Genomic DNA, 114190 nt, shown 5'->3' with positions numbered 1-114190 from the left:
CCGTACGGACCATCCGGCACTTCGCCGCCACCAACTTCTGGGCCACCGGGGCGACCTGGGGCGGCGGCGGGTACGAGTGGGGCGGGCGGGTGTTCTGGGACGGGACGTTCGAGTCGTACTTCGTCGCCGCCGCCCGGCTGCTCTGGGACGAACTCGACGCCGGCACCCGCGCGCACGTCGACGCCATCGCCGTCCGCGGCGCGCAGTACGTCGCGGGCCTCGGCGCCGGCGAGGACCCGCGCAGCGGCGGCTGGTCGTCCAACGGGCTCACCGGCGGGCACCGCGGCGACTCGAAGATCGAGGAGATGGGCGCGAAGTCGATGCCGCTGGCCACGGGCCTCGCGTACCACCCGGGCCACGCGGACGCCGCCGCCTGGCGGGAGTGGCTGACCCGCTGGCTGTCGAACATGACGGGGCTGCCCTCCGCGGACCGCGAGAACGGCACGTTCATCGACGGCCGTCCGGTGTCCGAATGGAACACCGCGCAGAACATGTACGAGGGCCATGTCGTGGAGAACCACGGCACCTACGCGCCCATGTACCAGCAGTCCACCGGCGCGTACCCCGGGCGCAACGCCCTCCACTTCCTCATCGCCGGCGCCCCGCTGCCGGAGGTGCTCGCCAAGCAGCCCAACGCGGCCGGCCTCTGGCGCACGATGACCCACCTCGGCACCGCCGCCGGGCTCTCCTCGCACCCCATGGTGGCCGACCGCTACCACCTCTACGGCCGCGACGTACTCCCCCTGACCTGGCGCCGGATGGGCCAGGCCGACCCGTACACCGCCCGCGCGGAGCGGATGCTCGCCGCGCATCTGGAGCCGTATCTCGCGTACCCGCCGGAGAACCGGCTGACGAAGTTCAGCGGCGAGCCGAAGTACGAGCCGGAGGCGCGCGCGGAGGTGGCGATCGCGTACCTGTTGCACGTCTGGCGCGACCGGCTGCACGGCGACGTGCGGCCGGTGAGCGAGACCCGCTACTGGGCGAGCGTCGCCGGGGCGACGGACTACGGCGCCGAAGTCGGGCTCGTCGGGCACCAGTCGGCGCGGGCGCTGGCGATGGCGGTGAGCAAGGCGGGGCACGTGAAGTTCGCGTTCCTGCCCGAGCACGACGACTGGCTCTTCGACGTCACGGGCGCGGCCCCCGCGTTCCTGCCGGGCACCGCGCTCGCGGTCACCGGCCGCCGCGTCGCCCGCTACACCCGGGCCGCCGACGGCTTCGACGGCTCCGCCACGGTGCTGCGCTTCGCGCAGGGCACCGCCGGCTATGCGACGCTGCCCACCGGCGCGGTCGTCTACGCCACGTCCGGCCTCGCCCCCGACGAGGGGCGGCTGCGGCTGCACACGCTGGCCATGCCGGGCGTACGGGGCCTCGACGGCGACCGTACGTTCCACGGCCCCGGCGGCGCCGTCACCCTGGCGCCCGACGGGGGCGACGGCGGGGTGGACGAGGTGCGCTTTCCCGCGGTCGCGGCGCGGCACGTGCGGATCCTCGGCGCCCGGCCCGCGACGCAGTACGGCTACTCCCTCTGGCGCGTCGAGGTCTACGCCCCCGGCTCCGGCACCGACCTGGCCCGCGGCCGTACCGCCACCGCCTCGTCCGCCGACCCCGCGTACCCCCCGCCGCACGCCACGGACGGCGACCCCGCCACCCGCTGGGCGGTGGCCCGCGCGGAGCGGCCGCGGGCGGACAGTTGGCTGGCGGTGGACCTGGGCGCGGAGCAGCGGGTGGACCAGGTGCTGCTGGGGTGGGAGGCGGCGTACGGCGCGGAGTACCGGGTGCAGGTGTCCGCAGACGGCACGGGCTGGCGCGACGTGGCGGCGGTGCCGGCGGCGCACGGCTTCGCGGGGAACTGGGTGAACGTCGACGACCGGGCCGGTTTCGTCGTACGCGGCGGAAGCAACCCGATCCGCGTGACGGCCGGCTCCGTCACCCTCTCCGCGGGCCCGGCCACCCCGCTGATCGCCGAGGGCTACCCGGCACAGCGCGCGGGCCGCACCCGCGCCCTGGCAGCCGCCCCCGCCCCGACCACGGACGTGCCCGGCGTGGCGGCCGCCCTGGCCGACGGCCACCTCGCCGTCTTCAACCTCACCGACACCGCCGTCCAGGCAACAGTCCACGTCCCCGCACGATCGGACAGCGACCCCGCCCGCACCGTCCCCGTCAGCCTCCCCGCCGCCGCGGCCACCGTCCTGCCGCCCGCCTCCGGTGCGTGACGTCCGCTACTGCGCGGGTTGCGGGGATGCGGGAGGATCGTCCTGTCGTGGGGTCTGGGGTGCGGGTTGGGGAGGTTCGGGATGGGGCGGGGTTTCGGGGTCCTGGCCGCGGTGTGCGCGGGTGCGGTGCTCCTGGCCGGGTGCGGTGAGGAGAGCGGTTCCGGTGCGGGTACGGGTACGCCGTCGAACGGCGGGTCCCCTTCCACCGCCGAGGAGTACGCCGAGGCGACGCGGAAGGAGCACGACCGGGCGTGGCCCGACGTCGCGCGGAAGTGCCGCGACGTGCGGCCGGAGCCCTCGGCAGAGGCGGGCGACGGGGGCGAAGGTGCCGTGCCCGAGAATCCCAAGTACGGGGAGAACAACGCCTACAAGCAGACCACCGACGTCACCCCCGACGAGCTGTGCCGGGGCGAGGCCCACGCCGTACGCATCGCCGCCGCGCTCAAGGACGCCGCCCCCGCCGACCTGAAGGACGAGCGGCGGATCCGGCTCGTCCTCGAAGACCTGGGCTACGCGACGGACACCGTGACCGCGCAGCAGGCCGGCGCATCCGCCGTCGCATGGGACGTCATGGTGGCCGGCGCCGGCCCGTGCATCAGCGGCAACACCGACTGGCCCGACGAGATCGACGTACACGGCGTCTACATGGAAGGCGGCTGCACCGAGCCCGTCGGCGGGCACTGACCAACTGCGCAGGACCGCGGTTTGACGCGCGGGCCGTCCGCGATGTTGGCTGCCCGGGTGTCCGATCTCCGCTTCACGCCGCCGGCCGACGACGAGGCGCTACGGGACTGGCGCCGCGTCCACAACGCGACGATCCCGACGCATCACCTGTCGCTGGACGACGTACGGGACCGGTCGTGGCGGCACCACCTGGAGCTGGCCTATGCCGGCGGCGTGCTCGCCGGCTGCAGCACCGTGCGCCCGCCCGAGGACGGCACCTGCACGGCCACCGTCATCGCGCGCGTCCTGGCGGACCACCGCGGCCGGGGCATCGGCGAGGAGCTGTACGCGCGCGGGCTGTTCAAGGCGTGGGAGCTGGGCGCGGAGCAGATCGCGACCGTGGTGCTGTCGTCGAACGACTGCGGACTGCGCTTCGCGCACAAGCACGGCTTCGCCGAGACCGAACGCTACGTCCTGCCGGGCGAGACGATCCCCTGGATCGACATGAAACTGGCACCCTAGGTCCCGCCCGGCGGCTCCCGGGAGCGCCGGGGCGCGCACACGGAGGCCACCGCGGAGCCGTCCCGTTGTCAGTGGCGGCGGGCAGACTTGCCGTCATGCAGACGGTGTACAGCGGCGAACTGGACGTGGATTACGGACAGTTCTACGTGGAAGGCCGGCGGGACTGGTCCGGGGAGGGGTTGGCGGAGACGTTCGCCGGGCAGCGCAACGGGCTGTGCGGGGCCGCCGTGCCGGGGTACCTGTTCCTCACCACCGGGCTGCACACCGGCCGGGTGGGGCTGACCGTCGAGGTACATGATCAGGCGCCGCCCGTCACCGCGACCTGGGAGGAGGTCGTGGAGGTCTCCTTCCGGCCCGCCGCGCCGCGGACGGCGGTGTTCCCGTGGGGTGACGGTGAGCTGTGCGCCGCGGAGCTGGCGGAGACCGACCACCGGGTGCGGTACTGCGCGCGCGGGATGGACGTGGAGTGGGACGCGGAGTCGGCCGTACTCGACGGCGGGCCGCCCGTGGACCACTACCTGCTGCAGTTCTGGCCCGCCCCGCCGGCCCCGGACCGGGTGATCCGCCAGACCTCCCGCCGCGCCGCGTACTGGCACACATACGCCCGTCGCCTCCCCCCGCCGCCCACGCGCGAGGAAGCGGCCGCGGCCGAGCGGGCGGAGCGGGAGCGTAAGGAGCGGGAGCGCACGGCGCTCCGCGAGCAGGTGGAGCGGCGGCGGTGGGGCGGGCGGATCCCCAGCGAGCGGGTGCGCGCCGCCATCGGCGCCGGGTCGTGGCTGGTCGCGTGGGACCGCGACCTGATCGACGAGGTCGACGCCGCGGACCCGCAGGCGCAGCGCGACCTCGCCCGCTGGGCCGCCCGCCGGGCGCTGGCGGCGGCGGGACTCGACCGTATCGGCTGGATAGCCGCAGGTCTCGACGCCCTGGACAGGGGCGGGGACCTGCCGGAGCCGTTCGACGACGAGGGCCGGGCCTTCGACCGGCTCTTCGCCGACCCGGGCGTCCCGCAGACCCTCGTGCCCACCCCCGACGGCCGGTACGACAACGCGCTCCAGCAGGCCATGGCGCTGCCCGCGCTACTCGCCGCCGCCGACCCCGACCCGCTGCGGGCCGCCCTGGACGCGCTCTCGCACGCGGCCGTGACCTGGGGCAGCGCCCGCCCGGACCTGTTCGCCGGAGCCCGCGCCCAATTGCCGGGCTGACGGCACGTACGGGCTCCCACCGGGCCGCCCGGCACCTCCCCCACCGCTGCTCCACACCTCCCTGACCACCGCTTCTCTTCCGGAATCAAGGTCTGCAGACCCGTTGACCCCTATGTGGACCCCGTGTATACCTGCCACATGCACGGTGGATCCACCGCCGGTACGGCTCGTCCCCTGGCCCCGATGTGTGGAGATAATCAATGGCACCAATCAGCAGGCGGCACCTCCTCGCCGCCGGCGGCGGCGCGCTGGGCAGCGCGGCGCTGGCCGCGTGCGGCAGCCCGGTCAACCTGCCGTCGTCCATGGAGGAGGTCACCCCCCGGCCCGGCGGCCCGAGCCGCGGCGGGGTGCTGCACTTCGGGCTCTCCACGGACCCGGCCAACCTCGATCCGCACGTCACCACGGGCGCCGCGTCGGACCTGCTGCGGCAGCTCACGTACAACGCGCTGCTGCAGTACGACGGCGACGGCGAGATCATCGGCGACCTGGCCGCCGAGTTCGGCTGGGCCGACGACACGACGTACGAGGTCAAGCTGCGCCCCGGGGTCCGCTTCCACGACGGCTCGCGGCTGACCACGAAGGACGTCGCGTTCTCGTTCCGCCGCATGATGGACGAGAAGACCGCGGCGACCACGGGTCCGCTCCTCGACCTGATCGAGGAGGTCGAGGCCAAGGACGACACCACGGTCCTCTTCCACCTCAAGCAGGCGGACTCCACGATCCCGTTCGTCCTCGCCAACCCGACCGCGAACATCGTCTCCCAGCGCTGGATCGAGTCGGGCGTCGACCCCAAGACGCAGGTCATGGGCACGGGACCGTTCCGGTTCGTGGAGCGCATCCCCGGGGTGAGCACGACGTACGAGCGCTTCGACGAGTACTTCGAGCCGGAGCTGCCGTACCTCAACGCGATGGTCTTCCAGCCGATGAGCGACGACTACGCCCGCGTCACGGCCCTGCGCACCGCCACCGTCGACATGATCGACTACGTCCCCGCCACCCACGTCGACGTCATCAGCGAGAACCCCCGGCTGCGCCTCGCCTCGGACCGCACCTTCGGCTTCGGCTTCGTCGGCTTCGTCACCAGCAAGCCGCCCTTCGACGACGTACGCGTCCGCAGGGCCGTCGCGATGGCGATCAACCGGGACTCCGTGCTGGAGACCGCGCTCCTCGGCCACGGCCAGCCGATCGACGGCGCGCTGATGCCGCCGGCCTTCGCGCGCTACTCCGGCTCCCTCGACAACACCATGGCCTACGACCCCGAGCAGGCCCGCTTCCTCCTCAAGAAGGCCGGCCAGGAAAAGCTGACGCTGCCGGTCGTCACCACCAGCACGTACTCGGTCATCGCCCGCCCCGCCCAGGCCATGCTCCCCGGCATCCGGGAGGCCGGGGTGGACGTGCGGCTGACCCAGCAGGAGTGGCTGACGTTCCGGGCCAGCGTCGAGGCCAAGTCGTACCCCGTGCACTCCTGGGGCACGGCGCCGAAGTTCGGCGACCCCGCCTCCCTCGGCGACTTCCTCGCCAGCACCGGCACGTTCACCGCGAACACCGACTTCAAGGACGAGCGCCTCGACCAACTGCTCGCCGAGGGCCGCCGCACCCGCGACCGCGCGCTGCGCGACGAGATCTACCGGGACGTCGAGCAGCGGGCCCTGGAGCTGGTGCCGATGACCTGGACCGTACGCCGCCAGCAGGGCGAGGCGCACTACGACTACGTCAAGGGCTACCGGCACCCGCCCAAGGGCTCGTGGACCGGAGTGACTCTGCGCCGCATATGGATGGACAAGAAATGAGACGGTTCCTCCTCACCAGATTCGCGCAGGCGGCGCTGCAGCTCTTCGCCGTCGGCAGCATCGTGTTCCTCCTCGTCCGCCTCATCCCCGGCGACCCCGCGCGCGCCGCGCTCGGCGAGGGCGCCACCGATGAGCAGGTCGCGCAGACCCGCGAGGCGATGCACCTCAACGACTCCTTCGTCAGCCAGTACTTCGGCTTCTGGGGCCGGCTCTTCCAGGGCGATCTCGGCACCTCGCTGTTGAGCAGCCGGCCGGTGATGCAGGACCTGCCGAACCGGCTGGGCAACTCCCTGGAGCTGGTGCTCGTCTCGCTGATCATCGCGGTCACGCTGGGCGTGCTGCTCGGCCGGGTCGCGGCCACCCGCGCGGACAAGCCCGCCGACCACGCGCTGGTCGCCGGCTCGATCTTCGGGATCTCGCTGCCGGTGTTCGTCGTCGGCACGCTGCTGCTGATGGTCTTCGCGTTCCTCGTGCCGATCCTGCCGCCGCAGCGCTTCACCACGCCCTGGCAGGATCCGGTGGCCCATCTGCAGATCCTGATCCTCCCGGTGGTGACGCTCACCGCCGCCTCGTGCGCGGTCATCACGCGCATGACGCGCGCGGCGATGCTGGAGACGCTCTCCGCGGACTACGTACGCACCGCCCGCTCCAAGGGCCTCGCCGAGCAGCGGGTCATCAAGGACCACGCGCTGCGCACCGCGCTGCTGCCGGTGGCGTCCGCGACGACGGTGGAGCTGACCACGCTGATCGGCAGCACCGTGCTGGTGGAGACGATCTTCGGCTGGCCCGGGGTGAGTTCGCTGCTGATGAGCGCGGTCGGGCAGCGCGACTACCCCGTCATCCAGGCCGTCGTCCTCGCCGTCGCGGCCGTCGTCATCCTCGTCAACCTCGTCGGCGACCTGGTCGTACGAGCCCTCGACCCGCGGGCGGAGGAAGCCTGACATGCCGACCGTCGAACTCACCACCGCCCCCCCACCACCCACCGCCGCGACCCCGCCCCGGCGCGGGGGCCGGCACCTGCTGCGCAGCCTCGTCGCCAACCGGCGGACGTCGATCGCCGGCGGCTTCCTGCTGCTGGCCTGCGCCGCCGCGCTGCTCGCCCCGGTGATCGCGCCGCACGACTACCGCGACATCGCCGGCACCCCGCTCACCCAGGGCGGCGTGCTCGGCATCGACGACTACGGGCGCGACGTGCTCTCCCGGCTGCTCATCGGGCTGCGTACGTCGCTGGCCGTCGCGCTCTCCGCGGTCCTCATCGCCGGCGCCATCGGCACGACGCTCGGCCTGGTCGCCGGGTACGGCGGCCGCTGGGCGTCCAGCGTCATCATGCGCGGCATCGACATCCTGCTCAGCTTCCCGCCCATCGTGCTGGCCATCGCCGTGGTCGCCGCGATGGGTCCCGAGCTGGTCAACGTCGTCATGGTCATCGGCGTGCTGTACATCCCGCGGTTCACCAGGATCGTCTACAGCCAGGTGCTGGCGATCCGCAGCGTGGAGTACGTCGAGGCCGCCGAGATCATGGGCACCGGGCGCAACACCATCCTGCTGCGCACGATCCTGCCGAACGTCGCCGCGCCGGTGATCGTGCAGCTCAGCCTGTCGGTGAGCTTCGCCATCCAGATGGAGGCGGGGCTGAGCTTCCTCGGCCTCGGCGCCCAGCCGCCGCTGCCGTCGCTCGGCACGATGGTCGGCGCGGGCCGTGACTTCCTGGAGGTCCAGCCCACGCTGCTGATCTACCCGTCGGTGCTGATCATCCTCATCGTGCTGGCCCTGAACGTCTTCGGCGACGGCCTGCGCGACCTCCTCGACCCCCGCCGCAGCGGCACCGACTCGTGAACCCCCGTACGTACACCGCACCGCAGCAGCACCCCAGCACAGCAGCGAAAGGAACCAGCCCCATGGCCGTCTCCCTGCCCGACACCCACCGTCTCGGCGAACTGTCCTGGACGCAGGTCAAGCACCTGGCGGAGCAGGACCCGGTCGTCCTGCTGCCCATCGGTGCCATCGAGCAGCACGGGCCCCACCTGCCGGTCCACGAGGACTCCATCGTCGCCGAGTGGGTCGCGGACAAGCTCGCCCGCGAGCACGGCTACTGGGTCGCGCCCGCCCTCAACTACGGCCACTCCGGCGTCTTCCGCGGCTTCGCCGGGAACCTCTCCCTCAGCCAGGAGACGCTGCGCAACGTCACGTACGAGATCCTGGAGGCCCTGGTGGCGTCCGGCTTCCGGCGGATCGTCATCGTCGACAACAACGGCGGCAACGTCGGCCCGGTGACCGGCGCGGCCATCGACGCCCGGCGCGACTTCGGCATCCTCGTCGGCCACCTCTACCCCTGGCAGCTCGGCTACGCCCTGATGCGCGACGTGTACGACGACCCGGCCACCGCCTACGGGCACGGCGCCGAGCCGGAGCACTCGGCGATGCTGGCGATGTTCCCCGAGCAGGTGCAGAGCGAGCTGGCCGAGCCGGGCGGGCTCTCCTCGCCGGCCGGCTGGACGCCGACCAGCTACACCGAGGCCGCCATCCCCGGCCAGCCCGTACCCGGCACGGTCCTCTGGGACTTCTCCGAGATCAGCGCCACCGGCTGCACCGGCGACGTGAGCCTGGGCAGCGCCGAGACCGGCAAGGTGTGGATCGAGCGGGTGCTCGGCTTCTGCGCCGCGTATCTGGCGGAGTACGACCGCAACACCCGTACGGCGGCGGACGCCGGAACCGCGGCGGGGCCGAAGTGACCGGCGCCGGTCAGGAGAAGGAGGGGACGGCGCCCGAGCCGGTGCTGAGCGTCGAGCGGCTGTCGGTGGACTTCCGCGTCGCCGGCGAGTGGACCCCCGCCGTACGGGACGTCAGCTTCACCGTCGGCCGCGGCGAAGTCGTCGCGCTGGTCGGCGAGTCCGGCTCCGGCAAGTCGGTCAGCTCGATGTCCGTGCTGGGCCTGGTCGCCGGCAGCGCCCGGCACCGCGGCAGCATCCGCTTCCACGACACCGAGCTGCTCGGCCTCGGCCACGAGGCGCTGCGCAGCATCCGCGGCAAGCGGATCGCGATGATCTTCCAGGAGCCGATGACGGCGCTCAACCCCGTCTACACCATCGGCCGGCAGATCGCCGAGGCCATCCGCTGCCACGAGAAGGTGTCCGCGGCCGGCGCCCGCGCCCGCGCGATCGAGCTGCTGACGAAGGTCGGCATCCCGGAGCCCGAGCGCCGCGTCGACAGCTACCCGCACCAGCTCTCCGGCGGCCAGCGGCAGCGCGCGATGATCGCCATGGCGATCTCCGGCTCGCCCGAGGTCATCATCGCCGACGAGCCGACGACCGCGCTCGACGTCACCGTGCAGGCCGAGATCCTGGAGCTGCTGCGCGGCCTGCGCCGGGACCTCGGCTCCGCCGTGCTCATCATCACCCACGACATGGGCGTGGTCGCCGACATCGCCGACCGCGTGGTGGTGATGAAGGAGGGCGAGGTCGTCGAAGAGGCGCCCGTGGGGCGGCTGTTCGCCGCGCCCGAGCACGAGTACACCCGCCGGCTGCTGGCCGCCGTGCCCAAACCGCCTCCCCCGCCGGCTACGCCCTCTCCCCCACCGGCTACGCCCCCATTGGCGGGGGTGCCCCCATTGGCGGGGGTGCCCCCACTCCCGGGCGAGGCCGAGCCCGCCGCGGTCACGAAGCCCGAGGCGGCAGTGGGGGTACCCGCGCCAACGGGGGCATGGCCGGCGGGGGAGGACACGACGCTGCGGATACGGGACCTGGAGGTCGAGTACCCCGGGCGGCTGGGCCGCAAGGGGTTCAAGGCCGTGCACGGCGTGAGCCTCACGATCGGCAAGGGAGAAGTCCTGGGCCTGGTCGGCGAGTCGGGCTCCGGGAAGTCCACCATCGGCCGGGCCGTCGTCGGGCTGTCGCGCGCCACCGGCGGATCCGTCGAGGTCTGCGGCACCGACGTCACCGGCCTGTCGGGACGCCGGCTGCGGGCCTTCAGGCCGACGTACTCGATGGTCTTCCAGGACCCCGGCGCCTCGCTCAACCCCCGCTGGTCGATCGGCGACTCGATCGCCGCGCCGCTGCTGGTCAACCGCCGCGCCGACCGCGCCGCCGCGCACTCCCGGGTGGCGGAGCTGCTGGAGCAGGTCGAGCTGCCCGCGCACTGGGCGAGCCGGTTCCCGCACGAGCTGTCCGGCGGCCAGCGCCAGCGCGTCGGCATCGCCCGCGCGCTGGCGCTGGAGCCGGAGCTGCTGATCGCCGACGAGCCGACGTCCGCGCTCGACGTGTCCGTCCAGGCCACGGTGCTGCGGCTGTTCCGCGAGTTGCAGGACCGGCTGGGCTTCGCCTGCCTGTTCATCAGCCACGACCTCGGCGTGGTCGAACTCCTCGCGCACGAGGTCGCGGTGCTGCAGAACGGCCGGCTCGTGGAGCACGGCCCGGCGCGCGAGGTGCTGGCCAACCCGCGTACGGAGTACACCAAGCGGCTCGTCGCCGCCGCGCCCGTGCCGGACCCGGTGGAGCAGGCGGAGCGGCGCCGGCTGTGGCGCGAGATGGCGGCGGCGTGACCGCCGCGCGCTGCCGCCGCCGGTCAGTTCAGGTGCGCGACCACCGTCTGGTCGGGGTTCAGGTGGGTGCGGATCGTCCGGGCGGCGGTCTCGAACTCGTACCCGCCGAGGGAGTCGAGCAGCGCGTGGTGCTCGCGCATGATGAGCGGCAGCCGCTCGGGGCGGATCGTTATCGCCGAGACCCCGATGCGCTGGTGCCGCGGCTGGAGGCTGCGGAACAGGTCGGTCAGCACGGTGTTGCCGGTGGCCCGGACGAAGCCGAAGTGGAACTGGAAGTCGAGCTTGCCGTGCTCGGCGATCGCCTCGCGGTCGCCGGCGCGGCAGCGCGCCAGCAGCTCCGTGTCCCCCATCTGCGCGAGCAGTTCGGCCTGCCGGGCGGGGATCTCCAGCCGCTTGTCGCACAGGGTGCGGAAGCCGTGTATCTCCAGCACCTGGCGCATCTCGTACGTCTCGATCATCTCGGCCACGGTGACGCGCCGGACCTGCGCGCCGCGCCGCGGCAGCAGGTCGAGGAACCCCTCGGCGGCCAGCCGGTGCAGCGCCTCGCGCACCGGCGTCCGCGACACCCCCGCGGCCTCGGAAAGGACCTTCTCCTCCAGGAACGAACCCTCGGGGTAGCGCCCCAGCAGGATCGCCTCCTTGACCCACTCGTACGCCCGCGCCCGCGCCGTCACCGCACGGCCGTCCTCGTCGACTGACACGCTCCCCGCCCTCTCTGGCTCATATGTATACGCAGTGTATACCTACTTGAAGGAGGCTCATGCCCCCGCGCACGACCGACCGCCGGCGCGAATACGCCGCCTGGCTGTCCGACCCGAGTTTCGCCACCGCCGAGATCGTGGCGGCCACCGGGTACGGCGCCGTGGTGCTCGACATCGAGCACGGCGCCTTCGACCTCGCCGACCTGGAGCGGTTCATCCCGTTCCTGCGCCGGCTCGACCTCGACGTGCTCGCCAAGGTGCTCGGCCCCGAACGCGGCCCGATCCAGCAGGCGCTGGACTTCGGCGCCACCGCCGTCGTCGTGCCGCACGTGGAGAACGCGGCGCACGCCGCCGAGGTCTGCTCGTACGGCAAGTTCCCGCCGCTGGGGGACCGCAGCTTCGCGGGCGGCAGGACCGCGGGCTACGGCGGGTTCGACGACGACTGGATCGCCAGGCAGGACCGCGAGACCCGGGTCTACCCGATGATCGAGGACGCCGGGGCCATCGAGGAGATCGGGAAGATCCTCGACCTGCCGGTGGTCGACGGGGTGTTCGTCGGGCCCAGCGACCTGTCGATGCGCCGCGCGCGCGGCGCGTACACCCGGAGCGAGGCGGACTTCGCGGACCTCGCCGCCATCGCGGACGCCGCCCGGGCGGCCGGCAAGCCGTGGGTGCTGCCGGCCTGGTCGGCGGCGGAGAAGGCGTTCGCGCTCGCGCACGGCGCCGACCAACTGGTGCTGACCATGCAGCACGGCGCGCTGCTGGCCGGCTTCGGCGCCGCGGTCACCGAGACCGACGCACTGGCAGGACGCGCCTGACCCGGCGCCGCCGGACCGTACCGCTCCACCACACGAAAGGCACCACCTCATGCTCGCCACCGTCGCCCAGTTCGCCGCCACGACCGACAAGGCCGCCAACCTCGACGCCGCCTCAGGACTCGTCGCGACCGCCGCCGCGCGCGGCTCCGACCTCGTCGTCCTCCCCGAGAACTCGATGTACGCCAACCCCGACCCGCAGGCCGAGACGGCGAGCCAGGCCGAGGCGATCGACGGTCCGTTCGCCACCGCGATCGGCGCGCTGGCCAAGGAGCACGGCATCGCGATCGTCGCCGGGATGACGGAGGCCGCGACCGGCGGCGGCAAGCCCAGCAACACCGTCCTGGCCGTGGACCGGGGCGGCGAGCAGTTCGGCGTCTACCGCAAGGTGCACCTCTACGACGCCTTCGGCTACCGCGAGTCCGACCGCATCCAGCCGCAGCCCGCCAAGGCACTGACGTTCACCCTCGACGGCCTCACCGTCGGCGTCATGACCTGCTACGACCTCCGCTTCCCCGAGATGGCCCGGTTCCTGGTCGACGCCGGCGCCGAGGCGATCGTCGTCCCCGCCGCCTGGGTCACAGGGCCCGTCAAGGAGGACCACTGGACCACGCTGCTGCGGGCCCGCGCGATCGAGAACACCGTCTACGTCCTCGGCTGCGGCCAGACGGGGCCCGTCTCGTGCGGGCAGAGCGCCATCGTCGACCCCATGGGGCAGATCGCCGCCTCCGCCGGCGAGGCGCCCGGGGTGGCGTCCGCGGTCCTGGACGCGGCGCGGGTCGCCGAGGTGCGGGTGAAGAACCCGAGCCTGGCCAACCGCCGCTTCTCCGTGTCCTTCGGCTGACGCCTCCCGCGCAACCGCGTCCCTTTTTCGCCCCTTTGAGGACGGCCCCCCGGCCGGCCGGTCGCCGCCGGCCGGCCGGGGGCCGTTACGGGGGCGTTCGGCCGCGGCGGACCGTCGAGCAAAAGGGACCGTAGCGCCCATACGAGGCGGGTGCGGAACGCGACCGTACGCACACGGGGAGGTGAACGACCCGGAAGCGAGCGTTTGTGGGTGCTGCGGCGATGGCGATAAATCTTCACCGTGGGTGGAGGCCCTACCCGGCCTCTGTCACCACAGGCCCACGCCGACCTGCTCACCCCACCTGTACGCGAGAAGGCGAGACTCAGATGGACGGTTACTTCCTCACGGAGCGTCATATACGTCTCAGGGAGGAGGTCCGCGCCTACGCGGAGCGCGAGGTCCGCCCCCGTATCGCAGGGATGGAGGAGTCGCGGAGCGTGCAGTTCGAGCTGTCCCGCGACATCGCCCGGCAGGGCTGGCTCGGCGTCACCGTCGAGGCCGAGTACGGCGGGATGGATCTGGGGCACCTCGCCAAAACGATCGTGATCGAAGAGCTTTCGCGCGTGAGCGCCGCCATGGGCGCGATGGTGCAGGCGTCGCAGCTCGGTGTCGCCAAGATCGTGCACTTCGGCAGCGCCGTCCAGAAGAAGACCTGGCTGCCGCTGATATCCGCCGGCGTCTGCATGCCGACCATAGCCGTCACGGAACCCACCTCCGGCAGCCATGTGCTGGGGATGTCGGCGAGCGCGGAGCGCATCGGGGACGAGTACATCGTCAACGGCCGCAAGGTGTTCGTCGGCAACAGCCACGTCGGTGATCTTCACGGCGTCGTCGTGCGCACCGGACCGGGCTCCAAGGGCCTCTCGGCGCTGCTGGTGGAGGCCGACCGCCCCGGCTGCACGCTGGGCCCGCACCGGCCCTCCATGGGCCTGCACGGCTTCAGCTTCGGCGAGGTGATCTTCGACAACTGCCGGGTGCCGGTGTCGAACCTGCTGGGCCGGGAGGGCGACGGACTCTCGGTCGCGTACTCCTCCAGCATCCTGTACGGCAGGCCCAACCTCACCGCCGTCGCCCTGGGCATCCACCAGGCGCTCGTGTCGGAAACGACCGCCTTCGCCGCGCGGCAGATCCGCTACGGCAGGCCGCTGGCCGAACTGGGCACCGTCAAGCAGCGGCTGGGGGAGATGCAGTCGCGGCTGATGACGGCCCGGCTGACCGCGTACCACGCGACACATCTGCTGGACCGCGGGCTGCCGTGCGACGCCGAGCTGCAGAACGCCAAGCTGGTCAACGTCGAGTCCGCGCTCGACTCGGCCCGTACGGCGATGGAGGTGCACGGCGCCTGCGGGCTCTACCCGGAGATGTCCGTGGAGCGGTATCTGCGCGACGCGTACCACGTGTCACCGCCGGCGGGCACCTCCGACGTGCAGCGGCTGCGGCTGGCGGAGGTGGCGCTCGGCGCGGACCACGAGCCGTGGTCGACGCGCCTCGCGCCGCACTCCGTCCAGCCGGTCTGAGGAGCGGAGCGACAGGGGGCGCCGGGCCCCGAAAGGCCCCTGCGGCTTCGCCGCGGGGGCCTTTCAGCTTGCGGCCCGGCCCCGGCTGCGCTCTTCGAGGATCTCCATCAGCGAACGGGCCTGGGTCTTGATGAACTCCAGGCCCTCCTGGGCCTGCCGGCCCCACGGGCGCGGCTCGGTGTCCACCACGCACACGGTGCCGAGCGTCACGTCGGTCACCGGGTCGATGAGCGGCGCGCCCATGTAGGTGCGGATGCCGATCTGGTCGACCACCGGGTTGCCCGCGAAGCGGGGGTACGCGCACACGTCGGGCAGCACGAGCGCGGTGCGCCGGCCGACGACGTGCGGGCAGTAGCCGTGGTCGCGGTCCATGACCCGGCTGACCTCCGGCTTGCCCGGCTGCTCGGCGAGGCTGGGGTCGGCCCATTCGGCGGGCGGCGCGTACAGGCCGGTGAAGTACTGGTGGTCGGTGATGAGGTTGACCATCGCGTACGGGGTCCCGCCCAGTTGCGCCAGCGACGCGGCGCCCTCGGCGAGCCGGGCGGCGAAGGCGTCGAACTCCGGGTCGGGGCTGTCGCCCAGGCCGAGTTCGTGCAGCCGCTGCTTGCGCCGCTCCAGCTCCTGGTCCTGCTCCCCGTCGGTCATCAGGTGGCGGGCGGTGTGGTAGTCGAAGGTCGTCATGCGGGGCTCCTCGGTGGGGAGGTGGGCACGGGCTGTGCGGACTCGGACGCGGACACGGCCCCGGTCGCGGGCTCCGGTTCCGCCGGGGCCCCGGCCCTGGCCGCCACGGACCGCGCGTGCGCGTGCTCGACCAGCCTGATCAGCAGGCTGCGCGCCGAGCTGGTGGCGCGGGCGTCACAGCACATCACCGGGGTGTCGCTGCGCAGATGGAGCGCGGCCTTCACCTCTTCCGGGGTGTAGTGGTAGGCGTCGTCGAACTCGTTGATGCCCACCACGAACGGCAGGCCGCGCCGCTCGAAGTACTCGACGGCCGCGAAGCAGTCCGCGAGCCGCCGGGTGTCGGCGAGGACGACGGCGCCGATGGCGCCGCTCGCGAGGTGGTCCCACATGAACCAGAACCGCTTCTGGCCCGGCGTGCCGAACAGCAGCAGCATCATGTGGTGGGCGGTCAGGGTGATGCGGCCGAAGTCCATCGCGACGGTGGTGGCGTCCTTCTCCGGCACCCCGTCCAGGCTGTCGTGGTCGACGCTCGCGGCGGTCAGGGTCTCCTCGGTCGTCAGCGGCGGGATCTCGCTCACCGCACCGACCATCGTGGTCTTCCCGACCCCGAACCCGCCGGCTATCACGATCTTCAGCGGGACGAAGGAGTCGTCAGAGATTGCGTAGTCCGACAAGGACCTTCTCCAGTAGGTATGGGTCGGTGGGGTCTGGCGGGCCCGCGGGCGCCGTCAGGATGAGCGCGCAGGTGTCGAGCAGGTCGCACAGCAGGATCTTGGTCACCGCCACCGGCAGCCCGAGCCGGCCGGCCACCTCCGCCACCGAGCGCGGGCCCGCCCGGCACTCCCGCAGCGTCTCGTCGTGCTCCGGCGTCAGCGGCACCCGGGGCAGCGTCCTGGCGGCCATGACCAGCGTCTCCAGTGCCAGCCTGCGGGTAGGCGTGGTCCGCCCGCCGGTGACCGCGTACGGGCGTAACCGCGGGGCTCCGTCCTCCACCCAGGGGGCGTCGTCGTACGACGTCATGTCACCGGACGGAGCCCGGAGCCGCGGCGGCGGCGGTCCGTGCGGGCGAGGTGAGGTGGGTCGGGACGCGCTTGACCAACTGGCCCATCTCGTAGCCGATCACGCCCAGGTCCGCGTCCGGCTCGGCGAGCACCGCCAGGACGGCGCCGGGGCCCGCGGCCATCACGCACAGCACGACGTCCTCGTGCTCCACGAGCACCTGGCGCACGCCGCGCACGGTGTCGGTGCCGATGCCGGCGCCGAGCGAGAAGAGCCCGGTGGCCACCGCGGCGAGCCGGTCGGCGGCGGCGGTGTCGAGGTCGTGCGCGTGCATCCGCACGCCGTCGGTCGAGGCGACGACGGCGCTGCGGGCGCTGGCGACCTGCTGGACGAAGTTGGCCAGAAGCCAGTCGAGGCTTTCGCTCACGAAGACGGGCCTTCCGTGGATCGGTGCTGGTGCTGGTGCTGGGGGGTGGGTCCGGCCGGTTCTTCGGCGTAGCCGGCGGCGCGCTGGTCGCCGTCCTCCGCGGCCCGGGAGCCGGCGGTGAAGCTGGCCATGAGGCCGGTGTTCAGGGGGGAGGAGGGGGCCGCCGCGCCGCCGGGTGCGGCGCCGGGGATGCCGGGTTCGCGGCGCAGCTCGGGCACCAGGTGGCTGCCGGAGCGCTCGGGCAGCGGGGGGCGCTGCCCGGGAGCCGGGGCCGGCGACGCGGGGGGCGGGGCGGCGTGGCGGGGGGTGTAGCCGGCCGCGGGGCCGGCGGTGTGCGGGGTGGCGTCGGGGTGGCCGGCGGCGGGCAATGGGGGTTCCCCCGCCAGTGAGGGCGTAGCCGGTGGGGGAGGGTGCGCGGGGGTGCGCTCGTGGGCGGCGGTGTTCTCGTACGGGGTGGTGCTCTCGTACTCCGTGCCGTCGTACGCGGGGGTGCTGTCGTAGGCGCCGAGGATGTCGTGGCTGCCGGTGATCTCCTGGGCCCTCGTGATCTGGTGGCTACCGGTGGTCTCGGGGACACCGGGGATCCGGTGCCCGCCCGTGGCCTCGTGCGCGGCGGTGCTCGGGGTCGCGCCGTTGATCTCGGCGGCGCCCGGCTGCCGCTGCCGCGCCACGCCGTTGGCGGAACGGGAGGGCAGCGACGCGGGGGCGGCGCTCCCGACGGTGGCCGGGCGGCGCTCGGCGGCGTCGGCGGCGAGGGCCGCGGGCTGTGGTGCGGCGGCCGCGGCGGGCTGCGGCTGCGGTGCGGCGGCCGCGGCGGCGGGCTTGCTCTTCTCCTCCGGGTCCATCAGCAGCGCGTTGGGCAGCAGCACGGTGGCGCGGCAGCCGCCGTAGACGTTGCGCTGGAGCTGGACGGGGATCCGGTGCCGGCGCGCGAGGTGCGCGACGACGAGGAGGCCGATGCGGCCGTCCTTGATCTGCTCGTCCACGACCTGCGGCGTGGCCCGGCTCAGCAGGGTGTTCATCCGGTCCTGCGTGTCGGACTGCAGCCCGAGGCCGCGGTCGTCGATCTCCACGACCAGACCGGCCGCGGCCGGCTCGACGCGCAGCTCGACCTTGGTCTCCGGCGGGGAGAACCCGGCGGCGTTCTCGACGAGTTCGGCGATCAGGTGGATGACGTCGGGGGCGACGGCACCCTCCAGCACGCCGGTCATCGGCGGCACCAGCTTGACGCGCCCGTAGTCCTCGACCTCGGAGACCGCCGAGCGCAGCACGGCGTTCACCGGCATCGGCCGGCTGATACGGCGCGGCACCGCGCCGCCGAGGATCGCCAGGCTCTCCACCTGGCGGCGGAGCCTGGTGACGAGGTGGTCGAGCTGGAAGAGGCCGTGCAGCAGGTCCGGGTCCTCGACCTGCTTCTCCAGCGCGTCCAGTTCGTCCAGGGAGCGGATGACGAGGTTCTGCAGCCGGCGGGCGAGGTTGACGAAGACCTCGATGCGGCCGCGCGACGAGACGTCCACGACGGCCTTGAGCGCGGCGTGCACAGTGGCGTGCACCAGGCGTTCCACCGTCTCGGGGCTGACGTCGGCCGCGGCGCGGGCAGTGGGGGTGCCCCCGCCAGCAGGGGCGTAGCCGGCGGGGGAGGGGGAGGACAGCGACAGCGCGTCGGGCTCGGGGCGTTCGCCGCGCTGCGCCTGGTCGACCAGGCGCAGCAGCTCGCCCTGCGCGGCCTCCAGGAGCGCGGTCAGCTCCAGGTTGCGTTCCGCGCGGGCGTCTTCCTCGGCGTCGAGCGCGTCGGCGAGCGCGCCGATGCGGAGTATCGCCAGGACCGTGATGCCCACCACGGCCAGCACTCCGGCACCGATGATCATGCGGGTCTCGGCGCTCGTCGACCCGCCTATGAGCGCGCCGTACGTCGTGGCGCCGCCCACCAGCAGCGCGGCGGTCACCGGCAGCAGCGTGACCCGCCAGAGCCGGGCACGCAGGGCGCGGCCCGCGCGGCGCCGCCGGGAGGGGAACCGGCCCTGGCGGGGGCCGTCGTTCCCGGCGGGAGCGGGGTGGTCGGACATGGGCTTCCTCGCTGGGTGGGCCGTACGAGGCCAGCATCTGGCTGCGCTGTCGTACGGCGTCGTGCGGCGTTTCTTCCGGCCGTCTGCCGGGCAGTGCGCGCGCGGCGCACACACATCGGATGGTCACCGTGGCCTCAACGGCACCGTGAGCCACACCTACATTGCTCAGCAACCGGTGTCGTTGCCACCGCTCCCCGGGGTCGTTTGGGGGTCGCTTCCCGGGGGTTCGAACGTCTGCGTTATCTTCGCCCGCCGCGGTGCCGGTCGGGCCGGAACTGCGTTCGGTTTCCACCGGTCACGGCCCCGGCGAAGACGCCGAGATCGCCGTCGGCGGCCTCCCGCCCGGCCGGGTCGCCTGCCCCCAGCTCACCGACGTAGCTCAGCACGTCGTCCAGCTCCGCCAGGCCGATCAGCCGGCTGCGCGGCCGGAGCATCCCGGCGCTGCCGTAGCGCCCCAGCTCCGCGCACCGGTCGGTCAGCCAGGCCCAGTCGAGGTCCAGGTGGTCCGCCAGCCGGCGCAACCGCTCCGCCGGCGTGGCGCCGTCGGTGACGCTGTGCGTCCGCGCGTGCCGTACGGCGTCGGCGTACGCGCGCAGCCGCGCCCAGTGGCTGGTGGTGTCGACCTGCCAGATCCCGTCCGTACGCAGCCAGTTGGCGATGATCGCCCGCTCGCCCGGCACCAGCGCGAACCCGTCCACCTGCGCGTACTCCGGCTCCGTGACCACCCACGTGGTCAGCCCGTGCCGCTCCAGCAGCGCCAGCGTCAGGAACAGCAGCGTGCGCTCGTAGCGCTCGCTGGTCTTGACCGCGTTGTGCGGCAGGCAGAAGGCGTACCCGTACGGGCGGTCGGGGTCCGCGAGCACGTCACGCAGCGCGCGCAGATACGTGTGCTTGTGCCGGAAGAACAGCCAGGCGGCGGCCTCTTCGCCGAACTGCTCGCGCGCCCAGAACACCGGCGGCTCGCCGGAGTCGGCGCGCAGCTCGCGCAGGATGTGCCGGTCGCAGACGTACGAGCCGAGCCACGCGGTGCCGACGTCGGACAGCTCCGGCATCGCCGAGCGGGCCACGGCGGACCGCTCGCGGGTCAGGAAGTCGTCCAGCCCGCTGCGCTCCGCCTCCAGCACGGCGTCGTCGGCGAGGAGGCCGTCGTCGAGGTTGAGCACGGCCCACAGGACCGCGTACGTCAGGTCGTCGAGCCGGTACGCGCGCGGGATCGGCAGCACGTCCACCGGGTCGGCGGCGACGGGCTGCCGGGCGCGTACGGCGTCGAGCACGAACAGCCCCTCGCCGCGCCGCGCACCGAGCGCGGCGAGCAGGAGCGCGCGGCGCGCGGGGCGGATGAAGTCGCGCAGGTGCGGGTGGTCGTCGGGCCCGATGACGACGCTGTCCGTACCGGCCTCGGCCTCGTACAACTGCACGGCCACGGACGTCCCGTCGAAGACGCGGTGGCCGTCGAGCTGCCAGACCCCGCCGCCGCCGGGGGCCGGCGCGGTGGGCGAGAGGAAGGACGTGGACCAGGTGACGTCGAGCGCGCGGGCGGTGGCGAGGGAGGCGTCGTCGGGCAGGCGGGGCGTGGTGAACGTGCGCGTGGGCGCCGGGCCGAGGAGTGCGTCGACGTCGATGCCGAGCATGTGCTCCAGGACGGTGCCGGCGTTGCCGCGCGGGATCTGCTCCCCGGCGAGCCACCGCTTGAAGGTGGTGCTGGAGATGGTGAGCCGGGCGAGCCGCGGGTCGCCGTACTCGGCGGCGGCCTTGCGGGCGGCGTGCGTGTAATGGACTTCGAACGTCGAGAATCTCGCCCAGCCGCGCTTGGCCAGCTCGACCCGCAGCAGCGTCGGCGGCGGCGGCGGTACGGGGCCGGATTCCGGCTCCCGCGGGGCGACTTGGGTGTCTGCTCTGTCCCCTCGTGCATCGCCCGAGGAGGGGCCCGAGGAGTCGTCGTCCGCGGGCTGCGGGGTGTGGCCGTCGGCGGGTGGTCCCGTCGTGGTCATGTAAGCGCTACCTCGATCTGCCGGCTCAGACCGGAACTTTGCGCTCCGTAGCCTGCCGTCTGGCATGTGCCGTTCGTAAGTTCCGGGGGTGTGCAGAGCGTTCACCGCCGATGACGCGCATTAAATCGGGTGATCTTCCAGGTCGTTCGAGGGTCGTCCGAGGCAGAGCGCCCTGCGGGCGGCGCCGGACGGGCAATAATGCGCGTCCATGACGCGAGGCAGGCCCACGACTCGGTTGACATTGACGGACCGGGAACTCCACTTCCTCGAACACCTGGTCGCACACAGCGCCACCCCGGCGGCGAGTCGGCTGCACTGCCGGATCGTGCTGGCGTGCGCGGCGGGGGAGTCGAACGGCGAAGTGGCGGCCCGCTTCGGCATCACCCCGGCGACGGTGTGCCGCTGGCGCAACCGGTTCGCGCGGGAGCGCCTGGGAGCGGTCCGGGGCGCGGCGGACGCCGCGAGGCGGGAGCCGGGCGTATCGGGGGTACGGGAACGGCGGGGCGGGACTACTCGGGAGTCGGGGGTGCGGGACGGGGCCGGGCGGGAAGCTGGCGTGCAGAACCGGAATGGATCCCGGCGGGAGGCAAACGGCCCGGCGGACGGCAGGCACGCGAGGGCTGCGGAAGGCGGGCACGAGGGCGGCGGTTACGCGAAGGCCGAGCGCGCGGGCGGCGGTCCTGCGGACGGCGGGCACGCGGGGGGTGGTGCTGCGGGCCGCCGCCCTGTGGGCGGCGGGCAGCCGGGCGCCGATCCCGGGGGGACCGGGCACGCGGTCGGGCGGGCCCTGTTCCGGCGGTTCGGCGCCCCGGCGGCGTCCGGGGCCGGACCAAGGTCCGGGTCCGGGTCCGGGTCCGGGTCCGGGTCCGGGTCGACGACCAGACCCGGGGCAGGATCCGCGAACGAGCCCGGGTCCGGGGCCGGTTCCCCCTCCGGGACCGGGTCCGGAGCCGCGACCGTATCCGGGTCCACCACCGGAACCCGGCCCACCACCGCATCCCCGTCCACCACCGCATCCCGGCCCCGGGCCAGGGCTTCGGGCGGCCGGGGGCCCGGCATAGGCGGCGGCACCGGCGCACACCCCGGTGCCGCCGCAGGCGAGAACGTGAACATCCGGCTGACCGCGCTCATGCGGGAGTCCGGGCTCACCCCCACCTCCCTCGCCGGCCAGGTACGGGAGCTGGGCCGGCGCCGCGGGCTCGAACTCCGCTGCACGCACACCTACGTCAAGCGCTGGCTCCGTGGCAGCTTCGGCTCCTCCGTGCCGCCCGAGCTGATCGCCGCCGTGTTCTCCCGAAGGCTCGGCCGCGACATCACCCCCCGCGACATCGCCGCCCCCTCCCCCACCGGCTACGCCCTCAGCGGCAGGGGTGCCCCCATCGGCCGCCGCCTCCCGCCCGACGACCTCGGCCTGCGCGGTCCGTCGACGCCGCTCGACGCCGTCCGCACCGCCGCCCAGCTCTGGGACGCCGACCCGCGCTACGCCCTGCCGCCGGTCTCCGCCACCGACCTGCGGGACTCCGTCCGCCGCTGGCGCCGAGCCACGCCGCCCGCGCCGCCGCAGCGCGCCGTGGGCTCGTACCGCGTCGGACAGCCGGACATCGCGAAGATCCACGCGCTGACCGAGCACCTGGCGATGCTCGACAACCGCTACGGCGGCGGCGCCGCCCGGTCGATCGCGATGACCCACCTCCGTACCGACGTACTGCCGATGCTCGAAGGCAGCTACACGGGCACGGTCGGCCGCAACCTGTTCCGCGCCGCCTCCCTCGTCACCCACCACACCGCGCACCTGCTGTACGACACCGGCAGGCACGGCGCCGCCCGGCGCTATCTGCGGCTCGCGCTCGACATGGCGTACCACGGCCACGACCGCGCGTTCGCCGCCAAGATCCTCGGCACCCTCGCCCACCAGGCGGTCCACCTCGGCGACTACCGCGAGGCCGTCGAACTCTCCGAAGCCGGCCTCGCCGAGCCCGGCCTGACCCCCGCAGGACGCGCCGTGCTGCACGCGATGGCCGCGCGCGCGCACGCCCGGCTGCGCGACTCGCGCGCGACCGCCATCTCCCTCTCCCACGCCGAGAGTTCGCTGTCCGCCGGCACGCCCGCCCAGGAGCCGGTCTGGCTGCGCTACTTCAGCGGCGCGGAGCTGCACGACGAGATCGCGCACTGCCTCGTCGACCTGCGGCAGGCGCGCGCCGCCCGGCCGCACGCGGAGCACGGGATCGCGGCGCGCACGGACCGGTACGCGCGCAGCATCGCGTTCACACGCGTCGTGCTGGCCACGGCGTGGCTCCAGCAGCGGGAGGTCGAGCGCGCCTGCCAGGTGGCGACGGGCGCGCTGCGGGCGACGGAGGACATCCAGTCGGAGCGGATACGGGGCTATCTCGCCGGGTTCCGGGAGCGGCTGCGGCCGTTCCGGAACGTACCGGCGGCGCGGGACTTCTCGTACAAGGCGGCGCGGATGCTGCGCTGACGGAGCGTCATGGAGGGGGGCGGCGCTTCGGTGCGCTAGGGGCGCACGAACCGGGCGGGCCGGTACGGCGCAAGCTCCGGCGCGTCCCGGCCGGTCAGCAACTCCCGTGCCACCAGCTCCCCCAGCCGCAGGGACAGGGTCATACCGCTGTGCGTCACGACGGTGTAGAGCCCTTCGGCCTCGGCGTGCGGGCCGACGATGGAGTTGTCGTCCGGCGGCAGCGGGCGGGTACAGACCCGGGCGTCGGCGAGCCGGGCGGTGCCGGCGAGGCCGGGCAGCATGTCCCGGGCGCGGGCGTGGAGTTCGCGGGCGAGCGCGGTGACGCGCTCGGCGGGCGTGTGCTGGTCCACCTCGTCGTTGAGGTCCAGCGCCTCCAGGTAGACGCGCCCGCCCGCGAGCGGGCGGGCGTGCAGACGCGGGCTGAGCACCATGCGGGTCAGCGGCGGTCCCGCGGCGGCGTCCGGCCGGAGGTGGGCCAGCAGCGTCGGTGCCTCGGACCCCGGCGCGTCGCCGGGCACGAGCGGCACGTACGCGCCGGCCAGCGCCGCGACCGCCGGGGTACGCCACCCGGCGCAGCACACCGCGACGTCCGCCGGCACCGTCTCGCCCCCGGCGCAGCGCACGCCGCGTACCCGGCCGCCGGCGGTGTCGATGGCCACGACGCGGGCGGCCTCGCCGGTACGGACGTGGACGCCGCGGGCACGGGCGGCGGCGAGGAGGTGGGCGACGAAGGGCCGCGGGTCGACGGCGGCCTCGTCGGGGAAGTACGCGACCTGGGCGGCGTCTTCGATACGTAACGCCGGCTCCAGCTCCCGGGCGCGGGGCACGGGGATCCACTCCGCGGCGTACCCCCAGTCGCGCAGCCGGGCGACGGTCCGGCGGAGCTGGTCGAGCCCGGCCCCGCCGAAGGCCCACCGCAGGGCACCGCCGGGGCGGTACCAGCCGGGGCCGCGGGCGGCGGCGCCGCCTCCCCCGTCCGCGTACGCGGCGGGTCCTGTGGCCCGTACGAGGGCGGCGTGGGCGCGCATGCCCGAGACCGCCAACTCGTGGTAGTGCCGAGGGGTCTTGGAGTGGGCGTTGATCCAGGCCATGGAGCCGGCCGTGGTCCCGGCCCCCGGTTCGCCGCCGTCGAGCAGCCACACCTGCACGGCGCTGTCCGCCCGCTCTCCCCCGCTCCGCTGTCCCCCGCTGCCGAGTTGCGCCGCCAGCGCCGTACCGATCACGCCTGCACCGATCACCACAATGCGCACGATGGATTCGCCCCCGTTTCGCTCGTGCACGCGGTCGCTACCAGGCTGCCATCGAGCGGGCCGCGGCGAGGGAATGGAAGATGACGTGTCCGGATATCACCCGTGGCGGGAGGGAAAGCAAGATTCGTGCGGAAGGTAGGTTCGAGATGCCGGAATCTGATCGACTAGCTGAATACTGAAGTGATCGACGAGCGGAGCACGCGCATGCAGCACATCGTCCGACCCGACGGATCCCCGCCGGTCAACGGCTACAGCCACGCGGTGACGTTCACGGGCACCATGGTCGCCGTCTCCGGCCAGGTGCCGCTGGACGAGGCGGGCCGCCTGGTGGGCGCGAACGACGCGGAGGCGCAGGTGCGCCAGGTGTTCGCGAACCTCACGACGGCGCTTCGGGCGGCGGGTTCCGGCCTGGAGCACGTCGTGAAGCTGACGGTCTACCTGACGGACCTCGACGACCTGCCGGCGTTCCGCCGGGTACGGGACGGGATCCAGAACCCGGCGCTCCCGCCGGCGAGTTCGCTGGTACAGGTGGCGGGTCTGGTGAGCCCGGAGTTCCGGGTGGAGGTGGACGCCCTGGCGGTGGTGCCGGGGTGAGGCGGGTCAGCGGTTCACGGTCCGGGCGAACGTTCTGTGCCCGTACTCCGTCATAGCCCCGACGCGGTTGCAGGCAGGGCGAGGGAGGGGACGCGATGGCAGTCCGCCGCAGACCGGCGCACGGCGGGCACGGCGCGCGCGGCGCGGGCGCCGCGGGGGCCGCGGGGGCCGCGGACACGTCGGCCGCGGACACCGCGCTGTCCGCGGCCGACACGCGCCGGGTGCGGGCCGTGCTCGCGCTCGGCGGCGTGCCGTTCGGCGAACTCGACGACGGTGTGCAGCAGGTCCAGCTCAAGCTGCTGGAACAGCACCTCGCCCCGGACCGTGCCCCGGTCCGCAACCCGGCCGCGTGGGCGGCGGCGGTCGCCTCCCGCGTAGCCGTGGACTGGCACCGGGGCCGCACCCGCGACGCGGGCCTGCGCGACCGCCTCGCCGCCCGCTGGACCCGCCCGGCGGAACACCCCGAAGACGCCCGGCTGCTGGCCCTGGCGGTGGCGGAGGGCCTGGAGGAACTGCCGCCGGGGCAGCGCCAGGTGGTGGTGCTGCGCTACTACGCGGACCTGCCGGTGAAGGACATCGCGGAGGCCCTGGGCATCCCGGAGGGCACGGTGAAGAGCCGCCTGCACGGCGCGGCGGCGGTGCTGCGCACGCGGCTGCGGGAGAGGGAGGTGGGGTGAGGTGCCGGGTCTGACGGAGGCGGAGGAGGCGCGGCTGCGGCGGGCGCTGGGGCTGATCGCGGCGGAGGCGGAAACGGCGGCGGAGTCGGCGGCGGAGTCGGCGGAGTCGGCGGCGGGCGAGGACTGGGGTTGGTCCGAGCCGTCGCCGGGGGTCCGGCGGGTGCGGGGGGCACGGCGGGCGCTGGCGGTGGTGGTGAGCGCGGCGGCGGTGGTCGCGTTCTGCCTGCTCGCGTACACGACGATCAGCGGCGCGGGGACGGACCGTATCGCGAAGGACGACGCGGGGGCGGGCGCCGGGAAGGACACCAGAGGGGACGCGGGAGCGGACGCCGGAGCGGACGGCAAGGGGCTGTCGCGCCTGGAGAACGCCGCGTGCACGAAGCGCCTGCTGGAGGGCACGGTGGCGGACGTGAAGCAGGTCCCGCACCCGCCGGACGCGTTCCCGTGGGTGGAGGTCACGCTGACCGACGTCCGCTGGCACGTACCCCCGTCGACGGAGACGCGGGTGACGGTGCGGCTGCCGGATCCGGTGGAGTGGAACGACGAGAAGCCCTTCGCCCGCGGTGAGCCGCTGCTGGTGGAGGACCTGGGCCGGGAGGCGATCTCGTACTTCCGCGACGGGCCGGGGGAGGGGCCCGGCCTGGAGACGGTGCGCGGGGAGCGGCTGCGGGCGCTGAACAGGGCGCAGGAGGAGGGCGTGCGGTGCCCGTCGTACTTCGTGAACCGGGAGGGGTGACGGGGCGGCGGGGAGTCGGCTCGGTGGGGGTCAGGTCGGCGGGACGGAGGGGTCGCAGGCGTCAGCGATGGCGTGGGTGTCCCAGTAGAACGGCCGTACCTCGGTGATCTGCCCGCGCTTGACCGTGACGGTCTGGAGGACGGGAAAGGCGAGTTCGCGGCCGGTCGCACGAGCGCGCGCACGGACCTGCGTGAGCACGACCGCGGTCTCGCCGGTGGCGAGGAACTCCTGCTCCACCATGTCGAAGGCTTCCCAGACCCGGCCCATCGCGAGGAAGAACCGCGCCATGCCGTCGTGGCCGCGCCAGGTGCCTCCGTAGGGCAGGGCCTCCGCTTGATGCAGCACGACGTCCGGCGCGAAGAAGGGGGCGAGGATGTCGAACGAAGCCTGGCCGGGACCGCCGGCGGCGAGGTAGTCGGCCTCGGCGGCGTACATGCCGGTGAGGACGGTGAGCGAGTCTGGGACGGATGAGGTCGTCATGCCGCCAGCATGATCGGGGCGGGGGCGGATGGCTGGCGAGAATCGGACATCACGTTCGGCACGGCCGGGTGTGGTGCGGGGATAGCCTCTGGCCATGCCGAGCTTCGAGATCACGCCGATTGGTACGGTCCGGAACGACCGGACGGACGTCCAGAACACGGACAACTGGGGTGCTGTCCGCAGCACGATCACGGTGGACGAACGCTTCGGCGAGTCCTGCCTCCAGGGCCTGGAGGACTTCTCCCACGTGGAGGTCCTCTTCGTCTTCGACCGCTTCCCGGAACCGAACGCGGACGCCTTCCACGAACCCCGCCCGTACCGGGGCCGCGCGGACCTCCCGCCGATGGGCATCTTCGCGGGCAGGGGGCCGAGGAGACCGAACCGGCTGGGGGCGACGACGTGCGAGATCGTGGGGGTGGAGGGGCGGGAGCTGCGGGTGGTGGGCCTGGACGCGGTGTCGGGGACGCCGGTGGTGGATCTGAAGCCGATGATGAGGGAGTTCCTGCCGGCGGAGGTAAGGCAGCCGGGGTGGGTGAGCGGGATGATGTCGGAGTACTTCAAGCGGTAGGAGTGTGCGCGCCGGGAGGCGGGGGCGGGGCGGGGGCGGGAACGCAGGCCGGGGGCGAGGACGCCGTACTCCGCTACCCCCATCTCCCCTCACACCCCCGCGAGAGCCGAGTTCGCCCCCTCGCGCGCACGCGGCCACTCCTCAAGGCGCGTTGACCGCCACCCAACCCACCCGAGGGAGCGCCGCCGATGCAAACTCGCGGTAACACCCCTACAGAATCAGGGCAAATCACCCACGGGGGTCGACTTTTGCTCACCGGGACGCACCCGCCCAAGGGCGAAGGGCCTGACTTACCCCGGGGGTAATCGTGTCAGCGGGCCTGGGCGGGCAAGCTTGCTGATCTCGCCGCGTTGCCCGGACGCGGACCAAGACGTAGGGGGCAGTCGTGTCGGAAGCCGCGCCCGCGAGCACGCGCTCTGTGGTTGAGGAATTGCTGCGCCGGATCGGCGAGGGCGATCCCGACCACATCGCTGAGCTGTACGCCGAGCAGAGCGACTGGAAGCTGGACTGGCCCGAAGCCGAGCACGGTCGCCCCGCCACGCCTTGGATCCGCCGCCGGTCCACCCGGGTCGACGCGGCGGCCCACTTCCGCGAGATCGCCGAGCATCACGTGCCGGAAGAGGTAGCGACTCAGGTCGAGCGCATCCTCGTCGACGGAGAGGACGCGGTGGTGCTCGGGGAGATCCGCCAGACCGCCCGGCCCACGGGACGCGCGTACCGCGCCCGGTTCGCGCTGCACCTCACGGTGGGGAACGGGCTTGTCACCCGGCACCACGTCTACGAGGACAGCCTGGCCGTCGCCCAAGCCTTCGACGCGGAGCGTCAGTAGAGGCGGGTCACCGGCGGCCCCCCGTCCCCCCGTCCTCCGGTGCGTCCCGGGATGTGGCAGCCCCGGCTCCCCTCTGTCTCGGCGCCCGCCCGGCGCCGTACCCCCGCGCCCGGCCCGCACAGACACGACGTACCAGCTCAGCGCCCCGCTGCACCCCGCATTGTCAGAGCAGGCGCATACCCTGGGTGGGTGTGAGGGGAGATGGGGGGTTGGCGGAGTACGGCGTCCCCGGACCCGGTCTGCGCGCCTGGACCCGGCCTGCGTCGCCGGACCCGGTCTGCGTCGCCGGACACGGTCTGCGTCCCCGAGCCCGGTCTGCGTGTCCCCGGACCCGGCGCCCGTCCCCGACCCGGCCCGCTCCGCGAACGTCCCCCAACCCGGCTACGACACCGCGTTGTGATCACTGTCCCGAAAGCCCCCGAGAGGAGCCGCGCATGCGAGCCGACGAGGTCGTGCCCCTGGGACGTACCGGCGTGGCCGTCACCCGCCTCGGGCTGGGACTCGCCTCCATCGGCGGCCTGTTCGCGCCCGTGTCCGACGAGGACGCCGCACGCACCGTCGACCGCGCCTGGGACGCCGGCGTCCGGCTCTTCGACACCGCGCCCGTCTACGGGTACGGGCTCTCCGAACGCCGCGCCGGCGCCGCGCTCGCCGCCCGCCCGCGCGGGGCGTACGCACTGTGCACGAAGGTCGGCCGGCTCATCGTGCCCGGCGGCACCGACACGCAGCCGATCTGGGCGGACCCGCCGCCCGGCGTCGGGCCGCGGCGGGACTACTCGTACGCCGGTGTCATGCGCTCGGTCGAGGACAGCCTGGCGCGGCTGGGTCTTGACCGGATCGACGTGCTGCACGTCCACGACCCGGACGAGGACTTCCCCGTCGCCGTCACGGACGCCTACCGGGCGCTGGCCGAACTCCGCGCCCGCGGCACGGTGGGCGCGGTGTCGATCGGCGTCAACCACGCGCCGGTGGCGGCCCGTTACCTCCGCGAGGTGGCGGCGCCCGGGCCGGACTGCGTGATGCTGGCCGGCCGGTACAACCTGCTGGACCACACGGGCCTCGACGAACTGCTGCCGCTGTGCGCGGCCCGCGGGGTCGCGGTGCTGGCGGCGGGTGTCTACCAGTCGGGCCTCCTCACCGACCCCCGCCCCGAAGCCCCCCACGGCTACACCACGATCCCGCCGGCCCTCGCCGCCCGCGTCACCGCCTGGCACACCCTCTGCCGCCGCCACGCCGTCCCCCCGGCCGCGGCGGCGATCGCCTTCCCCTTCGGCCACCCGGCGGTGACCAGCGTGGTGATCGGCGCCCGCGCTCCCGCAGAAGTGGCCGACACGGCCCGCGCGTTCGCGCACCCCATCCCGGAGCAGCTCTGGACCACGGCCAAGGCCGAGGGCCTCCTCCCCCCGAAGGCCCCCACACCGGAGGGCTGAACGCCGGGTCAGGGCTCGTCGTGGAGATTGATGACGCGGCAGCGCGGACCCGGGGCGCGGGCGAGTCTGGCGTCGGAGGTCAGCAGCGGAGCGTCGAGTCCCTCGGCGAGGGCGACGTAGAAGGCGTCGTAGGAACGCACGCTCCCGAGCTGACGCACGCGCTCCAGCAGCGGCAGGTGCTCGTGCCGGCGGATGGGCAGGGTGCGGTAGTCGGTCACGGCCCGCGTGGTCTTGTCCCCGGCGAGCACCCCGGCACGCTCAAGGCGCAGCAGCACGGAGGCGACCTCGGTATCGATGAGGTACGGGGCGGACAGCAGGCTCGCGCCGGCCAGGTGGCGGGCGGCCGCCTTGCCCCTCGCGCCGGTGTCGACCAGAAGATCGACGACCGCGGACGAGTCGACGACGATCAACGGTGCTCCTCGTCCGCGAGCGCGGCGGTGTCCACATCGGTGATATCGACCGAGGCATGCCCGCGGATGCGCGTGACGATCTCGTCCATCGTGGGGATCGTCGCCTCACGTTCGATCAACTCGTGCAGGAAGCCCTGGAGGGACTTCCCTTCCTGGGCAGCACGCACCTTGATCGCTCTCAGGGTTTCCTCGGAAACGTCACGAATGGTCACGGCAGTCATGCCTGCATATTACCTGCACTGCCAGCAGATTGCCTGCGCTCGCCCGACGGCCGCAGCCGGTGCATCACCGCCACCAGGGCCAGCGTCAGCGCCAGCAGCCCCACCCAGATCACCCACTGTTCCGGCCACAGCCCCGGTGACGCCCCGTCCGGGGTCCGGCCGCCGTCCACGCCCGTGGCGACCACCGCCGCCAGGCCCGCCACCGTCGCGACGACCGCCAGGCGGCCGGCGGCGCGGGCGGTCAGGGGGAGGGGGCGGGCGCGGCGGGGGCCGCGGAGGTGGAGGCGTTCGCTGGGGCGGGCGGGGGAGAGGAGGCGGAGGAGGAGCATCGCGGCTATGGGCATCTGGAGGGCCCAGACCAGGGTGCGGAAGGCGCCGTCGTACCAGACGTTCGTGCCGTACAGCAGCGTGTGCCAGACGCTCAGGACGTAGACGATGATGATGAAGCGGTGCAGCGCCCGCCACATGCGCGAACCGGTGCGCTGGCGCAGGTAGTACGACCCCACGTGATGTGTACCCATCACCCCGGAGATCGACGCGTCTCCAGCGGCTCCAGCCTCGTCCACCCCGTCCAACCCCGCTTCCGCAGCAGCTCGATGAGCCGCCGCGCCGGCGGCGCCGCCTCGAACGCCAGCGTGTCCATCAGCTCCGCGAGCGGCGGCGCGAGGTCGACGTCGGCGACGTAGTCCCGCCCCCGTTCCGCCGTGAGGCGGGCGAGGTACGCGGCGAGGTCGTCGGCCAGGGCGGTCAGGCGGGGGTCGTCGGGTGCCCAGTCGAGGGCGCGGCCGAGGGTGCGGTAGAAGTCGAGGAGCTGGGCGTCGGCGAGCTGGGCTCTCTTACGGGCCAGCCACTCCGGTACGCGGTCGGGGGAGTGCGCAGCGAGCGGGATCCAGCCCTCGCGCTCGACCGCCACGATCCGCTCGTCGACGCCCAGTTCGCGCAGCCGGTCCAGGAACGCCACGACCTCCGCGGGCAGCGCCAGGCTGTCGCCCGCCGTGAGCCGGGCGATGCGGCGGCGGGTCTCCTGGCGGGCGCGGATCTCGGCCCGCAGCCGCCGGTCGATGTCCGCGACGGCCGCCGCGAACTCCGCCTCGTCGGCCCGCAGCAACTCCCGGACCCGGGCCAGCGGGACGCCGGCCTCGGCGAGGGTGCGGATGCGGATCAGCTCGACCACGGCGGCGGCGTCGTAGCGGCGGTAGCCGGAGTGGTCCCGGTCCGGCTCGGGGAGCAGGCCCTTGGCGTGGTAGTGCCGGACCGCGCGGACCGTCACGCCCGCGTACGACGCCAGTTCGCCGATGGTCAGCATCGGGGCATCCTAGGCCGCCGCGCGGGTCCGGTAGAGACGGCGTGACCAGAGGTGGCCGGCCGCGCCGAGCGCCGCGCACCAGCCGGCCGCCCACGCCGCGTCCGCGCCGTCCGGTGTGCCGCCGAGCAGCCCCCGGATCAGGTCCATGACCGGCGTGAACGGCTGGTGCGCCGCGAACCACCGCAGTCCGGCGGGCATCGAGTCGACCGGGACGAACCCGCTGCCCACGAACGGCAGCAGCACGAAGACCATCGGCAGGTTGCTCGCCGTCTCCGGGTCCGGGCTGGCCAGGCCCAGCGCCACCGTGAACCACGTCAGCGCGTACGACAGCAGCGCCAGCAGCCCCACGAGGCAGACCCAGTCCCCCGCCGACGCGGCCGTCCGCAGCCCGAGCGCGAACGCCACCGCGCCGACCCCCGCGAGCGCCAGCGCGGTCTGGATCATCGCGGCGAGCACGTGGCCCGTGAGCACCGAGGACTTCGCGATGGGCATGGTGCGAAACCGGTCGATGATGCCGTCGGTCATGTCGTTGGCGACGAGCACGGCGGTGCCGATGGACACGCTCGCGACCGTCATCGTGAGGATCCCGGGGGCGATGTACGTGAGGTAGGAGCCGCGGTCGCCGCCGGGGAGTCCCGCGCCCATGGTGCCGCCGAAGACGTACGTGAACAGCAGCAGGAACAGCAGCGGCTGGCCGACGAGCATGATCGTCATGGACGGGTAGCGGGCCATGTGTCTCAGGTTGCGGCGCAGCATGGTCGCGGAGTCGCGGAGGACGTACGTGCCGGGGGCCCTCATGCCCGTACCCCCTCGGCAGCGGCGGCGGCGTGGCCGGTCAGGGCCAGGAACACGTCGTCCAGGTCCGGGGTGTGCACCGCGAGCCCGGTGACCGACCCGTCGTCGTCGAGCCCCGCCAGCAGCCGCCGCAGCGCGCCGAGGCTGCCGTCGTACGGCACGGCGACCGCCGGCGCCGCCGGGTCGGCCACCGCGCCGGGCAGCCGGCGCGCCAGCTCCGCCGCGCGCGCGGCGTCGGCGGCGTGCAGTTCGACGTGGCCGCCGGTGACGCGGCGCTTCAGCCCGGCCGCGGTGCCCTCGGCGACGAGCCGGCCGCCGTCGAGCACCCCGATGCGGTCGGCCAGCCGGTCCGCCTCCTCCAGGTACTGGGTGGTGAGGAAGACGGTGGTGCCGTCGGCGACGAGTTCGCGGACGACGTCCCACAACTCGCGGCGGCTGCGCGGGTCGAGTCCGGTGGTCGGCTCGTCGAGGAAGATCAGCCGCGGCCCGGACACCAGCGTCATCGCCAGGTCGAGACGCCGCTTCATGCCGCCGGAGTACGTGGCGGCCCGCCGGTCGGCGGCGTCCGCGAGGCCGAAGCGGGCGAGCAGCTCCGCGGTGACGGCTCTGGCGCGGGGGCCTTCGAGGTGGCCGAGGTCGGCCATGAGGCGCAGGTTCTCCCGGCCGGTGAGCACCCCGTCGACGGCGGAGAACTGGCCGGTGACGCCGATCGCCGCGCGGACCCGGGCGGGCGCGCGACGGATGTCGTGGCCGGCGACCCGCGCGGTGCCGGCGTCGGCGGCGAGGAGGGTGGTGAGGATGCGGACGGTGGTGGTCTTGCCGGCGCCGTTGGGGCCGAGCAGGGCGTAGACGGTGCCGGCGGGCACGGTGAGGTCGACGCCGGCGACGACCTCGCGGCCGCCGTACGCCTTGCGCAGTCCCGCGGCCTCGACGGCGGGGGTTCTCGTGGTCATGGCGCCATGCTCGAAGGCTGACCCTGCGTCGGGGTCAAGGGCGGCGGCACGGACCGGTGTGGAGGGGCGCCCGGCAGGGGGCGGGCGCCGGCGTTCGCGTACGGGCCGGAGTGCCGGCGGCCGTACGCGCCGGGCGCCGGGCCTGCGGCCGGCGCTCCGGTGCGGGGACCCGCGTCAGGCGTCCGCCCCCTCCTCCCCCGCACCCGCCGGCGGGACCCGGGTCTCCCGGGCCGGCCGGCGGGTGCGGGCGTGGGTGCCCAGGGGCGGGCTGTCGTCCTGCAAGGGGAGCAGGAGTGGGTGTGTTGGTCTTCGATGATGCAGCGGGCTGCCGATAGCGTCTTGGGGCGGCGTTTGTGGGCACGGCGGTGTCGGCGGCCGTGATCGGCACTGGACACACCTGGGTGCGTGGCGAGGCGTGACATGGGGTTGTGGAGGCAGCCGTGGCGGAGTCACGAGACGACGACCGGCTGGCCGGGCGCCTGGTGGCCGTGGGGGCGTTGGGGTTCGTGCTGGTTGTTCCACCGCTGCTGGCGCAGTTCGACCACATGGACCGGGTCTTCGGTGTCCCGGTTCTCTGGGCGTACCTGTATCTCGTCTGGGCGATCGTGATCGGCCTGGTCGCCGTCATCGGCGGCAGATCAAGGTAGTGCCGTGCTCCGGGCCGAGGTCATCGTCGCTGTTTCGGTGGGGTACCTCGGTCTGCTCTTCGGCGTGGCTTTCTACGCCGACCGGAGGGCGGACGCCGGCCGGAGCCTGATCAACAACGGCACGGTCTACGCCCTGTCCCTCGCGGTGTACGAAACCGCATGGGCGCTCTACGGCAACGTGGGCGGGGCCGCCACGACCGGTGTCGGCTTCCTGGGCCTCTATCTGGGGCCGGTGATCATGCTCGCGCTCGGCTGGCCGGTGTTGCGCAGGATCATCCGGATCAGCCGTCGGCATCGGGTCACTTCACTGGCCGACTTCGTCTCCGCCCGCTACGGCAAGAGCGCGGTGCTGGGTGGTCTGGTCACGATCATCGCCGTGGTAGGGGTTGTTCCGTACATCTCGCTCCAGCTCAAAGCAGTCTCCGACACCTTCGAGATCATTCGCCGGTATCCCGAGATCACGGCTGCCTCGGAGATGGGCCAGGTTCCGCTGCTTCAGGACACCGGGCTGTACGCAGCGCTGCTGCTCGCCGCGTTCACCATCCTCTTCGGCACCCGCCACCTGGACACCGCCGAACGCCACGAGGGTTTGGTCGCTGCCGTCGCGTTCGAGTCCGTGGTCAAGCTCGCGGCGCTCCTCACGGTCGGGATCTTTGTGACCTTCTGGATGTTCCGGGGGTTCGACGACCTGTTCTCCCAGGCAGCGCATGCCGACCTCACCCAACTGTTCACACTGCACGGGCACACCAGCTATGGCGCGTGGGTCTGGTTCATCGTGCTGTCCATGCTGTCGATCCTGCTGCTGCCTCGGCAGTGGCAGGTCACCTTTGTCGAGAACATCGACGAGAAGCACCTCAAACGCGCCATGTGGCTGTTCCCGCTGTACCTGCTCGCGAACACCTTCTTCGTGCTCCCGCTCGCAGCCGGTGGCCTTCTGCGGCTCGGAAAGGCCACCGACACCGACACCTATGTGCTGGCCCTCCCGATGGCCGCGGGCCAGCAGGCACTCGCGCTGTTCGTCTTCATCGGCGGCCTCAGCGCGGCCACCGCCATGATCGCCGTCGAGACCATCGCGCTCAGCACCATGGTGTCCAACTCACTCGTGATGCCGCTGCTGCTGCGCGGCAAGTCCCGGCTCGCCCATCGAGACGATCTCACCGGCCTGGTACTGGGCATCCGCCGAACGACCATCGTGCTGATTCTGCTCCTCGGCTACGCGTACTTTCGACTCGCGGGCGAGGGGCGGGCGCTGACGTCGTTCGGACTGGTGTCGTTCGCGGCTGTGGCACAGTTCGCGCCCGCGATCCTCGGCGGCCTGTTCTGGAAGGACGGCACCCGCCGGGGTGTGCTGGTGGGTCTTGTGGCGGGGTTCGTCATGTGGGCATACACCTTGCTGCTGCCGAGCTTTGCCGAGTCCGGGCTGCTGCCCGCCTCGTTCTTGCGTGAGGGCCCGCTCGGCATCGGTCTGCTCCGGCCGCAGCGGTTGTTCGGCCTTTCGGGAATGGACCCGATCAGCCATGCGATGTTCTGGAGCGCGCTGGTGAACATCGGCGGGTATGTCGGTGTCTCACTCGCCGGTCGGCCCAATGCCGCCGAGCGGGCGCAGGCGGTGCAGTACGTCGACGTCCTCGCGGAGCCTGCCAGAGAACGGCGCTGGCGGGCCCGTGCCACGGTCGGCACCTTGCAGACGATGCTGGAGCGCTTCCTCGGGCGGGAGGGCGCCGAGCGGGCGGTGCGCGCCTACCCGGGGACGAGGCCCGACTCACCGGAAGCCGAGGCGCCCCCGGAACTGATCCATCACGCGGAAGCCCAGCTCTCCGGCTCTGTCGGCGCGGCATCCGCGCGGCTCGCGGTCGACGCGGTGGTCGGACAGGAACCAGTCCGCACCGATGAAGTGATGGAGATGATCGGCGAGGCGTCGCAGAGGGTCGAGCTGGTCCGGCGACGGCTGGAGTTCCTCTACGACGCGACCAGCAGCATCGGAACCACCCTCGATATGACGCATACGGCCGAGGAGTTGGCCCAGGTCGCGGTTCCGGGCTTCGCCGACCATGTCACCGTCGACCTGCCCGAGGCCGTGGTGCGCGGTGACGAACCGGGGGTGACCGGCAGCGGCGCCGGCGACAGCGGCCCACGGATACGGCGCACGGCCGTCAGCGGTATCCGTGACGACACCCCCTTCTTCCCCCTCGGCGACCTGATCACCTTCGCGCCGTCCTCGCCACCCGCCCGCAGCATCGAGACAGGGCAAGCGATCCTGGTGCCCCGGCTGCGTGACTCCCCGGGGTGGCGGGAGGTGGATCACGCACGGGCCGCACGCATCCTGGACTACGGAGTTCACTCGCTCATCACGGCGCCGCTGCGCGCCCGCGGTGTGCTGCTGGGTGTCGTCCACTTCTGGCGCTCGGAGAGGCCCGAGCCCTTCGAGCAGGACGATCTCTCCCTCGCGGCCGAACTGGCCGCCCACGCCGCCGTATCCCTCGACAACGCACGCCGCTACACCCGCGAGCACGGCATGGCCGTGGCCCTTCAGCGCAGCCTGCTGCCCCGCACCCTGCCCGAACAGGGCGCCGTCGACGTCGCCTACCGCTACCTCCCCGCAAAGGAAGGCGTCGGCGGCGACTGGTTCGACGTGATCCCCCTGTCCGGCGCCCGCGTCGCCCTGGTGATGGGCGACGTCGTCGGACACGGACTGCACGCCGCCGCCACCATGGGACGGCTGCGCACCGCCGTACACAGCTTCTCCTCCCTCGATCCACCGCCCCACGAACTCCTCGGCCACCTCGACGAACTGACCACCCGCATCGACCAGGAAGCCCTCGCCGCCGGCGGCGAGACCACCATCACCGGCGCCACCTGCCTGTACGCCGTCTACGACTCCGTGACCCAGCGCTGCGCCATCGCCAGAGCCGGCCACCCGGCACCGGCCCTCGCACGCCCCGACGGCACCGTGGAATTCCCGGACGTCCCCTCGGGCCTCCCCCTCGGCATCGGCGGACTGCCCTTCGAATCCGTCGAACTGCACCTGCCCGAGGACAGCAGACTCGTCCTGTTCACCGACGGCCTCGTCGAACGCCGCGACCAGGACATCGATACCGGACTCGACGTACTCCGCCAGACCCTCGCACGCGCCGACCAGACCCCCGAGGAGACCTGCGACGCCGTACTCGACGCACTCCTCCCGCCCGTCCAGAGCGACGACATCGCCTTGCTCGTCGCCCGCACACGCGTCCTGGGGAGTGGAAAGGTCGCACAGTGGGACGTCGAGTCCGATCCCGCAGCCGTCCACCGCGTACGCGCCGCCGTCTCCACACTCCTCGCAGAATGGGAACTGGAGATCCTCCAGGAGAACACCGAGCTGATCCTCAGCGAACTGATCACCAACGCCATGCGCCACGGCGTCGGGCCCATCAAAGTACGGCTGCTGCGCGACCACACGCTCACCTGCGAGGTCTACGACCACAGCCTCACCTCACCACACCTGCGCCACGCCGCCACCATGGACGAAGGCGGACGAGGTCTGTTCCTCGTCGCCCAGCTCACCGCACGCTGGGGGACCCGCTACACCCAGGACGGCAAGGTCATCTGGGCCGAACAGATCACACCGGAGACACCCGGCAACTGACCGGCCCGGCCGTCGCCACCGCCCGCGCACCAGCGGAGGAACCTGCCGAGGCCGGCCGACTACCGGACCGGCCCACGAGCACGGACACTCTCAGCCCGCCGGCGGCACCCGGGACTCCTGGGCCAGCCGCTCGGCGTGCTCGCCGGCTCCACGCTGGCGCCGAGGCTGGCCCGCCGGTACGAGCCCGCGCGGATCATCGGCGCCGGGCTGGCGCTCTCCGCCGCCGGATACGGGGTGCTGACGCAGGCCGGCGGCGCGCACGCGCTGCCGGTGCTGGTCGCCGGCGCGGTGATCGTGTCGGCGGGTCTGGGGCCGATGATGGCGCTGGCCACCGCCATGGTCGTCGGCGCGGCCCCGCCGGAGCGGCAGGGCGCGGCGGCGGCGATCTCGTCCACGGCGCCGCAGTTGGGCGGCGCGCTGGGCATCGCGCTGCTGGGCAGCGTGATCACGGCGGTGTACCGGGGGCGTACGGACGGAGCGGCCCCCGAGGGCGTACCGGCGGACGCGGCCGGGGCGTTCGAGGACGACCTGAGCGCCACGGTCACCGCGGCGGAGCGGCTGCCGGGGCCGGTGGGCGACGAACTGCTGGGCGCGGCGCGGGGGGCGTTCGAGTCGGGGTTCCAGGTGGCGGCGGGGGTGTGCGCGGCGCTGACGGTGGCGACGGCGGTGCTGGTGGCGCGGGCCGGCGTGCGGGGAAGACGACGCGTAAGTCCGTAACGATCCACCACCTCGCCTCCGTCGAGGGCGTCGGTGAGGTCGGCCCCGGCTGGGAGTACTACCTGGACCTGCTCGTCGCCGCCCGCGACGGCGCCGCGGACACCGCGGCGCCGTCGTTCGACGACTACTACCCGGCGCAGCGGGACTACTTCACCTCGCTGACCTGACCGCCGCGGGCGCCTCCGGCTCGTCCTCCCGCGGGAAGAACGGCAGGTCGATGTAGACGCGGTCGGCCGCCGCCAGGATCTCCCGGGCGTCGTCCACCGGCGGGTGGATGTACCCGTTGATCTGCTCCTTGACGAACGCGCCGTCCGCGCCCGTCGCCATGACCGTGCGGTCCCAGCCCCGGGTGAACACCCCGCCGGCGCCGCCCAGATAGAGGCAGGTGACGTACGGGGCGGGGGTGAACGGCCGCGGCGGTATACCCAGCAGGTCCGCCGCCGCGTTGTACCCGGCGACCTTGCCCAGCGGCGTCGCGTGCTGGCACGCCTGCATCACGGTGTGCTCCGCGTCGTACGGCGCCGCCGCCGTGTCCCCGGCCGCGAACACCCCGGGCAGCGCCCGCAGCCACTCGTCGACGGGCACCCGGCCGAGATGGTCGAGGTCGCCGGGGTCGTGCACGAGCTGCCGGGTCAGCTCCTGGGCGCGGATCCCGGTCGACCACACCACGGCGTCCGCGTCGACCCGTTCGCCGCCGGAGAGCACCGCGTACCCGTCGCCGACCTCCGTCACCGTGGTGCCGAGCCGCCGCTCGACGCCCAGTTCGTCCAGCGCCGCCTCGATCGCCGCGCGCGGCCCGGGGCCCAGGGGCTCACCGACCGTCTCCGCGGTGTCCACGAGCAGCACCCGGCCGCGCGCCGCCAGCTCCGTCGCCGCCTCCAGGCCGACGAACCCGGCGCCGACGACCACGGCGGCGTAGCCGTCGCGGCCGCGCAGGTGGTCGGTGAGGCGGCGGGCGCCGGCGAGGGTGTCGATGTCGAAGAGCCGCTCGGCGCCGGGCAGCCCCGCGGGCGGCGCGAGCCGGCTGCCGGACGCCAGCACCAGCCGGTCGTAGCCGATCTCCGTCCCGTCCGCCACGATGACGCGGCGTTCGGTGTCGATGGTGCTGACCGTCGCCCGTACGTGCTCGACGCCGATCGGGCCCAGGATCCGGTCCAGTGCCACCGTCGCGCGGTCGGGCTCCGGTTCGTAGAGCCGCGGGCGCAGCACCAGGCGGTCGTTGGGCGCGACGAGCGTGATGCGCAGATCCGCGTCCCCGCGGGCGAGCGCGGCGCCCGCCGCGCTCCACACGCCGGCGAAGCCCCCGCCGATGATCACGACATGGTTCATCGTGTGGTCCTTCCTCAGCTTGCTCGGTACGGACCCTCTCGGGGCGAGGATCCGCAGGGAGACAAGACAGGGGGCTCAGATGTGACCGAGGGCGGCGACGGGGCCGAGCTTGTCGGGGTTGGCGAGCCGGCGGATCACGGTGAGACGGCCGCCGGCGACCTCCACGGTGTCCAGCCAGACGGGCACGCCGTCGCGGTACGTCGCGAGCGCGGGCTGCCCGTTGACCTCGACGAGGCGTACGGCGTCGGGGCGCGCGATCCGTACCGAACGGACCGCGAGCAGCGCGATCGTCTCCGCCCCCCGCACCGGCCGGCGCGCGGCGGTCGCCTTGCCGCCGCCGTCGCCGACGTACACGGCGTCGGGGTGCAGCAGCGCGACCAGCCCGGCCATGTCACCGGCCTCTGCGGCGGCCTTGAACGCCCGCAGTACGCGCTCGGTCTCGGCCCGGGAGGCGTGCGGCTGCCCCCCGTCCGCCCGCACCCGTGCGCGCGCCCGGGAGGCGAGCTTGCGGGCGGCGGCGGGGGTGGCGCCGAGCACGTCGGCGACGCGGGCGAAGGGGAAGCCGAAGACGTCGTGCAGCACGAACGCGACCCGCTCGGCGGGCGTCAGCCGCTCCATCAGCACGAGCATCGCGGTGCCGACCGACTCGTCCACGAGCACCTGCGCGGCGGCGTCGGGCCCGGTCGGCAGCGGCTCGGGCAGCCAGGGACCGACGTACGCCTCGCGCCGGACGCGGGCGGACTGCAGCACGTTGTACGAGGTCCGCGCGGCGACGGTCACCAGCCAGGCGCGCAGGTCCCGCACCTGGGCCAGATCCGCCTCTGCGGCCCGCAGCCACACGTCCTGCGTCACGTCCTCGGCCTCGGCGACGGACCCGAGAATCCGGTAGGCGGCGCCGAACACGGCGGGCCGGTGCGCCCGCCAGTCCGCGTCGCTCAACGCCCGGGTGGCCTCCACGGGTCACGGCCTCCTCACACCGGCGCCGGGGTCTGCAGTGTATGCAGACGCAGGCAGGCGCTCGCGAGCCGGGGACGGCGGCCCGGTGCGGGGTCAGTCCCCGGAGCCGACGATGGCGGTGACGCGGATCTCCACGCGCATGTCGGCGAGGCCGAGGACCGTGACGCCGGTCTCGGTCCAGATCGGCGCGCGGCCGCCGAGGCGACGGCGGAACTGCTCGGCCATGACGGCGTTGTGGTCGGCGCCGATGACGTCCTCACCCGGTGCGACCTTGTGGTACGAGTTGACGTGGATGACGTCCTTCCAGGTGGCGCCGACCGTGGCGAGCGTGCGCTCGACGTTGTCGAAGGCCCGGATGATCTCGTCCTCCAGCGCGTCGGGGATGACCAGATCGTCATCCACCCCGGCCTGGCCGGAGATCTCGACCCGGTCGCCGACGCGGACGGCCCCGCTGTAGCCGAGGGCCTCGTGCAGCTTCTCGCCGTAGCCCGGAACGACGCCGAAGGTGACGGTGCTCATGATGTTCCCTCTTCCTGTCCATAGGGGTGCGCTTCCTCTCGCATGAGTTCACGCGTAAAGTGATACTAGCAAGGGATGACTTCAAGCGCAAAGTGATGGCCGGCTTGCCGGAGAGACGGGAAGATCCATGAGCAGCACGGAAGGGCCCATGACAGGCGCGGGCGAAGACGAGGACGACGCGGAGCTGCGATGGCTCGACGAGCAGGAGAAGGCGGCGTGGACGGGGCTGATCTCCCTCGTCCTGCTGCTGCCCGGCAAGCTGGAGTCGCCGCTGCGGCAGGAACACGGCCTGACCCTCTTCGAGTACCTCGTGCTCAGCCACCTCTCCGAGGCCCCGCGGCGCAAGCTGCGGATGGGAGAGCTGGCCTTCCTCGCCAGCGGGTCGCTCTCGCGCCTGTCCAACGTCGTCAAACGCTGTGAGCAGCGCGGCTGGATCGTACGGACACCCGACCCGGCCGACGGCCGCTACACCGTCGCCGAACTCACCGACGCCGGCTTCGGCATCGTGCAGCGGGCGGCGCCGACGCACCTGCGCTCCGTACGCCGCATCGTCCTCGACTCACTCAACACGACCGACCAGAAGGCCCTCACCCGCATCGCGCAGAAACTCCGCATCGTCCCCGACGACTTCGGCTGACAGCCGGGTGAGGCGGACCGGGAGCGGCCCGGACGTCCCCCGTCGGCCGGGCTGTCAGCCCGCCACCCGGTTCAGCCGGCCCGCGACCAGCTCCGTGATGCGGATGAACCCGTCCGTCCCGTACCCCAGCCCGGCCTCCGCCACCTCCGACCGCGAGCCGACGTGCAGCTTCCGCAGCAGCTTCGCCACGTGCTGCTCGACGGTGCGCGGGGAGAGGTACAGCACGTCGGCGATCTCCCGGTTGGTGTGGCCGAGCGCCACGAGCCGGGCGACTTCGCCCTCGCGCGGGGAGAGCTGGTCGCCGTAGCCGCGGCGGCCTCGGCGGGAGGGGAGCGGGACGTTGTGGCCGCGCAGCACGCGGCGGCAGCGGGCGGCGTCGCGGATGGCGCCGAGGTCGGCGAACTGCTGGGCGAACGCGGCGAGTTCGCGGGCGGGTTCGGGGCCGGTTTCCGCCGGGAGGCGGCAGCGGGCCGCCGCCTCGCCCGCGCGGGCCGCCGAGTACGGCTGCGGCAGGGCCCCGTACGCCCGTTGCGCCGCCGTGAACAGCCCCGCCGCCTCCTCCGTCCGCCCCCGCCCCGCCGCCACGATCCCCCGGCACGCCGGCAGCGCCGCCGCCACCAGCGGCGCGTCCCGGCCCGCGATGCCCGCCGCCAGCTCCGCCGTGACCTCCTCCGCCGCCCGCAGTTCCCCGGCCCGTACGAGCGCCGTGACCGCCGGCGGCGCCAGGTCGCCCGCCCACGGCCAGATGTCCTTGCGCCGGATCCGCGCGAGGCCCCGCTCCGCCTCCGCGCGCGCCCGCTCCGGCTCGCCGCGGGCGGCGAGCAGCCGGGTCATGGCGCCGGCGGCGGTGGCGAGTACCGGCGCGGGCGCGTTGCGCGGGTCGGCGAGCCCGGCCGCCGCCAGCTCCGCCGCCGCCTCGTCCCACTCCCCCAGCGCCGACGCCAGCAGCCCCAGCACCAGGTGCGCGTCGGCGGCGATGCTGGAGACGCCCTGCACCGCGTCGAGGGTGTGCCGGCAGCGCTCCGCGAGCCCGCGCCAGCGGCCCGCGTACCACTCCAGGCGCAGCGCCGTGCCCTCCACGATGCCTTCGAGGAACGCCGCCCCGCACTCCGCCGCCAGCCGCCGCCCCTCGCCGCGGTAGCGCTGCGCCGCCTGGTAGTGGCCGAGGCAGGTGGCGGCGTCGGCGAAGTTGCCGCAGGCGCGGGCGACTTGGCGGCGGTGGGTGCCGGGTCCAGAACCCGCGATGAGGCCGTCGGCCTCGGCCCAGACGGCGGGGTCGCCGAGGCTCATGCGCAGGGCCAGGTGGTTGCCGCGTACGGCGGTACGGACCGCGGGGTCGGACTCGTGCGCCACCAGCGCCTCCGCTCGCGCGATCCACGTCTCGTAGACCTGCCGCGGGTGGTCGCCCCAGCTCGGCATGGCGAGCGCCGCCATGCCGCGGGCGGCGAGCGCGGGCCGGGCGTGCAGCTCCGCCACGGCGACCTCGGTGTTGACGCGGCCCTCCTCGTAGCGTCCTGCCTGGTTGTAGAGGAGCAGGCCGAGGTTGAGGCGGATCTCGCCGCGTACGCCTTCGGGGATGTGGCCGTCGCGGACGATGTCGTGGAGCAGCGCGGTGGCCCGGTGGTGGGTGAGCCCGACGACGGCGTCGCGGCTGAGGTCGACGGCGATACGGGCGCACTCGGGCCGGCCGAGCCGCCCGTCCGACAGCAGTTCCTCCAGCACCCCCACGGCGAGCGCCAGGTCGCCCATCTCACGCGCGAAGCCGGCGGCGGCCTCGGCGTAGCGCTGCCACTGGACCAGCTCGCCGCCGTGGTGCGCGTGGTACGCGAGCCGGATGAGGGGCTGCGGGTCCTCGGCGGCCAGGGCGCGCATCGCCTGCCGGTGGAGGCGGTGCCGGTCGGGGCCGAGGAGACCGGCGTAGACGGCCTGCTGGGCGAGGGCGTGGCGGAAGCCGTAGCGGTCCTCGCCCCACTCGTGCAGCACGCCGGCGCGCAGCGCCTCGCGTACGGCCGCGGAGTCGGCGGGCGCGGCGGGCTGCCCGGGGGTGCCGCGGACGACGGCGGCGATCAGCGCCTCGCCGGCGGGCACGCGGAGGACGGAGGCGGCCCGTACGGCGTCGGCGGCGGCGGGGGAGAGCACGCTCATGCGGTCGGCGACGGCTTCCTGGAGGCGGGTGGGGACGGGCATGCGGGCGAAGGCGGCGTGCTGGGCGTCCTGTTCGACGGTTGGCAGGGCGCGTACGACTTCCTCGACGACGAAGGGGATGCCGGCGGTGCGGCGGTGCAGCTCGGCGGTGAAGGCGTCGGACGACTCCGCCGCCCCGGTGAGGGCGGTGAACATGCCGCGTACGCCGTGGACGTCGAGGGGCCGCAGGGGGATGACGACGGCGGAGGTGCCGGGCGGCTGCCGGTACGCGCGGCCCAGCGGGAGCCCGCTGCCGGGCAGGTCCTCGCGGCGGTAACTGAGCACGGCGGACAGCCCGTCGGGCGGATCGTCGACGAGGAAGCGCAGCAGGTCGCGGGTGCCGTCGTCGGTCCAGTGCAGATCCTCGACCACCATCACGGTCTCGCCGGCGGCGTCCAGCAGGGCCCGTACGGCACGGAAGAGCCGGTGCCGCCGGGCCCGTAAGTCGCTGAGCGACTCGGGCGCGGGCGGCAGCCGGTCGGCCAGCTCGGGCAGATACGCGCGCAGGGCACCGCAGACGGGGCTCAGGGCGGTGGGCAGGCCGCCGGCGAGATGCCGCAGCAGATCGAAAACCGGCCCGTACGGAAACGGCTCCCGCAGCGGCCGGCACCCCCCGAGCAACACCCGCCGCCCCCGCACGGCGGGATCCCGCAACGCCTCCCGGATCAGCCGCGTCTTCCCGATCCCGGCCTCGCCCTCGACCATCGCCACGGACGGCGACCGCGTGACGGCATCCACGAGCGCGCCCAACTCCCGCGCCCGGCCGACCAGCACGGGCGCTTCCGCGGGGCGCGGAACGGTCACGGTCATGAGCGCCTCCGGCCGGTGGGGTCCAGCGACACGCGGGGCGGGGGTGTGCACAGCGCGTCGCGGCGGCGACAGCGTGAAGGTAAGCGTCAGCGCACACGCCAAGCAAGACCGACCCGGCGTGTCACATCACGGGCCCCGCGGCTGTCATAGAGGAAGGCAGCGGGTTCGCAGGCGACCGAGGGGGGCGTCATGGAGCATCCAGGAGGTTCCCGCGCGCGCCCGGCCGGCGCCGGTACGAACCGCCTCGCCCACGAGACCGTGGGTGGCGTGAGCCCACCGCCGGGGTCCCACGCCACCCACTCCCCACCCCGGTCCCGCTGACCGGGCCCACAGACCGAGTGGCGCGGCACCTTCCCCCGGGGTGCCGTGCCACTCTTCTCTCCGCGCGGGTCTCATCCGAGGGAACGGCGGGCGACCTCCCGCAGCCGCGCGGTGAAGACCTCGCCGGCGTCGTCGGAGATCGAGGCGAGGGCGACCATGCTCGTCACGATCACATCGCACAGTTCCTCGCAGACGTCGTCGATGGTGTGGGTCCTGCCCTTCCGCGGATTGGACCCCAGCAGCCCGTGCACAGCCGCGGCCACCTCCCCGTACTCCTCCCCGATCTTCAGAATCCGCAGCAACCGCCCGGTCCTCCCCTGCACCGGACTCTCCTCGTCCAGCCACGCACACAGCCGCTCGATCGTGGTCCAGGTCTCGTCCATGACAGTCCTCGGTGTGGGGTCCGACAGATCAACGGGCGGCCGGAGGGAGATCAACCCGCCGACTTCATTCACGAGCCACCTCCGAAGACATCGACGTCCGCCCACACCCGCTTACCCCACGGCATCGGCTCGGCTCCCCACGCGGCAGAGAACCCGGCCACCGCGGCCAGCCCCCGCCCCGACTCGTCGTCCCGGCCCGCCTCGACGACCTTCGGCATGGCCCGGGACCGGTCGACGACCGCCACCCGCACGCGCCGCGGCCCGACCCGGGACACCTTGACGTGCACGACCTCCAGCCGCGCGTGCCGCACGGCGTTGGTCACCAACTCGCTCACGACGAGACACGCGTCCTCGGCCCCGGCCTCCAGCGCCCACGCGCGCAGCGAGGCGGAAACAAGCCTGCGCGCCCTGGCCACGGAAGCCTCGGTGCGCGGCAGAGTCACGCTGTAGGCGGTCTCGGCCGCACACGCTGCCGCTTCGGATTCGTTCACTTGGTTCATGGCTCTGTCCCGTCCATGCTGGAAGGAGGTCGAGCGGCCGTTCCTGCGCCTCGCGTGGAGAGCGGCCTGCAGTTAGCCAACCCCCGTACACAACCCACCGGTTAGGGCGAACAGAGGAAAACCCGAGCGATCTACCTAGGGTGATTTGACTCGCCTCTTATCACCGTGGAGGTTCGTGAGGCTACGGTGCGTAGATGGACGCCACGCGAAACGAGGCACTGAAGGCGTGGATGGACGAGCATGGGCACAGTGCCAACAGCCTGGCCGAGGCGGTCAACCTGGCCACCGAGCGGATCACCGGCCGCACGGGCGGCCTCGACGGCTCATCCATCCGTGCCTGGAAAGCAGGCCGCGTCCGATGGCCAAAGGCGGCTGCCCGCCTCGGGCTTGAAGCCGTGTCGGGTCTCCCCGCCACCGCCTTAGGGTTCGTGCCACGGAGACGGACCCCGCTTACGTCCGCCCCACCGCAGGAGGAACCCGACATGAAGCGCCGCAGCGTCGTCGGCGGTATGGCCGCAACCGCCGCCCTGGCGGCAGCAGTTCCCGGCAGCGCAGCCCCGCGCCGCATCGGGATGGGCGACGTCGACCGGCTACAGCGCCGATTCGCCGAGATCATCGCGAGCGACCACCGCCACGGCGGGCAGCGCGGCATCGAGGAGCGCGCCGCCGCCTTAGCCGACGAAGCGCTGACGCTCCAGAACTCCGCCAGCGCCACCCAGCGCGTCCGCAGCCACCTGTACGCGTGCGCGGCCGGATTCCGCTCCTCGGCGATGTGGGCGGCAATCGACGGCCGTCGCTACCGCGAGGCCACCACGCACATGCGCGAGGCTCAGTCGCTTGCCGAGATGTCCGGCGACCAGGCGATCAAGTTCCGCATCTGGAGCCACGCCGGCACCATGTACCGGCACACAGGTCGACCCGCCGACGCCATCGCCGCGAATGACGTCGCCCGGAATCTGCACATCACCCGCCGCGACCCCCTGTTCGCCTCCCTCGGCCTGGCACGGCAGGGTGCCATCCTCGGCGTAGCGCAGAGCCGGAGCGCCGCACGCCGGTCTCTGGGCCAAGCCCAAGAGGCGATGGAACGCTCCAGCCCGGGCGTGCCCCGTCCCGTGTGGCTCGTCGCCTTCTACGACCAGGCCGAACTCGATTCCCTGGCCCTCTCCGCGCATCTGTCGCTCGGGCAGTACCAAACCGCCGAGTACCACGCGCACCGCTGTCTGTCCGCCCTGCGCCCCCACATGCGCCGGTCGCTGGCCATCACCACGACCCGCCTCGCCCACGCCCAGCTCGCGCAGGGCGACGCAGATTCCGCCACGAGCACGGCGATGTCGGTCCCTGCCGAAGCCGCTGCCCAGCATCCACGGGTGTCCCGCATGCTTCAGGAGTTCGGAGCAGCCCTTCGTGCCAGGGCTCCGAAGAGCATCGCTGCACAGACCTGGACCGAGCACACGCGCGAGACCTGGAGGAGCAAGGGATGACGACACTCCCGATCGAGCTTCGCGTCACCACCGCCCTGCCAACCGTCCGCAGTGACCTGCTCGACGTCTACGCCGCCGTCCGCGCCCCGCTCCTTCATCTGCCGAACTACGCCGTCACCGCCTTCGGCGAGCGCCTGGACCGGCACGGGTCCGAGCCCGGGTTCACCGCCGTACTCGCCTACGCCGACGGGCAGCCCGTCGGCTACGCCTACTGCAACACCATCGAACGCGGCGACCGCTACTGGCAGCGCACCGACCCGGAGCCCGCGGACGCCTACACCGCCCGCCCGGCCACCGCGCTCAAGGAGATCGGCGTACGGACCTCCTGGCGCGGCACCGGGACCGCCCGGCGCATCCACGATGCGCTGCTGGCCACCCGCAGCGAGCCGTACGTCACCCTCATGGTGAACCCGGCGGCCGGCGACGGAAAGGTGCACGCCCTCTACGAGTCGTGGGGCTACAAGGACATCGGCCAGAGCCAGCCCTCCGCCGCGTCGCCGCTCCTCGCCGTGATGGTCCGCGCGAGAGTGCGCTGATACGGCGCCGCGTCGGCCGGGGTGGCGCGGTGCTCTACGTCACACGGGCGAAGTGTCACGGATCTTGGGGTGGCGGCATCTTCATGGGAACCGGGTCGCATCCGCGCGGCCCTGGGCGGGAGAGGAGTCCGGCCATGGAGGAGCGCACCGTGCAGGGGCAGGTGGCTCTGGTCACCGGGGGCAACAAGGGGATCGGGCGTGCCGTCGCCGAGTTGCTGGCCGCCGAGGGGGTCACCGTCGTCGTCGGGGCGCGGGATTCGCGGCGGGGGGAGGAGGCCGCGGCGGCGATCCGGCGTGGGGTGGGGGAGGCGCGGGCGGTGGTGCTGGACGTGACCGATCCGGGCTCCGTGCGGGCTGCCGCCCGCTGGATCGAGGAGCGGTTCGGGCGGCTCGACGTGCTGGTCAACAACGCCGGCATCAGCGGGTCCGGGCAGGCCGCGCCGCAGGACGCCCTCGACCGGGTGCCCAGCGCCGTCGACGTGGAGCGGGTCCGCGCGGTGTTCGACACCAACGTCTTCGGGGTGATCACCGTGACCAACGCGATGCTCCCGCTGCTGCGCCGGTCGAAGGCCGCGCGGATCGTCAACCTCTCCAGCCACGCCGCGTCGCTGACGATGACCGCCACCGTCGGCGGGCCGCTGTCGGAGCTGCCGTCCATGGCGTACTCGCCGTCCAAGACAGCGCTGAACGCGCTGACCCTGCAGTACGCGAACGAGCTGCGCGAGGAGAACATCCTCGTCAACGCCGCCGCTCCCGGGTACGTCGACACGGACATCAACGGCCACAGCGGCTTCCTCACCCCGGCCCAGGGCGCGGCCGTGGTGGTGCGCCTGGCGACCCTCGGCGACGACGGCCCGACCGGCGGGTTCTTCAGCGAGGACGGGCCGCTTCCCTGGTAGCCCGAGACCCCAGCGGTGGCCGTCAGTAGACGATGCTCAGCGCCGAGAGGTCCGTTTCCAGCTCGGTGGCGGTGACCTCGCCGTCCTCGACCGTGAACCGGAAGGCCACCTGAGGACGGCCGTTCTGGACCCACACCAGGCCCGCGGCGCCGTCGATGAGCGCGGGGATCGGGGTCCAGGTGCGTACCGTGCAGACGCGGGTGACGGACTCCGTGCCGCGGACCTCCGTGGTGCCGATGACGGCGTCGCCGCCGCGGTGTTCCGCCGGGGCGGGGTGCGGGGCGGCTTCACCGGCCGAGCCGGGGGAGGCGGGCGGGGTGTCCGCCGGGGGCCGGCGGTCGGGGTGGTTGGGGTCCAGGGCCGTCAGCATGGCCCGGAAGTCGCCCCCGCGGGACGCCGCGAGGAACGCCCCCGCGATGTCCGCGCCGGTCGTCGCCCCGGCGTCCATCCCGGAGCCGAACGGGCCCCTGTCGTAGCCGGTCGTCCCGCCGTATCCGGCCACCGCGCCGGGACGGCGGGCGCTGCCCGCCAACTCGCGGTTCGCCAGCGCCGCCAGCGCCGCGATCTCCTCGAACGGCGCCGCGAACACGTCCTGGAGCACGTACGCCAGCCGCTCGGGCGGCAGCAGCGTCTCGCACGCGACCAGCAGCGTCACGCGTACGGACCGGGGGAGGTCCGCCGGCGGTCCGCTCACTTCGGGCGTCTCCACGACGGGCCCCGACCGGAGTACGTGCAGCGTGACCTGCGCGACGGTCGTGCGCAGGCAGCCGTCAAGGCCGTCCGCCGTCACCCCCTCGGCACCAACGGCGCCGGGCGCGCGGCGGCCCAGCCTCGTCCACTCCTCCCGGCCCGCCTCCTCTGCGGGGCCGAGCAGCCGGTACGCCAGCGGGCGCAGGCCGGGGCGGTCGGTCTCGAAACGTTCGGCCAGCCAGTCGTGTTCATCCATTCCGGTCGAGTCCTCTCGGCGACACCTTCGTCCTGATGACAGTCGAGAGCAGGCCGATGTGACCGCGGAGGTGAAATGCCGGAAGGCCGGGCATACGGGCATGAATGCGCAATTCCGGCCCGTACGCCCGCCACGGGGAGCGCCGTCAGCCGCGCGTGCCCCACCAGTCCCGCGCCACGTACGCCGGCCGCCACTCGTCGCGGTACGCCGCGCGCACCGGCTCCGGCAGGATCGCCAGCGTCGCCGCCAGGGTCTCGTCGTCCGCGCCCTCCAGCATCCACGCCGTCAGCACCGGCCCGTCGGCGCCGCCCTTGGCCGCGTGCACGCCGCCGAAGTGCAGCAACTGCGCCGGGGTCAGCGTCCGTTCGATCAGCGGCAGCGTGACGTCCTCCTCGTGCGTGAGGTGCGCGTTGAGCTTCACCGCCAGCTCGTCCGCCAGCCCCGCCAGCCGCTCCGGGCCCGTCTCGCGGTCCGCCAGGGCGGCGTCGACGGCGTCGAGGAGGGGGTCGATCTGCGCGTGCTCGTCCTCCATGGCGTCGACGACGGCAAGGTCGTCGGGACGGTTCTCCAGGGCTTCGCGGAGCGGGGGCCACAGGGCCTCGTCCTCTGCGGTGTGGTGGATGTGCAGGACCTTCTTGAACAGTTCCCAGCCGGCCGCGGCGGCGAGGATGCGCCGCGGTTCGTCGTCGGTGCGCACGGTCGCCTTCGCGATGTGCTCCAGGTCGCGGCGGAGCGCGTGGTGCATCGCGTACATCAGCGTGAAGTCGATGGTGTCGTCGCTCATGGTCAGTTCTCCCTTGCTCACCCTCCATGACGGGACAGCCCCGCGGAATGTGAGGCGGCGCGGAGAGGTCGGCCGAAAAGGGGTGCTGGGACCCGCGGAACGTCTTCCACCACGGGCTGTCCGTACGGCCGCTGACATGATCGGCGCATGAAGGTACTTGTGATCGGTGCGACCGGAACGGTCGGCAGCGCTGTCGTCAGCGTGCTGGAGGAGGCTTCCCACGACGTCGTGAAGGCGTCGCGCAGCGGTCCCGTGCGGGTGGATCTGGAGGATCCCGCCACGCTGGACGGGCTCTTCGACGCCGTGCCGGACATCGACGCGCTGGTGTGCTGTGCGGCCGGCGGCCCGCTGGTGGACCTGGGTGCTGTGACCGACGACGAGTTCGCCGCGGGGGTACGGGGCAAGCTCCTCGGCCAGGTCGCCCTCGCCCGGCGGGCCATGCACCGGCTCCCGGACGGCGGCTCCGTCACGCTGACCGGCGGCACGTTCACCGCGCCGCTGGCCGGCGGGTCGCTGGGGGCCCTGGTCAACGCGGGTCTGGAGGGCTTCGTACGCAACGCGGCCGCCGAGATGCCGCGCAACCTGCGGATCAACCTCATCAGCCCGGGGTGGATCACGGAGACGCTGGAGAGCCTGGGCATGGACCCGGCCGGCGGCACGCCCGCCGCGGAGGTGGCGCGCGCGTATGCGGAGGCGGTGGCGGGCACCGCGCAGGGCCTGACCATCCGGCCGTAACAGGGGCGGCCGGACGGCAGGCCGGGGGCCGGGGCTCGGCGCGCTCGGGGGTCGGCGCCCGGCGCTCGTACGATCGTTTTCATGCTGACGCCGCCGACTTCCGTGACCGACCAGGACGTTCTGAGGGCGGTTGCCGGGCACTGGCTGCCGGAGGCGGACGAAGTGGCGCACCTGCCCTGGGGCTTCGGGGCGTACCACTGGCGGGTGGCCGGCGGCGGCACGGTGCTCTTCGCGACGCTGGACGCGCTGGCGCCGCGGCACACGGCGGCGTCGCTGGAGGCGGCGTACGCGGGGGCGGCGGCGCTGGCGGCGGGCGGGCTGGAGTCGGTGTGCGCGCCGCTGCGGGCGCGGTCAGGGGCGGGCGCCGGAGCGTTCACGGTGCCGTACGGGGACGGGGCGTTGAGCGTCACGCCGTGGGTCGAGGGGCGTACGCCGACGCAGGCGAAGGCGGCCGAGCCGGCGCACGCGGCGGAGGTCGTACGCGCCCTGCGTACCCTGCACGCCACCGCCGTCCTGCCGTCCGTGCTGCCCGTCTGGGCGCCGCGGGTCGGCTCCGGCTTCGCGGCCGGCCTCCGGGCCCGTACCGCGGAGCCCTGGACGTCGGGGCCGCTCGCCGAGGAGGCCCGCACCGTCCTCGCCGCCCACGGCGACGCCGTCGCCCGCTGGACGGACCGCTACCTGCACCTCGCCGAGGCCGCCCGCGCCCGCCGCGCCTCCTGGGTCCCCACCCACGGCGAACCGCACCACGCCAACCAGCTCCTCACCCCCGCGGGCCTGCGCTTCGTCGACTGGGAGTCGCTCGCGCTGGCCCCGCGCGAGCGCGACTACGCCGACGTACCGCCCGCCCTGCGGGACGCACCCGACCCAGACCCGGCGATGCTGGAGCTGTTCGCGCTGGACTGGCGGCTCTCCGAACTCGACGAGTACGTCCGCTGGTTCACCGCGCCGCACACGGGCACGGCGGACGACCATACGGCGCTGGCCGACCTGTACCAGGAGCTTGCGGGATGAGTCCCCGGCCGGGCCCGGGATACTGCGGAGAAAGCTCCCCGCCTCCCTGAGGTGAAGCGGGGGACCGCAGGGCGACGGGCAGTTGATGACCATGATGCGCGCCACCGGGACGGCCGCGATGTCGGCGTCGGACGTCGTGTACGTGGAGGGCTGGATCCCCGCGGTGCTCATCTTCGCCTTCGTCTTCGCGTACGTCGCGTACACGGACGGCGGGTGGAACATCGCCGCCGGAGTGGCCGTCCTCGTGGTCTCGGGCCTGTTCGCGTTCCTCATGTGGAGGTCGCTGACGGACTACCCGCTGACGTACAAGGACGGCGACCGCCCGACGTTGAACGTGGACGGGACGGGCCTGTACCAGGTCTGGGACCTGGCACCCGGAGCGAGTGTGAGCACCGTCCTGGAGGCCGACGGCGGCTCCGACGCCGAGAAGCTCGCCGGCACCGTGCGCCTCGGCCACGGCTGCGAGGCGGCGCGCGTCCGCTGGCGCATCGGCGCCGGCGACCCGGCCGACGAGTCGTCCGCCGGCATATCCCGCGCCGACGCGCCTCTGGCGTCGGGGACGTTCGGCGAAGGCGAGCGGCGCGGGCTCGGCGAGGTGCCGCTGCTGCCGGAGCCGCCGACCGCGGTGCTGCTGACCGCGGTGCGCCTGGACGACGCGACCTGTGACACGACGCTGACCTGGGAGAACCCCGGCTTCGAGGGCCCGGGGCACGGCGCGTTCCGCTTCGTCTTCCCGGTGCCCAGCGAGTGACACGAGGAAGAGCAGGCGCGCGAACGGCGGGCCCGCCGGGGAGGCGGGCCCGCCGTCTTGCGGGACGGGGTGCGGGTCAGCAGCTCAGGCGGTCGCCCGGGGTGACGCCGAGGATCTGGGTGAAGCGCTGGTAGTTGTTGATACGGCTCTGGACCTGCGCGGGGTTGCCCCCGTTGCACTCCAGGGCCCCGTTGATCGAGCGGATGGACTCACCGAAGCCGGCGCCGGTGGTCATCGCCGTGTGCCCGGACATGGTGCCGGGGCCGCTCTGCGTCATCCAGTACCAGAGGCCGGTCTGCCAGGCCACGGCCGGTTCCCGCTCCACCCGCCAGGGGTTGGTGAGCAGGTCGAGGCCGAGCGCGTCGCCCGCGGCCTTGTAGTTGAAGTTCCAGCTGAGCTGGATGGGCCCGCGGCCGTAGTACGCGGCCTGGCCCGCGGGACAGCCGTAGGGCTGGGTCGCGTCGCAGTAGTGGGGGTAGTTCGCCTGGTTCTGCTCGACGATGTGGACGAGGCCGCCGGTCTCGTGGCTGACGTTGGCGAGGAAGGCGGCGGCTTCGCGGGCCTTGGTGGTGTTGTCGCCGGTGTTGGCGAAGGCGGGGTAGGACCGCATGGCGGTGGTGAGGCCCGCGTACGTGTAGAAGGGGTTCCTGTTCGGGAACATCTGGTTGAACTGGGCCTCGGTCACGAAGCCCCCGGGGCCGGGCCCGGGGTCGCTGCCGCCGCAGGTGCCCTGGTCGGCCCAGACGCCCCACTGCCCGGTGGTGCCGGGGGTCTCGCCCTGGGTCCACCACTTGGCCTGCCAGTTGTGGCCGTTGTGGGAGACGACGTTGCCCTGGGTGTAGACGGAGCCGCTGTTCCACGCGGCCGCGCAGGCGGCGGCGCTGGCGGTGGTGGCGGTGGCGAGGGGGACGAGCACGGCGATGAAGGCCACCGCGGCGAAGGCGGCGACGAGGCCCCTGATCCGTCTGCCGAGTCTGCGGTGCAGGTGTACGTGCACGTGTGTGGCTGACACGTCATCACATCCTGTCAGTGGGGGTGTACGTGGCATGGTGGAGCAAAGCCCATTGGTCTGGACCTGTCAAGGTCTAGACCAACAAATACCCCGAGGATCAGCACGCCGGTCTACGGCCCCTCACCAGCAAGGGCTTTCTATGGCGCCGACACGCGGCAACTCCCCGCCCGCGCGGCACCGTTGACCGCCGCTCTGAGCAGCCGTACCTTCCATCCGTTTGGTTTCTCAGCCGGTCGGACAGCCGGATCGACCGCCGCTCGACGGCGGGCCGCCCGGCGTGCGCCGACCGCCGAGCCGGGAGGTACGCACGTGCCCCAAGAAGCCACCCCGCCCCCCGATCACGGCCACGGCGCCGCCCGGGGCCCCAGCAGACGCAGCCTCGGCCGCGCGGCCGTAGCCGTCGCCGCCACCCCCGTCCTCGCCGGTACGTGGCAGGCGCTCACCGCCTCCTCCGCCGCCGCGGCCGACGGGGCGGCCGACGGCGCGCAGGGCCGGGCCTGGACCGGCACCTGGGCCTGCGCCGAGACGACGGTGCCCGCGGCCGACGGCACCGCCTTCGCCGACCAGACCCTGCGCCAGGTCGTCCACACCAGCGCCGGCGGACGCGCACTCCGTATCCGCCTCACCAACCGGTACGGCACGGAACCCCTCGTCGTCGGCGAGGTCCGCGTCGGACGCTCGGTCCCCGGCGACGGCACCGCCGTCGTCCCCGGCACCGACCGGGCGGTGCGCTTCGGCGGCCGTACGTCGGTGACGCTGGCGCCCGGCACCCGGCGGTGGAGCGACCCGGTGTCGCTGGACGTACCGACCGCCGCGGACCTCGCCGTCAGCGTCTACCTGCCGCAGCCGACTCCGGCCGACACGGTGCACAGGTCGGCGTTCCAGCGGAACTACGTCGCCGCCGGGAACGTCGCCGCCAAGCCGGCCGTCGACGCCCAGCGCACCGTCACGAGCTGGTACTTCCTCGCCGGCATCGCCGTCACCGGCGCCGCCCCCGACACGGACGCGGGCGCCGGCACCGGCTCCGGCTCCGGCTCCGGCTCCGGCCAGGCGATCGTCACCTTCGGCGACTCCATCACCGACGGCTCCGCCACCACCGTCGGCGCCAACCGCCGCTGGCCCGACGTCCTCGCCCGCCGCCTCCGCGACGAGGCCGGCCGCCCCGGCACCGGCGTCCTCAACGCCGGCATCGGCGGCAACCGCCTCCTCCGCGACCCGAACCCGCCGCCCGGCTCCAACGCCGAGAGGTACGCGCCGTACTTCGGCGAGGCCGGCATCCGCCGCTTCGCCCGCGACGTACTGGACCAGCCGGCCGCCCGGCACGTCGTCGTGCTCCTCGGCATCAACGACCTCGGCCACCCGGGCCGCGACGCCCCCCGCGACGAGGAGGTCACCGCCGCCGACCTCATCAACGGCCACCGCAGCCTCATCCGCCAGGCCCACGCCCACGGGCTGCGCATCCACGGCGCGACGGTGCTGCCGGTGGAGGGCGACGACCTCGGCTTCTACACGCCGGAGCGCGAAGAGGTCCGGCAGACGGTGAACGACTGGATCCGTACCGCGGGCGAATACGACGGCACCGTGGACTTCGACGCGGCCACCCGCGACCCGGCCCAGCCGCGCCGCCTGCTCCCGGCGTACGACAGCGGCGACGGACTGCACCCGAACGACGCGGGGATGGCGGCGATGGCGGCGGCCGTCCCGCTGGACCTGTTCACCTGAGCGGCACCCTGCAAGCACCCTGCTGAGCAGCACGAGGGCCGGTCAGCGCTGCCGCTGACCGGCCCTCGTTCCGTACGGGCCTGCGGATCAGTCCCGCTGGGCGCCCTCCGGGAGCTGGCGGAGCTGCATCGTGCTCGCGGTGCGCGTGCCGAAGCCGTAGTCCAGGAGCTTGGCCGCGTCCTTGTAGCGGTCGCTGGCGTTGAGGACCACGCCGATGTACGTCTTGCCGTCGCGCTTGGCGGTGAAGACGAGGCACGGTCCCGCCGGCGTGGTGGTGCCGGTCTTCATGCCGTTGGCGCCGCTGTACGAGCCGAGGAGCTGGTTGGTGTTGTACCAGGTGTACGTGCGGCGGTTGCCGTTGCTCGCGGTGGCGTAGCGCACGGCCTTCGTCTTGGAGATGATCTCGCGGAACTTGCTGGAGTAGCCGTACGCGCTCTTCGCCAGCTTCGCCATGTCGCGCGGCGTCGAGTAGTTGTCCCCGGTGGAGGAGACGCCGTCGAACGAGTCGAAGTGGGTGTTCGTCATCCCGAGGAAGTCGGCCTTGGCGTTCATCTTCTTGATGAACGACTTCACCCGGGCCGAGGTCGTGCTGCCCGAGCCGTACGTGTCGGCCAGCGCGTACGCGGCGTCACAGCCGGACGGGAGCATCATCGCGTACAGCAGGGTGCCGACGGAGACCTTGTCGCCGGTCTTCAGATCGGCGGTGCTGGCGCCCCTGTTGACGACGTAGTCGCGGTACGCCTGCTTGATGGTGACCTTTTTGTCGAGGTTCAGGTCCGGCTGGCTGAACACCACGCGCGCGGCCATGATCTTCGTGGTGCTGGCGATCTGCCGCTTGGTGTCGGACCCCTTGCCGAACACCTTCGCGCCCGTCGACCCGTCCATCAGGAACGCGCCCTTGGCGGAGACCGTGGGCGCGGCGGCGGCCTCGGCGGCGCTCGCCGGGGCCGCCATCGGCGCCACGGCCAGCAGGGCGCCCGCGGCCACGACCCCCGCCGTCACCTTGCGGAACCGGGTGCCCGTGCGGCGCGGGCGGACGCTGTGTTCTGTTGTTGTCAAGGCAGTTGCTCCGATGCTCCGAATGTCGGTGAGCGGCGCGCTTGCGCGCTGCGCGCGGCGCCGGCGTGAAGATCACGGCGGGCGCGGCGGCTGCGCCGCTCTACTCCTGACTCACGAGAGGGCCCGATGGATGTACGACGATAGGCGTGATTTCCGTGCGCCTGGAAGGGGCGTACGAATTCTCCTGTGGCGCCGCCGTGTTCGTCGAGCCGGGTCGCCGGCGGGGGCGTACGGGACGGGCGTACGGGGCGGCGTAGGGCGCGGTCTGCACCGCGTGCGCGCGGAGGGTTGACATGTACGCGGAGGCCGCGCTTTCTTACTGACAAGTCAGTAACTTCTGTTGGCAGAGTCGCCCACCGAGGAGTCGCCCGCATGCATGGCCGTATCCTCCGGCGTGCCTTCGGCACGCTCGCCGGCACCACCGCGGCGGCGGTAGCCGCCACCGTCGCCCTCCCGCTCACCGCCGCCTCCGCGGCCGAGCGGCCGCCGTTCTACGAGCCGCCCGCCACGCTCCCCGCGGCCGACGGCGACGTCATCCGCGCCGAACCGTCCGTCTACTACCTCGACCCGCTCAAGACCCTCAAGGTCGACGCGAACGTCCAGCGCATCATGTACCGCTCCACCGACGGCCACGGCGCGCCCGTCGCCGTCACCGGCACCGTCATCACCCCCAAGTCCGCCTGGTCCGGGCCCGGCGAGCGCCCCGTCATCGGGTACGCCGCCGGCACCCAGGGCCTCGGCGACCAGTGCGCGCCCTCGCGCCAGCTCGCCAACGGCACGGAGTACGAGGGCCTGTTCGTCAAGGGCCTCCTTGCCCGCGGCTACGGCGTCGCCATGACCGATTACGAGGGGCTCGGCACCCCCGGCCTGCACACGTACATGAACCGCGCCGTCCAGGGCCAGGCCGTCCTCGACTCCGTGCGCGCCGCGCAGCGCCTGCCCGCCGCCGGCCTCCCCGACGACGGCCCCGTCGCCGTCTACGGCTACTCCCAGGGCGGCGGCGCGGCCGCCTCCGCCGCAGAACTCGCCCGCTCCTACGCCCCGGACCTCGACGTCAAGGGCGTCGCGGCGGGCGCGGTCCCCGCGGACCTGGCCGCGGTCGGCCGCAACCTCGACGGCTCGCTGTACGCCGCGTTCCTCGGCTTCGCCGTCGCCGGACTCGCCGAGGGCTCGGACGTCGACCTCGGCCCGTACCTCAACGACCACGGCCGGCAGGTCATGGCCGAGGCGGCGGAGACGTGCACGGCCGAGGCCGTACTGCGCTATCCCTTCCTCCAGTCGAAGACGCTGACCGCCGACGGCCGGCCGATCACCGACTACATGGACGCGTCGCCGTGGCGCGAGGTCGTGGAGGAGCAGCGGATCGGCGTACGGAAGCCGGAGGTTCCGGTCTTCGTCTCGCACAGCATGCTGGACGACGTGATTCCGTACGGGGTCGGGAAGAAGCTCGTCGCCGACTGGTGCGCGAAGGGCGCGACGGTGGACTTCTCGACGAACGTCGCGCCGACGCACGTGGGCGGCGCGCTGGCGTCGTACCCGGCGGCGTACGGCTGGCTGGAGGGCCGCCTGGCCGGCAAGCCGGCCCCGTCCGACTGCTGAACCCCTGAGGCGCCCCGGGGCCCCGCGGTCCGGGGGCCGCGACCGGTCCACGGCTGAGGGCTGCGATCGGGCCGCGTCGTGGGGCGCCCGGAGCGGGCGTCCCACGACCTGGGGCGACGGCGCCGGGCCGGTGTCAGGGCTTGCGTGCCACGCCGCCGTACGCGGCCACCTCCGGGCGTTCCTCCGCCGCCGGATCCGGCCGCCAGTCGGCGATCCTGCCGAACCCCGGCTCGACGAACTCCAGGCCCTCGAAGCACGCGCTGATCTCGGCCTGGGTCCGCGGGTAGTACGGATCCGGGCTGCCCTTGGCGTACTCCTCGCACAGGGCCACGTACGGCTTGCTGTCGACGGTGCCGTCCCACAGGATCAGGTAACTGCCGCTCGGCACCGCCTCCGTCACCGTCCGCACGATGCGCTGCATGTCGGCGTAGCTGCGGGCGTGGCCGAGGACGCCCATGAACATCACGGCGACCGGCTCGCCGAAGTCCAGCGTCTCCCGGGCCTCCTCGACGATCCGCTCCGGGTTGTGGAAGTCGCAGTCGATGTACGCGACGGTGCCCTCCGCGCTCACCGGCTGGAGCAGCGCCGCCGCGTGCCGCAGCACCGACGGGTCGTTGTCGACGTACACCACCCGCGACTCCGGCGCGATCCGCTGGGCGACCTCGTGGGTGTTCTCGGACGCCGGCAGCCCGGTGCCGACGTCGAGGAACTGCCGCACCCCCGCCTCCCGCGCCAGGTGGGCCACGGCACGGATCAGGAAGCCGCGCGACGCCTTGGCCATCGTGCCGATGTGCGGATCGATCGCCAGGCCCTGCTCGCCGACCGCCTTGTCGACCGGATAGTTGTCCTTGCCGCCCATCCAGAAGTTCCAGATCCGCGGCGACGACGGCACGCTGGAATCGATCACCGGGGGTTTCGAGGACTGCGACACGGCCAACTCCTTCTGCTCCGACAGGCGGCACACCGGGGCACGTCCGCCCCGGGCGCCGCCGCGGAGACGCCGTGGGCCCCGCGACCGGGCCCAGGAGGGGCCCCTTCGATCACGAACCCTACCGGCCAACTTACGGACAGTGACCGTAAGTTGAGCGAAGTCGCCCGCTCAGGACCCGGATTGCCCCAGGGGTTGCTCCGGGCGTACGGAACTCCCGATTCCGCACAGGAGTGCGGCGCCGGCGAGCTGGAAGGCGGCGAGGGCGGCGAGGAGCTGGGCCGGCGAGAGCGCGGAGGTCGCGGCGGCGGTGAGCGCGGCACCGGCGGAGGCGGCGGTGGTCTTGAGCCCGGCGCCGAGGGTGAAGACCTGGGTGCGCACGGCGGGCGGCGCGTGGTCGGCGCGGATCCGCAGGGTGGCGGCGAGCAGCGGCCCGTCGCAGAGCCCGGCGAGGCAGAAGAGCGCCACGCACAGCGGGTACGGGCCGGAGGCGGCGGCGCCGAGGAGCGCCACACCCGTACCGACGAGGCAGACGGCGGCGAGCCGCGCGTCGGAGACGCCGGGCCAGAGCCGCGCGGCACCGAGCGCCCCTGCGAGCGCCCCTGCGGCCAGCACGGTGAGCAGCACGCCGCCACCGCCGGGGTAGCCGCGCTCGTCGGCGAGCAGCACGGCGGCGGGCGCGAGCCCGCCGATGCCGACGTAGGCGAGGGAGGTGGCGGCGGTGATGCCCCGGAGGGCGGGTATCTCCCACAGCACCCGCAGCCCACCGAGCAGTTCGCGCCAGAGCGAGGAACGGTCCCGGGGGTGACGGCGGAGGGGCCGGCCGGCGCGGCGCGCGGAGGCGCGGCGTCCGGCGGTGCGCGTACACAGCCGCCGGCGACGACCCTGCGCCGCGGGGCGGCAGCCGGAGGACCCGGGCTCCCCGCCGGAAGGCCGGGGACAGCCGCCCGGCACGACCGGCGCAGCCGGGTCGCCCCCGGCGCCGCGCGTACGCCGACGCCACAGCCTGGCCCATGTGCCCGCGCCCGCGGACTCCGGCCCGGCCGCGCCGGAGGCGGGCCGGGGGCCGTCGCCCGTTTCCTCCGTCTCCTCGACCTCCGGCGCCGCACCCGCCCAAGTCCCGGCATTCGGCGCGGCCTTCGGCACCTCTCCGGCCGGTCTCGGCGCCCGGAGGGTCGTGGCCAGGCCCGCGGCGCCCGCTGCCGACACGGCGAGGGTCCCCATCGCCGGGCCCGCGCCCCACACGCCCGCCGTCGCCGTCACCGCGGCGGGGGCGGCGATGCCCGCCGCGTTGTACGTGGCCGCGTCCAGGGCGTACGCGCGGGCGCGGGCGGCGGTGCCGGAGACCAGGCCCGCGAGCAGGCTCGACAGGCCGCCGGTGACCATCGGGCCGCAGCAGCCGCCCAGCGCCGCCACCGCCAGCACCACCGGCACGGGGGCGCGGCCGAGCGTGAGGGCGACGCCCGCGATCGCGGCGGCGAAGACGCCGAGCGCGGCGACGTGGAACGCCGCACCCGCACCCCGCGCCCGCGCGGCGAGCGCCCCGGTCAGCGGGGCGGCGACGGCGTGCGGCGCCGTCCACGCCGCGAGCACCGCCGCGCCCTGCGCGGCGCTGCCGGTCCGGTGGAGGGCGAGCAACGTGACGGAGACGGCCATCCCGTCGTCGGCGAGCCGGGCACAGGTGGCCGTGGCCAGATACCCCCGCAACCCCCGCCCCATCGCCCCGCCTCCCTGTCCGGCCGTCCGGTCCCGCCGTTCGAGAGCACTGCTCTCGCCCGAGGGCGGCGATCCCGCCACGGAGCACCGCCCCCAGAGCACCGCTCGCGCGGCAGAGCCCTGCTCTCCGTAACGGCTTATCGAGTCAAGACGTTACACTACCTTCGGCCCGCCACCCCGCCCAGCCCAAGCCCAAGCCCAGGAGCGCCCCCGATGCCCCCACCGCCCCCACCCCCCGGCCACGGCTTCCGGCCCGCGCAGCGACTCCTCGACGTCGCCAACGCCGTCCGCCGCGACCCCGAAATCCCCCGCGCCGACCTCGCCCGGCTCCTTGCCGCCCACGGCGAGACGCCCGCCGACCTCGCGCCCGGCGCCTTCTCCGACGCCGACGCCGACGCGCTGCGCGGTGCCGCCCGGCGCATGACCGCCGTGCTCACCGAGCCCGACCCCGACCGCGCCGCCGCCGCGCTCAACGACGTGTTCGCGGAGTGCGGCGCCCGCCCAAGGCTCTCCCGCCACGGCGACCACCCCTGGCACCTGCACGTCGACCGCGGCGACGACGCCGGCTGGGCCGACTGGTTCCTCGCCTCCGGCGCCCTCGCGCTGGCGCAGATCCTCACCGAGTACGGGCAGCCGGCCTGGGGCGAGTGCGCCGCCCCCGACTGCACCGTCCTCTACCTCGGCACCGGCCCCGGCAGCGCCCGCCGCTACTGCTCCCCGGCCTGCGCCTCCCGTACGCGCGTCGCCGCCCACCGCCGCCGACGCGCGGAGCAGGCGGCCGACAGCACCGGGCAAGCCGGGAGAGCCGGGCAGACAGAGCCGACCGGCGCCTGACCCCCCTCGACAACCGCCCCCACCCCCCGTTCGTCGAGGGCCTGGCGCAGCGCATCGAGTCCGGTGACGTGCCGCAGACGCTCGCCGGCAGGCGGGTCGTCGGCCTGGACCTGGCAGGTCTTGTCGCGGGCTCGGAGTACCGGGACGAGTTCGAGGAGCGGCTGAAGAAGGTCGTCGAGGAGGTGAAGAACACCGAGAGCAGCACGATCCTCTTCATCGACGAGCTGCACACCGTCGTCGCCGCCGGATCCGGCGGCGAGGGCGCCATGGACGCGGGCAACATGCTCAAGCCCGCGCTCGCCCGCGGCGAGCTGCACGTCGTCGGCGCGACGACGATCGACGAGTACCGCAAGCACGTCGAGAAGGACGCCGCGCTGGAGCGCCGCTTCCAGCCGGTGCTGGTGCCGGAGCCGACCGTCGCGGAGACCGTGCAGATCCTCGAAGGGCTGCGGGACTCGTACGAGGCACACCACCAGGTCCGCTTCGCCGACGAGGCGCTGGCCACCGCCGCCGAGCTGTCCGACCGCTACGTCTCCGATCGCTTCCTGAAGCTGCGCCGGGAGAAGGACGAGGCGGTCGCGGCGGAGAAGTACGAGAAGGCGTCGCAGCTCAAGGAGCGGATCGCCGAGACGGAGGCGGAGCTGGCGGGCGTCGAGGAGCGGCGCGAGGGCGGGCCGACGGCGCTGCGGGACGCGGCGTAGCCGGTTCCGGCGGCGCGGCGCGGGGCGTTCGTGTCGTACGCACGGGGCGCCCGCCCGGCTCCGTACGCCCGCGCGCCCCCGGCCACGTCACGCCGGTGTCGTACGCGCCAGGCGCAGCAGGAACTCCGCGTTGCCGCCGCTCGCCTTCATCCGCTCCAGCAGCAGCTCCATGCTCTGCACGGCGTCGCGGTCGCCGAGCACCCGGCGGAGCCGGTGCAGCAGGGCGACCTCGCCGGGGGCGGCGAGGAGTTCCTCGCGCCGGGTGCCGGAGGCGTGGACGTCGACGGCGGGGAAGATGCGCCGCTCGGCGAGGGCGCGGCTGAGGCGCAGCTCCATGTTGCCGGTGCTCTTCAGCTCCTCGAAGTAGTAGTCGTCCCCGCGGGAGCCGGTCTCGACCAGCGCGGAGGCGAGGATCGTCAGGGAGCCGCCGCCCTCGATGTTGCGGGCGGCGCCGAAGAGCTTCTTGGGGATCAGCAGCGCGGAGGCGTCCACGCCGCCGGTGAGGGTGCGGCCGCCGGCGCCGGCGCTGTTGTTGGCGGCGCGGCACAGCCGGGTCAGCGAGTCCAGCAGGATCACGACGTCCTGCCCGCCCTCGACCATCCGCTTGGCGCGCTCGATGGCCATTTCGGCGACGGCGACGTGCTCGCGGGCGGGGCGGTCGAACGTGGAGGAGATCACCTCGGCGCGTACGGAGCGCTGCATGTCGGTGACCTCCTCGGGGCGTTCGTCGAGGAGGACGACCATCAGGTGGCACTCGGGGTGGTTGACGGCGATGGCGTCGGCGAGGTGCTGGAGCAGGATCGTCTTGCCGGTCTTGGGCGGGGCGACGATCAGCCCGCGCTGGCCCTTGCCGACGGGGGCGAGGAGGTCGACGACGCGGTTGGTGAGCCGTCCCGCGGGGGTCTCCAGGCGGAGCCGCTCGGTGGGGTGGAGGGGGACGAGGTCGGCGAAGCGGGGGCGGCGGGCGGCCGCCTCGGGGTCGAGGCCGGCGACGCGGTCGACGCGGGCGAGGGCGGGGACCTTCGCCCGCCGGTCGGCGGCGGCCCCGCGGTCGCGGTCGCGGCGCTTGCCGGACCCGGAACCCGAGGCAGAGCCGGACCCGGATGCCGTGCCCGAGCCGGACTTCGGTGCCTGGCCGCCGGCCGGCAGGACGCCGCCTTCCACGAGGTCGCCCTTGCGGAGGCCGAAGCGGCGTACGAGGTTCGCGGGCACCTGCACGTCGTCGTCGCCCGGCTGCAGGCTGCCGACACGCAGGAAGCCGTGGTTGCCCACAGGCTCGAACACCCCGGCGACCGCGGCGAGTTCGGACGTGGCCCGGACGGCGCCCGCCGCCGGGGTTTCTGCTGTGGTGGGTGTCGTAGTAGTCATGCACGGTCCTTTCACGGACGGTGTCGCGGTTCCAAAGGGTGTGGGATGTGCGGCAGAGGCGCGGCTTGGGCACGCGCGGTCGCGTGGAGAGGTGGAACAACCTCGCTCGGCGTCAGTCAGCGACTCGACGGAGAACCGGAGCGCGGGGGTGAAGAAGCACGGGCGCCGACTGCGGGCGCGACTCGATGCTGATGTCAGAGTAACATCCCCGGTCCCCCGGCCATTCCCCTTCGCCGCTACGGGCCCGCTGAACAGGGCCTTAGCGTCACATCCCGGCGAAAAGGGCTGCCCCGGTGTCAGAGGGGCGTGTCAGAGTGCTGGGGACATGACTGCTGCACTCATCGGACGAGACCATCCCGCGGGCGTGCTGCGCGCCGAGGCCGACCGGGCGGCGGACAGCCACGGGGGCCTCGTGCTGGTCACGGGCGAGCCGGGCATCGGCAAGACGTCGCTGGTCACCGCCGCGGTGGCGGAGGCGAGACGGCGGGGGACGCTGGTGCTCGGCGGCTCGTGCTGGGCCTCTGACAGCGCCCCGGGGTACTGGCCGTGGGTCCAGGTCGTGCGGGCGCTGCGGCGCGGTGTGCCGGCGGCCGAGTGGGCGGCGGCCCGCGAGGCGGCGGGCAGCGGGCTCGACGTGCTGCTCGGCGAGGAGCCGGCCGCGGGCGGGCAGCATGAGCACGGCGGGCGGGCGGAGCGCGTACGGGACGACCGCGGCGCGCACCACGCACACGACCGCGCCGGGGCACACCACCACGACGCGGCGCACCACGGCACCGATCCCGCGGTCGTCACCGGCCCCCCTGCAGGGCCCGGCACCGACCCGGCCGGCGCCGGGACGTACGCCGACAGCTTCCACCTCGCCGACGCCGTGACCACCGCCCTGGTCGCCGTCTCGCACAACCGCCCCGTCATCGTCGTCCTCGACGACCTGCACTGGGCGGACCCCGCCTCCCTGCGCCTGCTGGAGTTCGCCGCGCAGCACACCTGGTTCGAGCGGCTGCTGCTCATCGGCACGTACCGGGACGCCGAGGTCGACACCCCCGGCCACCCGCTGCGCGACCAGATCGCGCCGCTGGTCGCCAAGGCCACCACCCTCACGCTCACCGGCCTGGACCGCGCCGGTACGGCACGGCTCATGGAACGTACCGCCGGCCGGGAGCCGGACGAGGCGCTGGCCGCCGAGGTGCACCGGCGCACGGGGGGCAACCCCTTCTTCATCGAGCAGACCGCCCGCCTCTGGGCCGGCGGCGCCTCCGCGGACGCCGTGGCGCCCGGCGTGCGGGACGCGCTCCAGCGCCGTCTGCAACTGCTGCCGGCGCCGGTCGCCGAGCTGCTGGTCGCCGCCGCGGTGCTCGGCCGCGAGTTCCACCGCCAGGTGCTGGCCGCGGCCGTCGGCAGGCCGCCCGGGTACGTCGACCGGCTGCTGGAGACCGCGGTCGCCGCCCGGCTCGTCGTGGGCCGGGGCGCGGGCCTGTTCGCCTTCGGGCACGACCTGGTGCGCGAGACGCTGTACGAGGGCCTGGACCCCGCCGAGGCCCGCCGCCGGCACGCCGCGGTCGTACGCGCGCTGGACGCCTCGCCCGCGCTGAGCGAGAAGGTCTTCCCCGCCGACCGCGCCCGGCACGCCTGGGAGGCCGGCGACGAGCTGCCCGCCGAGCAGGCCGTGGGACTGCTGCGGGACGCCGGGCAGGACGCCGGCAGCCGGCTCGCGTTCGAGGAGGTCGTCTCCCACCTGCGGCGGGCGTACGAGCGGTCCGCCGCCGCGTCGGCGCGCTGCCGGGTGCTCACGGCCCTCGACCTGGGCGGCGCGCTGCTGCACGCGGGCAAGACGGCCGACGCCTGGCCGCTCATCGAGGGCGCGGTGCGCACCGCGCGGGAGCAGGACGACCCCGAGATGCTGGCCCGCGTCGCCCTCGGTGTCTTCAGCGCCGAGGGCTACTGCGCGACGGTCCCCCGGGACCAGGCCGAGGCCAACCGCCTGCTGCTGCGCGAGGCGCACCGCGCGCTGGCCCGCAGCTCCCACCCGGCGTCGGCGGGGCCGGACGAGGGGGAACTGACGGCCGGCCAGATGGCCGCGGAGCTGAGCATCACCCTGTCGGTCAGCGCCCGCCGCGGCCAGGACGACGAGGAGCTGGGCTTCGGCCTGTGGACCAGGCACAACGCGATCTGGGGCCTGGGCACGGCCGCCGAGCGGGTGGCGCTGACGGAGGAGCTGATCACGCTCGCCGAGCGGGCCGGGAACCCCGCGGGGCGGCACATGGCGGTGGCGATGCGCTGGGTGGCGCTGCTGGAGCTGGGCGACCCGCGCTTCGCGTCCACGTACCGCGGCTACGTCGAGGCCGCCGAGCGGAGCGATGTGCCCAGCATCCGCCACACCCTGGTGATCGACCAGAGCCTGGTGGAGGCGCTGCGCGGCGACTTCGACGCCGCCGAGCGGCACATCGCGCAGGTCGTGGAGATGGGCCGGGACACCGAGCACGAGCACTGGATAGAGCTGCTCGACCACCACTGGTGGACGATCCGGATGCTCCAGGGCCGGTACGCGGAGGCGGCCGAGGCGGCGGCCAGGCTCACCGTCGGCGGGCACGGCTTCCCTGCCGGGCTGCAGGCGCTGGCGGAGCTGCGCCGCGGCGATCCGGAGCCCGCGCTGCGGCTGGTGGCCGAGGGCCCGCCGACGGACGAGCAGCAGAACCGCGGCTTCTTCCCGCTGTGGCTGCGGATCCAGGCGGAGACGGCGGCTGCGACCCGGGACCCGGAGCTGGCCGCGTCGGTGCGGGACGCGCTGTCGCCGTACCGCGGACAGTGGCTGGTGGCGGTCTACGGCTGGGACGTGAGCGGGCCCGTCGACTACTGGCTGGCGCTGGTCGACGCGGCGGAGGGCCGCTGGGCCCCGGCCGCGGCCGGCTTCCGCGCGGCCCGCCGCTCGGCGGACCTGATGCAGGCCCGCCCGTGGTCGGTGCTGTCCCGCCACGGCCTGGCGGGGGTGCTACGGGAGCAGGGCGACCCGGCGGCGGAGCGACTGGCGCGGGCGACGGCGGCGGAAGCGGCCCGCCTCGGCATGCGACTGGAATCGGAACGGCCCAGGACCCCGCCCGCGGCGCCGCCCCCACCGGCCGCGGAGTTCCGCTACGACGGCAGGGTGTGGACCCTGACGTACGCGGGCCGGACCGTGCACCTCCCCGACGCCAAGGGCCTGCGCGACCTCCACACCCTCCTCGCCGCCCCCGGCACAGAACTCCCCGCCGTCCGCCTCCTCAACCCGGAGGGCGGCGAGGAACTGGCCGCCGCCCACCGCCTGGGCGGCGACCCGGTGCTGGACGCCGAGGCCAAGTCCCGCTACCGGCGCCGCCTGGAACTCCTCGACGAGGAGATCGACCACGCCACCGCCGCCGGCGACGACACCCGCGCCGCCTCGTACGACCGCGAACGCGCGGCCCTCCTCGACGAACTCCGCGCCGCGGCCGGCCTCGCCGGCCGCACCCGCCGCCTCGGCGACGAGGCGGAACGCGCCCGCAAGGCGGTGGGCGCCCGCATCCGCGACGCCCTCCGCAAGATCGCCAAGGGCCACCCGCCCCTGGCCGAGCACCTGAAGCAGACGATCTCCACCGGCACCACCTGCACCTACCACCCCCAGCCCCCCGCACCCCCCTGGCGCCTGTGACCGGTCGTTCCACATTTGCGCGACAGTTGTTTCACGCCGGGGTACGCTGATGACATGGCAGCAACCATCGGATTCCGCCCCACGGACGAGGACGAGCGCATCATAAGAGCCGCCATGCGCGAGGGTGAGCGTACGAGCGACGTGATCCGGCGGGCCCTGCGGCTGCTGGAACACGAGGTCTGGCTCGCGCAGGCCCGCGAGGACGCGGAACGGCTGAAGGACGAGGACCTGTCCGCCGAGGAGGACGCCTGGTGATCCGCGGCGCGATGTACCGCGTGGACCTGGGCGACGCCAAACGGGGCCACGAACAGCGGGGCCGCCGCTACGGCCTCGTCCTGAGCCCGAGTTCCATGCCGTGGAGCGTAGCCACGATCATCCCCACATCGACGAGCGCGCAGCCGGCCGCCTTCCGGCCGGAACTTGAGGTCGCAGGCGCCCGTACCCGGCTCATGGTGGACCAGATCCGCACGATCGACGTGTCGTACGTCCACGGCGACCCGGTCCACTACCTCGACCACGCCGAACTGGCAGAAGTGGAGCACGCGGTAGCCCGCTACCTCGGCCTCTCCTCCTGGCACGCATGACCGTTCTGCGGCCGCGCTGAACCGGCTCTGGGGTTTCCTTGGCCTTCTCTATGTTGTAAGCACGAAGCCGGAGGAGTGTCAGGCCGTGGACAAGGCCAACGCGCTGGTGCAGCAGTGGCACGACCTCGACTTCCCGGACGGTCTGCGGGTGGAGCTGCTCGACGGCGAGCTGGTGGTGCAGGCCAGCCCCGGGCACGTGCACGACCTGCCCGGACGGAGCCTCGTCCGGCACACGCCGGAGCCCTTCGAGGCATGGTCCGAGCGGGGCTTGCTGGTGGCCGACGACTACCGCCCGCGCGCCGACGCCGTGATCATCCGGGCTGAGAACCGCCCGGCGGACGAGGCGGACGCGGACTGGCCCCCGCAGATCGTGCTGACCGTGGTCGAGACGGTCTCCAGTACCCGTACGGCCATCAAGCGCGACTGGGAGGACAAGCGGGAGCGCTACGCCGCCGTGGGCATCCCGGTCTACCTGGTCGTCGACCCCAACGACGCGACCTGGCACGTTCTGGAGCTGGAGGGCCGGGTGTACGTCGAGACGGGCAAGGGCATCTTCGGCCAGCCGCTCACGTTCCCGGAGCCGATGGGCTTCACCGTGCAGACACACGGCTGGCACCCGTACGGCCGCATGCCGACGGAGCCCGGCCGCGGCTGAGCGGACCATGCCCGTGCCGCTCAGCCCCGCCCCTCTGGCGCCTGCGCTGCCGCGGACGTCGGGAACGGCGGGAGCGCGTTGCACGGCGCGTTACGCTGCAATACGCTTCTTGTCATGAAGACCATCACGCAGCGTGAGCTGGCAGCACGCTCCAAGGCGGTGCTCGATGACGTGGAGGCGGGTGAGACGTACCACATCACCCGGAACGGAACTGAGATCGCCGAGGTTCGTCCCATAAGCCCCCGTCGCCGGTTCGTTCCCGTTGCCCAGCTCCAGCGCGAGTGGCAGCACGCACCGCGGGTGGATCGTCGGCAGCTCCGCGCCGAGATCGACGAGTTCTTTGGCGACGAGGACCGCGTCGGCGACGGCGAAGACGATCCGTGGCAGCGGGGGTGACCGGTCGCCGACGGCCGCGAGGGCTCCTCGACACGTGTGTGCTCATCGATCTCCCCGACATCGATGCCGAGAAGCTGCCCGTCGAAGCCGCTGTGCCGTCGGTCGTGCTCGCCGAGCTGGCGCAGGGCGTGGCCATGACGCGGGACCCGGTGGCAATACTGGCCAGGTCGCAGCGGCTCGCCGATGCGGAATCCGTGTTCTCCTCGATTCCCTTCGACCGCGAGGCAGCTCGCCGGTTCGGCACGCTGGTGGCCTTGACGGTCAAGGCGAACCGCAATCCCCGCCCGCGGCGCATGGACCTGATGATCGCCGCCACGGCTGCCGCGCACGGCCTCCCGCTTTACACCCGCAACGGAGACGACTTCCAGGGCCTGGAGGAAGCCGTGGACGTCATCGTCGTCTGAGCTGACGCCCTTGGGACCGCCAGGGAAGCACCCCTCAGCCCTTTTCCAGCTCCCTCCAGCCGCAGGAACGGGCCGCGTCCGGGCAAGCCCGCGTGCTCCCTGGTGACGACGGCCCCCGCCGGTGGCGGCGGGGGCCGGACGTTCGGGGCTGCCGTGACTCAGGCGGAGAACTCCCCGCCCTTGACCGCGGACACGAAGTCGGCCCAGCCTTCCGTCGTGAAAATGAGCGCCGGGCCGTGCGGGTCCTTGCTGTCGCGGACCGGGACGACGGGCGTGGTCCCTTCGCCGATCTCGACGCAGTCGCCCCCGTTGGTGCTGTAGCTGGACTTGCGCCAGCGAACAGACAACTCACTTGCGCTGGTCATCGCTTCTCCAACCCTTCCAGGTGCGTACCGATGCGTTCGGCAGACGCTTCGGGCGACAAGGCGTAGCCACGAAGCAGATCATAGGCCCGGACGCCTTCGGCGACCTCGGTCGAGTCGAGGGCCATCGGCCCCTGAGAGAAGCCGTCGACAAACAGGACATCGTGCGGCGGCTGGCGGTCGCGTGCCTTCGGATTCCGGCCCTGGCCGAAGTTCAGGAGGGTGAACGGGCCCGCCAACCCCGGATGCGCAGCCAACTCCTCCGGCACCACCTGGATCACCGTCCGGGGCTGCTGGCCGGCTGTCAGCAGACGCTCAAGCTGAGCCCGCATGACAGCGGGCCCGCCGATTTTCCTGCGCAGCGCCTGCTCATCCACGATGAACCACGTGTGCGGCGGGTCCCGCCGCTCCAGGATGGCCTGCCGGGTCATGCGAGCGGCGACAAGGTCGGCCAGGTCGTCCGGCCGCACCGGAGCGAGCATCGCCCGCGCGTACTCCTCCGTCTGCAACAGGGCCGGGATGATCTGGCTTTCGAACGTCGAGATCGTTGAAGCGTCGCGCTCCAACTCCACGAACGGCAGAAACCAGCTCGGGTAGGCGAACTGGATCACCAGCGGGAAGAAGTCCGCGAAGAAGTCGCTGCCGAACGCGAGGTCGAGGTCACGTGCCAAATCCGCACTCGGCACCCGCTTCGCGTTCTCCACATAACTGACCATGGCCCCCGTGGTGTGCGCCTTCGTCGCCAACTCCGTCTGAGACCAACCGCGTTCGGTGCGCAGTTTGAACACCGCAGGGTTCCGCGGCGGGGAGGGCCGAGGGGGAGACGGTCAGGGACCACAGCTCGATATCACCCGGAACGAGGTAAGCACCATGACCACGCAGGCGCGGATGTTCGCCCGAAGTCCCCGTTCGGTCGGCCGGGCACGCAACTTCGTCGCCTCCCGGGTGGACGCGGGAGAGCGGGCGGACGATATCCGCGTGTGCGTCTCGGAGCTGGCGACCAACGCGCTGCGGCACACCCCCGCCGGCCACCTCTTCCTCGTACGGGTGCTCGCGCAGGAGCACCTCGTGCGCGTGGAGGTACACGAGCGTATTGGGCATGGCCTCCCACCTCCTGGGACGTCGTTCCTGGGAGTCGGGTACCAACGAGACGAATCGGGCAAACCTGGGGCGCGCGGAAGCGCCGTGCGGCGCATTGCTCGGACGTGGGGACTTCCTCGCGGCTGCGGGGAATCCCGGCCCTCACCCCCCTGGCGGCTGTGATGCCGTGGACGCCGGGAACAGCGATAGCGCGTGGCACGGCGCATTACGCTGCAATGCGCTTCTTGTCATGAAGACCATCACCCAGCGTGAGCTGGCAGCCCGCTCCAAGGCGGTGCTCGACGACGTCGAGGCAGGTGAGACCTACCACATCACCGGAACGGCACCGAGATCGCCGAGGTTCGCCCCATAAGCCCCCGTCGACATTTTGTCCCCGTTGGCTGTGGCACTTCTCGTGGATGTCGTTTCGATGTGGGTTCGGGAATCGCCTGCTCTCACTTTTCGTGATCAATGTCGGCGAGAATTGCTGTCACTGGGCCGTTGGGATGAGGATCCCTGGAAGCGGCCAAGAGTGCCCTGGGTCCTCACTCGGTTGCTGTGGGCAACAACGTAGGTAGCCGCTGCCGATCCGAAGTGCGAGCTGCACTGAATCGGGAATCCCCTGATCATCACCGGTGTTGGGACCTGCTGTCAGACCCACCATGTGAAGGGCTTTTCGTGCGCGCCGTACAGATCGATCGCTTCGGCACCCCTGACGTCCTCGACGTCATCGATGCTCCTGATCCCGAACCCGGCCCCGGAGAGGTGCTGATCCGGACCGTCGCGACCAGCATCAATCCCGTCGACGACAAGACACGGGAGGGAGCGATTGGTGAAGGAACGCCGCCACTGCCGATGACGCTCGGTTGGGACCTGGCCGGCATGGTGGTCGACGACAGGAGCAGCGGGCTGCGCGCCGGTGAGCGCGTCATCGCCATGTCGCACCAACTCAGCACCGGCCGAGGGACCTGGGCCGGCCTGGTCGCGCTTCCCGCGCAGGCAGTCGCCGCCGCGCCGCGGTCGGTCAGCCTGGCCGAGGCCGCCACGTTGCCGCTGCCTGGGCTGACGGCATTGCAGACGCTGGACTGGCTGGCGGTCAAGGCCGGTGAGCGCCTCCTGATCGCTGGTGCCGCGGGGGCAGTTGGCGGGTTGGCGTTGCAGATCGCCCGTGCACGCGGCGCCAAGGTCGATGCTCTGGTCTCCCGGGATGCGCAGCTCGCCTTCGCCCGTGACCACGGTGCCGACCTCGTCACCACTGACCGCAACACTCTGCGAGACCGTCACTATGACGCAGTCTTCGATACCTTCGGGGGATTCGTGACCGAGGCGGTGGCCGACGGCGGCCGGTACGCGTCGATCGCCACCCAAGCCGGTCCGGTCCCCGACCTGTCCTCCCGTGGTGTGCGTACCACCATCAACCAGGTGCGCGAGGACGGTGCGGGTCTGAACGAGCTGGCCAAGCTCGTCGACGACGGCTCCCTGCAGCTACGCGTGCACTCCACCTTCAGCCTCCAAGAAGTCCAAGCCGCACACGCTCGCTTCCTCCAGGGCGGCTTGGCGGGAAAGATCACCCTGTTCTTCTGACGCAAGCTCCCGGTCTCCGGCCCACGCGCCAGAGGTAGCGAGCCCTCACGTATGCCCCGCCCACACGTGCGTCCGCGGGTCCTGCCTGTCGGGGATGCGAAATGCCGTCAAGGTTCCGTCAAGGAGCGTATGGCAGGTTACAGCCGGACCCGGGAGCGCCGAATAAGGCACCCTGGTCACCACGCCTTGAAAAGCATGGACGCCATGCTGTCTTTCTTTATCTGATCAACACAGACGCACGAGGGAGAAGTGTGCGGATCCGCACGAGTTTGGGAGCGTTAGCGCTCGGGGCTGCCGTTCTGATTTCTGCAGGCACCTTGCTCAGCACCGCTTCAGCCGAGGAAACCTGGGATCGAACCTATAAGTTCGAAGGCATTTCGGTCTCCATGCGAGAAGACGGCGACGTCATCAAGGTCTGCGATACAGCGGCAAACCGTTTTCCGGCCACTGTCGTAGTGCACGAGTACCTGGGCGATGAGATCTACACCATCAAAGCCAAGGGCGGCGACGGCACCTGTAAGACACGCCGGGCCAGCCATGGCGGGGTGTACAACCTGCCGGAAAACCAGAAGTTCACCGCCGGCCTCTGGGGCGAGGCGGGAAGCATGTACGGGAGTGGAGTCTGGGTCAACGACCAGGACCCCGCCACGTGACCGCTACGGGCCCGCTGCCGCGCGGGGCGGCGGCGGGCCCGTAGCGCCCGCTATGACTGCTTCGGCTCCTCCAGGCGCGGGAAGAGGATTGCGCCCTTCGTCACGCGGGCGCCCGCCGGGAGGCGGCCCCAGGCGGCGGCCTCCGCGAGGCGCTGGTCGGCCAGGGGGCCCAGGGCCGGCTCCGCGCCCAGGGAGGCCCAGAGCTGCTGGGACGTGCGCGGCATCACCGGGTGGAGGAGGACCGCCACCGCGCGGAGCGCCTCCGCGGCGGTGTAGAGGATCGTCGCCAGGCGGGCCTGGGCCTCGTCCGAGGGGTCCTTCGCGACCTTCCAGGGCTCCTGCTCCGTCAGGTACAGGTTGACCTTCTTGATGAAGTCGAAGACCGCCGCGATGCCGCCCGCGAAGTCCAGCTCGTCGCCGATCCGGCGGTCCGCCTCCGCCGCCGCGTGCGCCAGGCCGTCGACGATCACCTGCTCCGCGGGTCCGGCCGCGGTCGCCGCCGGGAGGTCGCCGTCGAAGTACTTGACGGTCATCGCGCCCACCCGCGACGCCAGGTTGCCGTAGTCGTTGGCCAGTTCGCTGGTGTAGCGGTGGGTGAAGTCCTCCCAGGAGAACGAGCCGTCCTGGCCGTACTGGATGGCCCGCAGGAAGTACCAGCGGTACGCGTCGACGCCGAAGTGGTCCGTGAGGTCCTGCGGCTTGATGCCGGTCAGGTTGGACTTCGACATCTTCTCGCCGCCGACCATCAGCCAGCCGTTGGCGAAGACCTTGCCCGGCAGCGGCAGCCCGTTGGCCATCAGCATCGCCGGCCAGATCACCGCGTGGAAGCGGAGGATGTCCTTGCCGACGAGGTGGACGTCCGCCGGCCAGGTGCCCGCGAACTTCGCCTCGTCCGCGCCGTAACCCACGGCGGTCGCGTAGTTGAGCAGGGCGTCGATCCACACGTAGATCACGTGCTTGTCGTCCCACGGGACCCGCACGCCCCAGTCGAAGGTGGAGCGGGAGATCGACAGGTCGTTGAGGCCCTGCCGGACGAAGTTGACGACCTCGTTACGGGCCGACTCGGGCTGGACGAAGCCGGGGTTGGCCTCGTAGAACTCCAGCAGCTTCGGGCCGTACTCGGAGAGCTTGAAGAAGTAGTTCTCCTCCTTCAGCATCTCCACCGGCGTCTTGTGGATGGGGCAGAGCTTCAGGCCCGCGTACTCGCCCTCGCCGTCGAGCAGCTCGCCGGGGGTCTTGTACTCCTCGCAGCCGACGCAGTACGGGCCCTCGTAGCCGCCCTGGTAGATCTCGCCCTTGTCGTACAGGTCCTGGACGAACTCCTGCACCCGGTCCGTGTGCCGCTTCTCCGTGGTGCGGATGAAGTCGTCGTTCGCGATCTCCAGGTGCTCCCAGAGGGGCTTCCACGCCTCCTCCACGAGCCTGTCGCACCACTCCTGCGGGGTGACGCCGTGCGCCTCCGCGGTGCGCATGATCTTCTGACCGTGCTCGTCCGTGCCGGTGAGGTACCACACCTTCTCACCGCGCTGGCGATGCCAGCGGGTGAGCACGTCGCCTGCGACGGTCGTATAGGCGTGGCCCAGGTGCGGAGCGTCGTTCACGTAGTAGATGGGGGTCGAGACGTAGAACGCCTTCGTCCCCTGCTGCTCTTCTCCAGTGGCCGCCATGGTCGAAATCCTAACGGCCGCGGACCGTCGCACTCATCCGATTACGTACGGTGACGAACCGCTCATCGTACGCCGCCGCATATGCCCACCGGCGCGGGTTCACCCGGAGTTCAGGTCCGCGTCGCTCCCCGGCGGGACTACGCGCCTAGCGTCCGGCGCGAACTCACAGAATCCGGAGGGGATCGTGCGCAGACTTCTGCCGCTCATCGGCTCGCCGCACCCGGGCGGGCGCTCGGCCATGACCTGTCGCTACCGCTGTGGCGACGCTTGCTTCCACGAGGTTCCGAACACCAGCGACAACGAGTACGCCGGCGACATCGTCGCCCGCGCCGTCTCCCGCCGCGGCGCGCTGCGCGCCGGTGCCGCGGTGACCGTGGTGGCGGCCGGCGCGGGGATCGTCGGGGCCGCCCCGGCGACGGCCGCGCCGACCTCGCCGGCCGGCACCTTCGGCCGCGGTCCCGGCAGCGGCGAGGCCGGCGGCGACGCCGCCCGCGGCCTGCGCTTCGACGCGGTCGCGCCCAACACCGACGATGTCGTCACCGTCGCCGACGGCTACGAGCAGAACGTCGTCATCGCCTGGGGCGACCCCCTCCTGCGCGGCGCCCCCGCCTTCGACCCGGCCCGCCAGTCGGCCGCCGCCCAGGCCGGCCAGTTCGGCTACAACAACGACTTCCTCGCCCTGCTGCCGCTGCACGGCGAGCGCGACCGGCAACTGCTGGTGGCCAACCACGAGTACACCGACGAGCAGCTCATGTTCCCCGGGTACGACCCGGAGAACGTCACCCGCGAGCAGGCCGAGATCGGCTGGGCCGCGCACGGCATGTCCGTCGTGGCCGTCCAGGAGGAGGGCCGGGGCGAGGGCGGCGGCAACCTCCGCGCCGTGCCGCGGCACCCGCTGAACCGCCGGATCACCGCCACCACCGAGTTCGAGCTGCGCGGCCCGGCCGCGGGCAGCGACCTGCTCAAGACGTCGGCGGACGCGACCGGGCGGCGCGTGCTCGGCACCCTCAACAACTGCGCCGGCGGCACCACCCCGTGGGGCACGGTGCTCTCCGGCGAGGAGAACTTCAACCAGTACTTCGCCAACGCCGGCTCCGTCACCGACCCGGCCGCCAAGCAGCGCCTCGCGCGCTACGGGCTCTCCGGCGGCGCCTCGGAGCGCAAGTGGGAGCAGTTCGACGACCGCTTCGACGTCGTCAGGGAGCCGCAGGAGTCGCACCGCTTCGGCTGGGTCGTGGAGATCGACCCGTACGACCCGGACTCGACCCCCGTCAAGCACACCGCGCTCGGCCGCTTCAAGCACGAGGGCGCCACCATCCGGCTGACGCGCGACGGCCGCGCGGTCGCGTACTCCGGTGACGACGAGCGCTTCGACTACCTCTACAAGTTCGTCTCCGACAAGCGCATGGTGCGCGGCGACAGCCGCTGGGCGCGCGCCCACAACATGACGCTGCTCGACGAGGGCACGCTGTACGTCGCCAAGCTCACCGGCGACAGCCCGGCCGCCGAGATCGACGGCAGCGGCAAGCTGCCCGCGGACGGCGAGTTCGACGGCTCCGGCGAGTGGATCAAGCTGGCCAGCGGCGACCGCAGCTTCGTCCCCGGCATGACCGCAGAGGAGGTCTACGTCTTCACCCGCCTCGCCGCCGACAAGGCCGGCGCGACGAAGATGGACCGCCCGGAGGACGTGGAGCCCAGCCCGAACAGCGGCAAGGTGTACGTCGCGCTGACGAACAACTCCAACCGCGGCACCGGCACCAACGCCAAGGCCGACGAGGCCAACCCGCGCAACGCCAACAAGCACGGGCACATCCTGGAGCTGACCGAGGAGCGCGACGACCCGGCGGCCACCGGCTTCGGCTGGCGGCTGTTCCTGGTCTGCGGCGACCCGGCGGACCCGTCGACGTACTTCGCGGGCTTCCCGAAGGACAAGGTCAGCCCCATCTCCTGCCCGGACAACGTGGCGTTCGACCCGTACGGCAACCTGTGGATCTCCACCGACGGCAACGCGCTCGGCAACCACGACGGGCTGTTCGGCGTGGCGACCACGGGCCGCTACGAGGGCCAGGTGAAGCAGTTCCTCAGCATGCCGACGGGCGCGGAGACCTGCGGCCCCGTGGTGCAGGAGGACCGCGTGCTGGTCGCGGTGCAGCACCCGGGCGAGGTCGACGGCGCGTCGTACGAGAACCCGGGCTCGGCGTGGCCTGACGGCCCCGGCAAGCCCAACCGCCCGGCGGTCGTCAACGTCTGGCGCACCGGGGGCGGGCGCATCGGGGCCTGACGCTTCTCCTGCGGGCGACCCCGATACACCCTCCGGTCCCCTGGCAGAACCCCCGGTTCGACGGGTCCGGCGGCTCCGCGCGCACGTGTCGGCGTGCCGCGGTGCCGTCGGCCCGGTTCCGGGTGAGTTGCGGTGCGTCCCGCGCGTATCAGGCACTGGGCACGGCGGCCGATGGTGCCTCCCCGGTACGGGACCGCGCTGCGACCACCACCAGAGTGAGTGCGGCCAGGACGGCCGGGAGGGCGGCCAGGGCGAAGCACAGGGGGAGGGGGGCGTTGTCGATCAGGAGGCCGGTGGCGGCGGTGGCCGTGGAGGAGCCGGCGTTGAGGGCGGTGTTGACCCACGCGCCCGCCTTCGTACGGGACTCGGGGCCGGCCGACTCGTCCGCGATCAGGTACGCCGTCGTGATGCCCGGCGCCACGAAGACCCCGGCCAGCGCGGCGCAGCCGAGCAGCACGTACGGGTGCGGTGCCAGGCCCGCGGCGGCGAGCAGCGTGCCCAGCGCACCCGCCAGCACCGGCAGCCGCCGCGTGCTCGGTGCGCGCCAGGCGACGGCACCGTAGACGAGCCCGCCGACCGCGCTGCCCGCGGACATCGCGGCGAGGATCCACGGCACCAGGCCCGCGGCGTCGTGCTCGTCGGCGAAGGCCACGACGAGCAGTTGCAGTGCCCCCAGGCACACCCCCACCCCGGCCACCCCGATGACCGCCTGCTTCATCGGAAGGTTCCCGCGCAGGACTCCCGGGGTGCGGCCGGGTGTCCGGTGCGCCGTCGCCCGGGATCCCTTCCTCGCCCCCGCCACCGGCGACGTGACCAGCGCCAGCGTGCCGCAGAGGATCAGGGCCGCGCTCGCCGCCAGGCCCGCCGGCGCCGGCGCCACGGTCACGATCGCGCCGACCAGCAACGGCCCCGTCACCAGCAGCAGTTCCTCGGCGACCGAGTCCAGGCTGTACGCGCGCGAGAGCAGCCCCGGCGGCACCAGGTCGCTCCACAGCACCCGCATCACGGGACCCAGCGGCGGCGTCAGCATCCCGGCCGCCGCCGCCAGCGCGGTCAGCCCCGCGGCGCCCGTGCCGCCGTCCGCGCTGACGACGGCCAGCGCCGCCAGGAGCACCGCGTACGCGGCGGCCATCGGCGGCAGCGCCCGCCGCGGGCCGTGCCGGTCGATGAAGCCGGCCCGTACCGGCGACAGGGTCACGCTGGTCGCCCCGAAGCACGCCAGGGCGGCCCCCGCCGCGGTGTACGACCCGGTGGCGTCCTTGACGGAGAGCAGCAGCGACAGCGAGACCATCCCGTACGACAGCCGCCCCAGCAGGGCGGCACCGAAGGTGCGGGAGGCATGGGGAATGCGCAGCAGAGCCGCGTACGACGGCGCAGGCATGGTGAGGTTCCTCGGCGAAGGGAGCGCGGGGCACCGGCGCTCCGAAGCGTGCATGGGCGGCATACGGCCACGCCGGACGGGCGCGGCGGCGCCGGCTCCTATGCACGGGGGAGGAACATGCGGCCGAACTTAGCAGACGGGGAGGCGGACATGACCGGGCCCGCCCCCTTCCGGCCGGAAGAGGACGGGCCCGGTCACGCTCGGCGTCGCGTGCTCAGCGCCGCCGTTCTCAGCGTCGCGTTACTTCCTGGCGTACAGGCGCATCGTGATCGGGCCGAAGATCGCCACGATCGCGCCCGCCCAGCCGAGCGTCCACGCGATGTCCGCGCCCGGCCAGTCGCCGTGCATCAGGTCGCGGACCGCGGCGGCGAGGTGCGTCACCGGGTTGTTGTTGACGAACGCCTGGAGCCAGCCCGGCATCGTCTCCGGCTCGACGAAGATGTCGCTGAGGAACGTCGTCGGGAACAGGACCATCATGCTGACGCCCATGACCGACTTCTCCGTACGGAGCAGCAGGCCGAACATCGTCCAGATCCACGAGAACGCGAACGAGAAGACGATCAGCAGCGCCACCCCCGCGAGCACGCCCACCACGCCGCCGTCCGGGCGGAAGCCCATGACGAGGCCGACACCGACCATCACCACCGACGCTATGACGTAGCGCAGCATGTCGCCGAGCAGGTAGCCGACCATCACCGCGGGGCGCCAGATCGGCAGCGAGCGGAAGCGGTCGAAGACGCCCTTCTCGATGTCGGTGTTGACGGAGACGCCGGTGTACATCGTGATCATGACGATGCTCATCACCAGGATGCCCGGCAGCAGGTACTGCAGGTAGTCCGAGGTGGAGCCGGCCAGCGCACCCCCGAAGAGGTACGTGTACATCAGCACCATCATGATCGGGAAGGCGGTGACGTCGAAGAGCTGCTCCGGCACGTGCTTGATCTTCAGCACGGCGCGCCAGCCGAACGTCACGGAGGCCGACCACGCACTCGGCTGCGGCGGCCGTTCCTTGGAGACCAGCAGCTCCGCCAGGCTCTCGGTGGTGACCGGCGCCAGGTCCTCCGTACGGCCCTGGGTCTGGGTCTCGGTCGCGGTGCTCATGCTGCTGCCTCCTGGGTCTCGGCACCGGCCGGGCGGTCGGTGAGGGCGAGGAAGACCTCGTCCAGGCTGGGCTGGCCCAGCGAGAAGTTGTCGACGGTGATGTCCGCGCGGGCCAGCTCGGCCAGCGCGGCGGCGGCCTGGGCGGCGGCGCCGCTGCCGTTGTCGCCGTTGCCGACGCGGGCGGTGAGCGCGACCGGGTCGGCTTCGAGCTGCACCTGGGCGCCGGAGAGCGCCGTCTCCAGCAGGGCGACCGCCTCCGCGCGCTGCGCGGCGTCGCGCAGCCGGAGGTGGACCGAGCCGGCGCCGACGGACGCCTTCAGCTCCCCCTTGGTGCCCTCGGCGATGACCTTGCCGTGGTCGATGACGGCGATCCGGGAGGCGAGCTGGTCCGCCTCGTCCAGGTACTGGGTGGTGAGCAGGACGGTGGTGCCCTGCGCGACGACCGCGCGGACGATGTCCCAGACCTGGTTGCGGCTGCGCGGGTCGAGGCCGGTGGTCGGCTCGTCGAGGAAGAGCAGGTCGGGGGTGTTGAGGATGGACGCGGCGATGTCGATGCGCCGCCGCATGCCGCCCGAGTAGTTCTTCACCTGCTTGGCCGCGGCCTCGCTGAGGCCGAACGCCTCCAGCAACTGCGCGGCGCGCACGCGCGCGGCCGCGGGCCTGTGCCCGAGGAGGCGGCCGAGCAGCACCAGGTTCTCGGTGCCGGTCAGGTCCTCGTCCACGGAGGCGTACTGGCCGGTGAGGCTGACCCGGGAGCGTACGGCGTTGGCGTCGCGGACGACGTCCTTGCCGAAGATCCGGGCCTCGCCGCCGTCGGGGCGCAGCAGGGTGGCGAGCATCTTCACGGTGGTGGTCTTCCCGGCGCCGTTGGGGCCGAGGACGCCGTAGACGGTGCCGCTGGGGACGGCGAGGTCGACGCCGTCCACCGCACGGGTCTCGCCGAACACCTTCACAAGCCCCGACGTCTCGATCGCCAGGCCGGACGGGTCGTTAGTCATGTGCTTCTTCTCCAGATTCTCCAACATCAGGTATGTGTGCGGCTTTTGCTACGCCACGTACGGCCGCGTCGCGCGGGCCTCTCTCAGCGCGAGACCCCACCAGGTGAGCTGGTCCAGCAGGGCGCCCGCGGCGCGTACCAGCCCGTCCGAATAGAGGGACCCGCCGGCCGGGAATTTCTCATCGGTGAAGCGCAGGTCGATTCCGACCGAGTCCCGCACCGTGACCGTGTGCAGCTCGGTGAAGACCGACCTCAGGTGCTCCACCGCGCGCACGCCGTCGCAGCCGAAGCCGTACGACACGAAGCCGACGGGCTTCGCGTGCCACTCGTCGTAGCCGATGTCGATGGCGTGCTTGAGCTGCGCGGGGAAGCTGCGGTTGCACTCGGGGGTGACCACGACGAACCCCTCGGCCCACGCCAGCTCCGCGGTGAACGAGGCCATCTGCTCGGTCGGGTGCGCGGGGTAGCGCAGCGGGAGGTCGTAGTCGGCGAGGTCCAGCACGCGCAGGGTCATGCCGCCGCGGGCCCCGGCCAGCTCGTCGAGCCAGTGGGCGGCGGCGGGCGGGCGGCAGTCGGGCTCCTCCTGGCCGCCGAGTATGCACGCGATCCGCAGCGGGGCGCCCGCGCCGGCCGCACCCGAGGGGCCGGACGCCGCCGCGGGCCCGGGCGTCCCACGTACGCCGGACTCGCCGTTCCGCATCGGGCACCTCCCGGTCTCGGCCACCCCGGGCGGTGCGCCCGGGCCTCCACCCTTCAGGCGCCAGAAACCGGCAGGCGCCCGCTAGATCCGATCTAGCGGGCCGCGCGCACCGCCACGCGGGGGTGGACGCGGACCGCGTACGCCCCTCCCGCCTGCGCGTTCGCCCCGTGATCCGCGCTTTCATCACAGCCGCATAACGGCATCATGTCTGGTCGTCCACTGTTCATCCCTTGCTCACCGAAGCCGCCCCGCATGGCCGACTGCCGCCACTTCGATACAGGACCCGAGGTATGTCCGAATCGATCACCGGAGAGCAGCGAAAGCCCGTGAGCCCGATGCAGACGAAGCGCACCGCCGCCCGCCTGGGCGCCCTCCTCCTCGCCCCGGCCGCCGTCGCCTCCCTCGTGTCCTGCGGCGGCGAGAGCGCGGCCGGCTCGGGTGAGGACAGGACGACCGGGCGGCCGTCCGGGACGGTCACGATCGACGGCTCCAGCACGGTGGAGCCGCTGACGAAGCTCGCCGGCGAGCGCTTCGGCCGGCAGGAGCCGGGGGTACGGGTCAAGGTCGAGGCGTCCGGCACCGGCGGCGGCTTCGACAAGTTCTGCGCGGGCGAAACGGATATATCCGACGCATCCCGGCCGATCAACGACTTCGAGAAGGAGACCTGCGCCAACTGGGACGTGCCGTACCGCGAGCTGACGATCGCCAACGACGCGCTCACCGTCGTCGTCCCGCGCGGCAACGACTGGATCGACTGCATCACCACCGACCAGCTCAAGCGCATCTGGGAGCCCGGCTCCGCGCTGACGAGCTGGCAGGAGGTCGACCCCGCGTTCCCGGACGAGCCGCTGCAGCTCTACGGGCCCGACACCGACTCGGGCACGTTCGACTACTTCACCGAGGCCATCAACGGCGAGGAGAAGGCGTCCCGCGCCGACTTCACCCCGAGCAGCGACGACAACACGCTCGTCAAGGGCGTCGCGGAGCACTCCGGCGGGCTCGGTTACTTCGGCTTCACCTACTTCGACGAGAACCGCGACAAGCTGCGCGCCCTGGAGATCGACGCCGGCGACGGCTGCGTCGCGCCCAGCACGGTGTCGGTCCAGGACGGCTCGTACAAGCCGCTGGCCCGGCCGCTGTTCATCTACCCCTCGGCGAAGGCGCTGGAGCGCCCCGAGGTGGAGGGGTTCGTCGAGTTCTACGTGGACAGCCACACGGACTTCGCCTCGGAGGCCGGCTACATCCCGCTCAGCGAAGTGCAGGAGAAGAAGCTGGAGCGCGATCTGACGCGGCTGAAGGAGCACAGCGACCGGCCGGGCGGCGCGGGCGACACCGGCGGGGACTCGGGCGGCTCGGGCGGCCTGTGAGGTGTCCCGGTCACGTGCCCGTACGGCGGTCCGGCAGGCGGCCGGAAAGGTGAGCCGCGACACACACGGTGGGGCTCACGGTGTCGTGGATCACGCCGTTCATAACGGGCGGATAACGGCATCACGCACCCCTGTTCCGATGTTCACCTTCAGTTAACCGTCACCTCCGGCCGAGTCCGCTGTCACCGATTTCCATGAGAGGCGACGAAGGGGGTGGTGACCGACCGATGGACACACCGGCGATACCCGGCCAGCGACACGGACATGTCCTGCTGCTCGCCGATCCGGACGAACAGGTGGCGCACGATCTTGCGGAGCACCTGGCGGGCCATCAGGTGAAGGTCGTCTTCTGCTCCGACGGAGCGGAGGCGCTGCTCCAGGTCGGCCTGCAGTCCCCCGACGCACTGCTGGTCAGCGCCAAGCTGCCGCTCGTGCCCGGCGCCCGTGTGGTGGAGGTGCTGCGGCGGCGCAGCGCCACGCCGGTCATCATCGGCGTCGGCCCCGAGGACGCGGAGGACGCCGTGGAGGCGCTCACCGCCGGGGCCAGCGCCTGCGTCGCCCGGCCCTACCGGCCGTACGAGGTCCTGAAGATGCTCGGCGTCGCCAGCCCGGCGACGTACGACGTGGACCAGACGGTGGCCTCAGGTCCGTACAGCGTCAACCCCGCCACCTTCGAGGCCCGCGTCGACGGCCGGCTGGTGCAGCTTCCGCTTCGCGAGTTCAAGCTGCTGCACCTGCTGGTGGCCAACGCCGAGAAGGTCGTCACCCGAGACCAGATCAGCGCCGAGCTGTGGGGTGGCAGCGCACCGAAGTCCAACACGATCGCCGTGCACATCCGTCGGCTGCGCGACCGCATCGGGGACAACCCTCACGATCCACGGATCATCCTCACCGTCCGCAACGTCGGCTACCGCTTCGTGCCGCCGGCCCCGGACCTCCCCTAGACCCCACAACTCAGTTTGTCTCGATTTGTTATCAGCCGCTCCTGGAAGTGCGGCCTCAGGAAGGAAAGTCCCCAGTGAAGTCTCAGAGCAAGATCCGGTACCGCACCGCGGCAGGCATACTCGCCCTCTCCAGCGCCCTCGTCCTCTCGGCGTGCGGCTCGGACGACAATTCGGGCTCCGGCGACGACAAGGCCAAGGGCGGCGACAAGAGCGCCGCCGGCGGCGAGATCAAGTGCGGCGGCAGCGGCGAGCTGCTCGCCTCGGGCGCCAGCTCCCAGGACAACGCTGTACAGCAGTGGGTCGCGGACTACCAGGCCGCCTGCCCCGACGTGACGGTCAACTACAAGCCGGTCGGCTCGGGCGCGGGCATCGAGGAGTTCCTCAACGGCCAGACCGCCTTCGCCGGCTCCGACTCCGCGCTGGAGCCGGAGGAAGTGGAGAAGTCCAAGAAGGTCTGCTCCGGCGGTCAGGGCATCAACCTGCCGATGGTCGGCGGTCCGGTCGCCATCGCGTACCACCTGGAGGGCGTGGACGAGCTGGTGCTCGACGCCGAGACGCTGGCGAACGTCTTCAACGGCGAGATCAAGCAGTGGAACGACGAGGCCATCGCCAAGCTGAACCCCGACGCCGAGCTGCCTGACACCAAGATCCAGCCCGTGCACCGCTCCGACGAGTCGGGCACCACCGAGAACTTCACCGCGTACCTGAACACGGTCGTGAAGGACGCCTGGCCGGACGAGGCCGACAAGAAGTGGCCGATCGAGGGCGGCCAGGCCGCCACCGGCTCGGCCGGGGTGTCCTCGCAGGTGAAGCAGACCGACGGCGCCATCTCGTACATGGAGATCTCGCACGCCGAGTCCAACGACCTGAGCACCGTCAAGCTGGACACCGGTGCCTCCGAGCCCGTCGAGGCCACCGTGGAGAACGCCTCCCAGGCCATCGCCGTCGGCGAGCGGGTCGGCCAGGCACCCGACATGGCGCTTGAGCTGGACTACGCCACGAAGGAGGAGGGCGCGTACCCGATCACCCTCGTGACGTACGAGATCGCGTGCGACAAGGGCAACAAGCCGGAGTCCCTGGACGCGGTGAAGTCCTTCCTCGCCTACACCGCCAGCGAGGCCGGCCAGCAGTCGATCGTCGACGTCGGCTACGCCCCGCTGCCCGCGGAGATGGCCGCCGAGGTCGCCAAGACCGTCGACAGCCTGTCCTGATCCCCCCTCCCGCCGGCCGGCGAACCACACCGTCCGGCCGGCGGGGGGCCATCCGGTGCACCGCCGCCGGGACGCGGGCGCAGACCGCGCCGTCGCCCCACACCAGACCGGAGATTCACGTATGACTGCTCCACCCACCGACATAGAAACCCCCGCCCCACCGCCGTCACAGGTCCTGCTGTCGAACGGCAAGGGCGGCTCCCGCCGCGGCGACAAGGTCTTCTCCGGCCTGTCGAAGGGGTCCGGGATCGCGCTGCTGCTGATCATGGCCGCGATCGCCGCGTTCCTCGCGTACCGCGCGTCCATCGCCCTCGCGGACAACGAGGGCAACTTCCTCACCACCTTCGAGTGGGACGCGAACGCCATCCCGCCGAAGTTCGGCATCGCCGTCCTGGCCTTCGGCACGGTCGTCTCCTCGATCGTCGCGATGGTCATCGCGGTGCCGATCGCCGTGGGCATCGCGCTGTTCATCACCCACTACGCGCCGCGGAGGCTGGCGGCGCCCATCGCGTACGTCATCGACCTGCTGGCCGCCGTCCCGTCCATCGTCTACGGCCTGTGGGGCGCCCTGTTCCTCGTGCCGCACCTGGTCGGCACGTACGAGTGGCTGGACCGCTACTTCGGCTGGACCGTCGTGCTCTCCTTCGACGGCACCGCGCCTCGCTCGCTGATGACCGCGGGCATCCTGCTGGCCGTGATGATCCTGCCGATCATCACCAACGTCAGCCGCGAGGTCTTCGCCCAGACCCCCCGCCTCCAGGAGGAGGCCGCGCTGGCGCTGGGCGCCACGCGCTGGGAGGTCATCCGCATGACGGTGCTGCCCTTCGGCCGCTCCGGCGTGATCTCCGCCTCGATGCTGGGCCTCGGCCGGGCGCTCGGCGAGACGATGGCGGTGGCCACCGTGCTGTCGCCGTCGGCGCTGCTGTCGGCGGAGATCCTCCAGGCGGGCGGCGGAACGTTCGCGCAGAACATCGCCGCGTCGTTCGGCGAGTCCGGGGAGTTCGGGCGGGACGCGCTGATCGCCTCCGGCCTGGTGCTGTTCGTCATCACGCTGCTGGTCAACGGCGCGGCACGGCTGATCATCGCGCGGCGCAAGGAGTACTCGGGGGCCAACGCATGAGCACCATCGCCGACAAGCGGCCGGTCGACCGGCTCGGCATCAAGCAGCCGCGGCTGCCCCGCTTCGCGCCCCTGGGCATCGCCGGCGGCGCCGCCGCGGTGGCCGTGGCCATCGGCGTGCTCGCCGACCTCGGCAGCCGCATCCAGTGGGGCCTGATCGCGGCGATCCTCTTCGTCATCGGCCAGTTCGTCATCTCGACCGCGGTCGAGGGCGGCCGGCAGGCGAAGGACCGGCTGGCGACCTCCCTGGTGTGGGTGGCGTTCCTGCTGGCCGTCGTCCCGCTGGCGTCGCTGATCTGGGAGACCGTCAGCAAGGGCATCAAGGTCACCGACGGCTACTTCCTCACCCACTCGATGAGCGGCGTGGTGAACGTCGCGCCCGGCGGCGGCGTCTACCACGCGCTGATGGGCACCATCGAGCAGGTGCTCATCGCCACGCTGATCGCCACCCCGATCGGGCTGCTGACCGCCGTCTACCTGGTGGAGTACGGCCGCGGGGCGCTGGCGAGGGCGGTGACGTTCTTCGTCGACGTCATGACGGGCATCCCGTCCATCGTCGCCGGCCTGTTCGTCCTCAGCCTGTGGATCATGATCCTGGACTTCGGCTACTCCGGCTTCGCCGGTGCGCTGGCCCTGGCGATCCTGATGATGCCCGTGGTGGTCCGCTCCACCGAGGAGATGCTGAAGCTCGTCCCGAACGAGCTGCGCGAGGCGTCGTACGCCCTGGGCGTACCGAAGTGGAAGACGATCCTCAAGGTCGTCCTGCCCACCTCCCTCGGCGGCATCACCACCGGCGTCATGCTGGCCGTCGCCCGCATCACCGGCGAGACCGCCCCCGTGCTGCTGCTCGTCTTCGGCAGCCCCGCGATCAACAACAACCCCTTCGACGGCGGCCAGGCGTCCCTGCCGCTGTACATCTACCAGCAGTGGGGGGCGGGTACGTCGGCGTCGTTCGACCGCGCCTGGGCCGCCGCCCTCGTCCTCATCGTCTTCGTGATGATCCTCAACCTGCTGGCCCGCGGCATAGCCCGCTGGAAGGCCCCGAAAACCGGCCGCTGACGGCCAGAGGAGAAGTGATCTGACATGGCCAAGCGCATCGACATCAGCGGCCTCACCGCCTACTACGGCGACTTCAAGGCGATCGAGGACATCTCGATGGCCGTCGAGCCGAAGTCCGTGACGGCCTTCATCGGCCCGTCCGGCTGCGGCAAGTCCACCTTCCTGCGCACCATCAACCGCATGCACGAGGTCATACCGGGCGCGCGGGTGGAGGGGAAGGTGATGCTGGACGACGAGAACCTCTACGGCTCCGGCGTCGACCCCGTCTCCGTACGGCGCGTGGTGGGCATGGTCTTCCAGCGGCCCAACCCGTTCCCGACGATGAGCGTGTACGAGAACGTGGCCGCGGGTCTGAAGCTCAACGCCCGCTACAAGAAGTCCGAGCTGGACGACGTGGTGGAGAAGTCCCTGCGCGGCGCGAACCTGTGGAACGAGGTCAAGGACCGCCTCAACCGCCCCGGCTCCGGTCTCTCCGGCGGCCAGCAGCAGCGCCTGTGCATCGCCCGCGCCATCGCCGTCGAGCCGCAGGTGCTCCTCATGGACGAGCCCTGCTCCGCGCTCGACCCGATCTCCACCCTCGCCATCGAGGACCTCATCGGGGATCTGAAGACGCGGTTCACGATCGTCATCGTCACGCACAACATGCAGCAGGCGGCGCGCGTCTCGGACCGTACCGCGTTCTTCAACCTGGCCGCCGTCGGCGAGCCGGGCCGGCTCATCGAGATCGACGACACCGACAAGATCTTCTCCAACCCGTCGGTGCAGGCGACCGAGGACTACGTGTCGGGCCGCTTCGGCTGAGCCGACGACTCCGGCCGGAGTCCCCGCGGGACCCCGGCCGGCCGAGCCGTCTTGCGGTGCTGCCTGGCGGTGCCTCCGCAAGACATCAGGGCCCGCCCCGCACCCGGGGCGGGCCCGCCCGCTCACTCCTCCGCCAGCGCCGCCTCCGCGGGCCGCGCCCGGAGGGCCGCCCAGCCCGGCACCAGGGTGGCGGTGAGGGCGAGGGCCACCGCACCCGCGACCACCGCGGCATAGATGGACAGCGGTCCCGAGGGGAGCAGGCTGTCCGCCGCCGCGTGGCTGAACGGCACCAGCGCGGTGGCCGCGGCCGCCGTGCCGAGGGCCACGCCGATCCCGGCGACGATCAGCGCCTCGATCGTCAGCATCCGCAGCACCTGCCGGCGGGTGGCACCGGCCAGCCGCTGCAGCCCGAACTCGCGGCGGCGGCCGGAGACGGAGAGCACCAGGTTGTTGACCACGGAGATCGCGGTGTACGCGACGATCATGCCGACCATCAGGTAGTTGACCCACGCCTGGGTCTCGGTGTCCTTGATGTTGTCCTCGATCAGCTCATCGCGGTCGGCGACGACGGTGCCGGGGTGGTCCGCGAGGGTCTTCTCCAGGCTCGCCGTCAGCGCCGCGGCGCTCGTGCCGTCCTCGGCGCGTACGAGGATCTGCTGCGGGAGCGCGCCGTCGGTGTGCCCGGCGAGGAGGCCGGCGGGCACGAACGCGGTGTCGTAGCCGGCGCGGCCCTCGAAGAGCACGGCGATCCGCAGGTCGGCGGCGGCGCCGTCGCCGAAGCGGACCTCGACGGTGTCGCCGACGCTCCGGCCGTCCGCGGCCCCGGCGGGCAGGGCGATGGTCCGCCCGGTGAGGTCGGCGACCTCGCCCTCGACCGGGTCCAGCGCGGTGGTGCGGGCGGCGCCGCGGGCGTCGATGCCCTGGAGCGGTACGCCGTCCTCGTCGCCCATGCCGTCGATCCAGCCGGTGCTGGTGACGTACGCGCCGGCCGCGGCGACGCCCTCGGTGGCGCGGACGTCGGCGGTGAGCGCCGGGTCGAGGGTGCCGGAGGCGGAGTCGACGACGGCGTCGGCGCGCAGGTTCTGGGCGTACGCCTCGCGGGAGGCGTCGGTCTGGGTGGTCTGGAGGTACAGGTTCGCGGTGGCCATGGCGACGGCGAGCATCACCGGGGTGACGACGCCCGCCATCCGGACGGCGCGGGCCCGGGCGGTGACGACGGCGAGTTCGCCGCCGGCGCCGGTGACGGCCTTGACCGGGCCCGAGATCAGCACGGTGCACAGCTTCGTCAGCCCCGGGCCGAGGAGCGCGAGGGCGATGGCCGTGCAGAGCACGGTGGGTCCCGCGGTGCTGGCGGCGATCGGGCCGTCGAAGAGCACCCAGGTCAGGATGGCCAGCGCGACGGCGCCGGCGAGGAAGAGCAGGGCCGCCACGATCCGCGCCGGGGACGCCCATCGGGTCCGTACCGCCGACTCCGCCATCGCCTCGACGGCCGTGACCTTCACCCCGCGCCGGCCGCCGAGGAAGCCGCCGAGCAGCGCGGTCAGCAGCAGCGCACCGGCCGCGGCGACCGCGGGGATCCAGCCCTGCTCGTACGCGACGGCCTCCGACACCATGCCGCTGCCGGTGAACTCCTCGAACAGCCGCTCCCCCGCGGGCGGCCCGGCGAACCAGCCCGCCGCCCCGGCGACGAGCGCGACCATCAGCGTCTCGGCGAGCAGCAGCCGGCGCAACTGGCGCGGGGTGCCGCCAAGGGTGCGGAGCAGCGCGAACTCGCGGCGGCGCCGCTCGACGGACAGCGCGACGGTGCCGGAGACGACGAAGACCGCGACGAGGGTGGCCATCCCGCCGAAGGCGCCGGCCAGCGCGATCAGGTCCTCCTTGCGGGTCAGCACCTCGGGGTACTCGACGGCGCCGCGGTCGTCGCCGGAGACGACCTTCGCCGGGGTTTGCGCCTGCGCGGTGCGGTCCGCGACGACCTCGCCGAGGCGGTCCTTCAGCTCGCCGTGGTCGGTGCCGGGCGCGGCCGTGACGGCGATGTCGGCGACGGCGGGGGAGAGCGCGCGGGCGCGGTCGTCGGTGAAGAACACGGCGCCGCGGTCGACGGCGTGCGCGGTGCGGACCACGCCGGTCAGGCGGTACGCCTCGGCGCTCCCCTGCGCCGCGACGCGCACCTTGTCGCCGGGGCGCACGCCGTACGCGCGGGCCGTCGCCTCGTCCAGCACCACGTCGCGGGGGCCCGCCGGGGCCCGGCCTTCGGTCAGCTCGTACGGGGTGACGGCGGCGGAGGACCAGCCGTGGGCCTGCGCGTCGGGGGCGTCGCCGGCACCGAGTACGGCGGCCTCGAAGACCCGCTCGGGCACGGCGCGTTCGACGCCGGGGACGTTCCGTACGGCCGCGGTCAGGGAGTCGTCGAGGGCGGGGCGCTCGGGGAGGACGGCGGTCTCGTCGCCGCGGGGGAGGTCGCGGTCGCCGGTGACCACGAGGTCGGCGCCCGCGAGGCGCTGCGCCGGCGCGTTGTTGCGTATGCCGGTCTCCAGCAGACCGCCGCACGTCATCACGATGACGGTGCCCAGGAAGAGCGCCAGGAAGGTCGCCGAGAGCGCGGCGGTTCTGTGGCGGAGCGTACGGATGGCCATGGCCCACATGGGACGGTTCCCCTCTGCGATGTCGATGACATCAACCTAGGAATTCGCGTCCCCGCGCCCCATGGGATGGCCACCCGGCTCCGGGGTGTACCTGGCACCACCACGGGCCGGGGGCCCGCCGGGCGCCCCGGCCCGTACGCCGGTGGGAAAGCCTCTCCGCTCCTTGGGCTGCCTCCTTGGGCCGCCTACTTGGGCTGGGGCTTGCGCAGCTCGATGTGCAGCTCGCGCAGCCGGGCCTCGTCGACCTCGCTGGGCGCGCCCATCAGCAGGTCCTGGGCGTTGCCGTTGAGGGGGAAGGCGATCGTCTCGCGGATGTTCGGCTCGTCGGCCAGCAGCATCACGATCCGGTCGATGCCGGGCGCGATCCCGCCGTGCGGCGGGGCGCCGAAGCGGAACGCGCGCAGCATGCCGCCGAACTCGCGCTCCACCTCGTCCTTGCTGTACCCCGCGATGCCGAAGGCCTTGAACATGACCTCCGGCTCGTGGTTCCGGATCGCGCCGGAGGACAGCTCGACGCCGTTGCAGACGATGTCGTACTGGTACGCGAGGATGTCCAGCGGGTCCTTGGTCTCCAGCGCCTCGATGCCGCCCTGGGGCATCGAGAACGGGTTGTGCGAGAACTCGATGGCGCCCGTGTCCTCGTCCTTCTCGAACATCGGGAAGTCGACGATCCAGCAGAACCGGAAGACGCCCTCGGCGAACCGCCCGGCGCGCTTCGCGGCCTCCACGCGCACCGCGCCCATGATCTTGGAGACCTCGTCGGTCTCGCCCGCGCCGAAGAACACCGCGTGCCCGGCGTCCAGGCCCAGGCGCTCGGTGAGCACCCGCACGTTCTCCTCGGTGAGGAACTTCGCGATCGGCCCGGACAGCGCACCCCCCTCGCCGACCCGCACCCACGCGAGGCCCTTCGCGCCCTGCTCGACGGCGAAGTCGCCGAGCGCGTCGAAGAACTTGCGCGGCTGGTCCTGCACCGCCGGCACCGGCAGGGCCCGTACGTGCTTGCCCGCGAACGCCTTGAACTCGCTGTCCGCGAAGACGTCCGTGACGTCCGACAGCTCCAGCTCCGCCCGCAGATCCGGCTTGTCCGAGCCGTACTTGACCATCGCCTCGCGGTACGGGACCCGCGGGAACGGCGACGTGACGTGCCGGCCGTCGCCGAACTCCTCGAACAGCTCCGTCATCACCTTCTCGATGACGGCGAAGACGTCCTCCTGCTCGACGAAGCTCATCTCCATGTCGAGCTGGTAGAACTCGCCGGGCGAGCGGTCGGCGCGCGCGTCCTCGTCGCGGAAGCAGGGCGCGATCTGGAAGTAGCGGTCGAACCCGGCCATCATCAGCAGTTGCTTGAACTGCTGCGGGGCCTGCGGCAGCGCGTAGAACGTGCCGGGGTGCAGCCGGGAGGGGACCAGGAAGTCGCGGGCGCCCTCGGGGGAGGTGGCCGAGAGGATCGGGGTGGTCAGCTCGTTGAAGCCGAGGGCCGTCATCTTCTGCCGGATGGCCGTGACCACGGCGGTACGCAGCATGATGTTGCGGTGCATGCGCTCGCGGCGGAGGTCGAGGAAGCGGTATTCGAGCCGGCGCTCCTCGCCGACGCCGTCCTCGGCGTTGATCGTGAACGGGATCTGCTCGGCGGCGCCGAGCACCTCCACGTCGCCGACCTCGATCTCGACCTCGCCGGTGGGCAGCTCGGGGTTGACGTTGTCGGCGCCGCGGGAGACGACCTTGCCGTCGATCCGTACGACGGTCTCCTTGGTGAGGTGCGCCAGCGCCTCGTTCGCGGGGGTGCCGGGGCGGGCGACGAGCTGGACGATGCCGTAGTGGTCGCGCAGATCGATGAAGAGGATGCCGCCCAGGTCGCGCCTATTGTGCAGCCAGCCGGACAGCCGGACGTCGCTGCCGACGTCGCTCGCGCGCAGCTCACCACAGGTGTGGGACCGGTACCGGTGCATCATCCATCCAGTTCGTCGGACTCGTCGTCTTCGGCTTGCCTTCGCTCGCGGCCGGGGGCGCCCGGGCCGGGAGGGCGACCGTTCGGCCAGGAGAGTGTTCAGCCCGCCAAGACTACCGTCCCCGTCTTCCGCGGCCGCACGCGGCCAATCACCTTAAAATAGGGCAATGCACACCGAGGAGGTCCTGGCTGCCGTCGGCACCGGGGTGTGGAGCTGGGACACCGCCTCCGGCACCGTGACCATGGACGCCGAGGCCGCCCGGCTCGTCGGGCTGCCCGAGCGGCCGACGGAGACGACGGCGGCCGACGTCCGGGGCCGCTGCCACGGGGTGGACTACGTCGAGCTGGCCGGGGCGATGGACCTGGCCCGCGCGGAGGGCACCGTGGCGGAGGCGCGGCTGCGGATCGTGGACGAGCGGGGGACGGTGCTGCGGGTCGTACGGACCAGGATGCGGCCGTTCCGCGGCGGTGAGCCGGCGGAGGGGGGACACGGTACGGACCGGGCGCCGGGCGCAGGTCCCGACGCGGGTACGGGCGGCGGCCCGGCCGCGGGCCCCGGCACTGGCACCGGCACCGGCACCGGCACCGGCACCGGCACCGGGCCCGCTGCCGCCACCGGCCCCGCCGCGGCCGACGACTCCGGCGACGTGGTCATGTCCGGCATCGTGCAGGAGGTCGTCGAACCTCCCCCAGAGCGCTCCGCACCTGGGCGGTGCCCCCAGCCCGGCGCCAGCGCCGGCACCTCCCCGCCGTCGCCGCTGACCAGCGACTGGCGGCTGTCCCGCGAGGCGTTCCTCCTCGACGCGGGGCGCGCCCTGGCCGAGTCCCGCGGCACCGACCAGGTGCTGCGCGTCGCCGCGTCCCTGTCGATGCCCGGCTTCTCGCCCGACGGCATGGCCGTCTTCGGCGTCGAGGGCAACCACCTCAAGGTGATCGGCCAGCACGGCTACCGCCCCGAGGACGAGGAGCCCTTCCACGACATCCCCCTCGACTCCGACTACCCCGGCTCCGTCGCCGTCCGCACCGGCCGCGCCATCTACATCGCCGGCCGCGAGGAGTACCGCCGCCGCTTCCCCGAGGCGTGGCGGCTCGCCGGCCGGCTGGGCCGGCGCTCGTGGGCGTACGTGCCGCTGATCGTGGCCGGCCGGGTCATCGGCGTGTGGCTGGCGGCCTTCTCCCACCCCGCGCCCTTCACCCCCGACGAGCGCTCCGTGCTCACCACCGTCGCACGCATGCTCGCGCAGGCGCTGTCCCGGGCGCACGTGCACGAGTCCGAGCGCGAACTCTCCGCCGGGCTGCAGCGCAGCCTGATGCCGGAGGAGGTGCCGCCGACGCCGGGCATGACCGTCGCCGCGCGCTACGTGCCGACCGGCGGCGGTCTGGAGATCGGCGGCGACTGGTACGACGTGATCACGCTGCCGGCCGGCAAGACGGCCGTGGTCATCGGCGACGTGCAGGGCCACGACGTACGCGCCGCCGGGCTGATGAGCCAGTTGCGCATCGCCATCCGCGCGTACGCCTCGGAGGGCCACCACCCCGACGCCGTACTCACCCGCGCCTCGCACTTCCTCACCCAGCTCAACCAGCGCGAGGGCCTCGAAGGCGACTCCCCGCCCGACGACGCCGACCCCCGCTTCGCCACCTGCCTCTACATCAAGGCCGACCCGGCCACCGGCACCCTCCACATCGCCCGCGCCGGCCACCTCGACCCGGCCATGGGCATCGGCGACGGCACCCTCCTCGTCCGCCCCACCGAGGGCGGCCTGCCCCTCGGCGTCGTCGAGGACCCGGACTATCCCGTCACCCGGCTGGTCCTGGAGCCGGGCGAGCTGATGCTGCTGTGCAGCGACGGGCTCATCGAGACCGGCGGCCACGACCTGGAGACCGGCCGCGACCGGCTGCGCCGGGCCTTCGCCGAGCACGTCGGGGACGACCTGGAGACGCTGGCGGACGGGCTCATCGACGCCGCCAGCGGCCCCGGCTCCCACGCCACCCCCGGCCCGCACGCGGAGCGCCGGGAGGACGACATCGCGCTCGTCCTCCTCCGCCGCGACCTGCCGCCGGCCGAAGTCGAACCGGGCGCCGCCCCCGCCACCGGCCGCCACATGCACCTCACCGTCCCCCAGGCGGAGCAGCAGCGCACCGCGGACGCCCGCCACGAACTGCGCGCGATGCTCTTCGACTGGTCCACCCCCGCGCAGGTCGACTCCGCGGAACTGGTCCTCTCCGAGCTCATCGCCAACGTCCTGCTGCACACCGACAGCGACGCCGACATCAGCGCCGACGTCGACGGCCCGCGCGGCAACCGCACCCTCCGCGTCACCGTCTCCGACGCCGACACCGGCCTCCCCCACCTCCGCCACCCGGGCGAGATGTCCTCCTCGGGCCGCGGCCTGTTCCTGCTCCAGGAACTGTCGGGCGAGTGGGGCACGGAGCCCCGGGGCGACGGCAAGGAGATCTGGTGCGAGTTCCACGAGGAGGACTGACGAACCCCTGACGGAGGCTCAGGCGCCGTCCGTGGCGGGGACGGTGCCGAGGCGGCCTGATTGGAAGTCTTCGAAGGCCTGGGCCAGTTCGACGCGGGTGTTCATCACGAACGGGCCGTACTGCATCATCGGCTCCCGGATCGGCAGGCCGCCCAGCAGGACGACCTCGAAGGTCTCGCTGCGGGAGTCCTGCGTGGCGTCCGCCCGGACCGTCAGCGTCTCGCCGGGGCCGAAGAGCACCGCCTGGCCCCTCGCGAAGGGGCGGGACCCGGGGCCCGCGGTGCCGCTGCCGGCGAGGGCGTAGGCGAGGGCGTTGAAGTCCGCGCGCCAGGGGAGGGTCACCGCCGCGCCGGGGCTGACGGTGGCGTGGATCAGGGTGATGGGGGTGTGCGTCGCGCCCGGGCCCGCGTGGCCCGCGAGGTCGCCGGCGATCAGGCGGAGCAGCGCGCCGCCGTCGGCGGAGGCGAGGAGCTTGACGTTCCGGCCGCGGAGGTCCTGGTACTTCGGCGGGATCATCTTGTCCGCGCGCGGCAGGTTCACCCACAGTTGCAGCCCGTGGAAGAGGCCGCCGCTGACGACCAGCTCCTCCGGCGGGGTCTCGATGTGCAGGAGCCCGCTGCCGGCGGTCATCCACTGGGTGTCGCCGTCCGTGATGACCCCGCCGCCGCCCTGGGAGTCCCGGTGCACGAGCGTGCCGTCGATGATGTACGTCACGGTCTCGAAGCCGCGGTGCGGGTGCCAGGGGGTCCCCTTCGGCTCGCCGGCCCCGTAGTCGACCTCACCCATGTGATCCAACATGATGAACGGATCGAGATGGGCGTAGCCGATGCCGGCGAACGCGCGGCGGACCGGGAAGCCCTCGCCCTCGTAGCCCTGCGGCGCGGTGCTGACCGTACGTACCGAGCGGGCCTCGGCGGAGGGCGGGGGCGGGGAGATCCGGGGAAGGAGCAGGGGGTTGTCGGCGGTGACTGCAGGCATGGGGTCTCCTCGCTTGGTCCGCCCTCAGGTGGTTGAGGGCTAAACGACCTCCGGGAGCCCTCTCATTCCCTCCGCTCAGCCGTACATGCGGCGCATCGCGAAGTCGACCATCTCCTCGACCGCCTTCGCGTCCACGACCATCCGGTGGTCGCCCTCGATGTCGAGCACGAAGCCGTACCCCGTGGGCAGCAGGTCGATGACCTCCGCGCCGGTGACCGTGAAGTACTTCGACTCCCGGCCCGCGTAGCGCCGCAGCTCCTTCAGCGAGCTGAAGAGCGGGATCACCGGCTGCTGGGTGTTGTGCAGGGCGAGGAAGCCGGGGTTGTCGCCGCGGGGGCAGTAGATCTTGGAGGTGGCGAAGATCTGCTGGAAGTCCTCGGAGCCGATGGCCCCGCCGGTGAACGCCTTGACCGCGTCGGCGAGCGACGGCGGGGCGGGCTGGGACGGCTCGGGGTAGAGGGGCTGCTCGGCATAGCCGGGGGCGGGCTGGTCGTACGGCCCGGGCGGCGCGGCGTACTGATGCCCCTGCGGGGGCGCCTGGGGGTGGCCCGGCGGGGCGCCGTAACCGGCGGACTGGTCGTAGCCGTACATGCATTCAAGCCTAGCCGTGCCGCGGGCATACGGGTGGGGACTCCGCCAGCCGGAGGGATGTGACAAGACGAGGGTTGCGTTTTATTACTGGCGGGTAGCATCATGGGAGGTCGCTGATCCCTTATGCCTGATACGGAGCCTGCGCATGGGCCACTACAAGTCGAACCTCCGGGACATCGAGTTCAACCTCTTCGAGGTGCTGGGCCGCGGCGACGTCTACGGCACGGGCCCCTTCGAGGACATGGACACCGAGACCGCGCGGAGCGTCCTCACGGAGATCGCCCGGCTGGCCGAGAACGACCTGGCCGAGTCCTTCGCCGACGGCGACCGCAACCCGCCGGTCTTCGACCCGGAGACCGGCACCGCCCCCGTCCCGGCGGCCTTCAGGAAGTCGTACGAGACCTACATGGACGCCGAGTGGTGGCGCCTGGGCCTGCCCGAGGAGATCGGCGGCACGGCGACGCCCTCGTCGCTGATCTGGGCGTACGCCGAGATGGTGCTCGGCGCGAACCCGGCCGTGTGGATGTACGCCTCGGGTCCCGCCTTCGCGGGCGTGCTCTACGACGAGGGCACCGAGGAGCAGCGCAAGGCCGCGCGGCTGATGGTCGAGCGGCGCTGGGGCTCGACGATGGTGCTGACCGAGCCGGACGCCGGCTCCGACGTGGGCGCCGGGCGCGCGAAGGCGCTGGAGCAGCCGGACGGCACGTGGCACATCGAGGGCGTGAAGCGCTTCATCACCTCCGGCGAGCACGACATGTCGGAGAACATCGTGCACTTCGTGCTGGCCCGCCCCGAGGGCGCCGGGCCGGGCACGAAGGGGCTGAGCCTGTTCGTCGTGCCCAAGTACGACTTCGACTGGGAGACCGGCGAGCTGGGCGAGCGCAACGGCGTCTACGCCACCAACGTCGAGCACAAGATGGGCCTGAAGGTCTCCAACACCTGCGAGCTGACCTTCGGTGACCGGCACCCGGCGAAGGGCTGGCTGCTCGGCGGCAAGCACGACGGCATCCGCCAGATGTTCAAGATCATCGAGTTTGCCCGGATGATGGTCGGTACGAAGGCCATCGCCACCCTCTCGACCGGCTACCTCAACGCGCTGGAGTACGCGAAGGAGCGCGTCCAGGGCCCGGACCTGGCGCAGTTCACCGACAAGACCGCGCCGCGGGTGACCATCACGCACCACCCGGACGTGCGCCGCTCGCTGATGACGCAGAAGGCGTACGCCGAGGGCATGCGCGCCCTCGTCCTCTACACCGCCTCCGTACAGGACACCATCCAGGTCCGCGAGGCCGCCGGCGAGGACACCTCGGAGCAGCACGAGCTGAACGACCTGCTGCTGCCCATCGTCAAGGGGTACGGGTCGGAGAAGTCGTACGAGCAGCTCGCCCAGTCGCTGCAGACCTTCGGCGGCTCCGGCTATCTGCAGGAGTACCCGATCGAGCAGTACATCCGGGACGCGAAGATCGACACCCTCTACGAGGGCACCACCGCCATCCAGGGGCAGGACTACTTCTTCCGGAAGATCGTCCGCAACCAGGGGCAGGCGCTCACCTCGCTCGCCGAGGAGATCAAGAAGTTCCTGGCCGAGGCGGTCGGCGGGGAGCAACTGGCCGCCGCGCGGGACGAGCTGGCCAGGGCCGCGGTGGACCTGGAGGCCATCGTCGGGGTGATGCTGACCGACCTCGCGGCCACCGAGAAGGACGTGAAGTCCATCTACAAGGTGGGGCTCAACACCACCCGCCTGCTGATGGCCTCCGGCGACGTCGTCATCGGCTACCTGCTGCTCAAGGGCGCCGCGGTGGCCGCGGAGAAGCTGCCGACTGCGGCGGCGAAGGACGTGCCGTTCTACCAGGGGAAGATCGCGGCGGCGACGTTCTTCGCGCGGAACGTGCTTCCGGGCGTCGGCGTGCAGCGGTCGCTGGCGGAGAGCACGGACCAGTCGCTGATGGAGCTGGACGAGGCCGCGTTCTGAGGCGCGGGACCGGCGGGCCCGGGTCCGGATACGGCGCCTTCTGACGACGACGAAGGCGCCGGATCCGGACCCCCCGGAGGGCTCGGAGGGGCGGGGTCAGTCCCGGTAGCCCCAGGCGGCGGCGTACTCCGCCATCTTCGGCGACAGCTCGGCGGACCCTTCCTCGAAGGTGCGGGCCGCCTGTATCCGGCCGGACTTGATGTTGTCGCTGCGGTCGCCGAGGTTCGGGCGGAGCCGGCCGTGGTCCTGCTCGCCGTACGCCAGCATCGACTCCTCGAACTCCACCTCCAGGTACGCGCACACGCCGCGCATGACCCGCTCGGGGTCGGAGGTGAGGTCCTCGTACGTGAGGGTGTGGCCGTCGAGCGCGGTGCGGGCCCGCTCCAGCGGCTCGAAGTACTTGAGCGCGTTCGCCTCGTTCTGGGCGCGGGTGGAGGTGTTGGACTTGCGGTTGTCCAGCGAGCTGACGACGCCCGCGGGGTGGCGCAGCAGGAAGAGGAACTTCGCCTTCGGCCAGGCGTGCGTCAGCCGCTCCCAGGCCCACACGTTGCCCGGCGTCTTGTCGACGACGATGTCCTTGCCGCTGCGCTCCAGCTCCAGATGGAGCACCCGGTCCCAGAGCACGTGCTCCAGCTCCACCTTGTCCAGGCCCAGTTCGAGCATGGACTGGTCGGAGAAGCCGGGGGTCAGCTCCACGCCGAGGGTGCGCAGGTGCAGCTCGTGCGGGGCGCGTATGCGGGAGTGGCTGTTGAGCAGCATGCGCAGCAGGGTGGAGCCGGAGCGCACCGGAGCGAGGACGAAGACCGGCGCCTCGACCTGCCGGGGCATGGCCTCCACCCCGTACTCCATCGCGACCGTCTGCTTGGGCGGGCGCGGGCCCTTCGGCTTGGCCTTCTCCGGCGTCTTCTGCGGCGTCGCGGCCTCGGGCGCCACCTGGGCCGCGGGTACCGCCTCCGCGCCCGGGCCGGTCAACTGCCGCGGCGGCCGGAGCGCCTCGCCCAGCAGCCTGGCTCTGCGCTTGATGCCCGTGTTCACGACTCCCATGGCGCCTCTGCCACCCTTCCTCGCACCGTGCCTGCCCGTCACTCCCCCCGCGCGGACGGCCGGTGCCTCATGGGCAACAGGCGACGCGCACCCGGAAGAACGTAGGACAACGATTCGGCAAAGGCAATGGCTCGATTCCGCTTCTCTCCCACGTCTTAGGCTTTGCCCATGACGTCTGCTCCCCCGCCCCGGTTCGACCGCAGCCACACCGATGACCTCGCCGGGTACCTCACCGCCTCCCCCACGCCGTACCACGCCGTGGCGGAAGCCGCCCGGCGGCTGGAAAAGGCCGGGTTCACACAGCTCCGGGAGACCGACGCCTGGGACGCGACGGCCGGCGGCCGCTACGTGCTGCGCGGCGGCGCGCTCATCGCCTGGTACGTGCCGGAAGGCAGCGCCCCCGAGACGCCGTTCCACATCGTCGGCGCCCACACGGACTCGCCCAACCTGCGGGTCAAGCCGGTGCCGGACACCGGCGGGCACGGATGGCGGCAGATCGCCGTGGAGGTCTACGGCGGGCCGCTGCTCAACAGTTGGCTGGACCGGGACCTGGGTCTCGCGGGCCGGCTGACACTGCGCCCGGGCGCGATGCACGCGGGCGCGGGCGGCGGGGGCCACACGGGCACGGACGTGCCGGATACGGGTGCCGCGGGCGCGGGCGGCGGTGCCCGGGGGCCGGGCGGCGCCGAGGTGCGGCTGGTCAACGTCGACCGGCCGCTGCTGCGCGTACCGCAGCTCGCCATCCACCTCGACCGGGGCGTGGTCACCGAGGGCCTCAAGCTCGACAAGCAGCGCCACTCGACGCCGATCTGGGGGCTGGGCCCCGTGCACGAGGGCGACCTCATCGAGTTCCTGGCCGCGGAGGCCGGGGTCGCGGCGGGCGACGTCATCGGCTGGGACCTGATGGTCCACAGCGTCGAGCCGCCGGCCTACCTCGGCCGCGACCGCGAACTGCTCGCGGGCCCGCGCATGGACAACCTCCTCTCCGTACACGCCGGCGTCGCCGCCCTCGCCGCCGCGGCCACAGCCGACACCCCGCCGACCACGATCCCCGTGCTGGCCGCCTTCGACCACGAGGAGACCGGCAGCCAGTCCGACACCGGCGCGGAAGGCCCCCTCCTCGGCACCGTCCTGCGCCGCACCGTCGCCGCCCGCGGCGGCTCGTACGACGACACCGCCCGCGCCCTGGCCGGCTCCGTCTGCCTCTCCTCCGACACCGGCCACGCCGTGCACCCCAACTACCCCGAGCGCCACGAGCCGGGCCACCACCCGATGCCGAACGGCGGCCCGATCCTCAAGGTCAACGTCAACCAGCGCTACGCCACGGACGGCGCCGGCCGCGGGATCCTCGCCACCGCCTGCGAACGGGCCGGGGTGCCGTGGCAGACCTTCGTCTCCAACAACGCGATGCCCTGCGGCACGACCATCGGCCCCATCACGGCGGCCCGCCACGGGATCACGACCGTGGACATCGGGGTGGCCATCCTCTCGATGCACTCGGCGCGGGAGCTGTGCGGCGCGGAGGACCCGCACCTGCTGGCCGGCGCGCTGGCGGCGTTCCTGACGGAGTGACCCCGGCGGGCCGCCTTTCGTGGTCGCGTAGTCGTAGTCGTGGGCTTGGCGTGCAGGCGCTGTCACGGGTCGCGGGTGCGGGCCTGCTTCCTGGGCGTGAGCGTGCCCGCGGCTGGTGCGTGGGCGGGTTCGGGCCCGCGGTGCCGCCCGCGGGGCGTCACGCGTACGGCTTGATGGCGACCGTGGCGTCGAGTTCGAGCGAGTTCTCCCCCGCCGGGGCCGGCAGGTCCGATGGACGACGTCACGGCGGGGGAGCGGGCGGTCATCGCGGAACTGGACCGGCTCCGCGGGGCGGAGGACCTGGAGCTGGCCCGGCGGTTCGCGGCGGGGCAGGGGGGAGAGGGCGAGGAGTCGGAGGAGGGCTGGCTGCGGGGGTCACGCGGGCTGAGTCACCTGACGAAGGAGCAGTTGGACGCCTTCCACGACGACTACCTGAAGCTCCTGGCCAAGTACCGCCACACCCCCGAGGACGCCGCCCCGGGCGCGCGCCCGGTCCACCTGCGGTGGTTCGGCATCCCGGCGGACTAGGCGGCGGGCTCCTCGGGCAGGCGGTCGGCGAGGGCCTGAACCGCGGCCAAGACCGTGGCGAAGCCCTCGGTCACCTTGGTGTCAAGCGCGTCGATCCGCTGGCTCTGCTCCAACTGCGTCTCGCGCAATGCCTCCAGCACCTTCCGGTGCGCCCGCATTTCGAGCTTCAGATCCGCCACGTCCCGATCGTTTATGGCGACCATCGCGTGCGTCTGCGACATCTGGTCGTGGACGGCGTCCACGCGGGCCTCCAGGGTCTCCACACGGCGACGAAGCTCGTCGGACTCACTCATACGGCCTAGCGTATCTGACCTGCACCGATGCAGGGTCGCTTCTCCACTAAGCGTCTTCCTCTTCCCTTTCCTCCCCCTCGTCCATCCCCGCCAGGATCAGCGGCAGCCGCCGCGCCCCCGACTCCGTGACGCGGATCGGGACGCCCCAGTCCTGTTGGTGTACGTGGCACGCCGGGTACTCCACCGCCGGGTCGTCGTCGCAGCTCGCCGCCATCGCCGAGACGTGCAGCACACCCTCCCCCGGGCCGTCCGCCGCCAGGGTCACCTCGCGGGTCAGGTCCGTGCCCTGCCCCTCGCCGCCCGCCAGCAGCGACGGCGGGGTGGCGCTCACCAGGAGGCGGGTCGCCGGGCCGTAGCGGGTGTCGAGTTTCTGGCCCGGCGGGGGGCGGAAGACGACGTCCAGCGACAGGGCGCCCGGGGCCACGTCCGTCGCCGCGCGCTGCGTGCGGTGGGCGACCGGGGTCACGCGGACCGCCTCGTCCGGGAGCCGGAGGCGCGTCAGGCGGTGCCGGGCGGACTCGACGACCACGATCTCGTCGCCGTCCACCACCGCGTCCGAGGGCTCCCGCAGGTCCGTCGCCAGGGTGGTCACGGTGCCGGTGGCCGGGTCGTAGCGGCGCAGGGCGTGGTTGTACGTGTCCGAGACCGCCACCGAGCCGTCCGGCAGCGCCGTGACGCCCAGCGGGTGCTGGAGCAGCGCCTCGCCGGCCGGGCCGTCGCGGTGACCGAAGTCGAAGAGCCCGGTGCCGACCGCCGTGTGCACCCTGGCCCGCTGCCCCGGCCCGGCGCCCGGCTCCAGCCAGCGCAGCGCCGACGTCTCCGAGTCCGCGATCCACAGCCGGCCGTCCGTCGCCGCCAGCCCCGACGGCTGCGCGAACCACGCCTCCTCCGCGGGCCCGTCGAGCAGCCCCTCGCTCGTCGTGCCGGCCGCCGCCTGCACGGTCTCCGTCTCCGGGTCGTACGTCCACAGTTGGTGGACCCCCGCCATCGCGATCCACAGCCGGCCGTCGAACCACGCCACGTCCCACGGCGACGACAGGTCGACCTCGCGCCCCCGCCCCGACGCCGGCGAGCCCTGCCACCACTGCCGCCCGGTCCCCGCCAGCGTCGTCACAGACCCGGTACCGAGGTCGACGGCCCTGACCGCGTGGTTCACGGTGTCCGCCACCGCCACCGCGCCGGACGGCAGCAGCGCCAGCCCCTGCGGCTCGTTGAAGCGCGGCGCGGTCCCGTCCGCGTAGCCCCGCTCCCCGCTCCCGATCGACCGCACCACCGTCTCGCCGTCCGGCTCCAGCTCCACCAGCCGGTGCCGCGTCGTGTCCGAGACGAGCAGGTTGCCCGACGGCAGCCGCAGCGCCTTCCCGGGGAACCGCAGATGCGTCGCCACCGGCTCCGGCGCCCCTCCCCCAGCTACCGCCGGGGGTGCCCCCAGACCGTCTCCCCGCCGCAGCGTGCCCTTCGCCGCGTGCTCCGCCTCCAGCTCCGCGACCAGCCGCTCGATGGCGTGGACGTGCCCCTCCCCGGCGTGCTGCGCGACGATGTACCCCTCCGGGTCGATCACCACCAGCGTCGGCCACGCCCGCACCGCGTACTGTTTCCACGTCGCCAGCTCCGGGTCGTCCAGCACCGGGTGGTGCACCCCGTAGCGCTCGACGGCGTCCACGACCGCGGCGTGCTCCGCCTCATGGACGAACTTCGGCGAGTGCACGCCGACGACGACCACCGTGTCCCGGTGCTTCTCCTCCAGCTCGCGCAGCTCGTCCAGGACGTGCAGGCAGTTGATGCAGCAGAACGTCCAGAAGTCCAGGATCACGATGCGGCCGCGCAGCGCGGCGAGGCTCAGCTCCGCCCCGCCGGTGTTCAGCCAGCCGCCGCTGCCGGCCGGCTCGGGAGCCCGTACCCGGGCACGTTTCGCCATAAGCAGAGCCAACCACACCCCTGACGCGCCCATTCCCCACCGGCCGCGTCGGTCCCGGCAGCCCCGGCGCTACGGCCGCCCCAGCACCCGGTCCCGCAGCGCGGGGAACTCCTCCCGCGTCCGCGCCACCCGCGCCGGATCCAGCTCCGCCCGCAGGACTTCCTCCCCTTCGCCCGCCTCGGCCAGGATCTCGCCCCACGGGTCCACGATCATGCTGTGCCCCGCCTGCTCCACCCCGCCCGTCGTCCCCGCCGTGCCGCAGGCCAGGACGAACGCCTGGTTCTCCACCGCCCGCGCCTGCGCCAGCAGCCGCCAGTGCGCGCGCCGCTTCGCGGGCCAGCCCGCCGGGACGACGAAGGTCTGCGCGCCCTTGTCGGTCAGGGCCCGGAACAGCTCGGGGAAGCGCAGGTCGTAGCAGGTGGCGAGGCCCACGACGGTGCCGGGGAGGTCCGCGGTCACGACCTCGTCGCCCGCGCCCATGAGGACGGCCTCGCCGCGGTCGAAGCCGAAGCGGTGGATCTTGCGGTACGTGCGCGCCGGCTCGCCGTCCGGCGCGTAGAGCAGGCTCGTGTTGAACAGCGTCCCCGCCGCGTCCCGCTCCACGATCGAGCCCGCGTGCAGCCACACGCCCGCGTCCCGGGCCGCCGCCGCCATCGCCGCCGCCGTGGGACCGTCGAGGGTCTCCGCCGCGGCCGCGAAGTCCTCGAACGCGAACGCGCCCACGTGCCACAGCTCCGGCAGCACCACCAGCCCGGAGCCCTCCTCGGCACGGACGAGCGCCGCCGCGCGGGCTCGTCGGCTTTCCACGGTTTCATCCGGATCCACCCGAAACTGGATCAGAGAAGCGCGCACCTTACCACCACCTCGAAGCCCAAGTCGTGTGCGTCACCGCATAATCGTCGCCCGAAAGCACTGCCGGGGCACCCGTGCGCAGCGTAACTTAGGGCCTGCCGTGCATCTCGCGAACGATCCCGTAAGGGGTAGTGTGACCGTCCACTCCAGCCTCCAGCCGTCCATCGATGCCTGGGCCCACTCGGCCGAGGCCATTTCCGAACTCGTGGCACCGCTCTCCGAGGGGGAGTGGAGCGGTCGAAGCGGACTGCCGGGGTGGTCCGTGCGGGATGTCGTCTCCCACATCATCGGCGCCGAGTGCGAGGCACTCGGCGACCCCCGGCCGATCCACAACCTGCCGGCCGACCTCATGCACATCACGAGCGAGAAGGCGCGCTACGTCGAGGTGCAGGTCGACACGCGCCGCCACCACACCGCGCCGGAGATGACCGCCGACCTTGAGTACACGCTGATCCGCCGCCGGCGCCAGCTCCGCGACGAGAAGCGCGCGCCGGAGGCCAAGGTGCGCGGGGCGTTCGGCAGCGAGATGACGCTCGCGGAGCTGACGCACTACCGCGCCTTCGACATATGGGTGCACGAGCAGGACATCCGCCGCGCGCTCGGCAAGCCGGGGAACATCGACTCGCCGGGCGCGCACCTCGTGCGCGACGAGCTGCTGGCGCGGCTGCCGAAGGTGGTGGCCGAGGACGCGGCGGCGCGGCCGGGGTCGATCGTGGTCGTGGACGTGACGGGCCCGGTGGAGTTCATGCGGACGGTACGGGTCGGGGAGGACGGCCGCGGCTCCATCGACGGCAGCGTCTCGCTCGGGCCGACGGTGACGCTGACGACGGACTGGGAGACGTACCTGTGGCTGGCGACGGGCCGGCTGCGGGCGACCGCGGCGGCGGACCGGGTGAAGGCGGAGGGCGACCCGCAACTGGCGGAGGCGGTCCTGCGGAACTTCACGGTGACGGACTGAGGGCGGGCCCGGATACGGCGCCCTGACGGCCGGTACGGCGCCCTGACCGCGGCCGTACGGCACCTGACGGTCCGTACGGCACCTGCGGCCCCGCCCGTGCGACGCCGCCCGCAGGCGCCCGCCCACAGGCGCCCGTACGGGCCGGGACGGGGGCACCTCCTCACCCGTAAGGGGGCAGCCCTCATCCGACCGGCACAGCCCGGCGGGCGCCCCGCGCCCGGTCACCCCAGGCTGATCATGTGAGTATCAGCCAGGAACAGCTTCTCCGTTGCAGCGTCGCCGTCGACGTCGGGGCCACCCGCACCCGCGTCTACCTCAGGGGCATCGGCCTCGTCGTGGACGAGCCGAGTGCCGTCGCCCTCAACTCCCATACCGGTGCCCTGGTGGCCGTCGGCGGGCAGGCCGAGGCGATGACCGGCCGTACCCCCGACCACATCCAGGTCGTGCGGCCCGTGGGGCCGAACGGCATCACCGACATCGAGATGGCCCAGCGCATGCTGCGCCACCTCATCCACGCCAAGGTCCGCAGATCCTGGCGCTTCCACCCCTCGCTACGGGCCGCGGCGTGCACCCCGCACGACGCCGAGCCGCTGACGCAGCGGGCGATGATCGACACGCTGGCGGGGCTGGGCGCCAAGCGGGTCATCCTCGTCGACACCCTCATCGCCACGGCGGTGGGCTGCGGGCTGCCGGTGCCGGCGGCGGAGGGCACGCTGATCGTGGTGTGCGGTGCGGCGATGACGCAGATCGCCGTGCTGTCGCTGGGCAACGTGGTCGCCGCGGAGAAGGTGCCGGTGGGCGGGCAGGCGGTGGACCGGGCGCTGGTGGAGCACCTGCGCATCAACCACGAGATGATGCTGCGCAGCCACACCGTCAGCCAGGTGCACCACGACCTCTCGATCGCCGGCGCGCAGGGCGCGGCGACGCTGGAGGTGCTCGGCCGCGACGTGGTCTCCGGCCGCCCCCGTACGGTCCAGGTCGACCCGGCGGCGGTGGGGCAGGCGGCGGGGGTGCCGATGCTCGCGGTGCTGGACGGGATCCGCTCGGTGCTGCGCCGCTGCCCGCCGGACCTGGTGGCGGACATCGGGGACCGCGGGATCGTGCTGGCGGGCGAGAGCGCGACGATGCCGGGCCTGGAGACGATGCTGCGTACCTCGGTGGGGCTGCCCGTACGCATCGCGGAACGCCCGGACGTGGCGGCGGTGGTGGGCCTCGGCTCCATGATCGAGAACGGCGCCCCGCCGGAGGCCATCCCCGACGCGACCTCGGGCCCCGCGGGCTTCCACGAGCCCAACCCGGCCCCGCAGCCCAACCCGGCCCCGCAGCCCAACCAGGCCCCCGAAGTGGCCACGGAGGTGGCGACGGACTAGGTCACGGACGCTTGCCGCGGACCCGCTTCACGCGGGGACGTGGACGGCCGAGACACGGCTTGCGACCAGGCGTTCGCGTTCGCGGCGGTGGGCTCGGCGGCGCAGGCGCAGGATCTGGGTGGTGCCCAGGATCTGCAGGACGAAGATGCTCGCGAAGGCGATGCCGTAGCGGTCACCCGTCGCGTCCAGCAGCAGGCCCACCGCCAGCAGCGTGGTGATCGACGCCGTGAAGCCGCCCATGTTGACGATGCCGGACGCCGTGCCCAGCCGCTCCGGCGGGTTCGCCGGGCGGGCGAAGTCGAAGCCGATCATCGACGCGGGCCCGCACGCGCCCAGTACGCAGCACAGCACCACCAGCAGCCAGCCCGGCGCGTGCGCCCCCGGCCAGCTCAGCACCGTGCCCCACACCAGCGCCGTCGCCGCCACCGTGCCCAGCGCCAGCGGCAGCCGGGCCGCGTGGTGCCGGGCGACGAGCTGGCCGTAGACGAGGCCGACCGCCATGTTGGAGAGCACCAGCAGTGTCAGCAATTGGCCGGCCTCGGCGCGGCTCGCGCCCTGGGCCTCGACGAGGAACGGCAGCCCCCACAGCAACAGGAAGACCATCGCCGGGAACTGGGTGGTGAAGTGCACCCAGAAGCCCAGCCGGGTGCCCGGCTCGCGCCAGGCGCCGGTTATCTGCGCCCGGATGCCGCGGCCGTGGTGGTCCTCCGGGGGCGGGGGTACGTAGTCGCGGGGCTGGTCGCGCAGGAAGAGCAGGACGAGGACGAGCATGACCGCGCCGGCCACCGCGCTGCCCGCGAAGGTCGGGGTCCAGCCGAACTCCTGGAGCATGCGGGAGAGTACGAGCGTCGAGACCAGGTTGCCCGCCATCCCGACGAGCCCCGCGAGCTGCGCTATCAGCGGCCCGCGGCGGGCGGGGAACCAGCGCGAGCCCAGCCGCAGGATGCTGATGAACGTCATCGCGTCGCCGCAGCCCAGCAGCGCGCGGGAGGCGAGGGCGGTGCCGTACGTGCCGGAGAGCGCGAAGCCGAACTGCCCCGCCGTGTACAGGACGATGCCCATCGCCAGCACCCGGCGCGTGCCGAGCCGGTCGACGAGCAGGCCGACGGGGATCTGCATCCCGGCGTAGACGAGGAGCTGGAGTACGGAGAAGCCCGACAGGGCGGAGGCGCCGACGTCGAAGCGCTCGGCGGCGTCGATGCCGGCGACGCCCAGGCTCGTACGGTACGTGACGGCGACGAAGTAGACGGCGACGCCGAGGCTCCAGACGGCGGCGGCCGTCAGGCCGCCGGACGGGTCGCCGGGCAGGCCGCGGGCGCCCCCCGCGCGCACGGCGGTCACCGCAGGTCCCCGCGCAACAGGTTCCGTACGGAGGCGACGTGGCCGTGCACCGCGGCGGCGGCGGTGTCCGCGCTGCCGCTGCGCAGCGCCTGGAGGATCTCGGCGTGCTCGGCGAGCGAGCGGCGCATGCGGTCGGGCTGGGCGTTCATGAGCGCGACGCCCATGCGGAGCTGGCGGTCGCGGAGTTGGTCGTAGAGGCGGACGAGGATGGCGTTGCCCGCGTTGCGGACGATCGCGGCGTGGAAGCAGCGGTCGGTGACGGACGCGGCGGCGCGGTCGTCGGCCTCGACGTGCCGGCGCTGCTCCTCCAGCAGCTCTTCGAGCCGGGTGAGCAGCGCGGCGGGCGCGGGTACGGACCGGCGGGCGGCGTGCTCCTCGACGAGCATCCGGGTCTCGACGACGTCGGCGATCTCCTGCGCGGAGACGGGCAGGACGAACGCGCCCTTCTTCGGGTACAGCTCCAGCAGCCCCTCCGCCTGCAGCCGCAGCAGCGCCTCGCGCACGGGCGTACGGGAGACGCCGACGGCCTCGGCCAGCTCGCCCTCGGTGAGCATCGTGCCGCCCTCGTAACGCCGTTCCAGCACACCTTGTTTGACGTGGGCGTAGACGCGGTCGGCGGCGGGCGCGGGCTTGGCGGGGGCGGCGGGGCTCGGGGGCATGCGCACAGCATAGATACCACACGTATGCGTACGCCGCGGACGTCCGCGATGCGGACAGGAGTTCATGGGTACGTACGCACGCCAACGCCCCCGGCACCCTGCTGAAGAGGGCCGGGGGCGTGGACCTGGCGCGGGTCAGCCCCAGGTGAGCAGCCGCTTCGGCCGCTCCAGGACCGCCGCGACGTCCGCGAGCACCTTCGAGCCCAACTCCCCGTCGACCAGGCGGTGGTCGAAGGAGAGCGCGAGCGTCGTCACGTGCCGCGGCTTGACCTTGCCCTTGTGCACCCACGGCTGGAGCTTGATCGCGCCGAAGGCGAGGATCGCCGGCTCGCCGGGGTTGAGGATCGGCGTGCCGGTGTCGATGCCGAAGACGCCGACGTTGGTGATGGTCACCGAGCCGTTCTGCATCGCCTCCGGCGTCGTCCTGCCCTCGCGGGCGGTGGCCACCAGCCCGGCCAGCTCGGTGGCCAGCTCGGGGAGCGATCTGGCGTGCGCGTCCTTGATGTTCGGCACGATCAGGCCCCGGGGGGTGGCCGCGGCGATGCCGAGGTTCACGTAGTGCCTGCGGACGATCTCCTGACGGTCCTCGTCCCAGGCGGAGTTGACCTCGGGGTTGCGCCGGATCGCCAGCAGCAGGGCCTTGGCGACGATCAGCAGCGGGTTGATCCGCAGCCCGGCGAGATCGGGGTCCTCCTTCAGCTCCCGTACGAGCTTCATCGTGCGGGTGACGTCGACGGTGACGAACTCCGTGACGTGCGGCGCGGTGAAGGCGCTCGCGACCATCGCCTGGGCAGTGGCCTTGCGGACGCCCTTGATGGGGATCCGGGTCTCGCGGGCGGTGGCCGCCGGTTCGGCGGCGGGGGCCGGGTGGGCGGCCGGCTCGGCGGCCGGTACGGGCTGCGCGGGCGCGGCCGGCGCCGGGGCCGCGGCGGCGTGGACGTCGTCACGGGTGATGACGCCGCCGTCGCCGGTGGGCACGACGGCGGCGAGGTCGACCCCGAGGTCCTTGGCGAGCTTGCGCACGGGCGGCTTGGCGAGAACGCGACCGCCTGCGGGGCCGCCTGCGGCGGGCACGGCGGGTGCCGCGGCGGGTGCCGCGGCGGCGGGGGCGCCCGGCTCCGCGGTAGAGCCGTGTGCTCCCGGCATGTCCGTGATGCCGCCCGCGGCAGTGGCGCCGGACGGAGCGGAGGCGCCGTGGCCGGCCGCGGGGGCAGCCGTGCCGGTGCCGACCGGGCCGCCGGGCGCCTGCGGCGCCGGCTGTGGTGCCGCCTGGCCGTTCAACTCGCCCTGGATCGCGGCCGCCGCCACCGACGCCTCGGCGCCGGGCTGCGGCTTGCGCGGCCGGCGCTTCGTCGAGCTCTGCGCCACGCCGTAGCCGACGAGCACCGGCTCCCGCTTGGTGCCACCGGACTCGGCGCCCGGCTCGCCGGGCTGCGCCGCGGGCGCCGGCCCGGCGGCGTCACCGCCGGACACGCCCTCCGTTCCGGCCGTCGGTTTCGCGGACCCCGCGCCCGCGCGAGCGGTCCCGTCGGCCGGGGCCTCGGTCCCACCGGGTCCGGGGGCGGCCCCGGGTTCCACGGCCCCGGGTTCCGTGTCGACGGCGATGATCGGCGTACCGACGTCGACCGTGTCACCCTCGGCGAAGCGGATCTCCTGCACCACCCCGTCGTACGGGATCGGCAGCTCGACGGCCGCCTTCGCCGTCTCCACCTCGCACACCACCATGCCGTCGTGCACGGCGTCGCCAGGCTGGACGTACCACTTGAGGATCTCCGCCTCGGTCAGGCCCTCGCCCACGTCGGGCAGCCTGAACTCGCGGAGGCGCGCGGTGTTGCTCATGGTCACGGACACGCTCCCTGTTCAGTACGCAAGCGCGCGGTCGACGGCATCGAGCACCCGGTCAAGGTTGGGGAGGTACTCCTCCTCCAGCCTCGCCGGCGGGTACGGCGCGTGGAAGCCGCCGACGCGCAGCACCGGGGCCTCCAGATGGTAGAAGCACCGCTCCGTGATGCGTGCGGCGATCTCCCCGCCGGACCCGTAGAACACCGGGGCCTCGTGCACGACGACCAGCCTGCCGGTCTTCTCCACCGAGCGCTGCAGGGTGTCGAAGTCGATCGGCGACATCGACCGCAGGTCCACGACCTCCAGCGACGTGCCCTCCTCCGCGGCCGCCGCGGCGACCTCCAGACACGTCTTCACCATCGGCCCGTACGCGGCGAGCGTGAGGTCCGTGCCCTCCCGGGCGACCCGCGCCTCGTGCAGCGGACCGGGGATCGCGGAGGTGTTGACCTCGCCCTTGTCCCAGTAGCGCCGCTTGGGCTCGAAGAAGATCACCGGGTCGTCGCTGTGGATGGCCTGCTGGAGCATCCAGTACGCGTCCGCCGGCGTCGAGGGCGAGACGCACTTCAGCCCCGCCACGTGCGCGAACAGCGCCTCCGGCGACTCGCTGTGGTGCTCGACGGCGCCGATGCCGCCGCCGTAGGGGATCCGGATGACGACCGGCAGCTTGACCGTGCCCAGCGCCCGCGCGTGCATCTTCGCGAGCTGCGTGACGATCTGGTCGTACGCGGGGAAGACGAACCCGTCGAACTGGATCTCCACCACCGGCCGGTAGCCCCGCAGCGCCAGCCCGATCGCGGTGCCGACGATGCCGGACTCGGCCAGCGGCGAGTCGATGACCCGGTCCTCGCCGAAGTCCTTCTGCAGCCCGTCGGTGACGCGGAAGACGCCGCCGAGCTTGCCGACGTCCTCGCCGATGACGAGCACCTTGGCGTCGTCCTCCATGGCCGTGCGCAGCGATGCGTTGATCGCCTTGGCCAGCGCCATCTTCTCGACCGCCATGGTCAGTGCCCCTTCCCGGCGGCGGCGCCCGCCTCGTCCGCGAAGGACGCCTGGTACGCCGCGTACTGCGTCCGCTCCTCGTCGACGAGGGCGTGCCCGTCGGCGTAGATGTTCTCGAACATGGCCATGGGGTCCGGGTCCGCCATGGTCCTGATGGCCTCGCGCACCCGCTTGGCCAGCGCGTCGCTCTCCTCGTCCAGCTCGGCGAAGAACGCCGCGTCGGCGAGCTTCTCCCGCTCCAGCAGGGTGCGCAGCCGCAGGATCGGGTCCTTGGCCTCCCAGGCGGCGCGCTCGTCGTCGCGGCGGTAGCGGGTGGGGTCGTCGGAGGTGGTGTGGGCGCCCATGCGGTACGTGTACGCCTCGATCAGCATCGGGCCCTGGCCGGAGCGGGCGTGCTCCAGCGCCTTGCGGGTGACGGCGAGGACGGCGAGCACGTCGTTGCCGTCGACGCGGACGCCGGGGAAGCCGTAGCCGGCGGCGCGGCGGTAGAGCGGGACACGGCTCTGGCGCTCGGTGGGCTCGGAGATGGCCCACTGGTTGTTCTGGCAGAAGAAGACGACCGGGGCGTTGTAGACGGCGGCGAAGGTGAACGACTCGGCGACGTCGCCCTGGCTGGAGGCGCCGTCGCCGAAGTACGCCACGACGGCGGAGTCGGCGCCGTCCTTGGCGACGCCCATGGCGTAGCCGGTGGCGTGCAGCGTCTGGGAGCCGATGACGATCGTGTAGAGCTGGAAGTTGTTGCTGTTCGGGTCCCAGCCGCCGTTGTTCACGCCGCGGAACATGCCGAGCAGCAGCGTCGGGTCCACGCCGCGGCACCAGGCGACGCCGTGCTCGCGGTACGTGGGGAAGACGTAGTCGTCCTCGTGGGTCGCCCGTCCCGAGCCGACCTGGGCGGCCTCCTGGCCGAGCAGCGAAGGCCACAGGCCCAGCTCGCCCTGGCGCTGGAGGGTGACGGCCTCGGCGTCGAAGCGGCGGGTGAGGACCATGTCGCGGTAGAGGCCGCGCAGCTCTTCCGGGCTCGGGTCGACCGCGTACTCGGGGTGCTCGACGCGCTCGCCCTCGGGGGTGAGGAGCTGGACCAGCTCGGGGGGCTCGGCGGCGCCGTCGCCGTGCGGCAGGGTTGCGGCGGATGCGGTCGCCTTCTTGACCGCTTTCGCGGGTGCCGTCTTGGCTGCTTTGGCGGTCTTGGCCTTCTTCGCGGGCCCGGCGGCGGCCGTCTTCTTCGCGGGTGCCGTCTTCTTCGCCGCGGTCTTCTTGGCGGCGGCCTTCTTGGCGGGCGGCTTGGCGTTCGCCGTCGCCTTCCCGGCCGGCGTCTTGCTGGCCGCTGCCTTCTTCGCGGGCGTCCCGGGCGCCGCCGTCGCGGCGGCACTCCCGCCGTCGCTCCCGCTGGTGCGCTTGCTGCTGCGGCGCGGGTCGCGCGCGGCAGTGCTCTCGGTCACGGTCTCTCCTGACGTCTCTCCGGCCCCCGGGATCGCCGGTGGCCTTCGGTCCCCCGCGGCAGCGGAGGGCGGCTCACCCCATTCCCATATGTGCACGGGGTGGGTGCACCGATGGGTACGGGGGTGACAGGCGCCCGGCATCCTTCCCACTGGCAGGCACGTTACACAGTGGGCCGCTGCTTCGCGAAGCGGTCCTGACCTGCGGTTTTGCTTTGATTTCCTAGTAATGCAGGAGCCGGCTCGCCTCGTCGGCATCAGGTCCACTGGTCACAGCCTCGCAGGCTGCCGGGACACTGGCACGTTATCCCGGCGGCCCTGAGCGCGGGAAGACCCGGTATGTGAGA

At 72.9% G+C, this 114190-nt stretch carries 102 protein-coding genes and 3 pseudogenes (1 of these 105 cut by a window edge); 57 read left to right on the top strand and 48 right to left on the bottom strand.

All coding sequences use genetic code 11. The features are described from left to right. From OG946_RS18630 to OG946_RS18590, 9 genes are all read left to right on the top strand, one after another. Window positions 1-2213, top strand: the 3' portion of a protein-coding gene (locus tag OG946_RS18630; protein ID WP_326797190.1) for a discoidin domain-containing protein. Its footprint begins 310 nt before the window's first position; only the last 2213 of its 2523 coding nucleotides appear in the window; its start codon lies off the left edge, out of view; the stop codon is at window positions 2211-2213. 81 nt (window positions 2214-2294) lie between these two features. Beyond that, window positions 2295-2897 carry a hypothetical protein gene (locus OG946_RS18625; protein WP_326797189.1) on the top strand — a complete coding sequence of 201 codons (603 nt, stop codon included), beginning with the start codon at window positions 2295-2297 and terminating at the stop codon, window positions 2895-2897. A gap of 57 nt (window positions 2898-2954) precedes the next feature. After that, window positions 2955-3398 (top strand): GNAT family N-acetyltransferase, encoded by a 444-nt coding sequence (locus OG946_RS18620; protein WP_326797188.1) that lies wholly within the window; start codon window positions 2955-2957, stop codon window positions 3396-3398. Between the two features lie 95 nt (window positions 3399-3493). Then, the gene (locus tag OG946_RS18615) at window positions 3494-4600 is read left to right on the top strand and encodes a hypothetical protein (protein ID WP_326797187.1); all 1107 of its coding nucleotides are present in this window, start codon (window positions 3494-3496) and stop codon (window positions 4598-4600) included. A gap of 200 nt (window positions 4601-4800) precedes the next feature. Further along, window positions 4801-6390 carry an ABC transporter substrate-binding protein gene (locus tag OG946_RS18610; RefSeq protein WP_326797186.1) on the top strand — a complete coding sequence of 530 codons (1590 nt, stop codon included), beginning with the start codon at window positions 4801-4803 and terminating at the stop codon, window positions 6388-6390. Further along, window positions 6387-7331, top strand: coding sequence for an ABC transporter permease (locus OG946_RS18605; RefSeq protein ID WP_326797185.1), 945 nt, complete (start codon window positions 6387-6389; stop codon window positions 7329-7331). Before OG946_RS18610 ends, OG946_RS18605 begins: the two co-directional genes overlap by 4 nt. 1 nt (window position 7332) lies before the next feature. Then, on the top strand, window positions 7333-8226 hold the full coding sequence (locus OG946_RS18600) for an ABC transporter permease (protein WP_326797184.1): 894 nt from the start codon (window positions 7333-7335) through the stop codon (window positions 8224-8226). Window positions 8227-8288: 62 nt separating this feature from the next. Further along, window positions 8289-9122: a creatininase family protein gene (locus OG946_RS18595; protein WP_326797183.1), complete on the top strand. Its 834-nt coding sequence runs from the start codon at window positions 8289-8291 to the stop codon at window positions 9120-9122. Then, window positions 9119-10927 (top strand): ABC transporter ATP-binding protein, encoded by a 1809-nt coding sequence (locus OG946_RS18590; RefSeq protein ID WP_326797182.1) that lies wholly within the window; start codon window positions 9119-9121, stop codon window positions 10925-10927. Before OG946_RS18595 ends, OG946_RS18590 begins: the two co-directional genes overlap by 4 nt. A 23-nt stretch (window positions 10928-10950) precedes the next feature. On the opposite strand, the gene OG946_RS18585 is transcribed toward OG946_RS18590, so the two are convergent. Then, window positions 10951-11628, bottom strand: a complete 678-nt coding sequence (locus OG946_RS18585) for a GntR family transcriptional regulator (RefSeq protein WP_326797181.1) — start codon at window positions 11626-11628, stop codon at window positions 10951-10953. A 59-nt stretch (window positions 11629-11687) separates the two neighbouring features. Here OG946_RS18585 and OG946_RS18580 point away from each other — a divergent pair, with 59 nt between their 5' ends. The 3 genes from OG946_RS18580 to OG946_RS18570 all read left to right on the top strand — a co-directional run bounded on the left by OG946_RS18580 (window position 11688) and on the right by OG946_RS18570 (window position 14804). After that, window positions 11688-12446 carry an HpcH/HpaI aldolase family protein gene (locus tag OG946_RS18580; protein WP_326797180.1) on the top strand — a complete coding sequence of 253 codons (759 nt, stop codon included), beginning with the start codon at window positions 11688-11690 and terminating at the stop codon, window positions 12444-12446. A gap of 49 nt (window positions 12447-12495) precedes the next feature. Next, window positions 12496-13287 (top strand): carbon-nitrogen hydrolase family protein, encoded by a 792-nt coding sequence (locus OG946_RS18575; protein WP_326797179.1) that lies wholly within the window; start codon window positions 12496-12498, stop codon window positions 13285-13287. Between the two features lie 326 nt (window positions 13288-13613). Beyond that, the gene (locus tag OG946_RS18570) at window positions 13614-14804 is read left to right on the top strand and encodes an acyl-CoA dehydrogenase family protein (RefSeq protein WP_326797178.1); all 1191 of its coding nucleotides are present in this window, start codon (window positions 13614-13616) and stop codon (window positions 14802-14804) included. A 63-nt stretch (window positions 14805-14867) separates the two neighbouring features. Here OG946_RS18570 and OG946_RS18565 read toward each other — a convergent pair whose 3' ends face one another. The 6 genes from OG946_RS18565 to OG946_RS18540 form a co-directional block, all read right to left on the bottom strand. After that, the gene (locus OG946_RS18565; protein WP_326797177.1) at window positions 14868-15485 is read right to left on the bottom strand and encodes a GAF domain-containing protein; all 618 of its coding nucleotides are present in this window, start codon (window positions 15483-15485) and stop codon (window positions 14868-14870) included. Further along, window positions 15482-16159: a GTP-binding protein gene (locus tag OG946_RS18560; RefSeq protein ID WP_326797176.1), complete on the bottom strand. Its 678-nt coding sequence runs from the start codon at window positions 16157-16159 to the stop codon at window positions 15482-15484. The genes OG946_RS18565 and OG946_RS18560 overlap by 4 nt, the downstream gene beginning before the upstream one ends. Then, complete coding sequence (locus OG946_RS18555) at window positions 16137-16505, bottom strand: DUF742 domain-containing protein (RefSeq protein WP_101423309.1); 369 nt, start codon at window positions 16503-16505, stop codon at window positions 16137-16139. Before OG946_RS18555 ends, OG946_RS18560 begins: the two co-directional genes overlap by 23 nt. Before the next feature lies 1 nt (window position 16506). After that, window positions 16507-16911 carry a roadblock/LC7 domain-containing protein gene (locus OG946_RS18550; RefSeq protein WP_047016928.1) on the bottom strand — a complete coding sequence of 135 codons (405 nt, stop codon included), beginning with the start codon at window positions 16909-16911 and terminating at the stop codon, window positions 16507-16509. Then, window positions 16908-18977 carry a sensor histidine kinase gene (locus tag OG946_RS18545; protein ID WP_326797175.1) on the bottom strand — a complete coding sequence of 690 codons (2070 nt, stop codon included), beginning with the start codon at window positions 18975-18977 and terminating at the stop codon, window positions 16908-16910. The genes OG946_RS18550 and OG946_RS18545 overlap by 4 nt, the downstream gene beginning before the upstream one ends. A gap of 239 nt (window positions 18978-19216) precedes the next feature. Continuing rightward, the gene (locus tag OG946_RS18540) at window positions 19217-20968 is read right to left on the bottom strand and encodes a hypothetical protein (RefSeq protein WP_326797174.1); all 1752 of its coding nucleotides are present in this window, start codon (window positions 20966-20968) and stop codon (window positions 19217-19219) included. 208 nt (window positions 20969-21176) lie between these two features. Between OG946_RS18540 and OG946_RS18535 the strand changes: the two are divergent. Continuing rightward, window positions 21177-21404, top strand: a pseudogene (locus tag OG946_RS18535) (helix-turn-helix domain-containing protein); the annotation flags it as partial. Between the two features lie 669 nt (window positions 21405-22073). Continuing rightward, a complete protein-coding gene (locus tag OG946_RS18530) occupies window positions 22074-23444 on the top strand; it encodes a tetratricopeptide repeat protein (RefSeq protein ID WP_326800303.1) in 1371 nt (456 codons plus the stop codon). A gap of 35 nt (window positions 23445-23479) precedes the next feature. Here OG946_RS18530 and OG946_RS18525 read toward each other — a convergent pair whose 3' ends face one another. Then, window positions 23480-24685 (bottom strand): NAD(P)/FAD-dependent oxidoreductase, encoded by a 1206-nt coding sequence (locus tag OG946_RS18525; protein ID WP_326797173.1) that lies wholly within the window; start codon window positions 24683-24685, stop codon window positions 23480-23482. 213 nt (window positions 24686-24898) lie between these two features. On the opposite strand from OG946_RS18525, the gene OG946_RS18520 reads away from it, so the two are divergent. The 3 genes from OG946_RS18520 (at window position 24899) to OG946_RS18510 (ending at window position 26701) form a co-directional block, all read left to right on the top strand. Beyond that, window positions 24899-25288, top strand: coding sequence for a RidA family protein (locus OG946_RS18520; RefSeq protein WP_326797172.1), 390 nt, complete (start codon window positions 24899-24901; stop codon window positions 25286-25288). Between the two features lie 95 nt (window positions 25289-25383). Further along, complete coding sequence (locus tag OG946_RS18515; RefSeq protein WP_326797171.1) at window positions 25384-25965, top strand: RNA polymerase sigma factor; 582 nt, start codon at window positions 25384-25386, stop codon at window positions 25963-25965. A 1-nt stretch (window position 25966) separates the two neighbouring features. Then, complete coding sequence (locus OG946_RS18510) at window positions 25967-26701, top strand: hypothetical protein (protein ID WP_326797170.1); 735 nt, start codon at window positions 25967-25969, stop codon at window positions 26699-26701. A gap of 30 nt (window positions 26702-26731) precedes the next feature. On the opposite strand, the gene OG946_RS18505 is transcribed toward OG946_RS18510, so the two are convergent. After that, entirely contained in the window at window positions 26732-27181 is a 450-nt protein-coding gene (locus OG946_RS18505; RefSeq protein ID WP_326797169.1) for a nuclear transport factor 2 family protein, read from the bottom strand. Window positions 27182-27275: 94 nt separating this feature from the next. On the opposite strand from OG946_RS18505, the gene OG946_RS18500 reads away from it, so the two are divergent. The 3 genes from OG946_RS18500 to OG946_RS18490 all read left to right on the top strand — a co-directional run bounded on the left by OG946_RS18500 (window position 27276) and on the right by OG946_RS18490 (window position 30008). Next, window positions 27276-27749, top strand: a complete 474-nt coding sequence (locus tag OG946_RS18500) for an SAM-dependent methyltransferase (RefSeq protein WP_326797168.1) — start codon at window positions 27276-27278, stop codon at window positions 27747-27749. A 385-nt stretch (window positions 27750-28134) separates the two neighbouring features. Next, window positions 28135-28578 carry a nuclear transport factor 2 family protein gene (locus OG946_RS18495; protein ID WP_326797167.1) on the top strand — a complete coding sequence of 148 codons (444 nt, stop codon included), beginning with the start codon at window positions 28135-28137 and terminating at the stop codon, window positions 28576-28578. A gap of 434 nt (window positions 28579-29012) precedes the next feature. After that, a complete protein-coding gene (locus OG946_RS18490) occupies window positions 29013-30008 on the top strand; it encodes an aldo/keto reductase (RefSeq protein ID WP_326797166.1) in 996 nt (331 codons plus the stop codon). Window positions 30009-30016: 8 nt separating this feature from the next. On the opposite strand, the gene OG946_RS18485 is transcribed toward OG946_RS18490, so the two are convergent. The 6 genes and pseudogenes from OG946_RS18485 to OG946_RS18460 form a co-directional block, all read right to left on the bottom strand. Continuing rightward, entirely contained in the window at window positions 30017-30418 is a 402-nt protein-coding gene (locus OG946_RS18485; protein WP_326797165.1) for a type II toxin-antitoxin system VapC family toxin, read from the bottom strand. Next, window positions 30415-30639, bottom strand: coding sequence for a FitA-like ribbon-helix-helix domain-containing protein (locus tag OG946_RS18480; RefSeq protein WP_326797164.1), 225 nt, complete (start codon window positions 30637-30639; stop codon window positions 30415-30417). The genes OG946_RS18485 and OG946_RS18480 overlap by 4 nt, the downstream gene beginning before the upstream one ends. After that, a pseudogene (locus OG946_RS18475) lies at window positions 30636-31139 on the bottom strand (ferric reductase-like transmembrane domain-containing protein); the annotation flags it as partial. The gene OG946_RS18480 and the pseudogene OG946_RS18475, both read right to left, overlap by 4 nt. A gap of 20 nt (window positions 31140-31159) precedes the next feature. Next, entirely contained in the window at window positions 31160-31945 is a 786-nt protein-coding gene (locus OG946_RS18470; RefSeq protein WP_326797163.1) for a MerR family transcriptional regulator, read from the bottom strand. A 9-nt stretch (window positions 31946-31954) separates the two neighbouring features. Next, on the bottom strand, window positions 31955-32743 hold the full coding sequence (locus OG946_RS18465) for an ABC transporter permease (protein ID WP_326797162.1): 789 nt from the start codon (window positions 32741-32743) through the stop codon (window positions 31955-31957). After that, the gene (locus OG946_RS18460; protein WP_326797161.1) at window positions 32740-33693 is read right to left on the bottom strand and encodes an ABC transporter ATP-binding protein; all 954 of its coding nucleotides are present in this window, start codon (window positions 33691-33693) and stop codon (window positions 32740-32742) included. Before OG946_RS18460 ends, OG946_RS18465 begins: the two co-directional genes overlap by 4 nt. A 440-nt stretch (window positions 33694-34133) precedes the next feature. Here OG946_RS18460 and OG946_RS18455 point away from each other — a divergent pair, with 440 nt between their 5' ends. From OG946_RS18455 to OG946_RS18440, 4 genes are all read left to right on the top strand, one after another. Then, window positions 34134-34340, top strand: a complete 207-nt coding sequence (locus OG946_RS18455; protein ID WP_326797160.1) for a hypothetical protein — start codon at window positions 34134-34136, stop codon at window positions 34338-34340. A gap of 4 nt (window positions 34341-34344) precedes the next feature. Then, the gene (locus OG946_RS36140; RefSeq protein WP_442814409.1) at window positions 34345-37965 is read left to right on the top strand and encodes a SpoIIE family protein phosphatase; all 3621 of its coding nucleotides are present in this window, start codon (window positions 34345-34347) and stop codon (window positions 37963-37965) included. A 135-nt stretch (window positions 37966-38100) separates the two neighbouring features. After that, on the top strand, window positions 38101-38682 hold the full coding sequence (locus tag OG946_RS18445) for an MFS transporter (RefSeq protein ID WP_326797159.1): 582 nt from the start codon (window positions 38101-38103) through the stop codon (window positions 38680-38682). Then, the gene (locus tag OG946_RS18440; protein WP_326797158.1) at window positions 38604-38849 is read left to right on the top strand and encodes a hypothetical protein; all 246 of its coding nucleotides are present in this window, start codon (window positions 38604-38606) and stop codon (window positions 38847-38849) included. Before OG946_RS18445 ends, OG946_RS18440 begins: the two co-directional genes overlap by 79 nt. On the opposite strand, the gene OG946_RS18435 is transcribed toward OG946_RS18440, so the two are convergent. The 3 genes from OG946_RS18435 to OG946_RS18425 all read right to left on the bottom strand — a co-directional run bounded on the left by OG946_RS18435 (window position 38833) and on the right by OG946_RS18425 (window position 41487). Continuing rightward, window positions 38833-40011: an NAD(P)/FAD-dependent oxidoreductase gene (locus OG946_RS18435; protein WP_326797157.1), complete on the bottom strand. Its 1179-nt coding sequence runs from the start codon at window positions 40009-40011 to the stop codon at window positions 38833-38835. The genes OG946_RS18440 and OG946_RS18435 overlap by 17 nt on opposite strands. A 75-nt stretch (window positions 40012-40086) precedes the next feature. Then, a complete protein-coding gene (sigJ, locus tag OG946_RS18430; protein ID WP_326797156.1) occupies window positions 40087-40968 on the bottom strand; it encodes an RNA polymerase sigma factor SigJ in 882 nt (293 codons plus the stop codon). Window positions 40969-41061: 93 nt separating this feature from the next. Next, window positions 41062-41487 (bottom strand): Rid family hydrolase, encoded by a 426-nt coding sequence (locus OG946_RS18425; protein ID WP_326797155.1) that lies wholly within the window; start codon window positions 41485-41487, stop codon window positions 41062-41064. Window positions 41488-41614: 127 nt separating this feature from the next. Here OG946_RS18425 and OG946_RS18420 point away from each other — a divergent pair, with 127 nt between their 5' ends. Further along, a complete protein-coding gene (locus OG946_RS18420) occupies window positions 41615-42124 on the top strand; it encodes a MarR family winged helix-turn-helix transcriptional regulator (RefSeq protein WP_326797154.1) in 510 nt (169 codons plus the stop codon). Window positions 42125-42178: 54 nt separating this feature from the next. Here the strand turns inward: OG946_RS18420 and OG946_RS18415 are convergent, their stop codons facing one another. From OG946_RS18415 to OG946_RS18405, 3 genes are all read right to left on the bottom strand, one after another. Beyond that, entirely contained in the window at window positions 42179-45118 is a 2940-nt protein-coding gene (locus tag OG946_RS18415) for a helix-turn-helix transcriptional regulator (protein WP_326797153.1), read from the bottom strand. 392 nt (window positions 45119-45510) lie between these two features. After that, complete coding sequence (locus OG946_RS18410) at window positions 45511-45822, bottom strand: MazG-like family protein (RefSeq protein ID WP_326797152.1); 312 nt, start codon at window positions 45820-45822, stop codon at window positions 45511-45513. 68 nt (window positions 45823-45890) lie between these two features. Further along, complete coding sequence (locus OG946_RS18405; protein ID WP_326797151.1) at window positions 45891-46322, bottom strand: ATP-binding protein; 432 nt, start codon at window positions 46320-46322, stop codon at window positions 45891-45893. Between the two features lie 194 nt (window positions 46323-46516). Between OG946_RS18405 and OG946_RS18400 the strand changes: the two genes are divergently transcribed. The 3 genes from OG946_RS18400 to OG946_RS18390 all read left to right on the top strand — a co-directional run bounded on the left by OG946_RS18400 (window position 46517) and on the right by OG946_RS18390 (window position 49238). After that, window positions 46517-47803 (top strand): XRE family transcriptional regulator, encoded by a 1287-nt coding sequence (locus OG946_RS18400; protein WP_326797150.1) that lies wholly within the window; start codon window positions 46517-46519, stop codon window positions 47801-47803. Continuing rightward, a complete protein-coding gene (locus OG946_RS18395; protein WP_326797149.1) occupies window positions 47800-48339 on the top strand; it encodes a GNAT family N-acetyltransferase in 540 nt (179 codons plus the stop codon). The genes OG946_RS18400 and OG946_RS18395 overlap by 4 nt, the downstream gene beginning before the upstream one ends. Before the next feature lie 134 nt (window positions 48340-48473). After that, window positions 48474-49238, top strand: coding sequence for an SDR family oxidoreductase (locus OG946_RS18390; RefSeq protein ID WP_326797148.1), 765 nt, complete (start codon window positions 48474-48476; stop codon window positions 49236-49238). Window positions 49239-49260: 22 nt separating this feature from the next. Here OG946_RS18390 and OG946_RS18385 read toward each other — a convergent pair whose 3' ends face one another. Both OG946_RS18385 and OG946_RS18380 read right to left on the bottom strand, forming a co-directional pair. Continuing rightward, on the bottom strand, window positions 49261-50184 hold the full coding sequence (locus OG946_RS18385; RefSeq protein WP_326797147.1) for a hypothetical protein: 924 nt from the start codon (window positions 50182-50184) through the stop codon (window positions 49261-49263). 145 nt (window positions 50185-50329) lie between these two features. Further along, the gene (locus OG946_RS18380) at window positions 50330-50968 is read right to left on the bottom strand and encodes a hemerythrin domain-containing protein (RefSeq protein ID WP_047016899.1); all 639 of its coding nucleotides are present in this window, start codon (window positions 50966-50968) and stop codon (window positions 50330-50332) included. Window positions 50969-51115: 147 nt separating this feature from the next. Here OG946_RS18380 and OG946_RS18375 point away from each other — a divergent pair, with 147 nt between their 5' ends. From OG946_RS18375 to OG946_RS18365, 3 genes are all read left to right on the top strand, one after another. After that, window positions 51116-51703 carry a short chain dehydrogenase gene (locus tag OG946_RS18375; RefSeq protein WP_326797146.1) on the top strand — a complete coding sequence of 196 codons (588 nt, stop codon included), beginning with the start codon at window positions 51116-51118 and terminating at the stop codon, window positions 51701-51703. A gap of 81 nt (window positions 51704-51784) precedes the next feature. Beyond that, on the top strand, window positions 51785-52714 hold the full coding sequence (locus OG946_RS18370) for a phosphotransferase family protein (protein ID WP_326797145.1): 930 nt from the start codon (window positions 51785-51787) through the stop codon (window positions 52712-52714). Window positions 52715-52799: 85 nt separating this feature from the next. Beyond that, window positions 52800-53465, top strand: a complete 666-nt coding sequence (locus OG946_RS18365; protein WP_326797144.1) for a hypothetical protein — start codon at window positions 52800-52802, stop codon at window positions 53463-53465. A 76-nt stretch (window positions 53466-53541) separates the two neighbouring features. Here OG946_RS18365 and OG946_RS18360 read toward each other — a convergent pair whose 3' ends face one another. Next, window positions 53542-54462: a glycoside hydrolase family 19 protein gene (locus OG946_RS18360; protein WP_326800302.1), complete on the bottom strand. Its 921-nt coding sequence runs from the start codon at window positions 54460-54462 to the stop codon at window positions 53542-53544. 324 nt (window positions 54463-54786) lie between these two features. Between OG946_RS18360 and OG946_RS18355 the strand changes: the two genes are divergently transcribed. Beyond that, entirely contained in the window at window positions 54787-56199 is a 1413-nt protein-coding gene (locus OG946_RS18355; protein WP_326797143.1) for an SGNH/GDSL hydrolase family protein, read from the top strand. An 87-nt stretch (window positions 56200-56286) separates the two neighbouring features. Here the strand turns inward: OG946_RS18355 and OG946_RS18350 are convergent, their stop codons facing one another. After that, window positions 56287-57153: a D-alanyl-D-alanine carboxypeptidase family protein gene (locus OG946_RS18350; RefSeq protein ID WP_326800301.1), complete on the bottom strand. Its 867-nt coding sequence runs from the start codon at window positions 57151-57153 to the stop codon at window positions 56287-56289. Window positions 57154-57630: 477 nt separating this feature from the next. Here OG946_RS18350 and OG946_RS18345 point away from each other — a divergent pair, with 477 nt between their 5' ends. Continuing rightward, window positions 57631-58857 carry a lipase family protein gene (locus tag OG946_RS18345; RefSeq protein ID WP_326797142.1) on the top strand — a complete coding sequence of 409 codons (1227 nt, stop codon included), beginning with the start codon at window positions 57631-57633 and terminating at the stop codon, window positions 58855-58857. A 133-nt stretch (window positions 58858-58990) separates the two neighbouring features. On the opposite strand, the gene OG946_RS18340 is transcribed toward OG946_RS18345, so the two are convergent. Together OG946_RS18340 and OG946_RS18335 are read right to left on the bottom strand one after the other, a co-directional pair. After that, window positions 58991-59794, bottom strand: a complete 804-nt coding sequence (locus OG946_RS18340; RefSeq protein ID WP_442814408.1) for an SAM-dependent methyltransferase — start codon at window positions 59792-59794, stop codon at window positions 58991-58993. 162 nt (window positions 59795-59956) lie between these two features. Further along, entirely contained in the window at window positions 59957-61504 is a 1548-nt protein-coding gene (locus OG946_RS18335) for an MFS transporter (RefSeq protein ID WP_326797140.1), read from the bottom strand. A gap of 210 nt (window positions 61505-61714) precedes the next feature. Here OG946_RS18335 and OG946_RS18330 point away from each other — a divergent pair, with 210 nt between their 5' ends. Together OG946_RS18330 and OG946_RS18325 are read left to right on the top strand one after the other, a co-directional pair. Further along, window positions 61715-62335: a CGNR zinc finger domain-containing protein gene (locus tag OG946_RS18330; RefSeq protein ID WP_326797139.1), complete on the top strand. Its 621-nt coding sequence runs from the start codon at window positions 61715-61717 to the stop codon at window positions 62333-62335. Between the two features lie 32 nt (window positions 62336-62367). Continuing rightward, window positions 62368-63006: pseudogene (locus OG946_RS18325) on the top strand (AAA family ATPase); the annotation flags it as partial. 117 nt (window positions 63007-63123) lie between these two features. Here OG946_RS18325 and rho read toward each other — a convergent pair. Then, complete coding sequence (gene rho / locus OG946_RS18320) at window positions 63124-64404, bottom strand: transcription termination factor Rho (protein ID WP_442814406.1); 1281 nt, start codon at window positions 64402-64404, stop codon at window positions 63124-63126. A 325-nt stretch (window positions 64405-64729) separates the two neighbouring features. On the opposite strand from rho, the gene OG946_RS18315 reads away from it, so the two are divergent. The 6 genes from OG946_RS18315 to OG946_RS18290 all read left to right on the top strand — a co-directional run bounded on the left by OG946_RS18315 (window position 64730) and on the right by OG946_RS18290 (window position 70104). Next, window positions 64730-68065, top strand: coding sequence for an AAA family ATPase (locus tag OG946_RS18315; RefSeq protein WP_326797138.1), 3336 nt, complete (start codon window positions 64730-64732; stop codon window positions 68063-68065). 54 nt (window positions 68066-68119) lie between these two features. Beyond that, complete coding sequence (locus OG946_RS18310) at window positions 68120-68320, top strand: hypothetical protein (RefSeq protein WP_027746122.1); 201 nt, start codon at window positions 68120-68122, stop codon at window positions 68318-68320. Further along, entirely contained in the window at window positions 68317-68649 is a 333-nt protein-coding gene (locus tag OG946_RS18305) for a type II toxin-antitoxin system PemK/MazF family toxin (protein ID WP_442814404.1), read from the top strand. Before OG946_RS18310 ends, OG946_RS18305 begins: the two co-directional genes overlap by 4 nt. Before the next feature lie 85 nt (window positions 68650-68734). Then, complete coding sequence (locus tag OG946_RS18300; protein WP_326797137.1) at window positions 68735-69304, top strand: Uma2 family endonuclease; 570 nt, start codon at window positions 68735-68737, stop codon at window positions 69302-69304. A gap of 114 nt (window positions 69305-69418) precedes the next feature. Then, the gene (locus OG946_RS18295) at window positions 69419-69700 is read left to right on the top strand and encodes a type II toxin-antitoxin system Phd/YefM family antitoxin (RefSeq protein ID WP_326797136.1); all 282 of its coding nucleotides are present in this window, start codon (window positions 69419-69421) and stop codon (window positions 69698-69700) included. Then, on the top strand, window positions 69685-70104 hold the full coding sequence (locus OG946_RS18290) for a type II toxin-antitoxin system VapC family toxin (RefSeq protein ID WP_326797135.1): 420 nt from the start codon (window positions 69685-69687) through the stop codon (window positions 70102-70104). Before OG946_RS18295 ends, OG946_RS18290 begins: the two co-directional genes overlap by 16 nt. 158 nt (window positions 70105-70262) lie before the next feature. Here the strand turns inward: OG946_RS18290 and OG946_RS18285 are convergent, their stop codons facing one another. Beyond that, entirely contained in the window at window positions 70263-70469 is a 207-nt protein-coding gene (locus OG946_RS18285; RefSeq protein WP_326797134.1) for a DUF397 domain-containing protein, read from the bottom strand. Then, window positions 70466-71254, bottom strand: coding sequence for a helix-turn-helix domain-containing protein (locus tag OG946_RS18280; protein ID WP_326797133.1), 789 nt, complete (start codon window positions 71252-71254; stop codon window positions 70466-70468). The genes OG946_RS18285 and OG946_RS18280 overlap by 4 nt, the downstream gene beginning before the upstream one ends. Before the next feature lie 542 nt (window positions 71255-71796). Here OG946_RS18280 and OG946_RS18270 point away from each other — a divergent pair. The 3 genes from OG946_RS18270 (at window position 71797) to OG946_RS18260 (ending at window position 73783) form a co-directional block, all read left to right on the top strand. Continuing rightward, window positions 71797-71919, top strand: a complete 123-nt coding sequence (locus OG946_RS18270; protein ID WP_326797132.1) for a hypothetical protein — start codon at window positions 71797-71799, stop codon at window positions 71917-71919. A gap of 305 nt (window positions 71920-72224) precedes the next feature. Further along, window positions 72225-73130: an NADP-dependent oxidoreductase gene (locus tag OG946_RS18265; RefSeq protein WP_326797131.1), complete on the top strand. Its 906-nt coding sequence runs from the start codon at window positions 72225-72227 to the stop codon at window positions 73128-73130. Window positions 73131-73381: 251 nt separating this feature from the next. Then, a complete protein-coding gene (locus OG946_RS18260; protein ID WP_326797130.1) occupies window positions 73382-73783 on the top strand; it encodes a hypothetical protein in 402 nt (133 codons plus the stop codon). 50 nt (window positions 73784-73833) lie between these two features. Here OG946_RS18260 and metG read toward each other — a convergent pair whose 3' ends face one another. Further along, window positions 73834-75450, bottom strand: a complete 1617-nt coding sequence (metG, locus tag OG946_RS18255; protein WP_326797129.1) for a methionine--tRNA ligase — start codon at window positions 75448-75450, stop codon at window positions 73834-73836. Between the two features lie 184 nt (window positions 75451-75634). On the opposite strand from metG, the gene OG946_RS18250 reads away from it, so the two are divergent. Then, complete coding sequence (locus tag OG946_RS18250; protein ID WP_326797128.1) at window positions 75635-77731, top strand: PhoX family protein; 2097 nt, start codon at window positions 75635-75637, stop codon at window positions 77729-77731. Window positions 77732-77879: 148 nt separating this feature from the next. On the opposite strand, the gene OG946_RS18245 is transcribed toward OG946_RS18250, so the two are convergent. The 4 genes from OG946_RS18245 to OG946_RS18230 all read right to left on the bottom strand — a co-directional run bounded on the left by OG946_RS18245 (window position 77880) and on the right by OG946_RS18230 (window position 81910). Continuing rightward, entirely contained in the window at window positions 77880-79088 is a 1209-nt protein-coding gene (locus tag OG946_RS18245; RefSeq protein ID WP_326800298.1) for an MFS transporter, read from the bottom strand. A gap of 264 nt (window positions 79089-79352) precedes the next feature. After that, window positions 79353-80213, bottom strand: a complete 861-nt coding sequence (locus OG946_RS18240) for an ABC transporter permease (protein ID WP_326797127.1) — start codon at window positions 80211-80213, stop codon at window positions 79353-79355. Beyond that, the gene (locus OG946_RS18235; protein ID WP_326800297.1) at window positions 80210-81211 is read right to left on the bottom strand and encodes an ATP-binding cassette domain-containing protein; all 1002 of its coding nucleotides are present in this window, start codon (window positions 81209-81211) and stop codon (window positions 80210-80212) included. The genes OG946_RS18240 and OG946_RS18235 overlap by 4 nt, the downstream gene beginning before the upstream one ends. Before the next feature lie 48 nt (window positions 81212-81259). Continuing rightward, window positions 81260-81910 carry an NADPH-dependent FMN reductase gene (locus tag OG946_RS18230; RefSeq protein WP_326797126.1) on the bottom strand — a complete coding sequence of 217 codons (651 nt, stop codon included), beginning with the start codon at window positions 81908-81910 and terminating at the stop codon, window positions 81260-81262. A gap of 290 nt (window positions 81911-82200) precedes the next feature. On the opposite strand from OG946_RS18230, the gene OG946_RS18225 reads away from it, so the two are divergent. The 6 genes from OG946_RS18225 to pstB all read left to right on the top strand — a co-directional run bounded on the left by OG946_RS18225 (window position 82201) and on the right by pstB (window position 88411). Continuing rightward, window positions 82201-83277, top strand: coding sequence for a PstS family phosphate ABC transporter substrate-binding protein (locus OG946_RS18225; protein ID WP_326797125.1), 1077 nt, complete (start codon window positions 82201-82203; stop codon window positions 83275-83277). Window positions 83278-83504: 227 nt separating this feature from the next. Further along, window positions 83505-84221: a response regulator transcription factor gene (locus tag OG946_RS18220; RefSeq protein WP_326797124.1), complete on the top strand. Its 717-nt coding sequence runs from the start codon at window positions 83505-83507 to the stop codon at window positions 84219-84221. Between the two features lie 74 nt (window positions 84222-84295). Next, entirely contained in the window at window positions 84296-85432 is a 1137-nt protein-coding gene (pstS, locus tag OG946_RS18215; RefSeq protein WP_326797123.1) for a phosphate ABC transporter substrate-binding protein PstS, read from the top strand. Window positions 85433-85553: 121 nt separating this feature from the next. Then, window positions 85554-86552, top strand: a complete 999-nt coding sequence (gene pstC, locus OG946_RS18210; RefSeq protein ID WP_326797122.1) for a phosphate ABC transporter permease subunit PstC — start codon at window positions 85554-85556, stop codon at window positions 86550-86552. After that, a complete protein-coding gene (gene pstA, locus OG946_RS18205; protein ID WP_326797121.1) occupies window positions 86549-87610 on the top strand; it encodes a phosphate ABC transporter permease PstA in 1062 nt (353 codons plus the stop codon). Before pstC ends, pstA begins: the two co-directional genes overlap by 4 nt. Window positions 87611-87634: 24 nt before the next feature. After that, window positions 87635-88411 (top strand): phosphate ABC transporter ATP-binding protein PstB, encoded by a 777-nt coding sequence (gene pstB, locus OG946_RS18200; RefSeq protein ID WP_326797120.1) that lies wholly within the window; start codon window positions 87635-87637, stop codon window positions 88409-88411. A 122-nt stretch (window positions 88412-88533) separates the two neighbouring features. Here the strand turns inward: pstB and OG946_RS18195 are convergent, their stop codons facing one another. Together OG946_RS18195 and aspS are read right to left on the bottom strand one after the other, a co-directional pair. Further along, window positions 88534-91047 carry an ABC transporter permease gene (locus tag OG946_RS18195; RefSeq protein WP_326797119.1) on the bottom strand — a complete coding sequence of 838 codons (2514 nt, stop codon included), beginning with the start codon at window positions 91045-91047 and terminating at the stop codon, window positions 88534-88536. Between the two features lie 194 nt (window positions 91048-91241). Further along, a complete protein-coding gene (gene aspS, locus OG946_RS18190) occupies window positions 91242-93005 on the bottom strand; it encodes an aspartate--tRNA ligase (protein WP_326797118.1) in 1764 nt (587 codons plus the stop codon). Window positions 93006-93171: 166 nt separating this feature from the next. On the opposite strand from aspS, the gene OG946_RS18185 reads away from it, so the two are divergent. After that, window positions 93172-95490 (top strand): ATP-binding SpoIIE family protein phosphatase, encoded by a 2319-nt coding sequence (locus OG946_RS18185; protein WP_326797117.1) that lies wholly within the window; start codon window positions 93172-93174, stop codon window positions 95488-95490. Between the two features lie 18 nt (window positions 95491-95508). Here OG946_RS18185 and OG946_RS18180 read toward each other — a convergent pair whose 3' ends face one another. Beyond that, on the bottom strand, window positions 95509-96468 hold the full coding sequence (locus tag OG946_RS18180; protein WP_326797116.1) for a pirin family protein: 960 nt from the start codon (window positions 96466-96468) through the stop codon (window positions 95509-95511). A gap of 75 nt (window positions 96469-96543) precedes the next feature. Beyond that, complete coding sequence (locus OG946_RS18175) at window positions 96544-97059, bottom strand: SseB family protein (RefSeq protein WP_047016866.1); 516 nt, start codon at window positions 97057-97059, stop codon at window positions 96544-96546. A gap of 145 nt (window positions 97060-97204) precedes the next feature. On the opposite strand from OG946_RS18175, the gene OG946_RS18170 reads away from it, so the two are divergent. After that, window positions 97205-99031, top strand: a complete 1827-nt coding sequence (locus OG946_RS18170) for an acyl-CoA dehydrogenase (protein WP_326797115.1) — start codon at window positions 97205-97207, stop codon at window positions 99029-99031. 96 nt (window positions 99032-99127) lie between these two features. Here the strand turns inward: OG946_RS18170 and OG946_RS18165 are convergent, their stop codons facing one another. Beyond that, on the bottom strand, window positions 99128-100075 hold the full coding sequence (locus tag OG946_RS18165) for a sulfotransferase family protein (RefSeq protein WP_326797114.1): 948 nt from the start codon (window positions 100073-100075) through the stop codon (window positions 99128-99130). Between the two features lie 168 nt (window positions 100076-100243). On the opposite strand from OG946_RS18165, the gene OG946_RS18160 reads away from it, so the two are divergent. Further along, entirely contained in the window at window positions 100244-101647 is a 1404-nt protein-coding gene (locus OG946_RS18160) for a M18 family aminopeptidase (RefSeq protein ID WP_326797113.1), read from the top strand. Between the two features lie 231 nt (window positions 101648-101878). Beyond that, window positions 101879-102175 carry a hypothetical protein gene (locus OG946_RS18155; protein ID WP_326797112.1) on the top strand — a complete coding sequence of 99 codons (297 nt, stop codon included), beginning with the start codon at window positions 101879-101881 and terminating at the stop codon, window positions 102173-102175. Here the strand turns inward: OG946_RS18155 and OG946_RS18150 are convergent. The 3 genes from OG946_RS18150 to OG946_RS18140 form a co-directional block, all read right to left on the bottom strand. After that, a complete protein-coding gene (locus tag OG946_RS18150; protein ID WP_326797111.1) occupies window positions 102172-102468 on the bottom strand; it encodes a hypothetical protein in 297 nt (98 codons plus the stop codon). The genes OG946_RS18155 and OG946_RS18150 overlap by 4 nt on opposite strands. A 46-nt stretch (window positions 102469-102514) precedes the next feature. Then, the gene (locus OG946_RS18145) at window positions 102515-104386 is read right to left on the bottom strand and encodes an NHL domain-containing thioredoxin family protein (RefSeq protein WP_326797110.1); all 1872 of its coding nucleotides are present in this window, start codon (window positions 104384-104386) and stop codon (window positions 102515-102517) included. A gap of 69 nt (window positions 104387-104455) precedes the next feature. Next, window positions 104456-105238 (bottom strand): nitrilase-related carbon-nitrogen hydrolase, encoded by a 783-nt coding sequence (locus tag OG946_RS18140; RefSeq protein WP_326797109.1) that lies wholly within the window; start codon window positions 105236-105238, stop codon window positions 104456-104458. Window positions 105239-105371: 133 nt separating this feature from the next. On the opposite strand from OG946_RS18140, the gene OG946_RS18135 reads away from it, so the two are divergent. Continuing rightward, complete coding sequence (locus tag OG946_RS18135; protein ID WP_326797108.1) at window positions 105372-106196, top strand: maleylpyruvate isomerase family mycothiol-dependent enzyme; 825 nt, start codon at window positions 105372-105374, stop codon at window positions 106194-106196. A gap of 239 nt (window positions 106197-106435) precedes the next feature. Further along, window positions 106436-107566, top strand: coding sequence for a rod shape-determining protein (locus OG946_RS18130; protein WP_326797107.1), 1131 nt, complete (start codon window positions 106436-106438; stop codon window positions 107564-107566). A 27-nt stretch (window positions 107567-107593) separates the two neighbouring features. Here the strand turns inward: OG946_RS18130 and OG946_RS18125 are convergent, their stop codons facing one another. The 5 genes from OG946_RS18125 to pdhA all read right to left on the bottom strand — a co-directional run bounded on the left by OG946_RS18125 (window position 107594) and on the right by pdhA (window position 113846). Then, complete coding sequence (locus OG946_RS18125) at window positions 107594-108907, bottom strand: MFS transporter (RefSeq protein WP_326797106.1); 1314 nt, start codon at window positions 108905-108907, stop codon at window positions 107594-107596. Beyond that, window positions 108904-109566 (bottom strand): GntR family transcriptional regulator, encoded by a 663-nt coding sequence (locus OG946_RS18120; RefSeq protein WP_326797105.1) that lies wholly within the window; start codon window positions 109564-109566, stop codon window positions 108904-108906. The genes OG946_RS18125 and OG946_RS18120 overlap by 4 nt, the downstream gene beginning before the upstream one ends. Before the next feature lie 135 nt (window positions 109567-109701). Continuing rightward, a complete protein-coding gene (locus OG946_RS18115; protein ID WP_326800296.1) occupies window positions 109702-111405 on the bottom strand; it encodes a dihydrolipoamide acetyltransferase family protein in 1704 nt (567 codons plus the stop codon). Between the two features lie 21 nt (window positions 111406-111426). Then, window positions 111427-112407, bottom strand: coding sequence for an alpha-ketoacid dehydrogenase subunit beta (locus OG946_RS18110; protein ID WP_326797104.1), 981 nt, complete (start codon window positions 112405-112407; stop codon window positions 111427-111429). Window positions 112408-112409: 2 nt separating this feature from the next. Then, window positions 112410-113846, bottom strand: a complete 1437-nt coding sequence (pdhA, locus tag OG946_RS18105) for a pyruvate dehydrogenase (acetyl-transferring) E1 component subunit alpha (protein ID WP_326797103.1) — start codon at window positions 113844-113846, stop codon at window positions 112410-112412. Between the last annotated feature and the right edge of the window lie 344 nt (window positions 113847-114190).

This window comes from Streptomyces sp. NBC_01808, assembly GCF_035917395.1.
Taxonomy (GTDB): Bacteria; Actinomycetota; Actinomycetes; order Streptomycetales; family Streptomycetaceae; genus Streptomyces.
The sequence above is the reverse complement of the archived record's forward strand: the minus strand, read 5'-3'. Positions and strand labels throughout refer to the sequence as shown.

What these genes read in the sequence shown, in the direction of transcription:
- OG946_RS18610 (WP_326797186.1), top strand. Translation starts at nt 4,801, where the DNA reads ATGGCACCAATCAGCAGGCGGCACCTCCTCGCCGCCGGCGGCGGCGCG.
- OG946_RS18370 (WP_326797145.1), top strand. Translation starts at nt 51,785, where the DNA reads ATGCTGACGCCGCCGACTTCCGTGACCGACCAGGACGTTCTGAGGGCG.
- OG946_RS18150 (WP_326797111.1), bottom strand. Translation starts at nt 102,468, where the DNA reads ATGAGTGAGTCCGACGAGCTTCGTCGCCGTGTGGAGACCCTGGAGGCC.
- OG946_RS18520 (WP_326797172.1), top strand. Translation starts at nt 24,899, where the DNA reads ATGCAGCACATCGTCCGACCCGACGGATCCCCGCCGGTCAACGGCTAC.
- OG946_RS18365 (WP_326797144.1), top strand. Translation starts at nt 52,800, where the DNA reads ATGACCATGATGCGCGCCACCGGGACGGCCGCGATGTCGGCGTCGGAC.
- OG946_RS18460 (WP_326797161.1), bottom strand. Translation starts at nt 33,693, where the DNA reads ATGACCACGAGAACCCCCGCCGTCGAGGCCGCGGGACTGCGCAAGGCG.
- OG946_RS18395 (WP_326797149.1), top strand. Translation starts at nt 47,800, where the DNA reads ATGACGACACTCCCGATCGAGCTTCGCGTCACCACCGCCCTGCCAACC.
- OG946_RS18380 (WP_047016899.1), bottom strand. Translation starts at nt 50,968, where the DNA reads ATGAGCGACGACACCATCGACTTCACGCTGATGTACGCGATGCACCAC.
- OG946_RS18310 (WP_027746122.1), top strand. Translation starts at nt 68,120, where the DNA reads ATGGCAGCAACCATCGGATTCCGCCCCACGGACGAGGACGAGCGCATC.
- OG946_RS18555 (WP_101423309.1), bottom strand. Translation starts at nt 16,505, where the DNA reads ATGACGTCGTACGACGACGCCCCCTGGGTGGAGGACGGAGCCCCGCGG.
- OG946_RS18375 (WP_326797146.1), top strand. Translation starts at nt 51,116, where the DNA reads ATGAAGGTACTTGTGATCGGTGCGACCGGAACGGTCGGCAGCGCTGTC.
- OG946_RS18220 (WP_326797124.1), top strand. Translation starts at nt 83,505, where the DNA reads ATGGACACACCGGCGATACCCGGCCAGCGACACGGACATGTCCTGCTG.
- OG946_RS18425 (WP_326797155.1), bottom strand. Translation starts at nt 41,487, where the DNA reads ATGAGCACCGTCACCTTCGGCGTCGTTCCGGGCTACGGCGAGAAGCTG.
- OG946_RS18160 (WP_326797113.1), top strand. Translation starts at nt 100,244, where the DNA reads ATGACGTCTGCTCCCCCGCCCCGGTTCGACCGCAGCCACACCGATGAC.
- OG946_RS18175 (WP_047016866.1), bottom strand. Translation starts at nt 97,059, where the DNA reads ATGTACGGCTACGACCAGTCCGCCGGTTACGGCGCCCCGCCGGGCCAC.
- pstB (WP_326797120.1), top strand. Translation starts at nt 87,635, where the DNA reads ATGGCCAAGCGCATCGACATCAGCGGCCTCACCGCCTACTACGGCGAC.
- OG946_RS18410 (WP_326797152.1), bottom strand. Translation starts at nt 45,822, where the DNA reads ATGGACGAGACCTGGACCACGATCGAGCGGCTGTGTGCGTGGCTGGAC.
- OG946_RS18515 (WP_326797171.1), top strand. Translation starts at nt 25,384, where the DNA reads ATGGCAGTCCGCCGCAGACCGGCGCACGGCGGGCACGGCGCGCGCGGC.
- OG946_RS18625 (WP_326797189.1), top strand. Translation starts at nt 2,295, where the DNA reads ATGGGGCGGGGTTTCGGGGTCCTGGCCGCGGTGTGCGCGGGTGCGGTG.
- OG946_RS18110 (WP_326797104.1), bottom strand. Translation starts at nt 112,407, where the DNA reads ATGGCGGTCGAGAAGATGGCGCTGGCCAAGGCGATCAACGCATCGCTG.
- OG946_RS18615 (WP_326797187.1), top strand. Translation starts at nt 3,494, where the DNA reads ATGCAGACGGTGTACAGCGGCGAACTGGACGTGGATTACGGACAGTTC.
- OG946_RS18600 (WP_326797184.1), top strand. Translation starts at nt 7,333, where the DNA reads ATGCCGACCGTCGAACTCACCACCGCCCCCCCACCACCCACCGCCGCG.
- OG946_RS18390 (WP_326797148.1), top strand. Translation starts at nt 48,474, where the DNA reads ATGGAGGAGCGCACCGTGCAGGGGCAGGTGGCTCTGGTCACCGGGGGC.
- aspS (WP_326797118.1), bottom strand. Translation starts at nt 93,005, where the DNA reads ATGCACCGGTACCGGTCCCACACCTGTGGTGAGCTGCGCGCGAGCGAC.
- OG946_RS18330 (WP_326797139.1), top strand. Translation starts at nt 61,715, where the DNA reads ATGCCCCCACCGCCCCCACCCCCCGGCCACGGCTTCCGGCCCGCGCAG.
- OG946_RS18490 (WP_326797166.1), top strand. Translation starts at nt 29,013, where the DNA reads ATGCGAGCCGACGAGGTCGTGCCCCTGGGACGTACCGGCGTGGCCGTC.
- OG946_RS18420 (WP_326797154.1), top strand. Translation starts at nt 41,615, where the DNA reads ATGAGCAGCACGGAAGGGCCCATGACAGGCGCGGGCGAAGACGAGGAC.
- OG946_RS18470 (WP_326797163.1), bottom strand. Translation starts at nt 31,945, where the DNA reads ATGCTGACCATCGGCGAACTGGCGTCGTACGCGGGCGTGACGGTCCGC.
- OG946_RS18295 (WP_326797136.1), top strand. Translation starts at nt 69,419, where the DNA reads ATGAAGACCATCACGCAGCGTGAGCTGGCAGCACGCTCCAAGGCGGTG.
- OG946_RS18180 (WP_326797116.1), bottom strand. Translation starts at nt 96,468, where the DNA reads ATGCCTGCAGTCACCGCCGACAACCCCCTGCTCCTTCCCCGGATCTCC.
- OG946_RS18580 (WP_326797180.1), top strand. Translation starts at nt 11,688, where the DNA reads ATGCCCCCGCGCACGACCGACCGCCGGCGCGAATACGCCGCCTGGCTG.
- OG946_RS18270 (WP_326797132.1), top strand. Translation starts at nt 71,797, where the DNA reads ATGAAGACCATCACCCAGCGTGAGCTGGCAGCCCGCTCCAAGGCGGTG.
- OG946_RS18415 (WP_326797153.1), bottom strand. Translation starts at nt 45,118, where the DNA reads ATGACCGTGACCGTTCCGCGCCCCGCGGAAGCGCCCGTGCTGGTCGGC.
- OG946_RS18235 (WP_326800297.1), bottom strand. Translation starts at nt 81,211, where the DNA reads ATGACTAACGACCCGTCCGGCCTGGCGATCGAGACGTCGGGGCTTGTG.
- OG946_RS18500 (WP_326797168.1), top strand. Translation starts at nt 27,276, where the DNA reads ATGCCGAGCTTCGAGATCACGCCGATTGGTACGGTCCGGAACGACCGG.
- OG946_RS18285 (WP_326797134.1), bottom strand. Translation starts at nt 70,469, where the DNA reads ATGACCAGCGCAAGTGAGTTGTCTGTTCGCTGGCGCAAGTCCAGCTAC.
- OG946_RS18540 (WP_326797174.1), bottom strand. Translation starts at nt 20,968, where the DNA reads ATGACCACGACGGGACCACCCGCCGACGGCCACACCCCGCAGCCCGCG.
- OG946_RS18145 (WP_326797110.1), bottom strand. Translation starts at nt 104,386, where the DNA reads ATGGCGAAACGTGCCCGGGTACGGGCTCCCGAGCCGGCCGGCAGCGGC.
- OG946_RS18595 (WP_326797183.1), top strand. Translation starts at nt 8,289, where the DNA reads ATGGCCGTCTCCCTGCCCGACACCCACCGTCTCGGCGAACTGTCCTGG.
- OG946_RS18505 (WP_326797169.1), bottom strand. Translation starts at nt 27,181, where the DNA reads ATGACGACCTCATCCGTCCCAGACTCGCTCACCGTCCTCACCGGCATG.
- OG946_RS18605 (WP_326797185.1), top strand. Translation starts at nt 6,387, where the DNA reads ATGAGACGGTTCCTCCTCACCAGATTCGCGCAGGCGGCGCTGCAGCTC.
- metG (WP_326797129.1), bottom strand. Translation starts at nt 75,450, where the DNA reads ATGGCGGCCACTGGAGAAGAGCAGCAGGGGACGAAGGCGTTCTACGTC.
- OG946_RS18465 (WP_326797162.1), bottom strand. Translation starts at nt 32,743, where the DNA reads ATGAGGGCCCCCGGCACGTACGTCCTCCGCGACTCCGCGACCATGCTG.
- OG946_RS18570 (WP_326797178.1), top strand. Translation starts at nt 13,614, where the DNA reads ATGGACGGTTACTTCCTCACGGAGCGTCATATACGTCTCAGGGAGGAG.
- OG946_RS18240 (WP_326797127.1), bottom strand. Translation starts at nt 80,213, where the DNA reads ATGAGCACCGCGACCGAGACCCAGACCCAGGGCCGTACGGAGGACCTG.
- OG946_RS18545 (WP_326797175.1), bottom strand. Translation starts at nt 18,977, where the DNA reads ATGTCCGACCACCCCGCTCCCGCCGGGAACGACGGCCCCCGCCAGGGC.
- OG946_RS18185 (WP_326797117.1), top strand. Translation starts at nt 93,172, where the DNA reads ATGCACACCGAGGAGGTCCTGGCTGCCGTCGGCACCGGGGTGTGGAGC.
- OG946_RS18165 (WP_326797114.1), bottom strand. Translation starts at nt 100,075, where the DNA reads ATGGGAGTCGTGAACACGGGCATCAAGCGCAGAGCCAGGCTGCTGGGC.
- OG946_RS18155 (WP_326797112.1), top strand. Translation starts at nt 101,879, where the DNA reads ATGGACGACGTCACGGCGGGGGAGCGGGCGGTCATCGCGGAACTGGAC.
- OG946_RS18435 (WP_326797157.1), bottom strand. Translation starts at nt 40,011, where the DNA reads ATGAACCATGTCGTGATCATCGGCGGGGGCTTCGCCGGCGTGTGGAGC.
- OG946_RS18480 (WP_326797164.1), bottom strand. Translation starts at nt 30,639, where the DNA reads ATGACTGCCGTGACCATTCGTGACGTTTCCGAGGAAACCCTGAGAGCG.
- pstA (WP_326797121.1), top strand. Translation starts at nt 86,549, where the DNA reads ATGAGCACCATCGCCGACAAGCGGCCGGTCGACCGGCTCGGCATCAAG.
- OG946_RS18345 (WP_326797142.1), top strand. Translation starts at nt 57,631, where the DNA reads ATGCATGGCCGTATCCTCCGGCGTGCCTTCGGCACGCTCGCCGGCACC.
- OG946_RS18225 (WP_326797125.1), top strand. Translation starts at nt 82,201, where the DNA reads ATGTCCGAATCGATCACCGGAGAGCAGCGAAAGCCCGTGAGCCCGATG.
- rho (WP_442814406.1), bottom strand. Translation starts at nt 64,404, where the DNA reads ATGACTACTACGACACCCACCACAGCAGAAACCCCGGCGGCGGGCGCC.
- OG946_RS18575 (WP_326797179.1), top strand. Translation starts at nt 12,496, where the DNA reads ATGCTCGCCACCGTCGCCCAGTTCGCCGCCACGACCGACAAGGCCGCC.
- OG946_RS18170 (WP_326797115.1), top strand. Translation starts at nt 97,205, where the DNA reads ATGGGCCACTACAAGTCGAACCTCCGGGACATCGAGTTCAACCTCTTC.
- OG946_RS18385 (WP_326797147.1), bottom strand. Translation starts at nt 50,184, where the DNA reads ATGGATGAACACGACTGGCTGGCCGAACGTTTCGAGACCGACCGCCCC.
- OG946_RS18230 (WP_326797126.1), bottom strand. Translation starts at nt 81,910, where the DNA reads ATGCGGAACGGCGAGTCCGGCGTACGTGGGACGCCCGGGCCCGCGGCG.
- pstC (WP_326797122.1), top strand. Translation starts at nt 85,554, where the DNA reads ATGACTGCTCCACCCACCGACATAGAAACCCCCGCCCCACCGCCGTCA.
- OG946_RS18120 (WP_326797105.1), bottom strand. Translation starts at nt 109,566, where the DNA reads ATGCCCCCGAGCCCCGCCGCCCCCGCCAAGCCCGCGCCCGCCGCCGAC.
- OG946_RS18115 (WP_326800296.1), bottom strand. Translation starts at nt 111,405, where the DNA reads ATGAGCAACACCGCGCGCCTCCGCGAGTTCAGGCTGCCCGACGTGGGC.
- OG946_RS18350 (WP_326800301.1), bottom strand. Translation starts at nt 57,153, where the DNA reads ATGGCGGCCCCGGCGAGCGCCGCCGAGGCCGCCGCCGCGCCCACGGTC.
- OG946_RS18565 (WP_326797177.1), bottom strand. Translation starts at nt 15,485, where the DNA reads ATGACGACCTTCGACTACCACACCGCCCGCCACCTGATGACCGACGGG.
- OG946_RS18400 (WP_326797150.1), top strand. Translation starts at nt 46,517, where the DNA reads ATGGACGCCACGCGAAACGAGGCACTGAAGGCGTGGATGGACGAGCAT.
- OG946_RS18315 (WP_326797138.1), top strand. Translation starts at nt 64,730, where the DNA reads ATGACTGCTGCACTCATCGGACGAGACCATCCCGCGGGCGTGCTGCGC.
- OG946_RS18405 (WP_326797151.1), bottom strand. Translation starts at nt 46,322, where the DNA reads ATGAACCAAGTGAACGAATCCGAAGCGGCAGCGTGTGCGGCCGAGACC.
- OG946_RS18335 (WP_326797140.1), bottom strand. Translation starts at nt 61,504, where the DNA reads ATGGGGCGGGGGTTGCGGGGGTATCTGGCCACGGCCACCTGTGCCCGG.
- OG946_RS18195 (WP_326797119.1), bottom strand. Translation starts at nt 91,047, where the DNA reads ATGGCCATCCGTACGCTCCGCCACAGAACCGCCGCGCTCTCGGCGACC.